Source organism: Litoreibacter halocynthiae, from assembly GCF_004365635.1.
GTDB classification, from domain to species: Bacteria; Pseudomonadota; Alphaproteobacteria; order Rhodobacterales; family Rhodobacteraceae; genus Litoreibacter; species Litoreibacter halocynthiae.
Genome location: NZ_SOBH01000004.1, coordinates 283,725 through 398,214, shown reverse-complemented (window position 1 = coordinate 398,214; position 114,490 = coordinate 283,725). Strand labels below are relative to the sequence as shown.

The 114,490-nt window shown below is 55.1% G+C and carries 109 protein-coding genes and 1 pseudogene (2 of these 110 only partly in view); 44 read left to right on the top strand and 66 right to left on the bottom strand.

The genetic code is table 11. From position 1 onward, the window contains the following. From BDE40_RS17145 to cysQ, 8 genes are all read right to left on the bottom strand, one after another. Positions 1-1,631, bottom strand: partial view of a DUF5927 domain-containing protein gene (locus tag BDE40_RS17145; protein WP_134016643.1) — the 5' portion only. The gene continues 64 nt to the left of window position 1, outside the view; 1,631 of the gene's 1,695 nt are visible here — the first part of the coding sequence; it begins with the start codon at positions 1,629-1,631; its stop codon lies beyond the left edge, outside the window. Next, complete coding sequence (locus BDE40_RS17140) at positions 1,628-2,638, bottom strand: glycosyltransferase family 2 protein (protein ID WP_134016641.1); 1,011 nt, start codon at positions 2,636-2,638, stop codon at positions 1,628-1,630. Before BDE40_RS17140 ends, BDE40_RS17145 begins: the two co-directional genes overlap by 4 nt. 25 nt (positions 2,639-2,663) lie before the next feature. Further along, a complete protein-coding gene (locus BDE40_RS17135; protein ID WP_162848121.1) occupies positions 2,664-3,818 on the bottom strand; it encodes a glycosyltransferase in 1,155 nt (384 codons plus the stop codon). Positions 3,819-3,876: 58 nt separating this feature from the next. Further along, entirely contained in the window at positions 3,877-4,860 is a 984-nt protein-coding gene (gene galE / locus BDE40_RS17130; protein WP_134016637.1) for a UDP-glucose 4-epimerase GalE, read from the bottom strand. 15 nt (positions 4,861-4,875) lie between these two features. Next, on the bottom strand, positions 4,876-5,769 hold the full coding sequence (galU, locus tag BDE40_RS17125; protein ID WP_134016635.1) for a UTP--glucose-1-phosphate uridylyltransferase GalU: 894 nt from the start codon (positions 5,767-5,769) through the stop codon (positions 4,876-4,878). 133 nt (positions 5,770-5,902) lie between these two features. Further along, positions 5,903-7,111 carry a glycosyltransferase family 2 protein gene (locus BDE40_RS17120; RefSeq protein ID WP_134016633.1) on the bottom strand — a complete coding sequence of 403 codons (1,209 nt, stop codon included), beginning with the start codon at positions 7,109-7,111 and terminating at the stop codon, positions 5,903-5,905. Then, on the bottom strand, positions 7,108-7,908 hold the full coding sequence (locus BDE40_RS17115; protein ID WP_134016631.1) for a 3-deoxy-manno-octulosonate cytidylyltransferase: 801 nt from the start codon (positions 7,906-7,908) through the stop codon (positions 7,108-7,110). Before BDE40_RS17115 ends, BDE40_RS17120 begins: the two co-directional genes overlap by 4 nt. Further along, positions 7,908-8,690: a 3'(2'),5'-bisphosphate nucleotidase CysQ gene (gene cysQ, locus BDE40_RS17110; protein WP_425462408.1), complete on the bottom strand. Its 783-nt coding sequence runs from the start codon at positions 8,688-8,690 to the stop codon at positions 7,908-7,910. The genes BDE40_RS17115 and cysQ overlap by 1 nt, the downstream gene beginning before the upstream one ends. Before the next feature lie 142 nt (positions 8,691-8,832). Between cysQ and BDE40_RS17105 the strand changes: the two genes are divergently transcribed. Next, on the top strand, positions 8,833-9,654 hold the full coding sequence (locus BDE40_RS17105) for an ABC transporter permease (protein ID WP_134016627.1): 822 nt from the start codon (positions 8,833-8,835) through the stop codon (positions 9,652-9,654). Here BDE40_RS17105 and BDE40_RS17100 read toward each other — a convergent pair. Next, positions 9,651-10,277 (bottom strand): alpha-ketoglutarate-dependent dioxygenase AlkB family protein, encoded by a 627-nt coding sequence (locus BDE40_RS17100; protein ID WP_134016726.1) that lies wholly within the window; start codon positions 10,275-10,277, stop codon positions 9,651-9,653. The genes BDE40_RS17105 and BDE40_RS17100 overlap by 4 nt on opposite strands. 205 nt (positions 10,278-10,482) lie before the next feature. Here BDE40_RS17100 and dnaK point away from each other — a divergent pair, with 205 nt between their 5' ends. Both dnaK and dnaJ read left to right on the top strand, forming a co-directional pair. Continuing rightward, positions 10,483-12,402 (top strand): molecular chaperone DnaK, encoded by a 1,920-nt coding sequence (gene dnaK / locus BDE40_RS17095; protein ID WP_073144651.1) that lies wholly within the window; start codon positions 10,483-10,485, stop codon positions 12,400-12,402. 87 nt (positions 12,403-12,489) lie between these two features. Further along, positions 12,490-13,629 carry a molecular chaperone DnaJ gene (dnaJ, locus tag BDE40_RS17090; RefSeq protein WP_134016625.1) on the top strand — a complete coding sequence of 380 codons (1,140 nt, stop codon included), beginning with the start codon at positions 12,490-12,492 and terminating at the stop codon, positions 13,627-13,629. 29 nt (positions 13,630-13,658) lie between these two features. Here dnaJ and BDE40_RS17085 read toward each other — a convergent pair whose 3' ends face one another. Continuing rightward, on the bottom strand, positions 13,659-15,917 hold the full coding sequence (locus tag BDE40_RS17085; RefSeq protein WP_134016623.1) for an NADP-dependent malic enzyme: 2,259 nt from the start codon (positions 15,915-15,917) through the stop codon (positions 13,659-13,661). A 162-nt stretch (positions 15,918-16,079) separates the two neighbouring features. Here BDE40_RS17085 and mutS point away from each other — a divergent pair, with 162 nt between their 5' ends. After that, positions 16,080-18,698 carry a DNA mismatch repair protein MutS gene (mutS, locus tag BDE40_RS17080; RefSeq protein ID WP_134016724.1) on the top strand — a complete coding sequence of 873 codons (2,619 nt, stop codon included), beginning with the start codon at positions 16,080-16,082 and terminating at the stop codon, positions 18,696-18,698. Here mutS and BDE40_RS17075 read toward each other — a convergent pair. Both BDE40_RS17075 and hrcA read right to left on the bottom strand, forming a co-directional pair. Continuing rightward, positions 18,684-19,235 (bottom strand): nucleotide exchange factor GrpE, encoded by a 552-nt coding sequence (locus BDE40_RS17075; RefSeq protein ID WP_134016622.1) that lies wholly within the window; start codon positions 19,233-19,235, stop codon positions 18,684-18,686. The genes mutS and BDE40_RS17075 overlap by 15 nt on opposite strands. A gap of 8 nt (positions 19,236-19,243) precedes the next feature. Then, positions 19,244-20,305: a heat-inducible transcriptional repressor HrcA gene (gene hrcA / locus BDE40_RS17070; protein WP_134016721.1), complete on the bottom strand. Its 1,062-nt coding sequence runs from the start codon at positions 20,303-20,305 to the stop codon at positions 19,244-19,246. Between the two features lie 105 nt (positions 20,306-20,410). Between hrcA and rph the strand changes: the two genes are divergently transcribed. From rph to hemW, 3 genes are read left to right on the top strand one after another with little or no spacing between them, the layout of a single operon-like run. Continuing rightward, a complete protein-coding gene (gene rph / locus BDE40_RS17065; protein ID WP_073144662.1) occupies positions 20,411-21,124 on the top strand; it encodes a ribonuclease PH in 714 nt (237 codons plus the stop codon). A 2-nt stretch (positions 21,125-21,126) separates the two neighbouring features. Then, the gene (rdgB, locus tag BDE40_RS17060; RefSeq protein WP_134016620.1) at positions 21,127-21,735 is read left to right on the top strand and encodes an RdgB/HAM1 family non-canonical purine NTP pyrophosphatase; all 609 of its coding nucleotides are present in this window, start codon (positions 21,127-21,129) and stop codon (positions 21,733-21,735) included. Further along, positions 21,725-22,885, top strand: coding sequence for a radical SAM family heme chaperone HemW (gene hemW / locus BDE40_RS17055; protein ID WP_134016618.1), 1,161 nt, complete (start codon positions 21,725-21,727; stop codon positions 22,883-22,885). Before rdgB ends, hemW begins: the two co-directional genes overlap by 11 nt. Before the next feature lie 4 nt (positions 22,886-22,889). Here hemW and BDE40_RS17050 read toward each other — a convergent pair whose 3' ends face one another. The 7 genes from BDE40_RS17050 to hemJ all read right to left on the bottom strand — a co-directional run bounded on the left by BDE40_RS17050 (position 22,890) and on the right by hemJ (position 30,240). Beyond that, the gene (locus BDE40_RS17050; protein WP_134016617.1) at positions 22,890-23,783 is read right to left on the bottom strand and encodes a ParB/RepB/Spo0J family partition protein; all 894 of its coding nucleotides are present in this window, start codon (positions 23,781-23,783) and stop codon (positions 22,890-22,892) included. Beyond that, positions 23,773-24,573 carry a ParA family protein gene (locus tag BDE40_RS17045; protein ID WP_134016615.1) on the bottom strand — a complete coding sequence of 267 codons (801 nt, stop codon included), beginning with the start codon at positions 24,571-24,573 and terminating at the stop codon, positions 23,773-23,775. Before BDE40_RS17045 ends, BDE40_RS17050 begins: the two co-directional genes overlap by 11 nt. Continuing rightward, a complete protein-coding gene (gene rsmG, locus BDE40_RS17040; RefSeq protein WP_134016613.1) occupies positions 24,574-25,203 on the bottom strand; it encodes a 16S rRNA (guanine(527)-N(7))-methyltransferase RsmG in 630 nt (209 codons plus the stop codon). After that, positions 25,203-27,068, bottom strand: coding sequence for a tRNA uridine-5-carboxymethylaminomethyl(34) synthesis enzyme MnmG (gene mnmG, locus BDE40_RS17035; protein WP_134016611.1), 1,866 nt, complete (start codon positions 27,066-27,068; stop codon positions 25,203-25,205). The genes rsmG and mnmG overlap by 1 nt, the downstream gene beginning before the upstream one ends. 11 nt (positions 27,069-27,079) lie before the next feature. Next, positions 27,080-28,360 (bottom strand): tRNA uridine-5-carboxymethylaminomethyl(34) synthesis GTPase MnmE, encoded by a 1,281-nt coding sequence (gene mnmE, locus BDE40_RS17030; RefSeq protein ID WP_134016609.1) that lies wholly within the window; start codon positions 28,358-28,360, stop codon positions 27,080-27,082. 31 nt (positions 28,361-28,391) lie between these two features. Next, positions 28,392-29,663, bottom strand: a complete 1,272-nt coding sequence (gene rho, locus BDE40_RS17025; RefSeq protein WP_134016607.1) for a transcription termination factor Rho — start codon at positions 29,661-29,663, stop codon at positions 28,392-28,394. Positions 29,664-29,787: 124 nt separating this feature from the next. Further along, positions 29,788-30,240, bottom strand: a complete 453-nt coding sequence (hemJ, locus tag BDE40_RS17020) for a protoporphyrinogen oxidase HemJ (RefSeq protein ID WP_134016605.1) — start codon at positions 30,238-30,240, stop codon at positions 29,788-29,790. Between the two features lie 394 nt (positions 30,241-30,634). Here hemJ and BDE40_RS17015 point away from each other — a divergent pair, with 394 nt between their 5' ends. From BDE40_RS17015 to dnaQ, 4 genes are read left to right on the top strand one after another with little or no spacing between them, the layout of a single operon-like run. Beyond that, complete coding sequence (locus tag BDE40_RS17015; RefSeq protein ID WP_134016603.1) at positions 30,635-31,234, top strand: Maf family protein; 600 nt, start codon at positions 30,635-30,637, stop codon at positions 31,232-31,234. Then, positions 31,231-32,064, top strand: a complete 834-nt coding sequence (locus BDE40_RS17010; RefSeq protein ID WP_134016600.1) for a shikimate dehydrogenase — start codon at positions 31,231-31,233, stop codon at positions 32,062-32,064. The genes BDE40_RS17015 and BDE40_RS17010 overlap by 4 nt, the downstream gene beginning before the upstream one ends. Next, positions 32,061-32,660 (top strand): dephospho-CoA kinase, encoded by a 600-nt coding sequence (coaE, locus tag BDE40_RS17005; protein WP_134016598.1) that lies wholly within the window; start codon positions 32,061-32,063, stop codon positions 32,658-32,660. The genes BDE40_RS17010 and coaE overlap by 4 nt, the downstream gene beginning before the upstream one ends. Then, positions 32,653-33,345 (top strand): DNA polymerase III subunit epsilon, encoded by a 693-nt coding sequence (dnaQ, locus tag BDE40_RS17000; RefSeq protein ID WP_134016596.1) that lies wholly within the window; start codon positions 32,653-32,655, stop codon positions 33,343-33,345. The genes coaE and dnaQ overlap by 8 nt, the downstream gene beginning before the upstream one ends. Here the strand turns inward: dnaQ and secB are convergent. After that, positions 33,342-33,842 (bottom strand): protein-export chaperone SecB, encoded by a 501-nt coding sequence (gene secB, locus BDE40_RS16995; RefSeq protein ID WP_073144694.1) that lies wholly within the window; start codon positions 33,840-33,842, stop codon positions 33,342-33,344. The genes dnaQ and secB overlap by 4 nt on opposite strands. Before the next feature lie 69 nt (positions 33,843-33,911). Next, positions 33,912-34,400 (bottom strand): FxsA family protein, encoded by a 489-nt coding sequence (locus BDE40_RS16990; protein WP_134016594.1) that lies wholly within the window; start codon positions 34,398-34,400, stop codon positions 33,912-33,914. 118 nt (positions 34,401-34,518) lie between these two features. Between BDE40_RS16990 and BDE40_RS16985 the strand changes: the two genes are divergently transcribed. From BDE40_RS16985 to BDE40_RS16975, 3 genes are read left to right on the top strand one after another with little or no spacing between them, the layout of a single operon-like run. Beyond that, positions 34,519-35,175, top strand: coding sequence for a Tim44/TimA family putative adaptor protein (locus tag BDE40_RS16985; protein WP_134016592.1), 657 nt, complete (start codon positions 34,519-34,521; stop codon positions 35,173-35,175). Between the two features lie 44 nt (positions 35,176-35,219). Then, positions 35,220-36,209 carry a murein transglycosylase A gene (gene mltA / locus BDE40_RS16980; protein ID WP_246030495.1) on the top strand — a complete coding sequence of 330 codons (990 nt, stop codon included), beginning with the start codon at positions 35,220-35,222 and terminating at the stop codon, positions 36,207-36,209. 4 nt (positions 36,210-36,213) lie between these two features. Continuing rightward, positions 36,214-36,807 (top strand): Smr/MutS family protein, encoded by a 594-nt coding sequence (locus BDE40_RS16975; RefSeq protein WP_134016588.1) that lies wholly within the window; start codon positions 36,214-36,216, stop codon positions 36,805-36,807. Here the strand turns inward: BDE40_RS16975 and BDE40_RS16970 are convergent. The 3 genes from BDE40_RS16970 to hslU all read right to left on the bottom strand — a co-directional run bounded on the left by BDE40_RS16970 (position 36,769) and on the right by hslU (position 40,428). Further along, complete coding sequence (locus BDE40_RS16970; RefSeq protein ID WP_134016586.1) at positions 36,769-38,013, bottom strand: MFS transporter; 1,245 nt, start codon at positions 38,011-38,013, stop codon at positions 36,769-36,771. The genes BDE40_RS16975 and BDE40_RS16970 overlap by 39 nt on opposite strands. Beyond that, positions 38,013-38,795 carry an alpha/beta hydrolase gene (locus tag BDE40_RS16965; RefSeq protein ID WP_162848120.1) on the bottom strand — a complete coding sequence of 261 codons (783 nt, stop codon included), beginning with the start codon at positions 38,793-38,795 and terminating at the stop codon, positions 38,013-38,015. Before BDE40_RS16965 ends, BDE40_RS16970 begins: the two co-directional genes overlap by 1 nt. A gap of 313 nt (positions 38,796-39,108) precedes the next feature. After that, positions 39,109-40,428, bottom strand: a complete 1,320-nt coding sequence (hslU, locus tag BDE40_RS16960) for an ATP-dependent protease ATPase subunit HslU (RefSeq protein ID WP_134016582.1) — start codon at positions 40,426-40,428, stop codon at positions 39,109-39,111. Positions 40,429-40,587: 159 nt separating this feature from the next. Between hslU and BDE40_RS16955 the strand changes: the two genes are divergently transcribed. Further along, entirely contained in the window at positions 40,588-40,971 is a 384-nt protein-coding gene (locus tag BDE40_RS16955) for a DM13 domain-containing protein (protein WP_134016580.1), read from the top strand. Here BDE40_RS16955 and BDE40_RS16950 read toward each other — a convergent pair whose 3' ends face one another. Beyond that, entirely contained in the window at positions 40,972-42,057 is a 1,086-nt protein-coding gene (locus tag BDE40_RS16950; RefSeq protein WP_134016578.1) for a hypothetical protein, read from the bottom strand. Further along, complete coding sequence (gene hslV / locus BDE40_RS16945; RefSeq protein WP_073144715.1) at positions 42,050-42,607, bottom strand: ATP-dependent protease subunit HslV; 558 nt, start codon at positions 42,605-42,607, stop codon at positions 42,050-42,052. Before hslV ends, BDE40_RS16950 begins: the two co-directional genes overlap by 8 nt. A gap of 178 nt (positions 42,608-42,785) precedes the next feature. Here hslV and BDE40_RS16940 point away from each other — a divergent pair, with 178 nt between their 5' ends. After that, on the top strand, positions 42,786-43,982 hold the full coding sequence (locus BDE40_RS16940; RefSeq protein WP_134016576.1) for a Hint domain-containing protein: 1,197 nt from the start codon (positions 42,786-42,788) through the stop codon (positions 43,980-43,982). Positions 43,983-44,052: 70 nt separating this feature from the next. Here the strand turns inward: BDE40_RS16940 and infB are convergent, their stop codons facing one another. From infB to rimP, 4 genes are read right to left on the bottom strand one after another with little or no spacing between them, the layout of a single operon-like run. Next, positions 44,053-46,548, bottom strand: a complete 2,496-nt coding sequence (infB, locus tag BDE40_RS16935; protein WP_134016574.1) for a translation initiation factor IF-2 — start codon at positions 46,546-46,548, stop codon at positions 44,053-44,055. Beyond that, positions 46,545-47,180: an RNA-binding protein gene (locus BDE40_RS16930; RefSeq protein ID WP_073144721.1), complete on the bottom strand. Its 636-nt coding sequence runs from the start codon at positions 47,178-47,180 to the stop codon at positions 46,545-46,547. Before BDE40_RS16930 ends, infB begins: the two co-directional genes overlap by 4 nt. Before the next feature lie 23 nt (positions 47,181-47,203). After that, positions 47,204-48,823: a transcription termination factor NusA gene (nusA, locus tag BDE40_RS16925; RefSeq protein ID WP_134016571.1), complete on the bottom strand. Its 1,620-nt coding sequence runs from the start codon at positions 48,821-48,823 to the stop codon at positions 47,204-47,206. After that, positions 48,823-49,398: a ribosome maturation factor RimP gene (gene rimP, locus BDE40_RS16920; RefSeq protein ID WP_134016569.1), complete on the bottom strand. Its 576-nt coding sequence runs from the start codon at positions 49,396-49,398 to the stop codon at positions 48,823-48,825. The genes nusA and rimP overlap by 1 nt, the downstream gene beginning before the upstream one ends. Positions 49,399-49,623: 225 nt before the next feature. On the opposite strand from rimP, the gene BDE40_RS18255 reads away from it, so the two are divergent. Further along, a complete protein-coding gene (locus tag BDE40_RS18255) occupies positions 49,624-49,767 on the top strand; it encodes a hypothetical protein (RefSeq protein ID WP_162848119.1) in 144 nt (47 codons plus the stop codon). Between the two features lie 59 nt (positions 49,768-49,826). Here the strand turns inward: BDE40_RS18255 and BDE40_RS16915 are convergent, their stop codons facing one another. The 5 genes from BDE40_RS16915 to pip form a co-directional block, all read right to left on the bottom strand. Further along, on the bottom strand, positions 49,827-51,371 hold the full coding sequence (locus BDE40_RS16915) for an ABC transporter substrate-binding protein (RefSeq protein ID WP_134016567.1): 1,545 nt from the start codon (positions 51,369-51,371) through the stop codon (positions 49,827-49,829). Positions 51,372-51,446: 75 nt separating this feature from the next. Continuing rightward, entirely contained in the window at positions 51,447-53,093 is a 1,647-nt protein-coding gene (locus BDE40_RS16910) for an ABC transporter ATP-binding protein (RefSeq protein WP_134016565.1), read from the bottom strand. Then, positions 53,090-54,289, bottom strand: a complete 1,200-nt coding sequence (locus BDE40_RS16905; RefSeq protein ID WP_134016563.1) for an ABC transporter permease — start codon at positions 54,287-54,289, stop codon at positions 53,090-53,092. The genes BDE40_RS16910 and BDE40_RS16905 overlap by 4 nt, the downstream gene beginning before the upstream one ends. After that, positions 54,286-55,284 carry an ABC transporter permease gene (locus BDE40_RS16900; RefSeq protein WP_134016561.1) on the bottom strand — a complete coding sequence of 333 codons (999 nt, stop codon included), beginning with the start codon at positions 55,282-55,284 and terminating at the stop codon, positions 54,286-54,288. The genes BDE40_RS16905 and BDE40_RS16900 overlap by 4 nt, the downstream gene beginning before the upstream one ends. A 109-nt stretch (positions 55,285-55,393) precedes the next feature. Continuing rightward, positions 55,394-56,371 carry a prolyl aminopeptidase gene (gene pip / locus BDE40_RS16895; RefSeq protein WP_134016559.1) on the bottom strand — a complete coding sequence of 326 codons (978 nt, stop codon included), beginning with the start codon at positions 56,369-56,371 and terminating at the stop codon, positions 55,394-55,396. Positions 56,372-56,442: 71 nt separating this feature from the next. Here pip and ubiG point away from each other — a divergent pair, with 71 nt between their 5' ends. Then, a complete protein-coding gene (gene ubiG / locus BDE40_RS16890; RefSeq protein WP_134016557.1) occupies positions 56,443-57,183 on the top strand; it encodes a bifunctional 2-polyprenyl-6-hydroxyphenol methylase/3-demethylubiquinol 3-O-methyltransferase UbiG in 741 nt (246 codons plus the stop codon). Here the strand turns inward: ubiG and BDE40_RS16885 are convergent. From BDE40_RS16885 to BDE40_RS16870, 4 genes are read right to left on the bottom strand one after another with little or no spacing between them, the layout of a single operon-like run. Beyond that, positions 57,180-57,620 (bottom strand): MarR family winged helix-turn-helix transcriptional regulator, encoded by a 441-nt coding sequence (locus BDE40_RS16885; RefSeq protein WP_134016555.1) that lies wholly within the window; start codon positions 57,618-57,620, stop codon positions 57,180-57,182. The two genes, ubiG and BDE40_RS16885, sit on opposite strands and share 4 nt — an antisense overlap. Before the next feature lie 3 nt (positions 57,621-57,623). Further along, a complete protein-coding gene (locus tag BDE40_RS16880; protein ID WP_134016553.1) occupies positions 57,624-58,451 on the bottom strand; it encodes a carbon-nitrogen hydrolase family protein in 828 nt (275 codons plus the stop codon). Further along, on the bottom strand, positions 58,448-58,702 hold the full coding sequence (gene grxC, locus BDE40_RS16875) for a glutaredoxin 3 (protein ID WP_134016551.1): 255 nt from the start codon (positions 58,700-58,702) through the stop codon (positions 58,448-58,450). Before grxC ends, BDE40_RS16880 begins: the two co-directional genes overlap by 4 nt. 38 nt (positions 58,703-58,740) lie before the next feature. Continuing rightward, positions 58,741-59,460, bottom strand: a complete 720-nt coding sequence (locus BDE40_RS16870; RefSeq protein ID WP_134016549.1) for a ComF family protein — start codon at positions 59,458-59,460, stop codon at positions 58,741-58,743. A 44-nt stretch (positions 59,461-59,504) separates the two neighbouring features. On the opposite strand from BDE40_RS16870, the gene BDE40_RS16865 reads away from it, so the two are divergent. After that, positions 59,505-60,356 carry a methyltransferase domain-containing protein gene (locus BDE40_RS16865; RefSeq protein ID WP_134016547.1) on the top strand — a complete coding sequence of 284 codons (852 nt, stop codon included), beginning with the start codon at positions 59,505-59,507 and terminating at the stop codon, positions 60,354-60,356. Positions 60,357-60,358: 2 nt separating this feature from the next. Beyond that, entirely contained in the window at positions 60,359-61,408 is a 1,050-nt protein-coding gene (gene hemH / locus BDE40_RS16860) for a ferrochelatase (RefSeq protein WP_134016545.1), read from the top strand. Positions 61,409-61,635: 227 nt separating this feature from the next. On the opposite strand, the gene BDE40_RS16855 is transcribed toward hemH, so the two are convergent. The 3 genes from BDE40_RS16855 to BDE40_RS16845 are packed head-to-tail and all read right to left on the bottom strand — an operon-like array spanning position 61,636 to position 64,128. After that, positions 61,636-62,034, bottom strand: coding sequence for a (deoxy)nucleoside triphosphate pyrophosphohydrolase (locus BDE40_RS16855; RefSeq protein ID WP_134016543.1), 399 nt, complete (start codon positions 62,032-62,034; stop codon positions 61,636-61,638). Further along, on the bottom strand, positions 62,031-63,266 hold the full coding sequence (gene argJ / locus BDE40_RS16850; RefSeq protein ID WP_134016541.1) for a bifunctional glutamate N-acetyltransferase/amino-acid acetyltransferase ArgJ: 1,236 nt from the start codon (positions 63,264-63,266) through the stop codon (positions 62,031-62,033). The genes BDE40_RS16855 and argJ overlap by 4 nt, the downstream gene beginning before the upstream one ends. Positions 63,267-63,288: 22 nt before the next feature. Then, positions 63,289-64,128, bottom strand: a complete 840-nt coding sequence (locus BDE40_RS16845; protein ID WP_134016539.1) for a peptidylprolyl isomerase — start codon at positions 64,126-64,128, stop codon at positions 63,289-63,291. Positions 64,129-64,308: 180 nt separating this feature from the next. On the opposite strand from BDE40_RS16845, the gene secA reads away from it, so the two are divergent. From secA to BDE40_RS16830, 3 genes are all read left to right on the top strand, one after another. Beyond that, positions 64,309-66,999 carry a preprotein translocase subunit SecA gene (gene secA / locus BDE40_RS16840; RefSeq protein ID WP_134016537.1) on the top strand — a complete coding sequence of 897 codons (2,691 nt, stop codon included), beginning with the start codon at positions 64,309-64,311 and terminating at the stop codon, positions 66,997-66,999. Between the two features lie 85 nt (positions 67,000-67,084). Then, positions 67,085-67,957, top strand: coding sequence for a hypothetical protein (locus BDE40_RS16835; RefSeq protein ID WP_134016535.1), 873 nt, complete (start codon positions 67,085-67,087; stop codon positions 67,955-67,957). A 79-nt stretch (positions 67,958-68,036) separates the two neighbouring features. Continuing rightward, a complete protein-coding gene (locus tag BDE40_RS16830; protein ID WP_246030494.1) occupies positions 68,037-69,512 on the top strand; it encodes a phosphate ABC transporter substrate-binding/OmpA family protein in 1,476 nt (491 codons plus the stop codon). A 3-nt stretch (positions 69,513-69,515) separates the two neighbouring features. Here BDE40_RS16830 and radC read toward each other — a convergent pair whose 3' ends face one another. The 3 genes from radC to sfsA are packed head-to-tail and all read right to left on the bottom strand — an operon-like array spanning position 69,516 to position 71,903. Next, complete coding sequence (radC, locus tag BDE40_RS16825) at positions 69,516-70,265, bottom strand: RadC family protein (RefSeq protein ID WP_134016531.1); 750 nt, start codon at positions 70,263-70,265, stop codon at positions 69,516-69,518. A gap of 43 nt (positions 70,266-70,308) precedes the next feature. After that, on the bottom strand, positions 70,309-71,121 hold the full coding sequence (map, locus tag BDE40_RS16820; protein ID WP_246030493.1) for a type I methionyl aminopeptidase: 813 nt from the start codon (positions 71,119-71,121) through the stop codon (positions 70,309-70,311). A gap of 47 nt (positions 71,122-71,168) precedes the next feature. After that, positions 71,169-71,903, bottom strand: a complete 735-nt coding sequence (sfsA, locus tag BDE40_RS16815) for a DNA/RNA nuclease SfsA (protein ID WP_134016529.1) — start codon at positions 71,901-71,903, stop codon at positions 71,169-71,171. 46 nt (positions 71,904-71,949) lie between these two features. Here sfsA and BDE40_RS16810 point away from each other — a divergent pair, with 46 nt between their 5' ends. Genes BDE40_RS16810 through BDE40_RS16795 form a run of 4 tightly spaced genes read left to right on the top strand, consistent with a single transcriptional unit; the run spans position 71,950 to position 74,905 of the window. Beyond that, the gene (locus BDE40_RS16810; RefSeq protein ID WP_134016527.1) at positions 71,950-72,681 is read left to right on the top strand and encodes a competence/damage-inducible protein A; all 732 of its coding nucleotides are present in this window, start codon (positions 71,950-71,952) and stop codon (positions 72,679-72,681) included. Then, complete coding sequence (locus tag BDE40_RS16805) at positions 72,668-73,372, top strand: GNAT family N-acetyltransferase (RefSeq protein WP_134016525.1); 705 nt, start codon at positions 72,668-72,670, stop codon at positions 73,370-73,372. Before BDE40_RS16810 ends, BDE40_RS16805 begins: the two co-directional genes overlap by 14 nt. Positions 73,373-73,385: 13 nt before the next feature. Continuing rightward, positions 73,386-73,955 carry a peroxidase-related enzyme gene (locus BDE40_RS16800; RefSeq protein ID WP_281275467.1) on the top strand — a complete coding sequence of 190 codons (570 nt, stop codon included), beginning with the start codon at positions 73,386-73,388 and terminating at the stop codon, positions 73,953-73,955. Then, positions 73,952-74,905, top strand: coding sequence for an OmpA family protein (locus BDE40_RS16795; protein WP_134016523.1), 954 nt, complete (start codon positions 73,952-73,954; stop codon positions 74,903-74,905). The genes BDE40_RS16800 and BDE40_RS16795 overlap by 4 nt, the downstream gene beginning before the upstream one ends. Before the next feature lie 31 nt (positions 74,906-74,936). On the opposite strand, the gene BDE40_RS16790 is transcribed toward BDE40_RS16795, so the two are convergent. The 7 genes from BDE40_RS16790 to ilvD all read right to left on the bottom strand — a co-directional run bounded on the left by BDE40_RS16790 (position 74,937) and on the right by ilvD (position 82,661). Next, the gene (locus tag BDE40_RS16790) at positions 74,937-75,848 is read right to left on the bottom strand and encodes a LysR family transcriptional regulator (protein ID WP_073144776.1); all 912 of its coding nucleotides are present in this window, start codon (positions 75,846-75,848) and stop codon (positions 74,937-74,939) included. Between the two features lie 144 nt (positions 75,849-75,992). Continuing rightward, positions 75,993-76,859, bottom strand: a complete 867-nt coding sequence (locus tag BDE40_RS16785) for a zinc transporter ZntB (RefSeq protein WP_134016521.1) — start codon at positions 76,857-76,859, stop codon at positions 75,993-75,995. Beyond that, positions 76,856-78,880 carry an FAD-dependent oxidoreductase gene (locus tag BDE40_RS16780; RefSeq protein ID WP_134016519.1) on the bottom strand — a complete coding sequence of 675 codons (2,025 nt, stop codon included), beginning with the start codon at positions 78,878-78,880 and terminating at the stop codon, positions 76,856-76,858. Before BDE40_RS16780 ends, BDE40_RS16785 begins: the two co-directional genes overlap by 4 nt. A 98-nt stretch (positions 78,881-78,978) precedes the next feature. Then, on the bottom strand, positions 78,979-79,359 hold the full coding sequence (locus BDE40_RS16775; RefSeq protein ID WP_134016517.1) for a hypothetical protein: 381 nt from the start codon (positions 79,357-79,359) through the stop codon (positions 78,979-78,981). Between the two features lie 12 nt (positions 79,360-79,371). Next, complete coding sequence (locus tag BDE40_RS16770; RefSeq protein ID WP_134016715.1) at positions 79,372-80,133, bottom strand: DUF6478 family protein; 762 nt, start codon at positions 80,131-80,133, stop codon at positions 79,372-79,374. A gap of 163 nt (positions 80,134-80,296) precedes the next feature. Beyond that, a complete protein-coding gene (locus BDE40_RS16765; RefSeq protein ID WP_134016515.1) occupies positions 80,297-80,923 on the bottom strand; it encodes a hypothetical protein in 627 nt (208 codons plus the stop codon). A gap of 4 nt (positions 80,924-80,927) precedes the next feature. Next, positions 80,928-82,661, bottom strand: coding sequence for a dihydroxy-acid dehydratase (gene ilvD / locus BDE40_RS16760; RefSeq protein WP_134016513.1), 1,734 nt, complete (start codon positions 82,659-82,661; stop codon positions 80,928-80,930). A gap of 121 nt (positions 82,662-82,782) precedes the next feature. Between ilvD and BDE40_RS16755 the strand changes: the two genes are divergently transcribed. From BDE40_RS16755 to BDE40_RS16745, 3 genes are read left to right on the top strand one after another with little or no spacing between them, the layout of a single operon-like run. Continuing rightward, positions 82,783-83,685, top strand: coding sequence for a CPBP family intramembrane glutamic endopeptidase (locus tag BDE40_RS16755; RefSeq protein WP_162848118.1), 903 nt, complete (start codon positions 82,783-82,785; stop codon positions 83,683-83,685). Positions 83,686-83,740: 55 nt separating this feature from the next. Beyond that, complete coding sequence (gene accD / locus BDE40_RS16750; protein ID WP_134016508.1) at positions 83,741-84,661, top strand: acetyl-CoA carboxylase, carboxyltransferase subunit beta; 921 nt, start codon at positions 83,741-83,743, stop codon at positions 84,659-84,661. After that, positions 84,658-85,929 (top strand): bifunctional folylpolyglutamate synthase/dihydrofolate synthase, encoded by a 1,272-nt coding sequence (locus tag BDE40_RS16745; RefSeq protein ID WP_134016506.1) that lies wholly within the window; start codon positions 84,658-84,660, stop codon positions 85,927-85,929. The genes accD and BDE40_RS16745 overlap by 4 nt, the downstream gene beginning before the upstream one ends. Here the strand turns inward: BDE40_RS16745 and zapE are convergent. After that, the gene (gene zapE / locus BDE40_RS16740) at positions 85,926-87,008 is read right to left on the bottom strand and encodes a cell division protein ZapE (protein WP_134016504.1); all 1,083 of its coding nucleotides are present in this window, start codon (positions 87,006-87,008) and stop codon (positions 85,926-85,928) included. The two genes, BDE40_RS16745 and zapE, sit on opposite strands and share 4 nt — an antisense overlap. Before the next feature lie 84 nt (positions 87,009-87,092). On the opposite strand from zapE, the gene BDE40_RS16735 reads away from it, so the two are divergent. Further along, positions 87,093-88,331 (top strand): MFS transporter, encoded by a 1,239-nt coding sequence (locus tag BDE40_RS16735; protein ID WP_134016502.1) that lies wholly within the window; start codon positions 87,093-87,095, stop codon positions 88,329-88,331. On the opposite strand, the pseudogene BDE40_RS16730 reads toward BDE40_RS16735, so the two are convergent. The 6 genes and pseudogenes from BDE40_RS16730 to mbfA all read right to left on the bottom strand — a co-directional run. Next, positions 88,319-88,555, bottom strand: a pseudogene (locus BDE40_RS16730) (phytanoyl-CoA dioxygenase family protein); the annotation flags it as partial. The gene BDE40_RS16735 and the pseudogene BDE40_RS16730 sit on opposite strands and share 13 nt — an antisense overlap. Positions 88,556-88,582: 27 nt before the next feature. Beyond that, positions 88,583-89,491 (bottom strand): ornithine cyclodeaminase family protein, encoded by a 909-nt coding sequence (locus BDE40_RS16725; RefSeq protein WP_134016498.1) that lies wholly within the window; start codon positions 89,489-89,491, stop codon positions 88,583-88,585. Then, positions 89,488-90,108 carry an HAD family hydrolase gene (locus BDE40_RS16720; protein ID WP_134016496.1) on the bottom strand — a complete coding sequence of 207 codons (621 nt, stop codon included), beginning with the start codon at positions 90,106-90,108 and terminating at the stop codon, positions 89,488-89,490. Before BDE40_RS16720 ends, BDE40_RS16725 begins: the two co-directional genes overlap by 4 nt. Continuing rightward, complete coding sequence (gene fghA / locus BDE40_RS16715) at positions 90,105-90,935, bottom strand: S-formylglutathione hydrolase (protein WP_134016494.1); 831 nt, start codon at positions 90,933-90,935, stop codon at positions 90,105-90,107. Before fghA ends, BDE40_RS16720 begins: the two co-directional genes overlap by 4 nt. A gap of 10 nt (positions 90,936-90,945) precedes the next feature. After that, a complete protein-coding gene (locus BDE40_RS16710; RefSeq protein WP_134016492.1) occupies positions 90,946-91,869 on the bottom strand; it encodes an AEC family transporter in 924 nt (307 codons plus the stop codon). A gap of 42 nt (positions 91,870-91,911) precedes the next feature. Next, positions 91,912-92,886, bottom strand: coding sequence for an iron exporter MbfA (mbfA, locus tag BDE40_RS16705; RefSeq protein ID WP_134016490.1), 975 nt, complete (start codon positions 92,884-92,886; stop codon positions 91,912-91,914). A 165-nt stretch (positions 92,887-93,051) separates the two neighbouring features. On the opposite strand from mbfA, the gene BDE40_RS16700 reads away from it, so the two are divergent. Together BDE40_RS16700 and BDE40_RS16695 are read left to right on the top strand one after the other, a co-directional pair. Further along, entirely contained in the window at positions 93,052-93,318 is a 267-nt protein-coding gene (locus BDE40_RS16700) for a hypothetical protein (RefSeq protein ID WP_134016488.1), read from the top strand. 122 nt (positions 93,319-93,440) lie between these two features. Then, entirely contained in the window at positions 93,441-94,058 is a 618-nt protein-coding gene (locus BDE40_RS16695) for a TetR/AcrR family transcriptional regulator (protein ID WP_073144817.1), read from the top strand. Here BDE40_RS16695 and BDE40_RS16690 read toward each other — a convergent pair. Both BDE40_RS16690 and BDE40_RS16685 read right to left on the bottom strand, forming a co-directional pair. Then, positions 94,055-94,771: an NYN domain-containing protein gene (locus tag BDE40_RS16690; RefSeq protein WP_134016486.1), complete on the bottom strand. Its 717-nt coding sequence runs from the start codon at positions 94,769-94,771 to the stop codon at positions 94,055-94,057. The genes BDE40_RS16695 and BDE40_RS16690 overlap by 4 nt on opposite strands. Beyond that, positions 94,771-95,883 (bottom strand): S-(hydroxymethyl)glutathione dehydrogenase/class III alcohol dehydrogenase, encoded by a 1,113-nt coding sequence (locus tag BDE40_RS16685; RefSeq protein ID WP_134016713.1) that lies wholly within the window; start codon positions 95,881-95,883, stop codon positions 94,771-94,773. The genes BDE40_RS16690 and BDE40_RS16685 overlap by 1 nt, the downstream gene beginning before the upstream one ends. 117 nt (positions 95,884-96,000) lie before the next feature. Between BDE40_RS16685 and BDE40_RS16680 the strand changes: the two genes are divergently transcribed. From BDE40_RS16680 to BDE40_RS16655, 6 genes are all read left to right on the top strand, one after another. Then, positions 96,001-96,258 (top strand): I78 family peptidase inhibitor, encoded by a 258-nt coding sequence (locus tag BDE40_RS16680; RefSeq protein ID WP_162848117.1) that lies wholly within the window; start codon positions 96,001-96,003, stop codon positions 96,256-96,258. Positions 96,259-96,314: 56 nt separating this feature from the next. After that, the gene (gene mtgA, locus BDE40_RS16675) at positions 96,315-97,082 is read left to right on the top strand and encodes a monofunctional biosynthetic peptidoglycan transglycosylase (protein WP_134016484.1); all 768 of its coding nucleotides are present in this window, start codon (positions 96,315-96,317) and stop codon (positions 97,080-97,082) included. 57 nt (positions 97,083-97,139) lie between these two features. Next, positions 97,140-97,805: an FtsZ-binding protein FzlA gene (gene fzlA / locus BDE40_RS16670; protein WP_073144826.1), complete on the top strand. Its 666-nt coding sequence runs from the start codon at positions 97,140-97,142 to the stop codon at positions 97,803-97,805. Continuing rightward, positions 97,802-98,830 (top strand): tRNA epoxyqueuosine(34) reductase QueG, encoded by a 1,029-nt coding sequence (queG, locus tag BDE40_RS16665; protein ID WP_134016482.1) that lies wholly within the window; start codon positions 97,802-97,804, stop codon positions 98,828-98,830. The genes fzlA and queG overlap by 4 nt, the downstream gene beginning before the upstream one ends. Then, complete coding sequence (locus tag BDE40_RS16660; protein WP_134016480.1) at positions 98,827-99,693, top strand: SDR family oxidoreductase; 867 nt, start codon at positions 98,827-98,829, stop codon at positions 99,691-99,693. Before queG ends, BDE40_RS16660 begins: the two co-directional genes overlap by 4 nt. Before the next feature lie 77 nt (positions 99,694-99,770). Further along, positions 99,771-100,268 carry a L,D-transpeptidase family protein gene (locus tag BDE40_RS16655; protein WP_134016478.1) on the top strand — a complete coding sequence of 166 codons (498 nt, stop codon included), beginning with the start codon at positions 99,771-99,773 and terminating at the stop codon, positions 100,266-100,268. A gap of 10 nt (positions 100,269-100,278) precedes the next feature. Here the strand turns inward: BDE40_RS16655 and dalA are convergent, their stop codons facing one another. After that, positions 100,279-100,788 (bottom strand): divisome-associated lipoprotein DalA, encoded by a 510-nt coding sequence (gene dalA, locus BDE40_RS16650; protein ID WP_134016476.1) that lies wholly within the window; start codon positions 100,786-100,788, stop codon positions 100,279-100,281. A 159-nt stretch (positions 100,789-100,947) separates the two neighbouring features. Here dalA and BDE40_RS16645 point away from each other — a divergent pair, with 159 nt between their 5' ends. Both BDE40_RS16645 and BDE40_RS16640 read left to right on the top strand, forming a co-directional pair. Then, positions 100,948-101,550: a L,D-transpeptidase gene (locus BDE40_RS16645; RefSeq protein ID WP_134016474.1), complete on the top strand. Its 603-nt coding sequence runs from the start codon at positions 100,948-100,950 to the stop codon at positions 101,548-101,550. Positions 101,551-101,706: 156 nt separating this feature from the next. Further along, positions 101,707-101,886 (top strand): hypothetical protein, encoded by a 180-nt coding sequence (locus BDE40_RS16640; RefSeq protein ID WP_073144841.1) that lies wholly within the window; start codon positions 101,707-101,709, stop codon positions 101,884-101,886. Positions 101,887-101,962: 76 nt separating this feature from the next. Here the strand turns inward: BDE40_RS16640 and rlmN are convergent, their stop codons facing one another. From rlmN to BDE40_RS16625, 3 genes are all read right to left on the bottom strand, one after another. Next, on the bottom strand, positions 101,963-103,156 hold the full coding sequence (gene rlmN / locus BDE40_RS16635; RefSeq protein ID WP_134016473.1) for a dual-specificity RNA methyltransferase RlmN: 1,194 nt from the start codon (positions 103,154-103,156) through the stop codon (positions 101,963-101,965). 42 nt (positions 103,157-103,198) lie between these two features. Then, positions 103,199-103,816, bottom strand: coding sequence for a Hint domain-containing protein (locus tag BDE40_RS16630; RefSeq protein WP_134016471.1), 618 nt, complete (start codon positions 103,814-103,816; stop codon positions 103,199-103,201). A gap of 95 nt (positions 103,817-103,911) precedes the next feature. Beyond that, positions 103,912-104,442, bottom strand: coding sequence for an invasion associated locus B family protein (locus tag BDE40_RS16625; protein ID WP_073144847.1), 531 nt, complete (start codon positions 104,440-104,442; stop codon positions 103,912-103,914). A gap of 167 nt (positions 104,443-104,609) precedes the next feature. On the opposite strand from BDE40_RS16625, the gene BDE40_RS16620 reads away from it, so the two are divergent. Continuing rightward, positions 104,610-105,608 (top strand): asparaginase, encoded by a 999-nt coding sequence (locus tag BDE40_RS16620; protein WP_134016469.1) that lies wholly within the window; start codon positions 104,610-104,612, stop codon positions 105,606-105,608. Here BDE40_RS16620 and BDE40_RS16615 read toward each other — a convergent pair. Further along, positions 105,599-107,734: an ATP-binding protein gene (locus tag BDE40_RS16615; RefSeq protein WP_134016710.1), complete on the bottom strand. Its 2,136-nt coding sequence runs from the start codon at positions 107,732-107,734 to the stop codon at positions 105,599-105,601. The two genes, BDE40_RS16620 and BDE40_RS16615, sit on opposite strands and share 10 nt — an antisense overlap. Before the next feature lie 133 nt (positions 107,735-107,867). Here BDE40_RS16615 and BDE40_RS16610 point away from each other — a divergent pair, with 133 nt between their 5' ends. Both BDE40_RS16610 and pbpC read left to right on the top strand, forming a co-directional pair. After that, positions 107,868-113,300 carry an alpha-2-macroglobulin family protein gene (locus BDE40_RS16610; protein WP_134016467.1) on the top strand — a complete coding sequence of 1,811 codons (5,433 nt, stop codon included), beginning with the start codon at positions 107,868-107,870 and terminating at the stop codon, positions 113,298-113,300. 95 nt (positions 113,301-113,395) lie between these two features. Continuing rightward, a protein-coding gene (gene pbpC / locus BDE40_RS16605; protein WP_134016708.1) for a penicillin-binding protein 1C crosses the window boundary here: on the top strand, positions 113,396-114,490 show its 5' portion. The gene runs 837 nt beyond the window's last position; only the first 1,095 of its 1,932 coding nucleotides appear in the window; it begins with the start codon at positions 113,396-113,398; its stop codon lies off the right edge, out of view.

Below are 114,490 nucleotides of genomic sequence, written 5' to 3'. Positions count from 1 at the left end.
TCACCCATCAGATGTGGGCTCATGCCCTGATTTTTCAGGTTCTGCAGGAACTGCCCAAACCCGCTAAGGTCAGCCATAACCGGAACCTCGGAAAGGCGCCGCTGTCCGATACCACCGATCTCATCAAGGATGGTTTGCAAATTTTCCATCGGGTTTTCGATGAATTCCGCAAGGCTCCAGATACGGACACGCGCTTTGGTCTTGCCCATGCGAAGCAGATCCAAGTGTGCGGTTTCCACACGTTGAAGATGTGCAGCTTCTTTCCGCAATTCCGAGAAGTTCTGGTTCGAATGGAAAAGTGGAATAGCCCATGCGCCTGAAATGACCGAAATCTGCGCATTCCCGTCTGTGGCCAAAAACTCCGAAATTTTCTGGTCGTCCGCTGGGCCGAATTGAAAGCACTGATGCTCCCCTCGCGTGTTCCACACCAAGTTCGTCAAGAAAGCCCGTGGGTTATACTCCCGTAGTGGCGCGCTATCTGACAATGCGCCGTTATAGACCGCATCACCGCCAGCAAAGTGGACGCGATCCTTAGCAAACAAATTTCCATGCACCCGGTTACCAGTCCGTCGAGCAATCCACGCCTCGAAGTCCTCGAACAAATCGGTGAAACCTTCGAATACGGTGTAGCGACCGCTGGTTTTGCCATTTTCCCAACCCTCGTTCGGGAACCGGCCTTGCATATAAAGACCCGCGCGTCCGCGTGTTCGCCGTTCCGTTGCGCGGCTGAAAAGACGGTCGATCTTCAAAGGGTTTGGCTCCGCCATCACTAAAGCACGAGATGCCGGTACCAGGAACTCGCGGTAGAGCCGCTCTGCTTGTGGCCAGATTTTCCTCGCTACAAAGCAATCTGAACGGCGAAGCAATTGCAGGTGGTCATCATAGAAAACATGCGGCTTTCCCTGAAAGTCAAACTTGGACAGGGTCAGCGATCTACTCTCAATCTGCGTCGAATACAGCCGTGCCAGACTCTGAAAGTAGCTCTCGTCGGGAATCCAGACACGCTTGAAATAGCGATCAAACTCTTCGCGCCGCGGATCTTGCAAAATTGCGGAAAGCGTCTGCCTCGTCAAACACCACCATTGCGAACCGAGATGTGGTGTCAGGCCATCCGGAATGCGACGGGTCATTTTCAAGCGTCTTTGCAGGTCAACATAGCGATCAAACAACCGCCTCTGCCGCTTCCACGAAAACGGGAATCTCAGCGTGAACCGTTCTTGATCCAGGCCACCGACCGTCCAATCAACCTCGTCAGTCGTAACCGACTCGATGAAATCTGTACGTGGGCGTTCATCCAGATAGGTTTGAATTTCTTCCACCGGCCTCAAGGGCATGCACGATCCGCTGGAAAGATATACGTGACGTACCTCGGCGAAGGTATCCAGCATCAGTTCGCAAGCAGATTGCGTGGCCGCGACAATCGACCAGTTTCCCCACTCGCATGCATGACGGTCGGAAAACCTGACATTCTCCAGATCAGCGAGCTTTCCCTTGAAGTACTCAAATGTCGGGCCATCCACGCGCTTATCAACATGGATGACAATGGGCTTCCCATGCTCTGACCAATGCCTTGCAACTTGTGCTGCGCGATCCAGTGCGTCGTGCACCAACATGACAAATCCAACGGTCATGCCCAGTTTCCTTTAGACATCAGACCTAGAATCTCCAGCTGTCGCCAGTTGATATACTTCTCTGACCACTTGCACCACAAATCAGGATCGTCGGACAGGCCGCTATGATACGCTTTGTATTCGTGACTGTTGGCAAAGTGCTCTTTGCGCTTCAATTCCTCAGCGGATTTACTTGTAAAGGTGTCGAGAAACTTCGCATGCAACAAGCACCCGGACGTCTTCTCGCCCCCCCATTCGTCGTAGACGAGGTTCAAGCCGCGCGGGAGCAACATGTGCGACGAGCTTACATAGGCGTAGCTGCGGTCCCATCGAACAAGCGGAACCTTGTTTAGAGCCGGAGCCCTTTCGGGTTTGTCAGCAAAGAAGGCACGAGCGCGCGGGCCACCTTGGATCCAGAGGTTTCCGTATCTTTCGTTCTTCTGGATCGTGTAGTTTCCGCTATCGAACCAATGCACGTGTTCAAACGGATCGCGGCCTGCTTCATATTTAACAGAGTCGATTGGCCCTTTTGGGTACATATCCAGCAGCATGGTCCCGAACGACTTGACCGAGGACGCATCCAGCCAGTCGGTCAGCGCCCTAATCGGACGGGTGTCACAGAAGGGGTAGACAAGAAACTCGTCCACATCGAGCACAAGTGACCAATGTCCGTGTCCGTATTTCCGCAACAGCCAGTTTATCCAATCGACCCCGAATCTGGAACGTTTGTAGCTATGGTTTGTGCCAAAAACCGATACGTCGGGCTGGGCAGATAGGTAGTCCGTGGTCCCATCATCCGAACCGTTATCAACGAATACGAAGTGATCAACGCCAAGCTCTCGATAATATTTCAGAAAGAACGGCAAACGAACGACTTCATTGCGCAACGTGCAAAACACGATGATATCAGACTTCGCAATCTGGCTTGTTCTGTTCTTCACGGACGTAAGCTGACGCCGCTTGCGAATTGCCCGCACACGCCACCGCTTCCGTTCCATGCGGAGTCTATATGATTTCAGGAGACCCATTATCTGTCACCCCTGACCACGCGTCTTAGAGTAGCTTCGTAACCGCCGCGTTAACGGCATCAAAATGATCCGACCAAGTCGGAATTTTCGGTTTCTTTGCCTTGTGTGCGTGAACGAGGTCTTTCTGCCTCTGCTTTGCCTGCTCAAGTATTGTTTTTTTCCAAAGGTATATGTCTTGCAGGTCTGCGTAAACGGGGTAGTCGCCCATCACCTCACGATGAATGGCAAGATCGCCACAGAGCACTGGAATACCCATTTGAGCAGCTTCAAGTGAGGGCAAACCAAATCCTTCTGCGATCGTAGGGAAAAGCAACCCGTGAGACCCCGCCAGCAATTGCCGCAATGCCGGATCGTCCATGTCATTGTGTTCATGTAGCCAGCACTTGCCGCGCCAAAGGTCCAACCGCTTGAACGTCTCTTCGTTTTTCCAACCGCGTTGCCCGACTATGTGCAGTGCCGGTACCTGATCTTCTGGAAGCTCGCTTTCAAACTGGTCCCAAACGTCTAGCAAAAGGCCGTGATTTTTGCGGGGCTCGATTGTACCGATTGTTACGAAATAGGGTCTATTATTGCCAGAAATGGGAATATTTTCGTCGCACGGCGCTATCCCAAGATGTGACGTCACATAGCAAGGATTCGCATCCCACTGGTCGAAATAGTACCTTGCGCGGCATTCCGTATCAGCCGAGTTCGCGATGATCAGATCGCTGTGCCGCGCCACCGCAAGCATCTTTTCCTCAAACCGCTGAACCGTCCCCTCGCGCTGGAACTGCGGCCAGTCTAGAGGGATGAAATCATGAACCAGCGTCACAACGTTTAGCCCAGCTTCACGAGCGCCTGACAGGCTGACCTTGTTCAGATTTGAATGGCCAGTGCTGAAGTAGACGCCGTCCGTCACAGGAAGATTTAGCAGGGTATTCGGGCCAGATCTTGTAACAGCGAGCCGCCGCAGATCAGATTCGGCCTGCCCGCGGGCTTTTGGTGTTTTCACACCTAAACGTGCTCGGATGTCGCGGGAGCCCCAAGGACGCTGCCCTAGAAGCCTTGCTCTAAAGTCTTGCAACCCCACGCGATCCAAAACGACATGGCCGCCAGATATCCGGGCAAGCCCGTATAGTGGCTCTGTACCAGACAAACACCAGTCCAGATAAGCAAGCTCGACACGGTCAACGCCAGTCAACGGACCACGACCCACACGAGACGTAAGTCGTGTGATGTCTAAAATCGCAGAGTAGGGTCTATTTTTCGTAATGTCCGGTTTGGTGCCAGCGCCATGCATCGGTGATCATCGCCTCCAGGGTTGAGCGTTCTGGCGACCAGCCGAGTTCCGACATCGCACGATCGCTACCAGACACCAGTTTTGTGCAGTCACCTGCACGACGCGGGCCTTCAATGATAGGAACCTCTTTGTTGGTTACTGCGCGGCTATGGTCAATAACCTCACGGACAGAGAAACCGCTGCCAGTTCCAAGATTGAAAACCCGCGGTTCGCGTCCCTCCAGCAACCATTTGATCCCCTTAACATGCGCCGCAGCTAGATCCATGACATGGACATAGTCGCGAATACAGGTTCCATCGGGTGTATCGTAGTCAGTGCCGTGTACTGTGAGCGCGTCACGCTTACCGTCGATGGCATCAAGCATCAAAGGGATTAAATGGGTCTCGGGTTGATGGAACTCGCCGACCTCACCCTCTGGATCCGCGCCGGCGACATTGAAATACCGGAAAATCACGGCTTTCATTCCATGACTATCCTGAAAGTTGCGCAAGATATCTTCGACCGCCCGCTTCGACGCGCCGTAAGCATTTATGGGATGTTGTTCCGTGTCCTCAGTCAGCGTTACGCCATCCTGATCGCCATACGTGGCGCAAGTCGAAGAGAATACGAAGTTGACGCATCCGGCAGCCGCAGCCGCTTCAATAAGGTTGAGCGAACCACCGACATTGTTGCGCCAGTAAAGCCCCGGATTTGTGGTCGACTCCCCAACCTGACTTAGTGCTGCGAAATGCATCACAGCGACAGGTGCATATTCCGCAAAGACTTCGTCCAGTTGGATACGATCTAGAAGATCACCCTTAACGAACGGCCCGAACTTTACAGCATCCTGCCATCCGGTACACAGATTGTCGAAAGTAACCGGCGTGAATCCCGCAGCCGCCAGAACCTTACAAGCGTGCGAGCCGATATAGCCCGCACCGCCTGTAACCAGCACATTTGCCATAAGGTGGTCCTTTAATTATTGGGCCGCTTTGCGGGAAGCCTTCATCTCGTCAAGATAGCTTGCAAGTTCATCGCGAAGTTCGTCGCGGGCTAGCCCGAATGCGACTGTCGCTTGCAGATAGCCAGCCTTGGAGCCGCAATCAAAGCGTTGGCCCCGAAAACGATAGCCATAAACGTCACGATCAGCCTCAATCTCTTGCGCAATAGCGTCAGTCAGCTGAATCTCACCACCGGCACCCTGTTTGATCTGGTTGAGGTTCTTTAGAACCTGCGGCGTCAGTATATAGCGGCCGATTACAGCAAGGTTCGAAGGTGCTGATTCAACGCTCGGTTTCTCGACCATACCTCGAACAGAGACCATCGAGCCCATATCTTCCTTCACATCCAAAACACCGTAGGCAGATGCTTTTTCAGGTGGAACTTCCATCGCAGCGACCATGCAGCCGCCGGTCTCTTTGTACGCTTCGACCATTTGCTGAAGACACGGTTTTTCAGCGGCGATTACATCATCAGGCAGGATAACTGCAAAGGGCTCATTCCCGATCAAACGGCGGGCACACCAAACCGCATGCCCAAGTCCTAGTGCCTTGTGCTGACGAATATAGGCAATCGCCCCACTATCCATGTTTGTGCTCTTGAGGGTAGCAAGAAGCTCTGTCTTGCCTTTCTTGCGCAGAGAGTTTTCCAACTCTGGGGCATGGTCGAAGTAATCCTCCAACGCTCCCTTGCCACGAGACGTAACAAAGATGAACTCTTTGATTCCGGCAGCACGGGCCTCGTCGATCGCATATTGGATCAACGGTCTATCGACCAAGGTCATGATTTCCTTGGGAATCGACTTTGTCGCAGGAAGGAACCGAGTTCCTAGACCAGCGACAGGGAAAACCGCCTTCGTGACTTTACGCTTCATTGGCCGTGCCTCATTCTTTTGAACCGTTGTACCCATTACTCGAACGTTTCGCTACAGATTCAAACTCCACGTCACCGAAACTATGTGCCTGTGCTGTCCAAGCACCGCCAATCACTTGCCTTGGCCATTTCGGTTAGCGCGTCCTTTGAAGCAACTTCCGCTCTCGGCGAAAACGCTTTTCCCGACCTAACCAAGACCAAATGCGATCGGTACGGGAAGACTTGCCGAATATTCCCCCTGACTGAACCCAAAATCCGTCGTCATGGAACCAGCGTTGATGAAAGACCGCCGTTGGGCTCAGGATTATCGCAGTGCAAGGAACGCCGCGTTCCGCACATGATTTACCATCGGCGTAAGCTCGTCGGCGAGAAAGCCAGCGACTGGCAATGAAGCAGTGATCAACAGCCTGTCGGTCACTAAGGAAAGGTTTGAATGGCGATGGGATCGGCCAGTCAGGCTTCGACGTCGGAGGGCGCTTATGACCATCCGCAATTCCTGCCTCAAGGTCATCTCTGAGATGGCGAACGTCACGAGGCTCGAGCAGGCCCTTTACCAGCGCAGCCTCTAACCGCGCCCACTGAGCTTCTCGAAAAGCTGTCAAATCGCTCGCAGGCCGCCCAAACTTTTTCAAAAAATAGGCTTGGCTTGCACCAATCTCGAATAGTGACTTCGGGCGCCGGTCACGTCCGCGCAACGACGAGGCGGCATAACCGTGTTGGACCTCCGCATTTGGCACAATGGCCGTAAGATGCCCCGCCTGACCGATACGCATGTTCAGATCGGATTCATCTAGGTAGAATTTGTAGTTCTCATCAAATCCGTGCAGTTCGATTAAGGTATCACGACGGAATGCACAGTTAGTGCCTTGCGTTTTGACGCCTTTGCCGGGCCTCGCTTTCAGTATTGCGGTTCCATCGATCGAAATCTGATGCGACACGCCATCCGCGCCGATTTCCTCTGCGCGCCACTGAAAACTAATTCCGTTGCGTCCTCTTACAAATCCTCCAGACGCCGCAACATTAGGGTCTGAAAACGGCTCGATAAGGCGTTCTAACCATGTGGGTTCCGCGATTGCGTCATCGTCAATGAACGCAATCAGTTCTCCAGAAGCCAATCCAATTCCAATATTCCGGGCTTTTGAAATATTGGCCTCGTTGCATATTACACTTTTAACCCAGTCGTGTGGAACGAGGTCAGTTAGCACCTCCGCTGTCTCGCTATCCGTTACCAAAACAACTTCGAAACTAGGTTGAGTCTGAAACTCCAGCGCCCGAACACAGCGGCGGAGATGATCTGGTCGGTGGCGACTGACGACAACCACACTGACCGATAGATCATTCATGGATGGCCCATCTCCGACAACATCGCTTCCAGCCGTGGAACGTCTTCGGGGTTGTTAAGCTCCCAGAACTGGCGCCCGCGCGCTTCGACTTCAACACACAAAACCTTGCGGCTGTTTTCGAGGAAGCGAAGCTGCTCCAGCCCTTCGAGTTTCTCCAGCGGGCCAACAGGCCACGTCGCATATGCGCGTAAGGCATCAGGACGATATGCATAAACACCGACATGGTGGAAAACGGGAGTTTCGGCGTTGTTAGAGTATGTATTGGACGTGAAGGGAATTACTTCTTTAGAAAAATAGAGGGCCGACATGTCCTGCGCGAACACGGCTGTCGTTCCGCCCACACGCCCGTTACGGCGATCCTCCAAAAACCCGTTCAGCGCCCATCCGTCGCAACGCAGCACAGGCGTCGCACAGGCGGCATCCGGCGCGGCTCGCAGGCCTTTGATCAGATCCTCCACGAACCAAGCGGGGGTTAGGGGCGCATCGCCTTGCAAGTTCACAACGATTTCCGGTTCTTCGCCCAGCGCAGGTAAGGCATCAGCACACCGCTCAGTTCCGTTAAAGCAATCGGAGGAGGTCATCACAACTTCAGCCCCGAATGATTCTGACGCGTCCCTGATCCGGTCATCGTCGGTGGCAACTACGACCCTATCAACTCCGGAAACCGACTTCGCCGCGTTCCAGGACCGTTCGATTAAGCTTCGAGATTCACCAGTTGCGCCGGTAAGCGTCACCAACGGCTTTCCCGGATATCGGGTCGACGCATAGCGGGCGGGGATGACAATCGTAGCGGACATCAGGCGGGCTTCAGATCGACGCCGGGCGCGTAGGCGATAAAGAAAGGGTTTTCGTAGATGGGCTTGCCATATGTTAGTGGTGTGTGATCGTCGAAACGAACCACAGCGCCGCCCGCGCCATTCAACACAGCATGCCCGGCCGCTGTGTCCCACTCCATTGTGCGACCAAGCCGAGGGTAAAGGTCAGCCTCACCCGCAGCCACAAGGCAGAATTTCAACGATGAACCGGCCCCTGTCATATCCGTAGTCTGGTACTTGGAGATGTAGTCGTCCGTCGCCTGATCCCGATGAGACTTGGAGGCGACCACGACAAGGGCATTGTTGTCAGGTTTTTTTACACGAATAGCGTTCGTTAGACCCTGCTTTTTACGATCAAAGGGGCCAACCTCTTCAACCGTGGCGCCATCAGCACCCGTATAGAACATGCGTCCCTTGGCAGGCGCATAGACCACACCACGCACAGGAATACCGTTTTCAACGTAGGCAATATTCACCGTAAAATCGCCACGCCGTTTGATGAACTCCTTGGTGCCATCCAGCGGGTCAACGATGATAAAATTTGCCGCGCTTTCCGTGTGGGTTGCAGCTTGTTCTTCAGTCACCAACAGAACATCGGGAAACGCCGCGCGCAGGCCGGCAGAGATTAACGCATCCGCTGCTTCATCCGCGGCGGTGACGGGGCTGTCGTCAGACTTTGCACGCACGTCAAAATCATCGGCGTCATAGATTTCCATGATCTTGTCGCCAGCTTCTAGCGCCAGTTCTCGAAAGACCGTTGCCATCTTGTTATAGTCCAAACCTGCTCTCCTGCCGGATAATTGATTTAACGTTTCCGTCTACTTATGCTTCCTTGATAACGGATCGGCAAGTTTTCTGGCGTTTAAGAACCAGAGCTCCGGCCGTAGGCAATGCAGGTTTGCACCAATGTTCAGAACCGAAGAACGCAATACGCATTTTCGGTCAGCCATCGGGCTGGCAGAACTAATTTACGTCAGCACCGTCCGGCATATCCGCAAATCACACCGCAACGCCATCATCGGGCTAGCGATGAACATGATGACAACCGTCATCATGGTTGCCGCGTTCTACCTCATGTTTTCGGTATTGGGCCTACGCGGCAGCGCCATTCGTGGCGATTTCATTTTGTACCTGCTATCGGGTATTTTCCTTTTCCTGACCCACACCAAAGCAGTCGGCGCGATCATGGGCTCAGAAGGCCCGACTTCTGCAATGATGAAGCACGCGCCAATGAATACGGCGATTGCAATTGCGTCGGCAGCGTTGTCCGCCCTCTACATTCAAACCCTATCCGGAGCTCTAATTCTGTTTATGGTCCATGTGACATGGCACCCCGTCATCATCGACGACGCCATCGGAACAATCGGGATGTACCTCCTTGCGTGGTTTTCCGGGGTCGCTGTTGGGATGGTCTTTTTGGCGATCAAGCCATGGTTCCCCGGTTTCGCATCCATTGCGTCGACCGTATACAGCCGCGCGAACATGGTCGCCTCGGGTAAAATGTTTGTCGCCAACAACATGCCTTCAGCCATTCTGGCCTTCTTTGACTGGAACCCGTTGTTTCACTGCATCGATCAGGCCCGAGGTTTTGCGTTTATCAACTATAACCCGCATTTCAGCTCGATCAGCTATCCGTTGATCGTATCGATAACCTTGATCATGGTTGGGCTGATGGGCGAGTTCAAAGCACGTCGCCATGCCTCGATCAGTTGGAGTGCTGGGCGCTAAGTTACCACCCGCAACGTCAAGTTGATGCGTCCGCCCTTTGGCAGCAATAGGGAGGTGCCAGCCTTGATCCTATCCACACCGTGATATGTCAGCCGAGCGTCTCCTCCCATGACCACCACATCACCGGATCGCAACCAAACGCTCTCGGTTTTGCCACCTCGCGTTTGGTTCCCAATTCTGAACAATGCATCGTCGCCCAATGAAATTGAAACCACCGGCCATGAGAAATCAGCCTCGTCACGGTCTTGGTGAAGACCCATCCGCGCGGTGGCATTATAGAAGTTGATCAAACAACAGTCAGGTTCGCGGTTTTCAGATCCGACTGCCCGCCAGATATTCAGGATGCTGTCTGGAATGGTCGGCCACGCAACACCTTGTGGGTGGAGCGCATCATATCGATAGCCATTTCGATCAGAGACCCATCCCAGTTTGCCTGCTGAAGTCATGCGGACGGACATCTCCTTGCCGCGACTTGTCGTGGGGGCAAATAGCGGTGCCGCCTTTACCACTTTGCGAATGTCATTCAGCAGCGCGCGCTGATGGGGCTCATCGAGAAATCTCTCAAAAATATTAAACCCTCGGACTACCAAATCTGGTGGTTTTCTCACAAAATTGTCGCTCATTTTCGTCCCTGACCCCCTTTCAGCCGTCTTTCTCACGAATTTGAGAGATTCCGACGACCCTGCGCCTTGCAGCACCTATGAGCCAGCCTTATATACGCTTCGAATTCCGATGGGGCTAAGCCCCCGGGTCAATTAGGGATCGGAGAGCAGGAGCCAGATTGGGCCTGCCTTCCTCAACATCGCCGCGAAGAAAGGACCTACGCTCATGGCAAAAGTCATCGGTATCGACCTTGGTACAACAAACTCCTGTGTGGCCATCATGGATGGCTCTCAACCCCGCGTTATCGAAAACGCCGAGGGTGCACGTACAACGCCCTCTATCGTCGCCTTTACGGACGACGAGCGTCTGGTTGGTCAGGCCGCCAAACGGCAAGCCGTAACCAACCCAGACAACACGATCTTTGGCGTGAAACGCCTGATCGGTCGTCGCTTTGACGACAAGCACCTTGCGAAAGACAAGAAAAACCTGCCCTTCGACGTGGTCGATGGTGGCAATGGCGATGCTTGGGTTTCCACCAGAGGTGAAAAATACAGCCCGTCGCAAATCTCGGCCTTCATCCTGCAAAAGATGAAAGAAACCGCTGAAAGCTATCTGGGCGAAGACGTGACCCAAGCGGTTATCACCGTTCCTGCCTACTTCAACGACGCCCAGCGCCAAGCAACCAAAGACGCTGGCAAGATCGCTGGCCTCGAAGTGCTGCGCATCATCAACGAGCCGACAGCGGCTGCGTTGGCTTATGGCCTCGACAAAAAAGAAACCCAAACCATCGCTGTCTATGACCTTGGTGGCGGTACGTTCGACGTTACCATTCTGGAAATCGACGACGGTCTGTTCGAAGTAAAATCCACCAACGGCGACACGTTCCTTGGTGGTGAAGACTTCGACATGCGCATCGTGTCTTACCTTGCCGACGAGTTCAAAAAAGAAAACGGCGTCGACCTGACCAAAGACAAAATGGCGCTGCAACGTCTTAAAGAAGCTGCCGAGAAAGCAAAGATCGAGCTTTCGTCCGCCCAGCAGACCGAAATCAACCAGCCGTTCATCTCCATGGACCCCAAAGGCGGCCAACCGCTGCACATGGTCATGAAGCTGACGCGCTCCAAGCTGGAAAGCCTTGTGGCTGACCTGATCAAGGCCTCGATCAAGCCATGCCAGGCTGCTCTGAAAGATGCAGGCTTTACGACTTCTGACATCGACGAAGTCGTGTTGGTCGGTGGTATGACCCGTATGCCTAAAGTCATCGAAGAGGTTTCCAAATTCTTCGGTCGTGAAGCCAACAAAGGTGTGAACCCTGATGAGGTTGTCGCCATGGGTGCCGCCATTCAGGCTGGCGTTTTGCAAGGTGACGTGAAGGATGTTGTTCTTCTGGACGTAACCCCGCTGTCCTTGGGCATTGAAACCCTTGGTGGTGTGTTCACCCGCCTGATCGATCGTAACACAACGATCCCGACCAAGAAGTCGCAGATCTTCTCGACTGCTGAAGACAACCAGAACGCTGTGACCCTGCGGGTGTTCCAAGGTGAGCGCGAAATGGCTGCGGACAACAAGATCCTTGGTCAATTCAACCTTGAAAACATCCCACCTGCGCCGCGCGGCCTGCCGCAGATCGAAGTAACCTTCGACATCGACGCCAACGGCATCGTTGAAGTTGGCGCCAAGGACAAAGGCACTGGCAAAGAGCAGAAGATCACGATCCAAGCGTCCGGCGGCCTGTCCGATGATGACATCGAAAAAATGGTCAAAGATGCGGAGGCTAACGCTGATGCAGATGCTGAACGTCGTGAGCTGGTGGAATCGACCAACCAGGCTGAAAGCCTGATCCACAGCACTAAGAAGTCGCTGGAAGAGCATGGCGATAAAGTTGACGGCTCTACCGTGGAAGTCATCGAGTTGGCCCTTAAAGCCCTCGAAGAAACCATGGAATCTGAAGACGCCGGCAAGATCAAAAGCGGCATTCAGAACCTGACCGACGCGGCCATGAAGCTGGGCGAAGCGATCTACAAGTCTCAGCAAGACGAAGCCGCGGCGGCGGAGCCTTCAGAAGAGCCCGACGAAATGCGCGGAGTCGACGAAGACATCGTGGACGCGGACTTCGAAGATCTGGACAACGACAAACGCGGCTAATGTCGCCAAGTCCTGAAATCAAAGGCCGGCCCGAAAAAACGGGCCGGTCTGCATGTTTCAGGGATCGAGTTTTGGGAAGGTTGATCCATGGCAAAACGTGACTATTACGAAGTTCTAGGTGTCGCCCGCGGGGCGTCTGCTGATGAGCTGAAAAAAGCTTACCGCACTAAGGCAAAAGAGCTGCACCCGGATCGCAACTCTGACAACCCCAACGCAGAGTCGCAGTTCAAAGAAGCGAACGAGGCCTATGAGGTCTTGAAAGACGCGGACAAAAAAGCAGCCTATGATCGGTATGGCCACGCCGCTTTTGAAAATGGCATGGGCGGCGGCGGCCAGCGACACGGTAATGGCGATTTTTCCTCCGCATTTTCCGACGTATTTGAAGACCTATTTGGCGACTTCATGGGCGGTGGTGCACAACGTGGCGGGCGCCAACGCGCCACGCGCGGCTCCGACCTGCGTTACAATCTGCGTATCTCGCTCGAAGATGCTTATGCGGGTATGCAAAAAACGATCACGGTTCCAACTTCTGTCTCATGCGAGGGCTGTGATGGCTCCGGGGCTGAAGGTGGGGCCGAGCCGCAAACCTGTCCGACTTGCTCAGGCATGGGTAAGGTTCGCGCGCAGCAAGGGTTCTTCACTGTAGAGCGCACCTGTCCGACATGTTCCGGCATCGGTCAAATCATCAAGAATCCTTGTCGCTCCTGCGGTGGCTCTGGTCGCGAGGAAAAAGAACGCTCTTTAAGTGTTAACATTCCCGCAGGTGTTGAAACCGGTACGCGCATCCGTCTTGCTGGAGAAGGCGAAGCAGGTCTTCGAGGTGGGCCGTCGGGTGATCTGTATATCTTCATCGAGGTAACGGAGCATGCACTGTTCCAGCGCGAAGGGATTGACCTGTTTTGCAGGGTCCCCGTTGCCATGGCGACAGCTGCCATTGGTGGCGACGTTGAGGTTCCAACGATAGACGGCGGGCGTTCACGCGTGAAAGTTCCTGCGGGCAGCCAATCCGGCCGTCAGATGCGTCTGCGCTCCAAGGGCATGCCAGCGCTGCGAGGTGCCGGAACCGGTGACATGTTTATCGAACTAGCGGTTGAAACCCCGGTCAACCTGACCAGCAAGCAAAAAGAATTGCTGAAAGAGTTCGAGAAGCTGAGCGAGGAAAACAACCCTCACCTCTCAAGCTTCTTCTCCAAGGTTAAGTCCTTCTGGGAAGACATGAAGAGCTAAAAGAAGCGCCCAAATTGGGCGCTTCTTACTTATCCGACGTTACAAGCCGCCATAACTGCCATGTTGAGAATGTCATTGGATGTCGATGTGGTGGAGCATATCTGCACGGGGTGATCCACACCGCTCAGGATCGGGCCGATAACGGTCGCACCACCCATCTCCTGCATCAGTTTTACAGAGATCGACGATGAATGACGCGCGGGTACGACCAACACATTGGCCGGGCCGCTTAACCGACAGAACGGGTAACTCGCCATGACGTCCAGATTCATCGCTACGTCTACGGTCATCTCACCATCATACTCGAAATCCACCCCGCGTTCGTCCAGCACCTTGGGCGCGATATGCATCTTCTCGGCACGTTCACTAACCGGATAGCCAAATGTCGAGAAGCTCACAAACGCCACGCGCGGTTCAAGCCCAAGCGACCGTGCGGTGGCAGCGCCGCGTTCGGCAATGTCAGCCAAAGTGTGTTCATCGGGCCATTCATGCACCAACGTATCCGCAATCAAGACTATGCGCCCGTTGCGAAGCAATGCGGTCACACCAACCGCGCCGTCTTCCGGAGAGACGTCCAAAACGTGATTCAACAGTTCCAAAACATGCGCCGATTTGCGAGTTGCGCCTGTGATCAAACCGTCCCCGTGCCCGTGCGCAAGCATCAAAGCCGAGAACACGTGACGGTCCCGCGACGCCAAGCGATGCACATCCTGCGCGTCATATCCTTTGCGTTGAAGGCGGCTGTAAAGGAACGAGCGATAGGTATCGAGATGCTCGGTGTTGCGCGCGTTTACGATACTCAACTCACGATAGGAATCCTCCATCCCCGCTGCTGTCAGCTTCGCTTTAACGTCGTCCTCGCGTCCCACGACCAAGGCCTGCCCGAGCCCGGAACGCTGATACGCAACCGCTGCGCGCAGCACGCGAATGTCGTCGCCCTCCGCAAAGATCATGCGAGCATTTTTGGTTTTGGCGCGGTTATGAAGCCCTTCCAGCATAGATGCCGTCGGATCCATCCGGGACCGCAAACTTACCGTATAGGCGTCAAAGTCTACAATCGGCTTGCGCGCAACCGCTGTGTCGATCCCGGCATGCGCAACAGCAGGCGGAATGGTGTAGATCAGTCTCGGGTCAAACGGCGTCGGGATGATATAATCGCGGCCAAAGGTTAACTTCTGACCATAAGCTACGGCGACTTCGTCCGGCACATCTTCCCGAGCAAGCTTCGCCAAGGCCTCCGCACATGCAATCTTCATCGCATCGTTTATCGTGCGTGCACGAATATCCAAAGCACCGCGGAACAGATATGGAAAACACAGGACATTATTCACTTGATTGGGATAGTCCGAGCGACCCGTTGCCACGATAGCATCAGGACGCACCTCATGAGCATCCTCTGGCGTAATTTCCGGATCAGGGTTTGCCATCGCAAAGATGACAGGGTTGTCGGCCATGGACTTCACCATGTCTTGTGTCACAGCGCCCTTAGCCGAAACACCAAGAAAAACATCTGCGCCCGTCATCGCCTCTTCTAGCGTACGGTCAGTTGTTTTCGCCGCGTGGGCGGACTTCCACTGATTCATCCCCTCGGTGCGACCTTGATATATGACACCCTTGGTATCGCACGCGATGCAATTGTCGTGCTTGGCACCCATCGCCTTGATCAATTCGATACAAGCAATGCCGGCAGCGCCAGCACCGTTCAGCACAATTTTGCACTCTTCGATTTTCTTACCTGTCAGGTGCAGTGCGTTTAGCAGTCCTGCCGCACAGATCACTGCAGTACCATGCTGATCATCATGGAAAACCGGAATATCCATAACTTCGCGAAGACGTTGTTCAATTATGAAGCATTCTGGCGCCTTGATATCTTCAAGGTTAATGCCGCCGAAGCTAGGGCCCATCAGACGGACGGCATTGATGAACTCTTCCGGGTCTTCAGTATCCAGTTCAAGGTCTATGGAGTTCACATCGGCGAACCGTTTGAACAAAACCGACTTACCTTCCATCACTGGCTTGGACGCAAGCGCGCCCAAATTACCCAATCCCAAGATTGCAGTGCCGTTGGATATCACGGCGACCATGTTGCCCTTGGTGGTATAATCATAGGCCGTTTCAGGGTTGGCGGCGATCGCCTCCACAGGGACTGCAACACCCGGAGAATAGGCCAAGCTTAGATCGCGCTGTGTCGCCATCGGAGTCGAAGCATTGATCTCCAGCTTCCCCGGAGTGGGTTCCAAATGGTAGGACAAAGCCTCTTCATCGGTGACGCGGTTTTTCTTGGACATTGACGTTCTTTCTGTTGGGCCATCGCCATTGATACCCAGCTTGACCCCGCGCGACAACATCCATCGGAATTCGGGGTTTCGCCCCCCCGCCCAGACCATTAGAATCGTCCCAACACACCGGGGGGTGAAAATTTGAACGTCGCCAATGCATCTGTAACGCCCATGATGGCGCAATATCTGGACATCAAGGCCCAGTATCCTGACGCGCTGCTTTTCTATCGTATGGGTGATTTTTACGAGCTGTTCTTCGACGATGCCGTTGCAGCTTCAGGAGCCTTGGACATTTCCCTTACGAAACGTGGCAAGCACTTGGGCAACGATATCCCAATGTGCGGTGTCCCTGTCCACGCCGCAGAGAATTACCTGCTGACGCTGATCCGAAAAGGGTTTCGCGTCGCCGTGGGTGAGCAGTTGGAAAGCCCCGCCGAAGCAAAGAAGCGCGGTTCGAAATCTGTTGTTAAACGCGATGTCGTTCGCCTTGTTACACCGGGCACCTTAACTGAAGACAGCTTGCTAGAGCCGCGCCGGCATAACTTCCTCGCAGCCTATTCCGAGATTCGCGGTGATGGCGCAATTGCTTGGGTCGATATCTCGACCGGAGAAATGCGGGTCGGTCCTTGTTCAAAGATGCGGCTGTCGCCGGAACTTGCAAGACTGGCCCCAAGTGAGGTTCTTGTGTCTGAGCCCGACTTTGACAGTTTGCAGTCAATTGTAGATGAAACCGGTTCGGCCCTGACTCCCCTTAGCAGGGGGAGCTTCGACAGCACATCTGCAGAAAAACGCCTTGTTAGTCTCTATTCCGTGAAATCCCTGGATGCTTTCGGCACTTTTTCACGCGCCGAAGTTGCAGCGCTCGGCGCTCTTGTCGATTACCTCGACATAACGCAAAAGGGCAAACTTCCGCTATTGCGCCCTCCCGTCCGAGAAAGCGCAAACAGGTCAATGCAGATCGACGCCGCGACCCGCCGCAACCTCGAATTATCTCAAACCCTAAACGGCACACGTAAAGGCTCGTTGCTCGACACAATTGACAGAACCTTGACTGCAGGTGGCGCCCGTCTGTTGGATCGCAAGTTGTCCAGCCCATCGACCGATGTAGGAGAACTGCAGTCGCGATTAAGTTCGGTAGTAGCGCTTTGCGAGTCTTCTCACTTGCGAAATCAAATAAGAGACGAGCTGAGACGAGTTCCTGATATTGATCGCGCGCTCTCCCGACTGGCAATGAACAGGGGTGGCCCAAGGGATCTGGTTGCCCTCAGAACAGGGTTAGAACAGTGTCTAATACTGCATAAATTGCTAAATTCAGACAGTCTTACCCCATCCCTTCAAGCCTACAACAAGGACCTGACAGGCCACAACGAAACACTATCCCTCCTCCAGGCTACCCTTGCTGACGAGCCGCCTCTATTGGCACGTGACGGAGGATTTGTTGCCGCTGGGTACAACGGCGAACTCGACGAGATGCGAAAGCTGCGAGACCAAGGGCGCAAGGTTATCGCCGAACATCAATCCGAGTACGCCAAGGATACGGGTGTCAGCACTCTGAAGATAAAACATAACAATGTGCTCGGCTATTTCATTGAAACGACGGCAGCGCACGCCGAGAAGATGCTTAAGCCGCCCCTTTCCGAACGCTTTATCCATCGACAGACAACCGCAAACGCGATCAGATTTACGACGCTGGAATTGTCGGAGTTGGAAACCAAGATTCTAAATGCGGGCGGACGCGCCATCGAAATCGAGCTTCAGATATTCGATTCCCTAAAGGCAGAGATACTTGAAGTCAGCGCAAGCCTCTTTGCAGCGGCGGCTGCGCTGGCACAAATCGATGTCTTCGCAGCGCTTTCCGACCTGGCGATATCAGAAAACTGGGTGCGCCCCAACGTCGATGAATCCAGAGCGTTCGAGGTGACAGGAGGCAGACATCCAGTTGTCGAGAAAGCACTCAAAGAACTGGGTGTTGCGCCATTCGTGGCCAATGATTGCGACCTATCTGCTATCCCGAGTTCGTCAAGCATTTGGCTCCTCACCGGACCAAACATGGCCGGTAAATCGACCTTCCTCCGCCAGAACGCTATTATCGCGCTTTTGGCCCAAATAGGGTCTTTTGTTCCTGCTGATACGGCCCATATCGGCATCGTTTCGCAACTGTTCAGTCGCGTAGGAGCGTCCGATGACCTTGCCCGCGGGCGATCAACCTTCATGGTCGAAATGGTCGAAACTGCTGCGATTCTAAATCAGGCAGATGAGCGCGCCTTGGTTATTCTTGACGAAATCGGGCGCGGCACCGCCACTTATGATGGTCTGTCCATTGCTTGGGCGACTTTAGAACACCTTCACGCCAAGAATACCTGCCGTGCACTTTTTGCCACCCACTATCACGAATTAACAGCGCTCGCCGGGAAGCTGCCGGGCGTTGAGAATGCAACTGTCACCGTGAAAGAGTGGGACGGTGACGTGATCTTCCTACATGAGGTGAAGCGTGGTGCCGCTGATCGATCCTATGGCGTTCAAGTCGCCAAGCTTGCGGGTCTTCCGGCATCGGTCATTGACCGCGCCCGTATTGTCCTTGAGCAGCTGGAAAAAGGCGAGCGTGAAGGCGGTGTGCGTCAGAAAACGCTGATCGACGACCTGCCGTTATTCGCCGCCACACCGACCCCACAGCCAACGACCAAGATCTCCTTGGTAGACGAGAGGCTGAACGAAGTCTCGCCCGACGAGTTAACGCCGCGCGAGGCTTTGCAATTACTCTACGAGTTGAAAGATTTAAGCCGGGGTTGACGAAACACCAACTTGAGCCGGCCGCAGCAAACGTTCGTGCAACATAAAACCTTCAGACATCACCTGAATGATATCCCCGGCTTTGGTGTCGGGAAGCGGCGCTTCGAACATTGCCTCATGTAGTTGCGGATCGAAGCGATCACCAACTTCTGGCAAAATAACTTCGATTTTGTGCTTTCCGAAGACGTGGATCAGCTCCCGTAGGGTCAATTCAACACCGTTGAAAATGGCCTTGGCAGCTTCGCGTTGCGAATCGTCGGCGGAATCAAGCGCGCGACGCAAGTTGTCATAGACCGGCAACATGTCTTTCGCGAGCTTCGAGCCGCCATAGCTTTCAGCTTCGCGCCGATCACGCTCACCACGCTTTCGCGTATTTTCAATGTCCGCCAATGCGCGCAGAAGGCGATCCTTCAGCATGTCGCGCTCTTCAATCAGCGCCTGCATCTCGTCGTTTTCTTCCATGATATCTACAGTCTCTTCGGCCATCGCCTCCAAGTGATCTGTTTGAAAATCATCGTCTTTGTTCACGTCCGACATTTTTACCTCTAGCCACCGTCCGAAATCAGTTTGCCGACCATCTGCGCTGTATAGTTCACGATAGGCACAATGCGCCCGTAGTTCAGTCGTGTCGGGCCTATTACGCCCACAGCACCAATAATCTTTCGATCAGAGTTCATATAGGGAGACACCACCAAAGAGGAACCCGAAAGTGAAAAGAGTTTGTTCTCTGAGCCAATAAAAATGCGAACTCCGTCACCTGCATCAGTCAGTTCAAGGAATTCAGCGATATCGCGCTTACGCTCGAGGTCGTCAAACAGCGCTCTTACCCGCTCCAGTGCCTCGGTATCATCAGCGTCTTCAATCAAATTCGCCCTGCCGCGAACAATTAGGCGTTCGGTCTGCTCACCTTCGTTCTCCCATACGGCCAGCCCGGTTTTCACCAGATCCTGCGCCAAATGATCCAACTCTCGGCGTCTAGACTTAATCTCTTTCTCAATTCGCCCACGCAGCTCTGAAATCGTAGAACCTACGGCGACAGCATTAAGAAAATTTGCAGCTTCGCGCATAGACGAGGGCGTTTGTCCAAGCGGAGGCGTAAACACACGGTTTTCAACATGTCCGTCCGCAAACACCAAAACAACCAAGGCTCGATCCGACGCCAAGCTCACAAACTCGATATGTTTGATCGGAGCCTCGTGTTTTGGCGTCAAAACCAGACTTGCGCCGTGTGTCAGACCCGAAAGTGCGGAGCCAACACGATCCAGAAGGACACCTACATCTCGGTCATTGCTCCCTAGGGTTGCGTCCAGCTTTTCGCGGTCGTGGATTGTAACCTCGTCCATTTCCAGTAACCCGTCCACGAACATGCGCAAACCCGCTTGGGTTGGTATTCGACCCGCAGATACGTGGGGGCTGTTTAACAACCCAAGGAGCTCAAGATCCTGCATGACATTGCGAATGGTTGCAGCGCTCACACTTTCACTAAGGCTGCGGCTCAAGGTTCGGGAGCCCACAGGTTCGCCGCTGGCTAGATATGACTCCACGATCCGCTGAAACACCTCTCGGCTGCGGTCGTTCATTTGTGACAAGAGATCTTCGCGGTTCATCTTGTTATTTCTCATATAACCCGACTGATATGTGGCAATGTTCAATGTGGCTTGCAACCTAAGGTATCACAAGGGTATCTGAACCCGTTCAACAGGAGAAATGCCATGCGCCCTTCCGGCCGCCAGCTTGACGAAATGCGTTCCATTACAATTGAAACCGATGTGACCCGACACGCCGAGGGGTCTTGCCTGATCAAGTGCGGTGACACCCATGTGCTATGTACCGCGTCCATTGACGAGCGGGTACCGCCATTTCTGCGTAATTCCGGTCTAGGTTGGGTTACCGCCGAATACGGAATGTTGCCCCGCGCAACCCATACACGCATGAATCGCGAAGCCAAACGTGGGCAATCCGGCCGCACGCAGGAAATTCAACGGCTTATCGGCCGCTCCCTCCGCGCTGGCGTCGATCGCGTCGCAATGGGCGAACGGCAGATCGTTGTTGATTGTGATGTTATTCAGGCTGATGGCGGTACGCGTTGCGCGTCCATTACAGGTGGTTGGGTTGCGTTGCGGCTTGCAGTTAACGCCCTGATGAAAGCCGGAGACATTTCAACCGACCCACTGACCGACCACGTTGCGGCAGTGAGTTGCGGTATTTATGCGGGTCAGCCGGTTCTTGATCTTGATTATCCCGAAGACAGTGATGCTGGCACTGATGCAAACTTCGTGATGACAGGCAGTCTAGGTTTGATCGAGGTCCAAGGCTCCGCCGAAGGTGCAACATTCTCGCGTACTGAGTTAAATCAACTGATGGACCTAGCGGAGAAAGGTGTCGCTGAACTGGCTGCCGCGCAAAAAGCCGCCGTGAAGGGCTAGTCATGCGAAAGTTCACTGGTGATACGCTGCTTGTTGCGACGCACAACAAAGGTAAGCTGGAAGAGATTTCAGCATTATTAGAGCCTTTTGGGATCAATGTGGCCTCTGCGGCAGAGCACAACTTGCCAGAACCAGACGAAACCGAGAACACTTTTGTTGGAAACGCCAGAATAAAGGCGCATGCCGCCGCTCAAGCGACAGGCTTGCCCTCTCTCTCGGATGACAGCGGTATCGAGGTTGACTGTTTAAATGGCGCACCCGGCGTCTACACCGCCGATTGGTCTGAAACGCCGGACGGTCGGGATTTCGCCGTTGCGATGACCCGTACCTATGACGAGATTATCAAATCAGGTCATAAAGCACCTTGGACTGCCCGATTTTGTGCCACCCTCGTTCTTGCCTGGCCCGACGGACATGACGAGGTCTTTGCCGGGACAATGGAGGGTCAAGTCGTCTGGCCCATGCGCGGTGATCAAGGTCACGGCTACGATCCGATATTTCAGCCGAATGGGTATGACATCACGTTTGGGCAAATGGATCGTTGGGAAAAGAACAAGATCAGCCACCGCGCCAATGCCTTCGCCAAGCTGGTAGAAGCTTTTGAAACCTGAAAACTGGCAGAGATCTGGATTTGGCGTTTATGTTCACTGGCCCTTTTGTCAGGCGAAGTGTCCGTATTGTGATTTCAACAGCCATGTTTCGGCAAATGTCGACCAATCCGTATGGGTTAGAGCCTATTTAACCGAAATAGATCGTCTTGCAGAACTAACACCAGATCCCGTCGTCAGCTCAATCTTTTTCGGCGGTGGCACCCCCAGCCTGATGCTGCCAGAGACGGTTTCCGCGATTATTGAACGGATTCAAAAGAACTGGCGACTCACCAATGATGTCGAGATCACGCTTGAGGCAAACCCCACTTCTGTTGAGGCCAACCGGTTCAAGGGATTCCGCCAAGCAGGCGTAAATCGCATTTCGATGGGCATTCAGGCACTCAACGATGCCGATCTAAAGTTACTTGGCCGGCTTCATACCGTGTCAGAGGCCGAGCACGCGTTTGACATTGCACGTACTACCTTTGATCGGGTCAGTTTTGACCTGATCTACGCACGTCAGAACCAGTCACTCACCGATTGGGAGGCAGAACTGACCCGCGCCTTAACTATGGCAGCCGATCACCTCTCCTTATACCAACTGACCATCGAAGACGGTACCGCCTTCGGCGAACGCTTTGCACGTGGCGGTCTCCTTGGCCTTCCTCATGAGGACCTTTCCGCAGATCTATATGAGCTTACCCAAACAATCACCGAAGCACATGGTTTTGCGGCCTATGAAGTGTCTAATCATGCGACACCGGGTCAGGAATCACGCCATAACCTGATTTACTGGCGTGGAGGGGACTATGTGGGGGTTGGTCCTGGCGCGCACGGTAGATTCGATGTCGGCGCGCAACGCAAAGCAACCGAAACCCACCTTGCACCGGCAAAATGGTTGGAATCTGTCTCTGCCACAGGCTCGGGTGAGACCAACAACTCATACCTCACGAAAGAAGAACAAGCGCTCGAATATCTTCTGATGTCCTTGAGATTAGCCGAGGGCTGTGACCTTGATTGGTTGCGCTCTCTTGATCAAGATGTGATTTCTGATCATAAAATCAAGGGCTTAGTGAATATGGGTCATTTAGAGATTAATCAATCGAAGTTAGCTGTCCCTGCGCGCTCTAAAATCCTATTAAACTCGATCTTGGCACAGCTGGTGACTTAAAACCTCAATTCCCCGCAAGCCGTCGGCAAAGCTCATCCAATTGCTCAAAGTCCTTGTAGGATATTGTAACGCGGCCACCTTCTGTGCCTGCCTTATGATCAATGCTCACGCCCATTTTCAAGGTCGCGGTCAGATCGCCTTCCAGCGCTTTGGTATCAGCGTCTTTTTCTGAGCTCGAAGGCTCCTTTTTACGCTTCGGCTTTGCCCCGCCAGACTTTGCCAACCGTTCTGTTTCGCGAACAGATAGCCCTTCCTTTACAACTTTCCTTGCCAGATCACTCGGGTTGTCAGTCGTAATGAGTGCGCGCGCATGTCCACTGGTCAAATCTCCCTGCCGTAGCATCCGCACCACATCTTCGGGCAAGCTCAATAAACGCATCAAGTTTGCAATATGACTGCGACTTTTACCCAACGCAGTCGCCAACTGTTCCTGCGTATGCCCAAATTTATCCTGCAGCTGACGATAGCCCATCGCCTCCTCTACCGGATTCAGATCAGATCGTTGAATGTTCTCGATAATTGCGATTTCAAGAACTTCCGTGTCGTTTAGCTGACGCAAAACCACCGGAACTTCATGCACCTGAGCCATCTGCGCAGCGCGCCACCGGCGCTCACCGGCTACAATTTCAAACTTATCGGCCGCTTTAGGGTGAACCCGGACGATTAAGGGCTGAATAATGCCCTTCTCCCGAATCGATTCCGCAAGCTCTTCAAGATCAGCCTTAACAAAATCTCTACGCGGCTGATCTGGGTTCGGCTCGATTCTTTCGATTGGGACAATCCGTTCACCCGCTCCAGTTGAGCTATCTGATATTGCAGGCACAGACACATCAATGTCCGCCATCAGCGCCGAGAGTCCACGGCCCAGTCCACGTTTTTCAGCCATTTTAAGCTCCATCCTGTTTAGAGTGCCGCGCCAGTATCTCAGTCGCCAGCGACTTGTACGCCACAGATCCGAGTGAGCTCGGATCATAGTTAATCACTGGGAGACCGTATGAAGGCGCTTCACTGAGGCGCACATTTCTTGGGATCATGGTTTTGAACACAAGGTCACGAAGGTTTTCCCTCACATCGAGCTCGACTTGGTGGCACAAGTTGTTGCGTCTGTCATACATTGTTAGCACAACACCTTCCAAGCGAAGCTTCGAATTCGCGGTTTCACGGATTTCTCGTACCGACAACATCAATTGCGAAAGACCTTCTAGCGCAAAGAATTCTGCCTGAAGAGGGACAAGAACAGAATCCGAGGCGACCATCGCATTCAGAGTTAGCAAGTTTAACGATGGCGGGCAGTCAATCAGGATATAATCCAGATCGAGAACGTCTATGTCAGGTCCCGTCAGTGCGTCCTTTATAAGGAATATCCGTCGTGCTGTCGAAACCAGTTCCAAATCCGCAGAGCTGAGATCGGAGTTGGCCGGTGAAATAACCAGACCTGGAACTGCTGTTTTCCTCAAAATATCTGCCAAGGGCATCTCATTGAGTAGCAAATCATAGGTAGTTTTGTCGCGGTCGTTGTGATCAATGCCCAACCCGGTTGACGCGTTGCCTTGGGGATCAAGATCGATCAACGCGACCTTCAATCCCTTCGCCGCCAATGCGGCTCCCAGATTGATTGTCGTCGTAGTCTTTCCCACACCGCCTTTTTGGTTGGCGACAGAGATGATTCTTGGTGGCTTCTTGGCCATTTAAGCTGCTCGCCTCAGATTTGTTATTATCAAAAGCGCTGACGCATCATTGGTCGTGCTTTTCTGTTTGTTCACTTTGAAGTCCCACATCGTTGAGGCTATGTCCAGTTCCTCTTGATGCCGCTCACCCTTTAAAAACATGGCCGTTCCATGGTTTTTCAGGTGCATCTCGGCAAGAGAAAGCAGGTCCCCCAACGGTGCCAATGCGCGGGCCGTAACAACATCTGCAGCCTGTGGTTGCAACGACTCTACGCGATCTGCATGAACATCAACTCTTAGCCCCATTTCGCGAGCGGCGGTGACAAGGAACGAGGCTTTGCGAACATCTGATTCTACAAGGGACACGTGAAGTTCCGGCATTTTCTCCAGTCCTAGTGCTGCAATCACGAGACCGGGAAAGCCACCACCAGAGCCAAAGTCACTGAGTTTTTCCGAGTTAACCGGTATTTCGTTGAAAATCTGTGCTGAGTCGGCGAAATGTCGAGACCAAATCTGAGATATCGTCGACCTGGCAATCAAATTGATTCTGGTTGTCCATTTCTTTAGCAAATCTTCATAAATGCAAAGTCGCTCAATTGTTTCACGTGAAACATCGTACTGCGAGGCGAACTGGTCTTGTTCACCCATCATCAACTTGCACGCGCCTTTTCTGCCTTAATCTTTCCAAGAATAAGCGTAAGCGCAGCGGGGGTGACTCCGTCCACCTTCGACGCTTGAGCCAGTGTTGCAGGCCGCGCGCGGGTAAGCTTGGTTTTCAGTTCATTAGAAAGGCCTTTCAACTCATCAAAGCTAAAATCCCTTGGAATAACGATGGCTTCATCTTTGCGAAGCGCCTCTGCGTCTCTGTTCTGCCGTTCCAGATAATTGGCGTACAAAGCATCTCGCGCCACCTGAACCCCGATCTCGGTTGGGTAAGAAGAAATCGTTGGAACCAAAGACTCAACCGCATCAAGCGTCACATCCGGGAACGAAAGCAGTTCAAATGTAGACCTCAAACGACCGTCCTTGTTAACCCGCAAACCTGCTTTCTCTGCTTCTTGAGGAGACACGCGGATCGCCTCCATCTCCGAACGAAGACTTACCAGCTTTTCTTTCTTTTCACCAAACACCGAGGCGCGCTCTGACCCGACGCATCCGATGGCAACACCAATTTCAGTCAAACGTTGATCTGCATTGTCTGCCCTCAGCGACATTCGATACTCCGCCCGCGATGTAAACATTCGATATGGCTCTTGAACACCGCGCGTGATCAAATCGTCGATCATGACCCCAATATATGCCTCAGAACGGCCCAGAATAAATTCATCCTGACCTAGGGCGCGACGAGCCGCGTTAACTCCGGCAACCAATCCCTGAGCGCCCGCTTCTTCATATCCAGTTGTTCCGTTGATCTGGCCCGCCAAATACAATCCCGGCATAACATCAAGCTCTAGCGTCCTATTCAACGCTCGCGGATCAACAAAATCATATTCGATCGCATAGCCCGGCTGCAAAATACGAGCAGCTTCAAGCCCTTGTATTGATTGAACATACTTCTCTTGCACTGCCTCGGGTAGAGATGTGGAGATTCCATTGGGATACAAACTGTTGCTATCGATCCCTTCAGGTTCCAAGAAAACCTGATGAGAGGTTTTATCTGCAAAGCGCACAACTTTATCTTCAATCGAGGGACAGTAACGGGGGCCAACTCCATCGATATGACCCCCATACATTGCAGACCGTTCAAGGTTGTCGCGAATGAGATCATGAGTCTTCTCATTCGTGTGCGTAATACCGCAAGAAATCTGCTTTGCCGAAACCTTCTTGGACATGAAGGAAAACAGCTCCGGCTCGTCATCTCCGGGCTGAAGCTCCAAGATCGACCAATTGATCGAATCGCTAGCAAGCCTTGGAGGTGTGCCGGTTTTTAGGCGGCCCATTTCTACACCAAATGTATCAATCCGCTCTGCCAATCGCACGACAGGCGCATCCCCGACGCGTCCCCCCGGTCGAGAATCATCACCTATATGAATAACGCCACGCAAGAAGGTGCCTGCTGTCAGAACCACCGAACGAGAGGTGACCTCAGACCCGTCAGATAGAACAACCCCTCCAACTGAACCATTCGCGACGATAAGATCTTCTACTTCCGCCTCGATAACCGACAGATTGGGTTGACTGGCCATAAGTTTTTGAATTGCCGACCGATATAGCGCTCTATCCGCTTGCGCCCTGGGCCCTTGTACTGCAGGCCCCTTGCGCCTGTTCAGAAGCCTGAACTGGATGCCCGCGAGGTCCGCAGCTCGCCCCATCAAACCGTCAAGCGCATCGATCTCACGAACCAAATGCCCTTTTCCTAAGCCGCCAATTGCCGGATTACACGACATTACGCCAATGGTTTCAGCTTTTTGAGTGATTAACGCAGTACGCGCACCGGTGCGCGCCGCAGCATGCGCAGCTTCGGTGCCAGCGTGACCGCCGCCAATTACAATCACATCGAATGATGAATGTTTCACGTGAAACACTCCTATTTGCCCAAACAAAAACTCGCGAATATCTCATCCAGCACGGATTCGACGTCGACGCGTCCTATCATACTTTCTAGCGCCCTGACAGCGGTCCTAAGCTCCTCGGCTGCAATCTCCGCCCGATCCATGCCGTAAAGCATCTCTCGGTCGCAGCCCTCCAACGCGCCAGACGCTCGATGCAGCGCAATTCTATGCCGTTCTCTTATCGCCAAACCCGCACCTGATGCGCGATGTTCCAAAACCGCATGCACCTTTTCCAGCAGGTCCGGAACCCCTTGGCCCGTTAAACCAGACAGACCGGAGCCTGTTTGATCGGCTTTTCCACGTACAACGATATCATCCCGCAAAACCTTCAATGGAAGTAAAGCATCAGTGTTTTCTACCAAGAAAACACGCAGATCAGCCATTTCTGCACGCCTCAACGCTCGGTCAATACCAATGGATTCAACCTCATCATCGGTGTCACGCAACCCAGCCGTGTCAAGAAACGTCACGGGCAATCCGCGTAAATCCATTCTAACTTCGATGATGTCCCGCGTTGTGCCCGCCACAGAAGACGTAATCGCCGCCTCTCGGCCTGCCAATGTATTCAACAGCGTGGACTTGCCAATATTCGGAGGGCCAACGATCGCGACTTCGAACCCGTCACGGATCCGCTCTGCAGCAGTAACACCTTCAGCCATTTGATCTAGTTCGCTGCGAACGCCTGAGGTAAGCGCACGAACCTCAGGCGATACATCCACGGGAACATCTTCATCGGCGAAATCAATGGTAGCTTCAAGAAGCGCTGCCGCGCGGATCAGATCACGACGCCACCCTTCCGCTTTGTCGCCCAACGCCCCGCTGAAAACCCGAACCGCCTGCCGACGTTGAGCTTCAGTCTCTGCATCAATCAGGTCGGCTAGCCCTTCGACCTGGGCTAAATCCAGACACCCGTTTTCCAAAGCGCGGTGCGTGAATTCCCCGGGCTCGGCAAGCCTCAAACCATCCATGTCGCCAAGCAGCTTCAACAAGGCAGATACGATTGCCGGACTGCCATGTACTTGAAGCTCGACGACCCGCTCACCGGTGAAGCTTGCACCCTCGGCGAACCCAAGGACAAGCGACTGGTCAATCATGCCTCCGTTGCCATCCCGAAGCTTGGCTAACAAAGGTGTCCGGATCGGAATATCGCGACCAGCCAAGGTTGCGGCAGCGTCGAAAGCCAACGGGCCGCTGAGACGAATTATAGAAACACCAGCTTTACCCCGCGCCGTGGCGAGGGCGAATATCGTGTCCATATTCATATACCTTACTGTTTTTAAACAGAAATTAGGTGTTCATTGAGTCGAAGAAATCTGCATTTGACTTGGTCTGCTTGAGCTTCCCAATCAGGAACTCGATCGCATCTGTTGTCCCCATAGGGTTCAGAATACGGCGCAGGACGAAAGTCTTCTGAAGATCGTTCTTATCGACCAACAGCTCTTCTTTCCGCGTACCAGATTTAAGAATATCCATCGCAGGGAAGACGCGTTTGTCAGCAACTTTGCGATCCAGAACAATCTCCGAGTTACCCGTCCCTTTGAATTCTTCAAAGATCACTTCGTCCATACGCGAGCCGGTGTCGATCAGAGCCGTAGCGATGATCGTCAGAGAGCCACCTTCTTCGATGTTACGTGCAGCCCCGAAAAAGCGCTTAGGCCGCTGTAGCGCGTTCGCATCGACACCACCGGTCAAAACCTTACCGGATGAAGGGACCACGGTGTTAAACGCACGACCCAAACGGGTGATGGAGTCCAAAAGGATCACAACATCGCGCTTATGTTCGACCAGTCGCTTGGCTTTTTCAATGACCATTTCCGCCACACCAACGTGTCGTGTTGCAGGCTCATCAAAAGTGGAGCTGACAACTTCGCCCTTAACCGAGCGCTGCATGTCCGTCACCTCTTCAGGACGCTCGTCAATCAGCAGAACGATCAGATAGCATTCCGGATGGTTTTCTTCGATCGACTTGGCAATATTCTGCAACAAGACCGTTTTACCAGTCCGTGGCGGCGCCACGATCAAAGACCGTTGGCCTTTACCGATGGGTGCAACCAGATCAATGATCCGTGCGGAGCGGTCTTTAACCGTTGGGTCTTGCCGCTCCATTGTCATCCGCTCGTCAGGATAAAGCGGCGTCAGGTTGTCGAAGGACACCTTGTGGCGTGCTTTCTCCGGATCCTCGAAGTTGATCAGCGTCACCGACGTGATCGCAAAGTAGCTTTCATTTTCACCCGGCGCGCTCATGACGCCTTCAACCGTGTCACCCGTGCGCAGCGAGTGCTTGCGGATCATATCGGGCGAGACATAAATATCATCGGGGCCCGGCAGATAGTTTGCCTCTGGAGAGCGCAGAAATCCGAAGCCGTCCTGCAGAACTTCCAGCACACCGTCGCCAGAGATTTCCCAGCCTTCTTCCGCCCGCTCCTTGAGGATCGAGAACATGATGTCCCCTTTCCGCATCGTGGAAGCGTTTTCAATTTCCAGCTCCTCAGCCATAGCCACCAGATCGGCAGGGCTATTTTTCTTGAGGTCAGCGAGATTCAGCGTGTCTTCAGACATAAGGGATCACCCAATTCAGGTGGCAGTTAAGCCAAGTCGTAAATGTATAAGTTCGGGAGTCATCACAGCCGGACGGCTGCTAGGGGTGCTGGGTAGCAACCATGACTGCGTGAGTCAATGCGCGTCAAACCGGACGTGCGATCACCATGATAACAATAATGATCATAAAAACAGTCGGCAGCTCGTTCATCATCCGGTAGGTCCGGCCTGATCGCGTATTCTGGCCATCCCTGAATTCTTTGTGACGTTGATCCAACCAGCCGTGAAACCAAGTCATTCCCAGCACGCCACCAGCTTTGATCCAAGGCCAACCCTCAGACCAATCCACGATGCCCGGTGTGAAAACCAAGGCCAGCCCGAAAATCCAAGTGCTGGTCATCGCTGGATTCATGATAAGCTTGAGCAGCTTCCGCTCCATCATTTGAAACAACTTGTCAGTCTCGGATCCAACTTCAACTTTCTCTGTGTGATGAACGAACAATCGTGGCAGATAGAACAGCCCTGCCATCCAGGCGATCACAGACATCACGTGCAGACTTTTGGTCCATGGGTAAATCTCTGCCAGAAAATCTGTCATGTGCGCCTCGCTCTCGGCTTTCCTTCTTAAATAAATAAAAAAGAAAGAAAAGATGATGTTGTTAGTAGGTACAGTGGATAGTGTGGATCAAATACTTGTCCACGGATTGTCGATTGACAGAGAAGAGTTCTTAACAGAAAACTCTGAACCAATAAAAACTTATAAATCACAATAAGTTAGGATAATTCTATCTGGTGGAGAATCTGTGGGTAAATAGTGAATGGAATTGCATTGAGGTCCCTTGCACACACCCGTGTATAGCATACTCCACAAAGGATAAGAGTAGGTCCAAAAAACGAACTGTGTGGGTGGAATGACCGATCTGCGCAAACGCGGTGGATAAGACCTCCTTAACGCAATAAGTATCCCTGAGGTTTCCCTCAGAGTTATCCACATGAACCGACTAATTATCCTCGCATCCGGCTCCGAAACGCGACAGACAATGCTGCGTCAGGCAGGGCTGTCTTTCACATCCAAAGTTGCGCGGATTGATGAAGATAGTATTAAAGTCTCGCTTCTTGCCGAGGACGCAACGGCCCGCGATGTCGCTGATACTTTGGCCGAGTTCAAGGCGCGCCGCGTTGCCGATCAGCACCCGGAAGCAATCGTCATTGGCAGCGATCAGGTTCTCGAGTTTGAACGCAAAGTCTTTTCGAAGCCAAAGTCTCCGGACGACGCAATCGCTCAACTCAAGCAAATGTCGGGCAAACAACACAAGTTGCTATCAGCAGCCGTCATCTATCAAGATGCCAAGCCTGTCTGGCGAACTGTGGGTCAGGTCCGTTTAACCATGCGCACGCTCAACCCCGCCTATATCGAGGGCTACGTTGAACGAAATTGGGAGGAAATCCGCCACTGCGTTGGCGGGTATCAACTGGAAGCCGAGGGCGCGCGGCTTTTCGCCCGTGTGGATGGCGACTATTTCACAGTGCTCGGTCTGCCGCTATTAGAAGTACTAGGCTATCTTACCATGTCGGGAGCAATTGACGGATGACCAAAGAGACAATCCTCCTCGCGGGAGTAATTGGCCAACCGATAACGCAAAGCAAGTCACCGGCGCTGCACGGGCACTGGCTGAAACGATATGGTATCAACGGTCACTACATTCCGATGGATGTTTCCAGCGTGAATTTGTCCCATGTATTGAACAACCTGCCGAAAATGGGGTTCCGTGGCGTGAATATCACGCTGCCTCACAAGGAAAGCGTTCTGGATATTGCGGATGTCATCTCTGACAGAGCCGCGCTGATTGGTGCGGCGAATACGCTTACATTCCAAAGCGATGGAAAGCTTCATGCGGACAATACCGACGGCATCGGGTTCATCTCGAATTTGAAACAGGAAGCACCGGGATGGGATCCCAAAGCGGGTCCTGCCTTGGTTCTTGGCGCGGGTGGCGCTTCGCGGGCCATCGTTGCCGCGCTTTTGCATGAAAAAGTACCGGAAATTATCCTGACCAACCGTACCCGAGCCAGGGCAGACGCGTTGAAGGCGCATTTTGGCGGAAAAATCAAAGTCGTGGATTGGACACAAGCCGCAAGCCACCTTGAAGACGCGACCACTCTTATCAACACGACCGCTTTGGGTATGGTTGGTAAAGAGGAGTTGAAATTCAATTTGGATGCGCTAACGCCAAAAACGCTGGTGACCGACATCGTGTACAACCCGCTGATCACCCCATTCCTAGCACGCGCCCAAGAACGTGGATGCTTCACTGTGGACGGACTTGGAATGCTGCTTCACCAAGCCGTACCTGGGTTCGAGAGATGGTTTGGCCGGGCGCCTGAAGTGGATGAAGACCTGCGTCGCGCTGTTTTGGGATGACCAACAAGCGTTTCATTTTGGGCCTGACCGGCTCCATCGGAATGGGAAAGTCGACGACGGCCCAAATGTTCCGCGATCTTGGTGTGCCCGTCTGGGACGCAGATCAGGCAGTGGCTGAACTTTACTCGAAAGGCGGCGGTGCAGTTGAAGCGTTGAACGCGCTAAACTCGAACTTCGTTGTAGATGGTGCGGCTGACCGTCAGGCAATGAAGCACGCCATCGCCACAGACCCGTCTGTTCTGACAAAAATCGAAAATGTAATTCACCCACTAGTGCGTGCTCATCGAGAGAAGTTTCTTTCAAGTCATGCCAACGACAAGCTTGTTGTCCTAGACATTCCGCTTCTGTTTGAAACCGGTGCACAGGATCAGGTTGATGCGATTCTGGTCGTTTCAGCACCAACTCATGTGCAGCGGGAACGGGTACTTGAGCGGGGAACCATGTCGCCGGAGATGTTTGAGGCGATCCTCGCCAAGCAGCTCCCGGACGCGCAAAAACGCGCCCGTGCAGACTACATTATAGAAACCCTGACCCTTGAAGGCACGAAGGCTGACGTGACATCTTTGGTCGAGGATTTGAGGACCAGACATGCGTGAAATTGTACTAGATACCGAGACCACCGGCTTTGAACCGGGAGAAGGTGATCGCATCGTCGAGATCGGCGCGGTTGAGCTTTTCAATCACATGCCAACTGGCAAGGTGTATCACCAGTATATCAACCCTGAGCGCGCCATGCCCCAAGGGGCGTTTGAAGTTCACGGGCTTGGCGATGAATTCCTTCGCGACAAACCAGTGTTTAAAAAGGTCGGTCAGGCGTTTCTGGATTTTGTCGGCGACGCTACGCTGGTTATTCATAACGCAGCTTTCGACATGAAGTTTCTGAATGCGGAGCTTGGGTGGGGCGGGTTCGCGCTACTGCCCAACAATCAGGCGCTGGATACCTTGGCGATTGCACGAAAGAAGTTCCCGGGGTCGCCTGCGTCGCTGGATGCACTGTGCCGCCGCTTTGGTATCGACAACTCTGCGCGCGAAAAGCACGGGGCGCTTCTTGATAGCGAGATTCTGGCGGAGGTGTATCTGGAGTTGATTGGTGGCCGCCAGCCCGATTTGGTGCTGTCTGCTTCAAGCGGATCAACCAGCCAAGGTTCGGCTTCAGAGGCATGGCGTCCTATGCCAAGGCCGGAGCCGCTAGCGCCTCGGATTACCGAGGAAGAGCGCGCCGCCCACCAAGTCTTCGTAGACAAACTGGGCGACGCTGCTTTGTGGAAGTCGCAGACTTAAGCGTCTGCGGTTTTTGCTGCGGCTTCGGCCTGCGCACGGCGTGCCAGCTCGTTGCGATACAGCGCAAGGAAGTCGATCGTTTCCAAGTTCAATGGCGGGAAGCCGCCGTCACGAGTCACGTCGGATACGATACGACGCAGGAACGGGAACAACATGCGCGGGCACTCGATCATCAGATATGGGTGCAACTGGTCTTCCGGCACGTTTTCAACGTGGAAGATGCCTGTATACTCCAGTTCCATCAGGAAGATCGGCTTGCCTTCGCCAGTTGTTTTGGCGGTGACTTCCAGCTTGGTGGACACTTCAAACTGGTTCTCGTCGCCACGTTTTTTCGCGTCGAGATTTACCTGAACCTGAATGTCCGGCGTCTGATCACCCTCGCCCAGACCCTTTTGGGCGGCGATATTCTCAAAGGACATATCCTTAATGAACTGAGCCAGAACTTGCATGCGGGGTGGTGTTGGGGCGGCAGGTGCCGCGCCGTTTTCTTCGGCCATCTGAGGCGTCTCCTTAAAGCGAGAAATAAAGCTGCGATGTGCTTAACAGGTCGTCACGTTCGCCTCAACTCAATGCCGTGTCCAGCCTGAAGGTGGTTGATGCGTCGGGCGGGGGGTATCGTCGTCCAATTCGGAAAAATCGCCATCAATCACATCACTGTCGGGCCGCGGCCTTTGCTCGCGGCGATAATCTGTTTGAACGAAACTTTGCACTTTCACTTTGCTCCTGATCCAGTTGAACAATGCCAAACGAAGAGGAGGAATCAGCAATGCAAAGCCGACAGCATCGGTGAAGAACCCGGGCGTCAGCAGCAGCAACCCAGACGCTAGAATCATGGCGCCATGAGCTAGAGACTCAGTTGGATCCTGAAATTCCTGCAAGTTGGACCGAATTTGCGACATGGCCATAAGTCCCTGCGCACGCACAAGAAACGTCCCCAGAATCGCCGTCAGAATTACGATTGCCAATGTCGGCCACAGGCCAAGCCACCCACCGACCTGGATAAACAATGCGATCTCCACAATCGGGATCGTCACAAAGAGCAAAAATAGCCACATGGCAAAAGCCTATTCCTAGTAGAGCGTTTGGTGGACTTGTGTCCCCCTAGCACCTACATAAGAGGCTGAGTTCCAATTTGCCAACTTTCCGGCACACAGAGGCGTTGAAGAGCACACTATGATCGAACTTCTTGTCTTGGCGGGCATCGCCGTCTTTCTCATTCTCAAGTTGAAATCGGTGCTCGGCACACGTGAAGGTTTTGAAAAACCTCCGCTGCCGGTACCCCCCGCGAATGGCCCTGCACAAAAAGCCCGTCAGAAGTTCGAGGTTATCGACGGTGGCGTGGATCGTGATATTACTGATCACGTTGACGAAGACAGCGACGCCGCGAAGGCACTTGCGGAAATGAAACGCGTTGATCCGTCCTTTGGCGTAAGTGACTTTCTTGGCGGCGCACGTGGTGCTTACGAGATGATCCTGATGGCTTTCGAGTTGGGCGAGATCGACGATATTGCCCCGTTCCTATCGGGCGATGTTCTTGAGGCATTTGAAGAAGTGATCGAGCAACGTCAAAAAGAAGGTCTTTTGGTTCAAGCAAACTTTGTTGGTGTCCGCGAATTGACGCTGCTTGACGCAGAATACGACAAAGACACCAAAGAAGGTGAGTTGAAGGTCAGATTTGTGGGTGAGCTTACCTCTGTTGTCCGCGACTCTGCCGGCGACATTGTCGAAGGTGACCCGAATGCGATTAAGCGGGTCAAGGATGTCTGGACCTTTGCGCGCATCATGGGCAGTGACGATCCCAACTGGCAATTGGTCGCAACCGGGGAATGAGGCATGTCCGGTGGGCAGCGGCAATATTTGCGTTGGGGGCGACCATGACTCTCAACTCAGCTGACGCCGCGCCCACCTATGAAATCCTCAAATTCGAGGATTTGGACGGCTGGGAGGACGATGACCATTCCGCAGCCCTTGCTGTGTTTCAAGAAACCTGTGCCGACATAAAAGATACGGAGTGGGCGACCCTGTGCGCCTTAGCGACAAGCCAGCCATCAGCGCGCACATTCTTTGAGTTGTTCTTCCGCCCCGTTTTGATCAACGGAGAAGACCAAGCCCTGTTTACTGGATATTTTGAACCAGAGTTACACGGTTCCCGAAGGCGCGGTGGACCATATCAATACCCGCTCCACAGCAAGCCTCCAGAAGTTCAAAACGGAAGCACATGGTTCTCGCGCCGTGAGATTGAAGAGCAAAACCTGCTGGAAGGTCGGGGGCTGGAACTGGTCTGGATCGACGATCCGGTTGAAAAGTTTTTCTTGCAAGTTCAGGGGTCGGGTCGCGTTAAGCTGGCCGAGGGCGGCGCGATGCGTGTGGGTTATGGTGGCAAGAATGGTCACGAATACAGGTCAATCGGTCAGGAATTGATCCGCCGAGGCACCTATGAGCCGCACCAAGTCTCGGCGCAGGTCATTCGGCGTTGGGTTCAGCGAAACCCGATTGAGGGGGCGGAGCTTTTGCGCCACAACCCGTCCTACGTGTTTTTCCGCGAAGTATCCGAGGTTCCTGCTGACAAGGGCCCGCTTGGTGCGATGAACCGCTCGATCACTCCGATGCGCTCCATCGCGGTTGATCCGAAGTTCAATACTCTGGGCGGACCTGTTTGGATAGAGAAAGGCGGGGCAAAGCCGCTGCAACGCTTGATGATTGCGCAGGATACCGGTTCTGCGATCAAAGGCGCGCAACGTGCGGATATTTACTATGGCACCGGTGATCAGGCAGGCCGCGCTGCGGGCCGCATCCGTGATCGCGGCAGGTTGGTTGCGTTGATGCCGATCCAGACTGCCTACACACTGGCCCCCGGCGGTTAACCGGATGCGACGCGGTAAACGAAAGCTAAACCCAGAGGAGCAAGAGCTTTGGGCGCGTGTCACCGAGACGGCAATTCCGATGCAGGTGCGGTCGAAGTCTAAAATCTCGAACCGACCATTGAAAACCAAAGTTGCCGATCCCGTGTCGCCACGCCCAATCAAGTCATTCAAGCTTGGAGAGCGTGCAACCAGTAAGACGTCCAAACATAACCTGGCGCCAAGTCTGGACCAGCATTTGGCGAAAACTCCAGTGGCGATGGACAAGAAAGCGTTCACGCGATTAAAGCAAGGAAAGCTAAGCCCCGAGGCGCGACTGGACTTGCATGGCATGACCCTTGATCAGGCGCACCCACGTCTTAACCGGTTTATTCTCGATGCTCATGCGCAGGGGAAACGGTTGGTTCTGGTAATCACGGGCAAAGGAAAAAGCCGCGATGACGGGGGGCCAATCCCCACACGGCTGGGCGTTTTGCGTCATCAGGTTCCGAATTGGTTCCAACAATACCCGCTGAAACCCCATATTTTACAGGTGACACAAGCAAGCCTGAAGCATGGCGGTTCAGGTGCCTATTACGTCTACCTCAGGCGCTCGCGGTAAAAGAGATCGCGCCTTTTTCAAGCCGGTCATTGCGAATACAGTTGCCGCGATCATGTATAGGGCGACCCTAACCATCTGCCGCGTGTAATCAATCCCGAAGTCGATAATCAGGCCGGTTAATCCCGGCCCGATGGCAGATCCGAACACCATGATAGCGGTGGCCATTGCCTTAATGCTTCCCAAATACCGTGTCCCGAAAAACTCGGCCCAGAACGCTGCGGGAAGGGTCGCCTGCATGCCGGACGTCATGGCGAAAAACGCAATGCCAAGGGCGCCTCCGGCCAGCGAAGTGCTTTGCGAGAATACCAGAAACCCGACGGCCAAGGGCAGCGTGTAAACTGACATCATCCGGCCGGTTCCAAATCTGTCGATCGCAAAGCCTGACGCGATCATCGCGCAGATCGACATGCCTGTGTAAACGGGAAAGAGTTGGACAAGCTCGAGATGGGTCCACCCTTTTACGTCTGCCAAATGGACTTGAAGGAAGAAGAACGCAGTCCCGAAGGCGGGCGGGCCAATCAATACAGGCACGACCATCCAGAACAGCGGTGATCGCAAAACTTCAAGCCGCGTCCAGTGATGCCCTCCCATCCCAGCTACATGATCATCAGACGATGACGATTGGGGTGTGCGTTCTTGCTTTAGCAGCAAGAAAACTAAAGGTGCGAGTACGACAAGCGCGCCACAGGCGATAAGCCATGAGCTGCGCCAACCGATCAATCCCATTAGGGCTACGAACATAATTGGCAGTAACGCCTCCCCGATCGAGAACCCAAAGCTTGCAACGGCGAGCGCCCGGCCCCTTGCAGCCACAAACCATCGCGCCATTGCCGTGCTTGCCACGTGGCTGGACATTCCTTGCCCCATCAAGCGCAGCATAAAGATGAGCGCGACAAGCATTGGGATTGATGAAACAAGGGCCATCGAAGCGCAGGCAAGTGCCAGAACAATAAGAACTGCTGGTCCTAGAACACGCACCCTTAGCAAATCCGTCAGGACGCCAGCCCAGATCATCACAGCGGCAGAGCACAGCGTGCCCAACATATAGATGCCGCCCCACGCCGCATGTGTCAGCCCGAACTCGGCGCGTATTTCGCCTGCGAAAATCGAAAGGAAGAAAGTTTGCCCAAACGATGATGCGAATGTGAGGAGCAGTCCCGCGCTAAGCCAATGGGCGTTGCTGCGAATAAATCGAAGGGTGTCCACTACCGGCTCGCCACCGGTGATAGGATTAACGCGGTGGCATTCTGAACAGTCAAAACGGACCCCGGCAACAGGCCGATGCGCGCGCCGTCGCGGGAAAGCGCATTTTCCAGGTCTGGTATCTGACCAAGCAGCTTTAGCAATGCTGGTGATTTGGCCGCGGGAAAGTGGTTAGTTCCACCTTCGCTATACGCAGTCACGTCAACATAAGTGATGTCATATTCAGCAATTTCGCTCACATCTTCGAGCCGCCCAAGTCTGTTCTTCTGACCGGTGAGCTGTTCAATCAATCGTAGCGCGCGGTCTTTCTTGGACGAGAAGATGATGAACGGGTCAGGCAGTTCCCCGATGGCATCGGCTTGCGACTTGAAGACATCTAGATCAAGGTCTGGCGACATGAGAACAACGCCACCAATCCTGTTGAGCGCGCGCTTGTTACCCGAAACACTAAGTTCCCGCAAAGTTTCCATTGTGACCATCGAGCCAAGGGAATGCGCAACGAGGATGACTTCGCGGGCGTTTGATCTAGTGGCAACCTCAATCAAGCGATGCAATCCGTCACGGGCGAACAGCGCGCTATCACGGTCATACGCATAATTCAGTGGGTTCCCAGCAGAAGGCCATGAATATGTTATTGCGACCCCGGGCAGGCCAAGATCGTGGCTCATCTGCGCGATACGATACAGGCCGTCGCTAAACCGGTTGTTGAACCCATGGATATAGATGATCACAGCGCGGTTTTTCGCGTCCTTGGTCGCGAGCTCCTTGTTTAATGCTGCCCGCATTCCGGTGCTGTTTTCAAAGGCTTCGGTGCTTGCCAACAGGAAGTGCTTCTGTGGGTCAGGTTTCGCATTTGGCCACTCAATCTGCCCCGCTTTGTGAACTGGCGGTATGGAGACATCCACGAGACCATAGATTGATTTGCGCGAGCGAAGCGTTCCGAACGGAAGACGATCTGTTTGGCGCGTTGTGGCAAAAAAGATCGGACGTTCCACCGCGGGTGCTAAACCGGCAGGAATACGGGCAAGCCCTCCTCTATGTGTGCATGCTGTCAGTATAATCGCAGCGAAAAGGAGGAGGGCTTTGGCTTTCATATTGTCACAGCACGTATTTGCTCAGGTCCGCTGATCTGCTCAGCTCGCCCAGATGTGTTTCGACAAAATCGGCATCGACCACGACGTCCTCGCCAGCGCGATCAGGTGCGGTGAAGCTTAGATCTTCGAAGACCCGTTCCATAACGGTGTAAAGCCTACGCGCACCGATATTTTCAACGGATTGGTTCACTTCGGCGGCGATCCGCGCCAAGGCTGCGATTCCGTTGTCTGTGAAGGATACTTTTACTTCCTCGGTTCCCATCAATGCAGTGTATTGAAGCGTCAGCGCATTATCGGTTTCGGTCAGGATACGTACAAAATCTTCTTCCGTCAGGGCGCGGAGTTCGACCCGAATAGGAAGACGTCCTTGCAATTCGGGCAGCAAATCCGAAGGTTTGGCGATGTGAAACGCACCCGAAGCGATGAACAGGACGTGGTCGGTTTTCACCGGACCATGTTTGGTCGACACCGTTGTACCTTCAATAAGTGGCAGCAAATCGCGCTGAACGCCTTCGCGACTGACGTCCGCACCACGCGCATCGGCGCGCGCACAGACCTTGTCGATCTCGTCAAGGAAAACAATCCCGTTTTGCTCTACCGCTTCGATGGCGTTTTCTGTCACGGCCTCCTGATCAAGCAGCTTGTCAGCCTCATCGGCAACCAGCACTTCATAGGATTCCGACACCTTCAGTTTGCGCTTGGTGGTTTTGCCACCCATGGCTTTGCCGAACAGGTCTCCGAGGTTCATCATGCCCGGACCACCACCCATGCCGGGCTGGCCGGGGACTTCAAACATCTGGAACGGGTTGCCGCCGCTATTGTCGGCGATGTCCAGCTCGATCTCTTTATCATCAAGCAACCCGTCGCGTAGCTTCTTGCGAAACATTTCACGCGTGCCTTCGCGGGCATCAGTTCCGGCAAGGGCATCAATAACCCGTTCTTCCGCAGCTTCATGTGCGGCCGCTTTGACATCTTCACGCATCTGTTCGCGGGTCATTATGATCGCAGCGTCAACCAAGTCGCGCACAATCTGTTCCACATCGCGGCCAACATAACCGACCTCGGTGAATTTAGTCGCTTCGACCTTCAAGAACGGTGCGCGGGCAAGTTTGGCCAAACGGCGCGAAATTTCGGTTTTACCTACACCGGTGGGGCCGATCATCAGGATATTCTTCGGGTATACTTCGTCACGAAGATCGTCTGCCAGTTGCTTGCGCCGCCAACGGTTACGCAAAGCCACTGCAACGGCTCTTTTGGCGTCTTTTTGCCCGATGATGAATCGATCCAGTTCGGATACAATTTCGCGGGGAGTTAGGTCGGTCACGGCGACATCCTTCTAGTTTGAGATTGTTTTAGACCTATGGTTCATCACCCGCAACTTGAAGGGTGGCTTCACAGATGTTGACGTTTGCGTGTGAGGGCTTCCGATTTACAGAATTACGTCGAATACTCGAACCCAAGAGTTCAATCAAAGGAGCATCCCATGATCTCTCGTCGAGCTATTTTACGCGGCGCGGTCACCGTTTCGACTGTTGCAGCCCTTCCGGCATTTGCGGGCGGCCACGGCCGCATCGGCAAGTTTAAAGGCGCAAGCAACCACAAGACCACTGGTCGTGCCGAGCTTGTGAAGTCGGGTTCCGGAGGTTCCGTGGAACTGATGGGCGACTTCACTTTTGACGGCGCCCCTGACCCTAAAGTCGCTTTGGGCAAGAATGGGTTCGATCCAAAAACTTTGATGGGGCCCCTAAAGTCGAACAAGGGCGCTTCCACATACAAGATTCCTGCGGGAATCAACCCCGATGACTACAACGAGGTCTGGATTTGGTGCGAAAAGTTCAACGTACCGTTAGGTGTTGCCAAGCTGTAATCACTCGGACACCGCCAGACCGTCCTCATAGGGTGGCAGTCGGTGTTTGCCCGGGAAGTCGGGCAGTAGACCAAGCAGCCAAGCACGGGTTTGCGTCCAGAACGCACCCAACGAGGTTACGAAAAGGCCGAGGAGCAGCATGGTCAAAACGGGTGCCCAGTCGGCACCCGTTTCATTGATTGCTGAGGCCAACAGCAGCCCCATATACACCAATCCAGCGGTCAGAAAGCTGCGTCGGTCAATGATGATTGCCAGCAGCGTGAACAGGGCCAGAACAACAATAGCGAGGCTCGTGCCGACGGTGCCTCCAGCTTGATAGTTCGACATCACCAGAGTGTTGACCAAGGCGGGTGCTGCGAGGATATGCAGCCAAAATGCAGATGCCGATTTGCGGCTGACCCTATGGGGGTCCTGTAGGTCAAACCATAACGCGCCAACAAAGGCGAAAACGCCAAACACGAGCGTTCCTAGGGCAAGATATGGCTGGCGGCGCAGATCGAAGTAATCCGTTAGGCCAGCATTGGTCGAGGCACTGCCCGGAAACATCAAGTCAACGGCGCCGATAATCGTGATGATGCCAAACACACCAAGTGCGAACATGGCGAAAGGCAATCGGAACACGCGAAAATAGCCCAGCATGCCTGCCATGCCGATCACGCCAATGATCACCGTTTTCAACGGTGTCATGTCCCCGTATTTGCCAATGATTGCCGCCACGACCGTTAGTGCGAGGGTCGAGGCAAACGCGATGCAAAGCGCAATTGATGGCAACGACATGCGGCGCTTCTTGGTGAAGTAGAAGGCCAGCGCGACAGAAATCACCATTGCGAATGCGGGTATCAAAGCCACCTCGCCGAAGATTGCTGTTAGGCCAATCAACCCGGACATCAGCAAGCCAAGGCCAACCGTCACGAAAATCTCGGCAAAGCCCTTGAACAGCTCGAACGGCTCATCATCGCCAATCATATTAGCACGGTAGCCTTGCCGCTGGTCTGACAAGATCATCAGTTTGCTGGCTTGGGCCTCGTCCAGAACACCGGACGCGACCGCGGCGCGAAGATCGTCGCGCGAAACACCATCACTCATCGATTGTCTCGACGGTTAGATTGCCGTTTGTGTAAACGCAGATATCTGCCGCAATCTTCATTGCGTCGCGCGCAATGGTTTCGGCGTCTTTGTCGGTGTCCATCATCGCGCGACCTGCCGCGAGCGCGAAATTCCCGCCAGAGCCGATGGCTGTGACATCGTGTTCCGGCTCCAGCACGTCCCCTGCGCCAGTTATGACGAACAGGTCTTTGCCGTCCGTGACGATCAGCATAGCCTCTAGATTCTTCAGGTATTTGTCGGTGCGCCAGTCTTTTGCCAATTCGACAGCGGCGCGGGCCAGTTGGCCGGGAACGGCCTCCAGTTTGCTTTCGAGCCGTTCAAGCAAAGTGAATGCATCTGCGGTAGATCCCGCAAACCCGGCAACGACATCCATCCCGCCCGGAGACAGGCGGCGGACCTTGCGCGCGGTGCCCTTCATCACGGTTTGGCCAACGGAGACCTGCCCGTCACCTGCGATAACAACCTTGCCACCCTTGCGGACGCCAATGATGGTGGTGCCGTGCCAGCCGGGAAATTTGTCGTCAGACATGCCGCTCTCCTTAGTTCCTTGAGGACATATAGTCATGGATGGGAGTGAGCGCAAAGAGGTGTCAGAACTCCTCTAGAATTGACTTCGTGCATTCGGTTGGCATTGTTTCCCCGCAATTTTGCCTAAAAGCTCAGATAAGTTAGAATCGTCTAGATCATGAAATATAAAGAGCAGAGCAGTGCCCGACTTATTGCTGGGCGGTATTGCGATTAACGAGGTCCTCGTTGACCCCAATGGCGCAAACAACTTTGACACGGATGGAAACGGCGCCGCTCGTGGCGGCGACGAATTTCTTGAGCTCATAAACACCTCCGGCAGCGCTATTGATATTTCAGGTCTCGAGCTTTGGGACGCTGGACGCGACAACTGGTTTACCTTTCCCCCCGGCACCGTTTTGGAAGCGGGGGCGGTAGCAGTCGTTGTGCGCAACGTCCAAAACGGGGGCAGCCTTCCCAGTGTGACTGGCGATAACCTGGCGTTTGACGCCAATTATAGCAGCAACGTCTTCAACAACGGCGGCGACAATCTGGTTGTTTATGATCCTACGAATGACGAATTCATTCAGGCGACATTCAACGGTGACGCGCTGGATGATCCAACAACAGGCTCTAATTATGCTGGATTTTCGAGCACAGCCACTCGTGTTGGCTCGGGCGAAAACTTTGGAAATGATCAGGACGGTTTCTCGATTCAGCGCGGTGGGGCCAGTTTTACCAACAATTCTACCCCAACACCCGGTTCGCAAAATGTGTGCTTTGCTTCAGGAACACTTCTGGAAACGCCACAAGGATTTGCCAATATCGAGGAGTTGCGCGTGGGCGACTTTGTGAATACCCGCGACGGTGGTTTTCAGCCGATCCGTTGGATATTCGCACGGCGCGTCAGCGTCTGGGATCTACTGGCTGATGACAATCTTGCACCTATCTCGATCAACGCGAAGGCTGTAGGGCTCGCTGCCGAGCAACGCCCGCTTCGCGTGTCGTGTCAGCACCGGCTTCTTGTCACCGGCAAGATTGCGCAGCGCATGTTTGGCTACGACGAGCTTCTCGTCCCTGCGAAAGACTTGTTGGGATGTACCGGTGTTTCGATTGATACGTCGAAGACAGCCTTCTTCTATTTCCACCTGCTTCTGGACGGCCACCACGTTTTGAACGCCAATGGCGTGGCCGCAGAGAGCCTGTATCTTGGGCCTGAATCGCTTAAAGCGATTTCAAGTACTGCGCGTGAAGAGTTGGCCATCCTGTTTCCGGAGGGGCATGGCAAAGCCATGATGGTGCAATCATGTCCTGTGAGGCCATTACAGTCCGGTGCGCGGGTGCGGCATATGATCGACCGTTACGTAAAGAACGAAAAAGCGCCCCTTCGCGCATTTTAGAGTAGTTCAAAAGCAAAAAAGGCCCCGAACATTTCTGCGCGGAGCCTTTTCAAATTTATGAACTTCGAGCTTAATCCAGCGAACGCTCAACTTCTTCACGCGTGAAGATTTCGATAACGTCCTGCGGGCGAATGTCGTCGTAAGCTTCGAACGCCATACCGCATTCCTGGCCGGACTGAACTTCAGGCACTTCGTCTTTGAAGCGCTTGAGGGTCTTCAGCGTGCCTTCGTGGATCACGACGTTGTCGCGTAGCAGTCGAACGCCGGCGGAGCGGCGGGCCACCCCTTCGGTGACGATACACCCTGCAACTTTGCCAACACCGGTGACTTTGAAGACTTCTTTGATTTCGGCGTAGCCGATGAAGGTTTCTTTGACCTCGGCGGACAAAAGCCCGGATGCGGCTTGTTTCACGTCATCCACAAGGTCGTAGATGACCGAGTAGTAGCGAATTTCCACACCCTTCTGGTTGGCGGTGTTCCGCGCGGATGCATTGGCCCGCACGTTAAAGCCAAAAACGGGCGCACCGGAGGCTTCCGCCAGACCGATATCGCTTTCTGTGATCGCACCAACGCCGGAGTGAAGAACGCGAACGCGAACTTCGTCGTTGCCGATTTTCTCCATCGCCTGAACGATTGCCTCGGCAGAACCCTGCACGTCAGCTTTTACCAGAATTGGCATTTCGGTCAGGTTCTCGTCGTCCTTGGCTTTAGCCATCAGCTGCTCAAGGGTTGTTGCGGCACCAGCGGCGGCGCGTTTATCCTTGGCGGCTTTCTCGCGGTATTCTGCGATTTCACGGGCTTGTGCTTCGGTATCAACGACGTTCAGAACATCACCGGCTTCGGGTGTGCCGTTCAGGCCTAGAACCTCTACAGGAACCGAAGGACCGGCTTCCTTGATGCGATCGCCTTGGTCGTTGATCAGCGCCCGGACTTTACCGTACTGCTCGCCTACAACGAAAATGTCGCCTTGGCGCAAGGTGCCGTTTTGTACCAGCACGGTGGCGACAGGGCCGCGACCCACGTCAAGCTGCGCCTCGATCACAGCGCCAGAAGCGGCACGATCAGGGTTGGCTTTCAATTCTAGGATCTCCGACTGAAGCGCGATGGCTTCAAGCAGGGTATCAAGGCCTTGGCCGGTGGTTGCAGAGACCTCGACGTCTTGGACGTCGCCGGACATTTTCTCAACGATCACTTCGTGCTGAAGCAGGTCGGTGCGAACTTTGTCAGGGTTGGCGTCGTGCTTGTCGACTTTGTTGATCGCTACGATCATCGGAACGCCAGCCGCTTTCGCGTGGTGGATCGCTTCGATGGTTTGCGGCATGACCGCGTCATCAGCAGCGACAACCAGCACAACAATGTCCGTTACCTGAGCACCACGAGCACGCATTGACGTAAACGCCGCGTGACCCGGTGTATCAAGGAACGTAAGCTTCGTGCCGTCTTGGTCGACTTGGTAAGCACCGATGTGCTGCGTGATGCCGCCAGCTTCGCCAGCGGTGACGCGAGCGTTGCGGATAGCGTCAAGCAGGGACGTTTTACCGTGGTCAACGTGGCCCATAATCGTGATCACGGGCGCGCGTGGTTTAAGGTCTTTGTCGTCGTCAGCCACTTCCGTGATGACGTCTTCCACGTCCGAGTCAGAAACGCGGACCACGTTGTGGCCGAATTCCTCAATAATCAATTCAGCCGTATCGGCGTCGATTGACTGGGTCTGAGTCGCCATGATGCCGTTGTTCATCAGGGCCTTCACAACGTCAGCGACGCGTTCTGCCATGCGATTGGCCAGTTCCGAAACCACGATGGCTTCTGGAAGCTTTACGTCACGAACAACCTTTTCGCGCTCAACAGATCCGCCCATCGCCTTTTGACGCGCGCGTTCTTGCTTACGCTTCATCGCGGCCATGGATTTGTGACGGCCTTCGCCACCACGAAGGGCTTGGTTCAGCGTCAGCTTGCCGGAACGGCGCGCGTCATCGACACGGGCTTTGCCACCTTTGCTTTCGCGATCGTCACGGTCACGGCGTACCGCAGGTGTTGGCGCTGCTTTGCCACCACCGCGTGGGCCGGACGGAGACACAGCGGGCTCGCCCGGTGCGGCGGCCGCAGGGGCAGGTGCTTCTGCCCGCGTTTTAGCTTCCTCGGCCTCGCGAAGTTTGCGTGCCTCTTCATCAGCCTTGGCTTTGAGCGCGTCTTCGCGTTCTTTTTCTTCACGTTCTTTTTCTTCAGCCTCGGCGCGACGGCGTTCGCGGCGCTCTTGCTGTTCAGCCTCTTCGGCGGCGCGGCGTTCGATGTCGGCTGCTTCTTGCTCTTTTGCAGCCTGAAGCGCCTTCATGCGACGATCCATTTCTGCATCGGAGATACCGGCAGGACGTTTGGAAGGATCACCAACAGAGGGCGATCCAGTAATTGAAGGCTTTGCGCCACCGGGTTTTGGCACCACTACGCGCTTGCGCTTGGTTTCCACCACCACGTTCTTGGTGCGCCCGTGGCTGAAGCTTTGCTTCACGTTACCGGGACGTGCGCCACCTTTAAGGCCAAGGGGTTTTTTACCGTCACTATCGCTCATGCGTCGTCTTTTCCTTTCGGGCGGGATTTCTTTCCGCCGCTATGTCCGCGGACACCTTTCAGCCTGATGCCCTCAGCTTTTATCTGTCTGCTGAGTCCACCTGCCGTTAAGGCGCCATGTATCACACTTTCCCGACCGAAAGCCAAACCCAATTCCTGAGAGGTCAAACAGCCAATAAATACGTCTTTTCCGGGCGGCGAATGGAGCTTTGATTTGCCCCGTTCGGACCCGTCACTTGCCTGCACCAACAGCGTCGCGCGCTCGTTCTCCAGCAGGCTTTTTACCTTTTCGTAACCGGTGACTGCCTGCCCCGCCTTGCGCGCAAGCGAGATCAGATCAACCAGCCTTCGTGCCAGCAGTTTGTCGGTCTGTTCGAACAGACCGTCCGGCACAGTTACCTGCTCCTTAGCGGAGCGCGAGAACGCCTTCGTTTTGATCGCCTTTTCCAAGGCGTCTTTGTCGGCGCTTACCCAGATGCCACGACCAGGCAACTTGTTACGCACGTCGGGTACGGCCTGACCTTCCGGTCCGACCACAAAACGGATCATCAACGCAGGATCGCGCAACTCTCCCGTAGCGATGCAACGTCGCTCCGGGCCGTTTTGTTCTTTTTCCTGACCGCCGCGGCTCATGCCGGGATCCCTGAGGCCTGAAATCAGGCCTCAGCCTCCGCAGTTTCTTCGGCGCCGTCTTCGGCTTCTTCCTCAGACACCAGATCGGCAGGATCTACCCAGCCAAGTTGGATACGGGCCGTCATGACCATGTTCTGAGCTTCTTCCAACGACACGTCGAAGGGCTCCAGAACACCGTCATCTTTTGAACGCTCGCCGTTAACAGTCGTCCAGCCACCGGCCAGTTCCCAGTCAGCGCAGGTTGCGAAATCTTCCAGCGTTTTTACATCGTCTTTCGCAAGTGCTTCCACCATTTGGGGTGTCAGACCCTCGAATTCAATGAGGCTGTCCTGCGCACCAAGTTCGCGAGCCGTTTCCAAGGCCTTCTTCGCAGCAGCTTCCAGATAATCACGAGCACGAGCCTGCAACTCGGACGCTGTGTCACCATCGACGCCGTCGATAACCAGCAGTTCGTCAACTTCGACGTAAGCCACTTCTTCCAGCGAGGTGAAGCCTTCGGAGACCAGCAGTTGTGCGAAGAATTCGTCCAGATCCAGTGTTTCCATGAACAGCTTGGTACGGACTTCGAACTCAGCCTGACGACGTGCGGATTCTTCTTCCTCGGTCATGATGTCGATGTCGAGGCCGGTCAACTGCGACGCAAGACGCACGTTCTGGCCGCGACGGCCAATCGCCAGCGACAGCTGCTCTTCGGGAACCACAACTTCGATACGCTCGGCCTCTTCGTCCAGAACCACTTTGGAGACTTCAGCGGGCTGAAGCGCGTTCACCAAGAAGGTCGGCTGGTCTTCATTCCACGGGATAATGTCGATCTTTTCGCCCTGAAGCTCGTTCACGACGGCCTGAACGCGGGAGCCGCGCATACCGACGCAGGCACCGACTGGGTCGATGGAGCTATCGTGCGAAATCACGGCGATTTTGGCGCGCGAGCCGGGGTCACGGGCAACGGCCTTGATCTCGATGATGCCATCATAGATTTCCGGCACTTCCATTTTGAACAGTTCGGCCATGAATTGCGGGTCGGTCCGCGACAGGAAGATTTGCGGGCCACGCACTTCGCGGCGCACATCCTTGATATAGACGCGAATGCGGTCGTTCGGGCGGTAGCTTTCGCGGCCGATTTTCTCGTTGCGGCGCAGAATGGCTTCGCCACGGCCGATATCGACGATGACGTTGCCGTATTCTTCGCGTTTGACCTGACCGTTGATGATCGTGCCGGCGCGATCCTTGAACTCTTCGTACTGACGGTCGCGTTCTGCTTCGCGCACCTTCTGCAAGATAACCTGCTTGGCGGATTGCGCGGCGATGCGGCCCATTTCAACCGGCGGTACTTCGTCTACGATTGTGTCGCCGATTTTCGGGTCGTCCAGATAATCTTTGGCGTCCTCGACATTCAACTCGGCGCGGTCGTTCTCGATCTCGTCATCTGCCACAACCGTACGCACACGGGTGAAAGTTGCTTTACCGGTCTTACGGTCGATGGAAACGCGGATGTCCAACTCTGCGCCATAGCGAGACTTGGCGGCGCGGGCGAGGGATTCTTCCATCGCTTCGACAACCAGTTCCGGGTCGATCATCTTCTCGCGGGCCACGGCTTCTGCGGTTTGCAGCAGCTCAAGTTGGTTGGCTGAAGTAATTGCCATTAGTCGTCTCCTTCGCCATCGACGATCTGTTGAACTTCGTCGAATTGGGTTTCGTCAATTTCGCCCGCGTCTTTGCGGTTTTTAAGAACATCGCGGATCAGCTCGTCGGTCAGAACCAGCTTCGCATCAGTGAGCCATTCGAATTTCAGGCCGATGGTGCCTTCTTCGATGGTGATTAGAACTTCGTCACCCTCAACGCCAGCCAACTGCCCTTTAAAGCGGCGACGGCCGTCGATGAGTTCTTCGGTTTCAATCTTTGCCTCGTACCCGTCCCACATCTCGAAATCTTTCAAGCGGGTCAGTGGGCGGTCGATGCCGGGGCTCGACACTTCTAGGCTATATTCGCCAGAGATTGGATCTTCGACATCGAAAATCGCAGACAATGCAGTAGAGATTTTGGCACAATCATCGACTTCTATGCCGCCTTCGGGCTTCTCAGCCATAACTTGCACAATATCGGCTTTACCAGTGAGCAGGCGCATCCGCACGAGTTCATAACCCAGACCCTCGATAACGGGTTGGGCGATCTCGGCCAGACGGCGGTCGATGGCAGCTTTTGCGATCAGATCAGTCATAGTTTCCTTAGAGGCACAAAAAAACGGGCGCGCGGCCCGTTGATGTTTCCCGGTGGAGCGCTGGGGGTGGAGACCAGCACGCCGCTGTTGAGGGGGATATAGGGGAAGGCAGGTGAGTCTGCAAGTTTTGTTTAAGAGTATTCCGGCAAGGGCCGCAAACCCGTCCAAAATCTGCCCTATTCCGAAATTAACCATTGCGGCAGTCAATTCGGAAGGAGAACGAAAATGGACTTTAGCAGCCTTGGCGTAGTCGCCACTGTTGGCGGCGGCGCGTTTCTGTGCGGCGTGGCCGTCATGTATGTGGTGATGAACCGCACTTGGAAAAAGCGGGATGCGGAGCGTACTGAACGCGCGGCGACCGCAGCCTAACCAATAAAAAACGCCCCGCCAAATCGGCGGGGCGTTTTTATATCGTCAGATCGGGGTGGTTAAGAGAACCACCAGCGCTCCGCCATACGGGAGCCGTCCATCTGGAAGTTGTTCCCGATGTTTTCCCCATGGGCCAATGCAGAGGACGCAGCGTCCACGTAGTTGGCGTACATCGGAATGACGGTGGAGCCACGGGTCGACAGGATTTCCTGCATTTCATGGTAAATGACGCGGCGCTTCGCGGAATCCAACTCTTTGCGACCTGCATATAGCAGCTCTTGGAAGCGAGGATCATCCCAGTTGCTTTCGTTCCAAGGAACGCCAGCCTCATAGGCAGTTGCAAACATCCAGTCTTCGGTCGCGCGGCCGGAATAGTAGCTGGCACACCACGGCTTCTTAAGCCAGACGTTGGACCAATACCCGTCATCAGGTTCTTGGACGACGTTGATATTGATGCCGATCTTCTTCGCAGACGATTGATACAACTGCCCCGCATCCACCGCGCCGTTAAAGGCAGCGTTTGCGATATGAAGGTCGACATTCAGTTCACCGATACCGGATTTATCCAAGTGGAACTTGGCTTTGTCGGGGTCGTACTCGATCTGAGGAAGATCGGCGGCATAGTATTGGTTTGCAGGGCCGATCGGGTGATCGTTTGCCACGGCGCCGTGACCTTGGAGGATTTTGTCCACCAATTCATTACGATCAACGGCGTATTTCAGCGCCAGACGGACATCCAGATTGTCGAAAGGAGCAACGTCAGACAGCATTGGCAGCGTGTAGTGCTGGTTGCCGGTCACTTCGAAAATCGTGACGCGCGGGTTTGCACGCATCAACGGCTCGGTCTTGAAATCGACGCGGTTCACGGCGTCGACCTGACCCGTCATCAGCGCGTTCATCCGTGCGGAGGTGTCGTTGATTGCGATATACTCGATCTCGTCGAACCAACCTGCGGAGCCGTCCTTGTAGTGGCTCGCAACCCGCTTCCCGACAAAGCGCACGCCCGGATCGAAGGAAACGACCTCATACATGCCCGTCCCGATGCCTTTGGCGATCGCTTCGTCAATCTGGCCCGCAGGGAACATGACGATGTGATAATCCGACAGCAAGAACGGGAAGTCGGCGTTGCCAGCAGCAAGCGTCAATTCAACCTCGTGGTCGTTGATCTTTTTCATTTCGCTGATCGCCGACACAATCGGTTTCGCCGCAGATTTGGCACCTTCTTCGGTGTGCATCGCCAGCGAGGCCAGCACGTCATCCGCACCGAATGCCTTACCGTTGTGGAAGGTAACGCCCTGACGCAGTTTGAAGGTCCATTTGACCGCGTCCGCGCTGGCTTCCCAGCTTTCGGCAAGCTCGCCGCGCAGTTGGCCGTCGGGGCCAACTTCAGTCAAGCAATCGAAAACGCAGCCGTGGCCACAGTTAATCATGAATGCATCGGAATGGGTCCGTGCGTCCCAGCTGTCCGAGGTATTCGCCCCGTTCAGCCCCATACGAAGGCGACCGCCCTTTTTGGCCTGCGCGCGGAGCGGCAGACCCGTGGCGGACAGAACGCCAGCAGCAACGCCCGTTTTGAGCAGGCTGCGTCTTGAAATTTGTGACATGAGTGTCTCCCAGTTGGTTTTAGTCAGATGCGGTTCGTCCGCATTTATATCGGCCCCACTACAGGGCGATTCGTTTTACATCTTATCAACAGCTGCGTCGCCGATGTTATCAACTCCGCGTTCCTGCAGAAGATTTGTCAGCCAGTCCGGGTCCATTTCAGGCACCGAGCTTAGCAGCAAGTCGGTGTAGGCGTGATGCGGCGGCTTGAACATTTCCTTCTTGGGGCCTTGCTCAACAACCTCGCCGTCTTTCATTACCACGACTTCATCGGCGATGGAGCGAACGGTGGCCAAATCGTGGGTGATGAACATGTAGCTTAGGCCCAATTCGTCTTGCAGCTTTGCCAACAGGCGCAAAATTCCCTCGGCCACCAACTGATCCAGAGCAGACGTCACTTCGTCACAGATGATAAATTGCGGCTCGGCAGCCAGCGCGCGCGCGATGCCGATACGTTGCTTTTGTCCACCCGAAAGCTCTGACGGCAGGCGATTGAAATATTCCGTTGGTTCCAGCTCAATCTCGGCCAGCAACTCCTCGACACGCTTGCGCTTTTCACGGCCCTTCAGGCCCATGTAGAACTCGACCGGTCGCCCGATCGTCTCACCAATGCTTTTGCGCGGATTGAGGGCAGTATCAGCCATTTGATAGATCATTTGCGCTTGGCGCAGCTGGCTTTTGTCGCGCTGCTTGTAGCTTAGGGGGAGTTGTTGGCCGTCAAATTCGATATGGCCAATGCGCGGAGGAAGTAGCCCTGTGATACAGCGCGCCGCGGTTGATTTGCCGGAGCCGGATTCCCCGACAACAGCCACAGTCCGGCCGGCGTGAATATCAAAACTTACGTCATGCAATACATCGACGGTGCCATAGGCTGCGGTGACGTTGCGGACGCTGACGACAGGTGTGGCATTCACGTTGATCGCGGGTTTTGCGGGCCGCTCAAAGCTGCGGACCGCCCAAAGCGACTTGGTGTAATCCTCTGTCGGCGCAGTCAGCATGGTGCGGGTATCAGCCTCTTCGACTTCGTCACCTTTGAGCAGAACTTTGATTTTATCCGCCATCTGCGCGACCACAGCTAAATCATGCGTGATGTAAATCGCGGCTGTGTCGAACTGCTCAACGATGTCGCGGATTGAGGCGAGAACCTCGATTTGGGTCGTCACGTCTAGGGCCGTTGTCGGTTCGTCAAAAATGATCAGGTCGGGGCGACAGGCCATCGCCATTGCTGTCATCGCCCGTTGCAGCTGACCGCCAGACACCTGATGCGGATAGCGGAAACCGATTTCTTCGGGGTTTGGCAGGCGCAGGCGGCGGTAAAGCTCGATACCGTCCAACTCGCTCTCGCCGCGGCTGGAGACGCCATGCTGAACCGGGCCTTCAGTGTGCTGGTCGATGAGTTTATGCGCCGGGTTGAAGCTGGCGGCAGCAGATTGCGCAACATAGGCAATCCGCTTGCCAAGCAGCGCACGTTTTACCGCAGCGGATGCCTTTACCAGATCAACGCCGTCGAACTCGACCGAGCCTTCACTGATCCGCACGCCGTCGCGTGTGTAGCCCATTGCAGCAAGCCCGACCGTGGACTTACCGGCACCGGACTCGCCTATCATGCCCAGCACTTCGCCCTTTTTCAGATCAACGTCGATACCGTTGATAATCGGGTTCCATGTCTCGTCAGAGCGACCTTCGATCTTCAGGCCACGAATTTTTAGCAGCAGATCGCTCATTCTTTCAGCCCCGATGATTTATGCAGCATCCAGTCGACCACAAAGTTCACAGCGACGGTTAGCAGGGCGATAGCGCCAGCCGCCAACAAGGGCGTGACGGCGGCATTCGGCGCGAACGACGCATAGTTGATGAACGGTGACAGGTCGCGCACCATGGTGCCCCAGTCGGCCTTAGGTGGCTGAATGCCGACACCCAAGAAGCTGAGGGACGCAATTGTGAGGAACACAAAGCAAAAGCGTAAACCAAACTCAGCGAGTAGCGGTGCCAAGGCGTTTGGCAGGATCTCGCGGAAAATCAGATAGCCCATTCCTTCACCGCGGAGTTTCGCGGCTTCGATATAATCCATAACGACGATGCTTTGCCCGACCGCGCGTGACAGTCGAAAGACACGCGTGCTGTCGATCACGGCAATGATGAAGATCATGTATATGGTGACCAGCCAGGCCTCGCTGCCCGCCCAAGCGGTGGCAATGGTCATCAGCAGCAGCGAGAAAATCAGGGACGGGATTGCCATAAGCGCATCGACCATCCGAGAGAGCAACTGGTCCAGCCAGCCGCCTAACACCGCAGCAAGAAAGCCCAAGGTGCCGCCCAGAAAAAACGCCAGACAGGTGGTGACGAAAGCGATGCCGACCGTGTTCTGCGCGCCGTAAATAAGTCGGCTAAGAATATCCCGACCAATCTGATCTGTGCCAAGCGGATACTCAGGATTGCCACCAATTGCCGGATCACCTCCCGCGACGACATTCGCTGCACCTAGAATTTCTTCTTGGCCGTATGGGGCGATGAGGCCAGCGAAGATCGACACGATTGCATAGATAATGATGATCATCACGCCAAAAGCGGCAGTGAGCGGCATGGAGCGGAACAGCTTTTTGCTATTCTCGGACCCGACATTGCGAAACACTGTGCGAAAGACCCAAGCCGCCGCCGCGAAGCCAAGCAATCCGATGACAGCCCAGCGAAAGAAGATCACGCCTGCTGATGGGACTCCGTCAACGGCTTTGGGCTGGAAGAAGTACCAAATGCTGAGCAATAGCGCCGCTGCTGCGAACACATAGCCGAATGCGACACTTAGCGGCATGTCGCGGAAGTAGGGCTTGTTGTCCGTCGCTTTTTGCGCGGCAAACCGGAAAACCCAAGCGATAGCAAGAATGACGAGAAGCCCGCCAAGGATCCAAACAAGTGCGTTCATTTGGGGTGCCTCAGGCGTGGGTTTGAAATGATGGACAAGACGTCAGCCGTTAGGTTGAGCAGGATGTAAACAGCCGCGAAGATCAGGCAGCAGGCCTGCACTACAGGGATATCGCGGATTTTGACGCTGTCGACGAACAGCTGGCCGATGCCCGGATAGACGAAGACAACCTCCACTACGACAACGCCGGTGACAAGGTAGGCAAGGTTCAATGCAACAACCGTGATGATCGGCGCCAAAGCATTTGGCAAAGCATGCTTCACGATTACCCGCATCGGCGAAAGGCCTTTTAGCCGCGCCATTTCAATATAGGGCGAAGCCAGCAGGTTGATGATCGCGGCGCGTGTCATGCGCATCATTTGCGCTGTCACTGCAAGTGTGAGCGTCAACGCAGGCAACATGGTTTTATTCAACCGGTCACTGAACTCCATCCCCGGAAAGATGTTGGACAGGGATGGGAACACCGGATTCAGAACTGCAAGAAACAGGATCAGGATATAGGCTAGAAAAAACTCCGGGCTGGAGATCGCTGACAGCGTCGATACGTTCATCGCTTTGTCAAATGCGGTATTGCGATAAAGCGCTGTCAAAATTCCGAGCGTCACAGCAAGGGGAACCGAAATCGCGGCGCTCACACCGGCAAGAAACATGGTATTTTTCAGGCGGGGAATGATCTGGTCGAAAACCGTGACGACGTCGCCACCAGTGCTCGAACCCGTGAACGACTGGAACAACGCTTGGGACATGGGAATGCCAAGATCACCCTGCACGGCGCCAAGAAGCCATTTGAAATACCGGGTCGGAGGGCTCTCGTTCAGGCCCAATTGGTTACGGATGGCTTCAACGGCTTCAGGCGTTGCACCTTGTCCAAGAATAGACTGTGCGAAATCACCCGGCAGGGCATTTACGGCAACAAAAATGATAATGGAAACAGCGAAGAGCGTTGCAATGCCTAGCAACAATCTTTGGAGGATAATCCCTAAAAGTCCAGCCACAGGCTTTCTACATCCCAACAGTTTCCCAGAGTACCGAGAGTAGCGGTTGCTCTTGATCTGTAAACCCGTAACACCGAATTAGGCTATTTTTGTATTCCTAAGGTCTCATTTACGCGTAAACGGCGCGTAAATCATCCATGGCGCGCACGAGTTCGGCAGTGATGGCTGGCTCGGATAGTGCGTGTCCCGACGCCTTAATCATCCGCAAGTCGGCCTTTGTCCATCCATCAGCCAGTCGATATGCGGAAATAGGCGGGCAGATCATGTCGTATCTGCCTTGAACGATCACGGCAGGAATATGCTCGATTGCCTCCCGATTTGAGAGGATCTGACCATCGCTTTCCAGAAAGCCCTGATTGGTGAAATAGTGGTTCTCCAAGCGGGCGAAGGCGCGGGCATACTCTGCCGGAGCATCGCCAACGGGATGTGAAACGGTCAGGGCCGCGAGTGCATTTTCCCATCCTGCCCAAGCGCGCGCGTAGCGGGATTCAAGTTGTATATCTCCCGAGAACAGACGCCGTTGATAGGCTGCGATCATGTCGCCCCGCTCTTCTTTGGGAATAAGGTCGGCGAATTTGGACCATTGTTCCGGGAAGAATTGTCCCGCGCCACCTCCATAGAACCAGTCCAGCTCTGCCTGCGTCATCAAGAACACGCCGCGCAGCACCAGATGCGCCGCACGGTCCGGATGGCTTTGGGCATAGAGCAGCGACAGCGTAGCACCCCAACTGCCACCAAAGACAATCCATTTATCAATGCCGAACCGCGCGCGGATCAGTTCGATATCGCGGATCAAATGCCATGTGGTGTTGTTCTCGACACTGGCATGCGGGCGCGAACGGCCGCAGCCTCTTTGGTCAAACAAAACTATACGATATGTGGCCGGATCAAAGTAACGCCGCATCGCGGGGGAACATCCGCCGCCCGGGCCGCCGTGCAAGACAACAACCGGAATACCATCCGGATTTCCGCATTGCTCGACATAAATTCGGTGGCCATCGCCCACGTCCAGCATCTGCTGGTCGAATGGGTCAATCGGTGGATAGAGATGTGCCACCGCGCGGTTTTGTCCTGACGATCTGTCCATAGAGCCCTATATAGTTTGTTGAGCGCTGGGTACCATGCCCGAAAATGACCAAGTCAAAGATGAGTCTGCACATGAATACGTCTACCGTCGACCCCTCGGAAATCGCAAAGTTCGAGGCCATGGCTGCCGAATGGTGGGACCTGAACGGCAAATTCAAGCCCCTACATATGCTCAACCCGTGCCGTCTGGACTACATCACCAGCCAGATTTCCGCCGAGTTTGATCGCGATCTGGATGCGCCCGCTCCATTTAAGGGCCTGCGCATTCTGGATATCGGATGCGGTGGCGGGCTGCTTTCTGAACCCATGGCGCGACTTGGTGCGGAGGTCGTTGGCGCGGACGCTGCAGGTGGGAACATTCCGGTCGCCCAAGTTCATGCGGAGCAATCCGGACTGGAAATCGACTACCGTCACACAACCGCCGAAGCGATGGCTGACGCTGGTGAGCAGTTTGACGTCGTTCTGAATATGGAAGTTGTCGAGCACGTTTCTGATCCGCTGGCCTACCTCACCGCGTGCAAAACGTTGTTGAAGCCGGGCGGCCTGATGGTGTGCTCGACAATTAACCGCAATCCGAAAAGTTTCATGATGGCCATCGTTGGCGCGGAACACATTATGCGCTGGTTGCCCAAAGGCACCCATGAGTGGAACAAGTTTATCACGCCGGATGAGTTGTTTGAGCTGATCTCAAATGCGGGGTTAAGCCCCGTAGATCGCAAAGGGTTCGTGTTCAACCCGATCACTTGGGGCTGGTCGCTGTCTGATCGTGACTTGTCTGTCAATTATGTAACAGCCAGCGTTAAGCCCGCTTAGTCATCGGCGAGGCTGCGGCGCAAGTCGCGCAAAACCGGAACGGCGTCCCGAACCCTGTCAGCACCCACACGTTCGATGATCTTTGAGATGATCGGGGCAATAGACTCCAATGCGGTATCGCGCGCGCGGCGTCCTGCCGGGCTGATCACCACCTGCTTGCGCCGTGCGTCGTCCCAGTCTGGTGAAACGTGGATATGGCCGGCCCATTCCAGCTTTGCGAGTGTGTTGGTCAACGCCCCACGGGTGAGCGCAAAGCTTTTGGCCAATTGAGCGGGGGTTCTAGGCTCGGTCAGTTGATAAAGGTGGTTCAGCATTGTGAAGTGGGACAGTTCCATCCCCTTGGGCAGCGCTTTGCTCAACTTGCTGCGGGCAAGTTGGTCGGCCATAAACAGCTCGCTAAAAAGCGATACTGCGATTGGATCTTGGGTCTCTGCCATAAGTCAAATCGTAAAGGGACGGTCATGAGTTAGGGAAGGGACACGCTGTCGCGCCCTCGCAACGTCGTCCATATCGATCTCTGCGCAAACCATACCGGGATCGGTCCCTGCGTCCAGAATTACTTCCCCCCACGGGCTGATAACAATTGAATGCCCATGCGTGGACCGTGATTTACCTTTAGATGCCTTGTGTTTGCCGGTTTGGGCCGGAGCGATCACGAAACAACCCGTCTCGATAGCACGGGCGCGCAGCAGGCTTTCCCAATGCGCAGCGCCCGTTATGGGGGAGAACGCGGCGGGAACCGTGATGATTTGCGCACCTGCCTGAGCCAGATCGCGGTAAAGCTTCGGGAACCGCATGTCATAGCAGATCGACATGCCAATTTTGGCAAACCCCGCGTCAGCAACCACCGCGCGATTGCCAGGCCGATATCCTTCGCTTTCGCGGTAGCTTTCGCTTTTGGATATCTCGACGTCAAACATATGGATTTTGTCGTACCACGCCTCGATCCCACCCTTGGGGTTGATCAGGAAGCAGCGATTGGCAAATCGACCGTCTGGGTCGTCCGTTTTCAGCCCAAGCGAGCCAATCAGCAGCCAGATATTATGCTTGGCTGCCGCAGCCCTCAGCGCTGCCAAAGTTGGGTCGTTGTCCTGATGGGACAGAACCTGCATTTGATGGCTTCGGCTTGTCGACACGCAGTTGGTCACTTCCGGTGTCAATATGAACTCCGCCCCGTCGGTCACGGCGTCTTCAATCAGCGACAGGGTCGCGGGCAGATTAGCGACAGGGTCGTCGCTCACATTAAGCTGGAGAAGGGCAATTTTCATGTAAGTAGCGCGTCGAGTTTACCGGCACGATCCAACGCGTTGAGATCGTCATACCCACCGATGTGTTTATCATCGATGAAAATTTGAGGCACAGTCCGCCCCCCGTTAGCGCGTTGGATCATCGTGGCTTTTTTGCTGCTATCGCGACCCACGTCTGTTTCGGCATAAGAAACGCCTTTCTGGGCCAGCAGTCGTTTCGCGGCGTGGCAGTAGCCACACAAGGAGGTGGTGTAGATTTCGATATTCGCCATGTGGCTAAGTCCTTCGTCACATTGAGTTGGCGTATTATCTAATCGTCTTTTGACACCCGCGCTAGGACCAGCACGTCAACTTGCCGTGCGCCTGCTGAAATGCACGCCTCGGTGCAGGCGGCCAGTGTCGCACCCGATGTCATGACATCGTCGACCAGCAATACCGAACGGTCTTTAAGCAGTTGGCCTCTTTTGTGATGTGGGACAATTGCCCCGTCGAGCGAGGCAAAACGCGTATCGCGCGATTTTCCATCCATCGTTTCTGTGGCGCGGGGCCTGTGCAACGCGTCTGGCAAATAGGCCGCATTCAGCGATTGCGCCAATATTTTTGCGATCAGGGCCGACTGATTGTAGCGGCGCTTGAGTTGCCGCAACCAGTGAAGCGGAACAGGAACGATAACTGTGCCCATCTCAACGGGCGGGGCGACGCGCGCCATCCACCGCGCCGCAGGTCGCGCAAGATCCGTGCGATCGCCATGCTTCAGGCGTAAAACAATGTCACGCCCCTTCCCGCGATAAATCATCGCCGCCGCGCCGCGGTTCCATGGCCGTGCGATAGTCATGCAATCATCGCATTGCATGTCTGTGCCGCGATCTTTGCCAGGGAGCGGTAAGCCGCAACTGCGACACGTGAGCCCATGAATGAAATGCGTTTCGCGCCAACATTCGCCGCAAAGCGACAGATCGTCCTCTACCGCTGCACCACATGTGAGGCATTGTGGTGGGTAGATCAGCCTCAGGGCGGATTGCAATTTCATACCATTCCTCTAAGTAGCGGCGTCTTAGCCACAGGAGTTTTTCATTGTCCCAACCTCGCCTCCTCACTGACCGCGCGGCGCTGCTTCGGCAACGTGCACGGGCGGAACAGCAGGGCTCTGCAATGTTCCTGCACGACGAGGCGCTGTTTGAGATTCAAGAAAGGCTGATTGACGTTAACAGGTCGTTTACGTCCCCCGCGATTGTTACCGGGCATCCGGATTTCTGGGCGAAAGCTTTCCCTAATGCGCGCATTGTGCCGGACGAAGACACCTTGGCCCTAGAGCCTGAGGCGCATGATCTGGTTATTCACGCAATGTGCCTTCACTGGGCAAACGACCCTGTCGGTCAACTGGTTCAGTGCCGTCGCGCTTTGAAATCTGACGGCTTGTTTCTTTCAGCATTCCTTGGTGGCCAAACGCTTTCTGAATTGCGGGCCGCATTATCAGAGGCTGAGGTTGCCCTTACCGGCGGTCTGTCACCCCGTGTGGCACCGATGGGTGAAATCCGTGACTTGGGTGGTTTGCTGCAACGCGCCGGGCTTGCGTTACCGGTCGCAGATAGCTCTAACCGCACAGTTAGCTATAGCTCTCCAATGGCCCTGCTTCATGACTTGCGGGCGATGGGTGAGGGCAACGTCTTGTTTGACCGTCAAAAAACCCCACCGCCGCGTGATCTGTTTGCGCGCATGGCACGTATCTATTCCGACAATTACACTTCTGAACCAGATCGAGTAGCGGCCACGTTCGAGATGATCTTCCTGACCGGGTGGGCGCCATCCGAAACGCAGCAAAAGCCGCTGCAACCCGGGTCGGCCACTACGCGATTGGCGGATTTTCTAAGCACGACCGAGTTGGGATCAGACGCAAAACCCGTTAATGGGGACAAGGACCAATAGAAATGAATATGATGAACCCGACACCCTTGCCCTACGCAGACACAGATCACCCCAAGGTAAAATTCGGCAAGATTGGCGTCCTTGTTGCCAACCTTGGTACACCTGACGACTACACATACTGGCCGATGCGCCGCTATTTGAACGAGTTTCTATCCGACAAGCGTGTTGTGGATATCGCATCGTGGAAGTGGCAGCCATTGCTACAGCTGATCATCCTGACGCGCCGCCCTTTCGCGTCCGGCGAGGCTTACAAAAGCATCTGGAACCACGACAAGGGCGAAAGCCCGTTGTTGACGATCACCAAAGAACAGACCGCAGCGATCAAGGCGTCAATGCAGGACAAGTACGGTGACGCTGTCGAAGTGGATTTCTGCATGCGCTATGGCAATCCTTCGACCAAATCAAAGGTCAGGGAATTGATCTCCAAGGGCTGCGACAAGATCGTGTTTTTCCCGCTTTATCCCCACTATGCGGGAGCGACCTCCGCCACTGCTAATGACGAATTCTTCAGAGCTTTGATGCAGGAGAAATGGCAACCGTCTGCCCGCACTGTTCCAGCATATTTCGAGAACGAGGCGTATATCGACGCGCTCGCTCACTCGGTAGAACGCGCGTATGAGGGGATTGAGCGGCCGGATATCTTGGTTTGTTCCTATCACGGAATGCCGATCCGCTATTTGATGGAGGGCGATCCCTATCACTGCCAATGCCAGAAAACGACGCGTCTGTTGAAGGAACGTTTAGGCTGGGGGGACACCGAAATCACCACAACCTTCCAGTCTGTTTTTGGCCGCGAGGAATGGTTAAAACCTTATACCGTTGAAGAGGTGGCCCGATTGGCAGAGTCAGGCAAAAAGAAGATAGCCGTGATCGCCCCTGCGTTTTCTGCCGACTGCATCGAGACGCTGGAAGAGATCAACGAAGAGATTAAGGAAAGCTTTGAAGAGGCCGGTGGCGAGCAGTTCACCTATATTCCATGCCTCAACGACGAACCAAAGCACATCGCAGCGCTGACCCAGATCATTGAAGATAACCTAAAGGGTTGGGTCTAGCTCATTCTGGGGGTTACAGGGCGGCCTTCAAAAATATTTTCGTCGACCTTGATGCGGATAAGCCCGTTCTCAAGCGCCTTGACGAAAATACCCTGAATTGAAACGCAGCTGCCAATTGTCACTGTACGTAGCATTTTAACTTCCCCCAAAGTTATTCAGGCAGAGTTTAGCCAGCTTTTTCGTTTATGCCACCAAATATTTTTTACAATTTGACGCAGGTGTTAAGTCTATAGCCAGTCACGCAAAATGGGTAACAATGGGATATCTGCCGGTGGCATAGGGTAGTTTTTCAGCGCGTTGGGGCGCGCCCACTCCAGGATTTGGCCTTCTTGGGGCGTCGGGATGCCTTCCCATTTCCTGCAGGCAAACAACGGCATGAGCAAATGAAAATCGTCATAGCTATGGCTGGCGAAAGTGAGTGGGGCGAGACAACTTTGCCACGTGTTGATGCCCAACTCCTCTTGCAGCTCGCGGATTAGCGCGTGTTCCGGTGTTTCACCGGGCTCGACCTTACCACCGGGGAATTCCCACAGACCTGCCATGGATTTTCCTTCGGGGCGCTGGGCGAGCAACACTCTGCCATCCGCGTCAATGAGCGCAACGGCAGAAACCAATACGGTTTTCACGATCGGTAGTCCGCGTTGATCTCGATATAGCCATGGGTCAAGTCACAGGTCCAAACGGTGCTGTGTCCCGCACCAAGCCCCAAACCGACGCGGATAAGCAGGTCTTCACCTTTCATATGTGCCGCGGCATCCGCTTCCACATAGGTCGGCGATACCCAACCGTTTTCTGCAACCAGCACGTCACCGAACCAGATCGAAAGCCGGTCGCGGTCAGCCTGTGCGCCGGATTTACCGACTGCCATAACGATACGACCCCAGTTCGGGTCCTCCCCCGCGATGGCGGTTTTCACCAAGGGCGAATTTGCGATAGACATCGCGACCTTGCGGGCATCGACAATGTCGGCTGCGCCTTGAACCTGAATTTCGACAAACTTGGTTGCCCCTTCACCGTCACGCACGACCTGATGCGCAAGGTCTTTCATCACGACGCCAAGCGTGCTTTCGAAAGTCTCGTTATCCTCAACATCCGCACCGGATGTGCCGGTCGCTGCAACCAACAGGCTGTCAGAGGTGGACGTGTCGCTGTCCACGGTGATCGAATTGAAGGTATGCTCGTTCTGGCGCGATACCATGTCTTGCAATCCTGCTTGGCTGATCTTGGCGTCGGTAAAGATATAGACAAGCATCGTCGCCATATCGGGCGCAATCATGCCGGAACCCTTGGCAATACCAGCGACCGTTACCTCGATGCCGCCAATTTCGCAGGTGGCCGTAGATCCTTTCGGGAAGGTATCTGTGGTCATAATAGCGCGGGCCGCGTCTTCAATACGGTTGGCATCAAGTGATTGCGACAAGGCGCCCAAAGCGTCGGTTATTTTGCCGTAGGGAAGCGGCTCGCCAATCACGCCCGTGGACGAGGTGTAGATGTGCGAGGAAGGCAGGTTCAGGGTTTTTGCTGTTGCGCTTGTAATGGCGTTAACCGCCTCAACCCCAACGCGGCCAGTGAATGCGTTCGAGTTGCCGGAGTTCACAAGAAACGCAAAGCCTTTGCCATCATCTTCGACGCGGCCCAATTTCGACTGACAGTCGAGAACAGGGGCCGAGCGTGTTGAAGACCGCGTAAACGCACCTGCAACCGCGCTTCCAGCATCAATTTCGGCAAGCATGACATCTGTGCGGCCAGCATATTTGACACCGGCAGCGATGGTAGAAAAGCGTACGCCGTCGATCACGGGTAGCTTGGGGAATCCCCCCTTGGGTGCGAGGGGGGATACTTTGGTGATCTTGGCCATGGTGGTGGACCTTTTGTGCCAGTTACTTTGACAACAGGCCTACATCGCGGATGGCAGCTGGATCAACCTCAACCTCAGTGCGCGATACAGTTGCAGTGTCGGTAAGGCGGGTAATTTCATCGTCGATTGCCTTGGCGCGAAGCTCGCGCTCGATCTCGTCACGGACATCGTCCAAAGCAGGCGCTTCCTTCACGCGGCTTTCATTGCGCTTGATCACATGCCAGCCGAACTGGGTTTGGACGGGTTCAGATACGGTGTCGTCTTCCATCGCGACGACCGCTTGCTCAAAGGCAGGCACCATCGCCCCCTTGCCGAACCAACCCAAGGAGCCACCACCTGGACCACTCGGGCCCGTGGATTTTTCTTTCGCCAGTTCGGCAAAATCAGCACCATCTGCGAGCATCGTTATCAGCTCTTTGGCTTCATCTTCGGTCTCCACCAGAATGTGGGACGCGTTGAATTCCATATCCGGCTCACCTTCGGCGAAGCGTTCTTTGTAAACTTCTTCAACCGCAGCCTCATCAACATCGGCAGTACCGATCTTCGCAAGCAACTCACCCGCAAGGAATGCGCGGATTTCGTTTTCTTTGCTCAATTCGATTGCACCGGAGAGGTCTTTCTCCATTTCTTGGCTAAGGGCCGTTTGCTGAATCAATTGCTCAAGAATTCCGTCAAACAGAACTGCGTCTTCGAGTTGCTTGTATTGCTCTGGCAGGCGCTCTTGCAGCGCGATCATGTGACCGAGCGTGATGTCCGTGCCGTTTACAGTCGCCATTACGGTCGTTGCATCTTGTGCAGCCGCAGGCATTGCGACGGTCACAGCAAGGCCGGTTGCACGAAGAAGTGTTGAAAATTTGCCCATATTACCTGTCTCCTCAGGGGCCGCACGGGGGCGCGGCGTTGACACTATCAGACACGGCCCTTACATCGCCAAGAGGTTTGAGGCGCGTCTTGTCTTGGCAGTCGAGATATGGTGCGACGGCCCTAGGGGCAAGGTGAACCTACACACGAATTTGTCAGCCATCACAAAAGGCGCGGAAATATGCTCGGTTTGGGAACCATTACGAAAAAGGTGTTCGGAACGCCGAATGACCGCAAAGTAAAGGCCGTCCGCCCGCTGGTCGCTAAGATCAATGCGCTGGAGCCCGAATTCGAGGCCCTGAGCGACGACGAAATCAAGCAACGTACCGAGCAGCTTTCCATGCGGGCGCAGTCCGGTGAGAATCTGGATGACCTGCTTCCGGAAGCCTTTGCCAACGTCCGTGAAGCAGCACGCCGCGCGCTAGGCCTGCGGGCATTTGACACCCAGATCATGGGCGGCATTTTCCTGCACCAAGGCAACATCGCGGAAATGAAAACCGGTGAAGGCAAAACGCTCGTAGCGACCTTCCCCGCATATTTGAATGCATTGTCGGGCAAGGGCGTTCATATCGTAACGGTCAATGACTATCTGGCCAAACGCGATGCGGAATGGATGGGCAAAGTCTATGCAGCTCTGGGCCTGACCACAGGCGTGGTTTACCCGCAGCAGCCGGATTCCGAGAAAGGCGCTGCCTACGCTGCCGACATCACCTACGCCACAAACAATGAGCTGGGCTTTGATTACTTGCGCGACAACATGCGCTCGAACCTGGCCGAGATGTCTCAACGCGGCCATAACTTCGCGATCGTCGATGAAGTTGACTCGATCCTGATCGACGAAGCGCGCACGCCCTTGATCATTTCCGGCCCATCCGATGACCGATCCGATCTGTATCTGACCATCGACAAACTCATCCCCGAATTGACAGAAGAGCACTACAAACTCGACGAGAAAACCCGCGTTGTTACGATCACCGATGCTGGCAACGATTTCATCGAAGTTCGTCTGCGCGAGATGGAACTGCTGCCGGAAGAGCAATCCCTTTACGATCCCGAAAGCACCTCCCTCGTGCACCATGTCACCGAGGCTTTGAAGGCGCATAAGGCGTTTCATCGGGACAAGGATTATATGGTTCGAAACAACGAGGTTATGCTTGTTGACGAATTCACCGGCCGCATGATGGCTGGCCGTCGCCTGTCCGGTGGTCTGCATCAGGCCATCGAAGCCAAGGAAGGCTGCCCGATTCAGCCTGAAAATATCACGCTGGCTTCTGTGACTTTCCAGAACTACTTCCGTCTTTATAACAAGCTGGCCGGCATGACCGGCACCGCTGCGACAGAAGCAGAAGAGTTTGCCGAAATTTACGGTTTGGGCGTGGTGGAAATGCCCACAAACAAGCCCATCGCCCGTATTGACGAGCATGACGCGATCTACCGCACGGCGAAGGAAAAATACGAAGCCATCGTCGAAGAGATCAAAAAGGCCCACGAAACTGGTCAACCCGTTCTGGTGGGTACAACGTCTATCGAGAAATCGGAATTCCTGTCCCAGCTTCTGGAACAAGCAGGCGTTCCACATAACGTCCTGAACGCACGTCAGCACGAGAAGGAAGCCGAGATTGTCGGGAACGCTGGTACCTTGGGTGCGGTGACAATTGCAACAAACATGGCGGGACGCGGGACTGATATTAAACTTGGCGGTAACGTCGAAATGAAGATCATGGCAGCTTTGGAAGCCGACCCTGATGGGGATCCAGAAGCGATCCGTGCCCGTATCGAGGAAGAACAATCCAAGGCCGAAGACGAAGTTAAGGCCGCTGGCGGTTTGTATGTTTTGGCCACCGAGCGTCACGAGAGCCGCCGTATCGATAACCAGCTGCGTGGTCGGTCCGGTCGTCAGGGTGACCCGGGTCGCTCTAGTTTCTTCCTGTCATTGGAAGATGACCTGATGCGCATTTTCGGCTCTGAGCGCTTGGACAAAATGCTGTCCACATTGGGCATGAAAGAAGGCGAAGCGATTGCGCACCCATGGGTGAACAAATCGCTGGAAAAGGCGCAGGCAAAGGTCGAAGGGCGTAACTTCGACATTCGAAAACAATTGCTGAAATTCGATGACGTCATGAATGACCAGCGCAAGGTCATCTTTGGCCAGCGCATGGAAATCATGGAAGCCGAGGACATCGGCGAGATCGCCCAAGACATGCGCCATCAGGTGATCGACGATCTGGTTGACCAGTTTATCCCCGCCAAAAGCTATGCCGACCAGTGGGACATGCAGGGGCTTTACGTCGCTGTGATGGAAACCCTTGGAATGGACCTCCCGGTCATCGCTTGGGCCGAGGAAGAGGGTGTCGACGACGGTGATATTCGTGAACGCCTTTATGACGCTTCTAACAAGTTCATGGCCAAGAAAGCTGCTGACTTTGGTCCAGAGCAGATGCGGAACATCGAAAAGCAGCTGTTGCTGCAAACCATTGACGGTAAATGGCGCGATCATCTGTTGAAACTGGAGCATCTGCGCTCGGTCGTGGGCTTCCGCGGCTATGCGCAACGTGATCCGTTGAACGAATACAAAACCGAAAGCTTCCAGCTTTTCGAAAGCATGCTGGATAGCCTGCGTGTCGATGTCACTGAAAAGCTGTCAAAAGTGCGCCCGCTAAGCGAGGAAGAGCAAGAACAGCTGATGAAGCAGTTCTTGGCACAGCAAAATGGCGGCCAACCCGTAGCTGAACTGGAAACTGAACACGAAGGTGTTGCTGCTCCGGGCTTCGACGAGAACGATCAAACGACATGGGGCAATCCCGGGCGCAACTCTCCCTGCCCTTGTGGGTCGGGTAAGAAGTTCAAGCACTGTCATGGTGAGCTCGGTTAAGGGTAAAACCTCACTATTTCGCCAAGGCTGATTTTCTGCTACGCTAAAATTCTATTGCAACGAGAATACTCGGCAAGGCAGGTAAATGAGCAGAATTTTGACAGGCGCAGCGCTGGCTGCGTGGTTTGGTATTGTATCCCCGACACATGCAGACGGAATAGCCGCGGCGATTACGCCGCCACGGCCGAACGTTTTGCTTCCGTCACCAGAGCTTCCGCACGACGTTGATGAAACGCTTGTAACATTCACCTCTGCGATAGCTCCATTTGCGGAGTATCAGGATCCCGTCACGGAAATTGTCGCAAGGCAGGCTAACATTTCCAACTTCGGCACGGCATGTGGGTCGTCTCTGACCATAACGCCCAACCCAGATGCTATGTTAAACGTCCGGGTTTCTGCACCTTGTTTGCCTTATGATGTCGTGCGGATTGAGCATGAGAACCTTGCCTTCACGCAACCAATGCCCCTCACGGGTGAGCTATCGTTTTTGCTTCCCGCGCTTGATGAGTATGCCGAACTAAAAGCGGTTTTGTCGGACGGCACTGTTCTGAATGCAGCCGCCCATGTGCCAGATGCGCAGAACTTTGCCCGCGTCGCTTTGCAATGGAGCGGAGCCGATCCGGGCGAGCTCGTCGCGAAGGCTCCGAAGGTTTTGGATGGTCAGGTTTTTCATCTGGGGCAGTCGCTTGATACAAGTGGCGCCGTTTTACAGGTCTTTTCAAGCCGGATAAGCGACAGCGCAACCTCTGGTGTGGTTCGCTTGTCGATGCAAGCAGCGGTAACTGCAAACAACTGTGAAGCTGGCCATGCTGCGCGCGTACATCGAACGGTGCCGGGCGAGCCGACTTCAACCTACGACCTGACCTTAAAAGGGCCAGGATGCGGGGCGGTTGGTGAAAGACTGGAGTTGAAAAATATCCTTCGAGACCTGAAACTCGCAGGAAACCAAGGCGGATAATCAAGTGCACTTTTTATGGCGCAGCTTATGGGCGGCAATCTGGCTTTGCGCGTCCGCGATGACGGCGTCCGCAAATGACGTGAAACTGACGTCACGCGATGGTGCGATCCAGATTGAAGGGACTTTGCTCACTTACGATGGCGAGTTCTATCGGGTTGAAACGATCTACGGGCCACTGACGTTGGATGGTCAGGGCGTGACATGCGACGGCCCTGGTTGTCCCGACTTAAACGCATTTGTTGCGAACATTCGCCTGTCGGGCGCTGACCGGATGGCTGATGTGCTTATTCCTGCAATGATTCAAGCTTTCGCGATGCGGAAAGGACTTTCGGTAACGCGTGAGGTGACGAATGACCGTCAGTCCACTTTCGAGCTTAAGGACAGCGAGCGGGTGCAGGCGCGGTTCGAGTTGTCATCAGGAACCACCGCAGAGGGGTATGCTGACCTAATTGCGGAGGAGGCAGACATTGCCTTGGTCTTGCGTGAGCCGCGCAGCGCCGAAATCGCGATGGCACGCAGCGCGGCCTCAGGAGATTTGCTGAAAGGACGGCGCGCCCGGGTCGTGGCTTTGGATGGAGTTGTGGCTATCACCGCACCGAGTCAGCAGCTGCGCAGCATATCCTTGGAACAAATGGCAGCCGCATTGTCAGGCAGCGTGAAGCGTTGGTCGGACATTGGCGGCGCGGATATTCCGATCATCCGTCACCTTCCGAAGCCGGAATCGGGGCTCTTGGAGACATTTGAAGACCGCGTATTGCGCCCGAATGCGGCGTCTCTTGCGGAAGGTGCGACCCACCATGAATTTTTGGAAGATCTGGCAGATGCTGTGGCGGGCGATACCTTTGCGATAGGCCTGACAACGCTTAGCGAGATTGGAAATGCAATTCCCCTTCAGGTAGCCGGAAGTTGCGGCTTCGAGACCAACGCGACGCTCTCTGCTTTGCGGTCGGAGGATTACCCGCTCACATTGCCCTTGATGCTTTATACACCAGCGCGCCGGTTGCCACTTATCGCGCGTGAATTTCTCGACTTTACCCAAGATCCAGCCGCTGATCTGGTTATTCGCAGGGCAGGCTTCGTTGATCAGGCAATCACCAAAACAAGGTTTGATGATCAAGGTGACCGGCTTGCCCACGCAATTTCGCAAGCCGGACCGGAAGTCACATTGGATGACCTGCAAGCTATGGTCGAGGCGTTGCGCGATCGTGACCGTCTTTCGACCACATTCCGGTTCACAGGTGGCACCCGCCTTGATGTGCAGTCACAAGAAAACATCATTCGCCTAGCCCGCGCGATTGAAACTGGTGCGTTCAACGACCAAGATTTGTTGCTCGCCGGATTTAGTGACGGCGACGGGCCAGCGGAACCCAATCTGACCTTGTCACTGAAACGAGCGAAGACAGTTTTGCGGTTGCTGAAAGAGGCAGCGCCGGACGCGGACTTCAAGCGCCTTAAACTCCGTACAGACGCATTTGGCGAGGCGCTACCGATGGCGTGCGATGACACGGATTGGGGGCGGGCAATCAACCGTCGCGTCGAAGTTTGGGTGAAATAGAGCCTAAAGAAGCTCGTTGGAGCGGAAGGAATAAGTGCCGCTGCTTCCGATGATTAGGTGGTCGTGCAAGACCAAACCCAAGGTTTCAGCACCTTGGCGAATTTGGCGGGTCATTGCGATGTCGTCACGGGAGGGCGTTGAATCTCCGGACGGGTGATTATGCACCAAGATCAAAGCGGAAGCATTGAGTTCCAACGCCCGTTTGATCACCTCTCGCGGATAAACAGGTACATGATCGACCGTTCCTGTCTGTAGTGCTTCATCCGCGATCAGGCGGTTGCGGCGATCCAAAAACAGCACACGGAACTGCTCGCGCTCCATATTAGCCATCTTTGCGCGGCAGTATTGCAGCAGCGCATCCCAAGACGACAGTACGTCGCGGTGCATAACCTTGGTTCGCGCCATGGTTTGCGCCGCAGCTTCTACAACTTTCAGCTCCTGAATAACGCTTGTCCCAACACCCTGCACAGCAGAAAGCCGATTGGGGGACGCGGCGATAACACCGTTAAAGTCACCGAATGTCGCCAATAGGCGTCGCGCCAAACTACGCACCTCCCGGCGGGGGATCGCGCGAAATAGCACCAGTTCCAGCAGTTCCGATTCAGGCGTTGCATCGCCCCCGGCTTTCAAAAACCTATCCCGTACACGCTTGCGATGGCCGTGTTGCTCCGCCTCCCGAGAGTGGGAAATAGAGATCCGATGCGGCTGCAATCCCGGTAGGGCGTCCATCATATGTGCTTGGTGCAGTGTCATGGCACCAGTTCGGATGATTCGACTTAATTGCGGGTTAAGCGCCTCAATAGGTCGGGTGGAACTTCCCGCCTGGTGACAGGGTGAAAATCTGACACCCGTCTGCAGTCACTCCAATCGAATGCTCAAACTGCGCCGACAGTGACTTATCGCGGGTCACCGCAGTCCAGTCGTCAGCGAGCACCTTTGTTTCGGGTCGCCCGAGGTTCACCATGGGTTCAATTGTGAAGAACATGCCCTCCTCCAGCACTGCACCAGTGCCGGGTCGACCATAGTGAAGTACGTTTGGTGGCGCATGGAACACGCGGCCCAGCCCGTGACCACAGAAATCACGGACGACGGACATGCGATGTCCTTCAACGTATTTTTGAATGGCATTCCCGATATCGCCGAATGTGTTCCCCGGCTTGACGGCATTGATGCCTTCAAACAGCGCGTCATGGGTCACCTGAATCAACCGCTCCGCCTTGCGGTTGGGTTTGCCCGCGACATACATGCGACTGGTGTCGCCGAACCACCCGTCCACGATCACCGTAACGTCGATGTTCAGAATATCGCCTTCTTTTAGCAGCTTCGGGCCGGGTATGCCGTGGCAGACGACATGATTCACGCTGATGCAACTCGCGTGTTGGTAGCCCTTGTAGCCGATGGTGGCAGAGGTAGAGCCCGCGTCGTTCACCATTTTGGTGATCGCTGTATCCAAAACCTTTGTTGTGGTGCCGGGCACCACAAGTTCAGCCACGTCATCGAGTATCTGAGCGGCCAACGCGCCAGCCTTGGCCATGCCTGCGAAATCTACGTTGTCATAGATGCGGATGCCTTGCTTGGTGATGCGGCCTTTATGTGTCGTGTCGTCCAAAGGTAACTCCGGTGTTGCTTGCGACACATATAATATGCCGTTTGAGGTTAGACCACCCTTGGGCAGCTTTGTGGTGCGGGGTCGATCGGTAGCGCTTTTCCAATCGACATCCCAGTATTGGAGATAGTGCTGGCGTAGCACAGCATTTCGACGCCGCCGTTACGGGCAATGTCGAAAGCTTTGGCGTATTTAGGGTCTAGATCAGCGGCCATTCGCAGCTGATCGCAATCTGTACGGCTAACCAGATAAAGCATCACTGCTCGGGCGCCGGTGCGCGCAATTTCGGTCAACTCCCGCAGATGCTTTGCACCCCGTTCAGTGACGCAATCGGGAAATTCTGCCCAATTTCCGTCGCGTCGCAGGGTGACGCTTTTCACTTCGACATATGCGTCCGGCAACCCGTCTTGCGCCAACAGAAAGTCCACGCGACTTCCAGTTCCGTACGCCACCTCGGGTCTTATAGTTTCGTAGGACGAGAGTTCGGAGATCTGTTTTTTCAGGAGCGCTTCTTTGATCACCTTATTGGGCAAACCTGTATCTATGCAGGCGAAGTGGCCCCCAGCCAGTTCGGCAGTGCGCCACCCGTATTTCAGCTTTCTCTTTGGGTCGTCGTTTCCCTCCAGCCAAATGCGTGTTCCGTCGCCTTTAAGTCCCAGCATCGCGCCGGGGTTCGGGCAGTGAGCGGTAATCTCTTCTCCCGTGCTTTCCAGCACCGCGTCCGCTAGGAAGCGTTTGTAGCGACGGATTAGTCGGGCGGGCACAAGTGGGGTTTGAAAGCGCATGGGCGGGGCCTATACCGAAAGGAAGCCGTCAATCAAGGATAACGCCATGCCAAACCCCACCGCTGCCATGCTTGTCATCGGCGACGAGATTCTTTCGGGCCGCACAAAAGATACCAACACCAACTATCTAGCCTGTGCCTTGACCGAGGCAGCGATCGACCTGAAGGAGGCGCGCGTTGTCTCGGACGAACATGACCGCATCGCCGAGGCTGTCCAAGTGCTTAGCAAACGCTACGACCATGTCTTCACCTCGGGCGGTATTGGTCCAACACATGATGACATCACGGCCGATGCAATCGGGGCAGCGTTCGGGGTTAATGTCGACATCCGTGATGACGCGCGTGATCTGTTGGCCGCGCATTACAAGCGTCAGGGAATGGAGTTCAACGATGCGCGCAAACGTATGGCCCGCATCCCCGATGGCGCGACGCTTATCGAAAACCCGGTCTCGATTGCGCCAGGGTTTAGCATTGGAAATGTGCATGTGATGGCGGGTGTCCCGACAGTGTTTCATGCCATGGTTGCGACCGTTTTGGCGACACTCACAGGCGGACAACCCCTTCTTTCGGAAACCTTGAGAGTATATATGGGAGAGGGAGACGTCGCAGGCCCCCTTGGGATTTTGGCTGAGGCCAATAAAGACGTCTCTTTGGGTTCGTACCCGTTTCAAAAGGACGGGGTCTATGGCAGCAACTTGGTGGTCCGCGGTACGGATCCCTCGCGGCTAAAAGCGGTTATCGGGCAATTGGCAAAGGTGCTTGGCGTTGAACACGAATGATCTCTTTGATGTTGTGGAGGCAACATGGCCAGCAGCGAAGGAAACGCAAGTCGGTCCATGGTTGATCCGCGATGGACAAGGTGGCGGCAAACGGGTGTCTGCTGCGCGACCGGTTGGCCCTGTGACGCAGAACGACGTTGCGTTGGCAGTGGCCGAGATGAAGAAGTTGGGGCAACCTGCCCTGTTCTCGCTTCGCCCTGAAGATGGTCAACTAGACTCTATTCTGGCGCAAATGGGTTATGAAGTGCTTGACCCTTCGATTCTGTTTATTGGGTCGCTGTTCGAGGAAACCGTCCCTCCGGTCACGGCATTTGACATCTGGCCACCCCTTCAAATCATGAAGGATGTCTGGTCCGAAGGTGGTATCGGTCCAGGTCGAATCGCGGTTATGGAGCGGGTGACAGGCCCTAAAACATCCATCCTCGGGCGGATATCCGACCGTGCGGCGGGCTGCGCATTCGTGGCGATCCACGGGACAACAGCAATGGTTCACGCGGTGGAGGTCTTGCCCGATTATCGTCGCCACGGGCTTGCGCGAAACATGATGTACGCCGCTGCGCGATGGGCAAAAGAGCAGGGCGCAGAGCATTTCTCCTTGGTAACCACCGGATCGAATGTCGCAGCACAATCGCTTTATAGCTCTCTGGGCTTGTCGGTGGTTGGGCGGTATCATTACCGGATGAAACCCTGAAAGGCCCTGCCCCGTGACCAATCCAAATGTAACTGCTCTTGATCTGCCGATGGCCGACCCGCTGCCAGAGGCGACACAGAAATACTTTGATATATGCACGGAAAAACTGGGCATGATCCCGAACGTGCTGCAGTCCTATGCGTTCGATCCTGACAAGCTGAACGCCTTCACCGGAATGTATAATGACTTGATGCTTGGCGACAGCAACCTGTCCAAGCTGGAGCGTGAAATGATCGCGGTGGCGGTCTCGTCGGTGAACAAATGTTTCTACTGCCTCGTGGCGCATGGTGCTGCGGTGCGCCAGTTGTCCGGCGATCCGGCTTTGGGTGAGGCATTGGTAATGAACTACCGTGTGGCGCCGCTTGATGCCCGACAACGGGCCATGCTGGACTTTGCAGTGCAGATGACAGAAGCCAGCTACCGGATTGAAGAATGCGATCGCGACGCATTGCGTAAGGTGGGTTTTAATGATCGCGATATCTGGGACATCGCCGCAGTTGCCAGCTTCTTCAACATGACGAACCGAATGGCCTCCGCCGTGGATATGCGCCCGAACGCGGAATATCACGCGGCTGATAGATGATCCGGACACTGCCTTTTTGCTTGGCGGGCTGTCTGCTCGCCACTTCGGCTTGGGCCGATTTGGAGCTAACTTTTCCCGGCCCTGCGACAGAAACTTTTTCCGAGGTAGAGCCATTTGCCAGCTACAAGCTGCCTGTCGGACCCTATGCAGACGGATTCGTGCAAACTCTGGTGGCTGAGGGTCAGCAGATCACCCGCGCTTGGCGGGTTGCCATTGATGTCGGGACGTCGTTGTTGGTCATGGACAACTTGCGTCAACAGATAGAATCGTCCGGCTTCGAATTGTTGTACGAATGTACGACCGAGATATGCGGCGGTTTCGATTTTCGTTTCACGGCTGACGTGCTTCCAGAGCCTGTAATGCATGTCGATTTAGGTGATTTTCGGTACCTCGCTGCGCAGCGGCTTGGTGGTGCGGTTCCGGAGTATATTAGTTTGTTTGTCAGCCGTGGTTCAGACACAGCTTTCGTGCAGATGATCCTTGTAGGCAGTCCGGACGCTACCTCTGTGACAGCGCAACCGGGTGGCGCAGATGAGCAGTTGCCGCCGGTTGTGTCGAATGTTGTGGCAGGGTCTGTGATCGAAGCTTTACTGCGGGACGGCCATGCAGTTCTGGATGACTTACAGTTCGAGACCGGGTCTTCAGCCTTGGGTGAAGGCGCATATCAGTCGCTGTCGGATTTGTCCGAATACTTGAAAGCCAATCCGGAATTCCGGATCGCTCTTGTTGGACACACAGATGCGGAAGGGTCACTTCAGGGGAACGTCAGCCTGTCGCGAAAGCGCGCGCAATCTGTGGCAGCTCGGCTGGTCAAGAAATTCGGCACCCCGAGCGCTCAGATTGAAGCGGATGGTGTCGGATATCTTGCCCCACGGGCAAATAACCTGACTGAAACTGGCCGGACACAAAACAGAAGGGTCGAGGTGATTATCACCTCGACCCAAGAGTGATGCTGCCAAACATCGGGGAAAATCGTACCGTCTAATTGGTCCAGACGTCTGGGCCTTTTTCTTTGAACGCTTCCACAAGGAAGTCGATAAAGGTCCGCACTTTTGGCTGCGTATAGCGGCCCGGCGGATAGACGGCGTAGATGCCTTGGGTTTCTTTTGGAAGCTCCGGCATGGCCTCCTCGACCAAACCTTGACGCAAAGCGTCTGCGTAAAGGAAGCTTGGAAGGTAGGCGATGCCCAAACCCGATACACAAGCGTTAAGCAGTGATTGCCCGTCATTGACCGTCAACCAGCCCTGTGTGCGCACCTGACGCTTTTCACCAGACGGCGCAGTAAGCTTCCACACGTTGCCAGCCGATTGGTTGGAATAATGCAGCAGCTTGTGATTGTTGAGGTCGTCGATTTTCTCGGGGCGGCCAAACTGCTCAAAGTAGCCCGGTGCTGCGATAAGCCGTTTCGTGGTCTCGGTCAGTTTGCGAGCACGCAGCGAGCTGTCTTCCATCTCGCCAATACGGATCGCAAGATCGAACCCCTCGGAGATCAATTCCACAAAGCGGTTGTTCAGAACCATATTCACGGTGATGTCGGGATAATCCACAAGGAAGTCACCTAAGATCGGTGACATGTGGTTCACACCAAAATCTGTAGCGACGGAGATACGTAGCAAGCCGGAAGGCGCGCTTTGCATTGACGAGACCAAGGCGTCTGCTTCGCCAGCGTCATTCAGAACGCGGCGGGCGCGGTCATAATAAGCAAGGCCGATTTCGGTCGGGCTGACGCGCCGCGTTGTGCGGTTCAGCAGCCGCGCACCAAGCCGTGTTTCAAGGGACGACACGTGCTTTGAGACGGCGGATTTTGAAATCCCCATCTTGCGGGCCGCGTCGGTAAAGCCCCCTTGATCCACCACAGTGGCGAATGCTTCCATTTCGGTCAGTCGGTCCATTCGGTTACCTCAATAACTCATGACGTTTGAGGCGTTATCCTGTTCAATTGGGGCAGGAATGAGAATTCCATTGGACGATTCAGGGGTATCTGTTGGGATCGTTGATGGCATGGAAACAAGTAAACATATGTTTCCTTGTGAGCTCTAAAGCCAATCGAGCCACTTAAATACTGCGACCAATGCTACAGCCACGACGACCATAGCCATACAAAGCAGGGCGAACGACATCGGCCATTCGGTGCCAGGTAGACCTGCGACGTTCATTCCGAACAGGCCGGTCAGGAATCCCAAGGGCAGGAAAACCCCCGCAATCAATGACAAAACATAGCCGTTTCGACCTTGGCTAAGTGATGCCTGAATATCCAGATGGTCCTGCAAACCAAGAAGCCGGTCCCGAACTGCGTCCAACGCCTCTAGAGCCAAAGCCATGCGGTTTGCAGGCTCCCGCAGTTGCAGTTTGTCAGCCTCGGTCAAGACCGGGCTGTCCAACGCTGCCAATTTTACCAAGGCGTCTTTCTGCGGACCAATGTAGCGACGGAGCTTGATCGTCGTGTGGCGCAGGGGGCCCAACCCCTTCAAGTCTTCACGCCCGCCCTCAAGGACAGCATCCTCCATGTCATCTGTCGCTGATGTCAGACGAAGTGCGGTGTTCTCGATGCGATTTGTTAATCCGGTCACAAGCAATGTCAGAAACTCTCCGACAGTCTCCGGGCCGGACCCTGCGGCAATCTGCTTCCGAATATCTTCCAACGCGAAAATGCGACGCATACGGACAGTGACGATCATATCTGAAGTGATCCATAAACGCAGGGACACCATGTCCTCAACGTCTTGCCCTTCGTTCAAGTTCACACCGCGCAGGTTGAGGATCACACCATCGCCAAGACGATCACATCTTGGCCGCGTTTCGGATTGCGTTAGGGCAGAGGCCGCGATGTCAGGCACATTGGCAGAGAGCCAGTCCGGCAGCTTGGGGTCGCCAAGCTCGAAGTGATGCCATTGGAAGTTCAAAGGGTCGCCGCAAGGCGTATGCCTTGGTTGATCGCGCGCTTGGCATCAAGCTCCGCGGCGACATCTGCACCACCGATAATGTGAAGCGCTGTGTCCTTGGCTTCCAGTTGATCCGCAAGCTTTCGCATCGGTACCTGTCCCGCGCAAAGAACGATTGTGTCGACCTCGATCACACGCGGATTTTCCCGCGCCTCACCGTCGGAAACATGGAGCCCTTGCGCATCAATCCGCTCGTAATTGACACCGCCGACCATGTTCACGCCCTTCATCTGTAGCGCAGCGCGATGAATCCAGCCGGTCGTTTTTCCCAATCGCTTGCCAAGCTTTTCGGATTTGCGTTGCAGCAGCGTTACCTGACGTACGGCAGGCTCGGGCTGTGGTCCTTCGGCGGCCAGGCCACCGCGTTTCGCTTCCGGGTCCGTGACACCCCATTCTTCCATCCACGCGTCCAGATCCACGGTCGGGCTGTCATCGGTCGTCAAATACTCTGCCACATCAAAGCCGATACCACCTGCACCAATGATCGCCACACGTTTTCCGACCTTGGCGCCACCGCGTAGCACATCAATGTAGGACAGCACGTTGGGGCCATCTTGCCCGTCAATCTGTGGATCACGCGGTGCGACGCCGGTCGCGATGATCACTTCGTCAAACTCTGTCAGCATCTCGGCTGTGGCTTCAGTATCAAGGCGCAAGTCAATGCTGCTTTTGGCAACCATGGTTTTGTACCAGTCAACAAGCCCGAAGAACTCTTCCTTGCCGGGAATCTGTTTGGCCATGTTCAACTGGCCGCCAATTTCATTTTGTTTATCGAACAGGGTCACCTTGTGACCACGCTCCGCCGCAGTAAGCGCTGTCGACAGTCCGGCCGGGCCAGCACCCACAATGGCGATGGCTTTGGCTGAAGGGGCAGGCTTGATCACCAGCTCCGTCTCGAAACAGGCTTGAGGGTTCACGAGGCACGAACTTATTTTGCCGTTGAAGGTATGGTCCAAGCAGGCTTGGTTGCAGGCGATACATGGCGCAATCTCGGCTGCTCTGCCAGCCTCGGCCTTTGCCACGAAATGCGGGTCCGCTAGGAACGGGCGCGCCATGGACACCATATCAGCGCATCCATCGGCCAAAACCGCTTCGGCAACGTCAGGCATGTTGATCCGGTTCGAGGTGATGACAGGGATAGTCACCTCACCCATCAGCTTTTTGGTTACCCAAGTGAACGCGCGGCGCGGCACCGATGTGGCGATTGTTGGAATACGGGCCTCGTGCCAGCCAATGCCGGTGTTGATGATTGTCGCACCCGCTTTCTCGACTTCTTTCGCCAGTTGCATCACCTCTTCCCAAGTGGAGCCGTTGGGGATCAGGTCGATCATGCTGAGGCGGTAAATCACGATGAAGTCGCTGCCTACTGCTTCGCGTACCCGCTTTATGACCTCGATAGGCAGCCGCATCCGGTTTTCATAAGAGCCGCCCCAGCGGTCTTCGCGTTTGTTGGTATGGGTGACCAGAAACTGGTTCAGAAAATAGCCTTCCGAGCCCATGACTTCGACGCCGTCATAGCCAGCGTCTTTCGCACGGCTGGCGGCAGTCGCAATGTCAGCAATCTGTTTTTCGATCCCGGCTTCATCCAGTTCTTTGGGCGGAAACGGGGAGATCGGGGATTTAATGGCCGACGCGCTGACACATTCGGGGCCATATGCATACCGGCCTGCGTGTAAAATTTGCATGGCAATCTTGCCACCGACTTCATGAACTCGGTCGGTAACCACCTTGTGGTTCGCGATATCTTCATCGGAGAACAGACCCGCAGCACCCGGAAACACACCGCCTTCGCGGTTTGGAGCCATGCCGCCGGTAACCATCAAGGCAACACCGCCGCGCGCACGCTCGGCATAAAACTCTGCAACACGGTTCCAGTCTTTGGTTTCTTCAAGACCGGTATGCATCGAGCCCATAAGAACGCGGTTCTTTAGCGTGGTGAAGCCAAGGTCCAGCGGTGCCAGAAGGTTGGGATATGCAGTCATGAGAGTCCTCCAGAGTTCGCCCCAGCATTACTCAGGCTTACGCGCACGTCACGCAAAACGCGGCGTCATGCGCGCAACTTCTCGGATAAGTCTGGTCTTCAAGTTGTCTCGACGCAATGCCGGCGAAACGCTTTCTTCAGCATGTCGAGTTCCGACCGCAGCAAGTCCATCTCGGCGCGGATGTCGTCGGACAGAACTTCACCCGTCACAATCGTAAAGCTGTCCAAGGTATCGCCTGTCGGTTTTTCGTTGATCAGAAAGGTTTGCACCCCATCCGTCAGAACCTCGCGTGGGATATTGAAGCGCACATGCCATGTGTTCCCGAGACTTGCGTCTTCGGTGACCGACAAGCCATCCAGTTCGCGCTCCAGATGAACCGCGACCAAGTCGGGATTGTAGTTTTCCTCGGTTTCGGCGCTTAGTACCGCTTCATAGATTCCGGCTTGAATACGTGTTTTGGTCAGGATGACTTTGCTCATGTGGCGTGTTCCTTAGAAATCGGCGCGCGGGCGACGGCTGAATGTTACGTCGCGCAGATTGATTTCATTCATTTCCGGACCCTCAAATATCAAATCCATCCAGATACGCTCCAAACGGCGCTCGCTGATTTTTGTATGAGCCAGATCGAATTCCACCATCATTTCAGAGCCATCCAGTGGCAACTCGCGTACAACTTGCTCCACGTTGGGACCGTATTTGATATTCAGGCGTGCAAAAATTTCTAACGGTTTTTCGGTCTCTACTTCTGTATCCATTCTCAGGATGTGGTTCTTCCGAAGGCCATCAATGGCATTTTCTGGTAGATCGATGACCAAACTCAGGAAGCTTCCATCAAATTTGAATACGTCCATGCGAAGTCCAAATGGTGCAAGATCGCCTTCGCGGGTGTTTCGCACTTGGCGCAAAGTCAGCTCGGAAATTTGGCAATCATGATAGATCGTGGCTGAATTACCAATCCTTGTCCGGTTTTCAACGGCGGAGATACCCACGGGCGATACCGGGCCACGCCAAAGCTCCGGCCGGTGCGACCAATCCGATTGCGCGGGCTTGCGGATCGCGTTCGAGCCGATTCGGGGCAAGGTCAGCCGGGCGTCTGCAACATGGGTGACCTGATCAACCCGCCGACGCATTTGGCGGGCTTGTGCGCGAAGGTGCCTCAATAGCGATAAATCTATGGTCTCGGCGTCTTGCACCGCGGCCTCCCAACGGCGCAAGGTTCGGCGGTGAAGCCGCCGTCGCACGAATTCTCGCATCCGATCCATCATAGGTGTTGAGACAGTCCTGTTAGCTTTGAATTAGACGGCTACCATTGTTTCTATATTGCAAACAATGGTTTCAACCAAGTATTCGGCGAAGGAGTCCTGTCTCGGCAACATTTCCCACGGGGGCTCGAACAGCGTTCTTGGTTGCCACAGCTTAGTTTTCCATCAGGACATTGCCAAAGTCATACAGCGTCTGGAGGCCGTCGGCGCTGCTGATAGGCGTGTTTTTTAGACCAAGAACCGAGAGTGCAACCACCGAGTTCTTTACATCAAAGTAACCACGCCAGTAGGTATTCGTCGTGCCTGTCAACAAGGGCGCGCCGGTATCTCGAGCGTGCACAAAAAACGCTCCGTTACGTGTGAAGCTATCGAGAATCTCGACGGTACCCGCGTCACCAGTAGCACTAAGCACTGCTTTTCCGGACTCAGAGTTGAAAAATTCCTCCAAGGCCGTTTCTGACTCACCAATTGTAGGACCGTTCTTTCCAGCAGGGAGCACAGACGCAGTTGCAATGGCGTTCACGAAGGGTTGCGGCAGTTCTTCGTTACCTGAAATGGCGGCGCAGTTACCGAACACGACAAACGCTTGGGCTGGACGGTGTTTCGAAGATTCCCGATCAACGCAGAAACCAGTTGGTCCGCGCAAAACAATCCGGTCGGCGGTGACGGTGATCTCTGTTTGGGCAGCTTTCGATCTGCTATTGGAAAGACCGGCCAGCGGGTTTTCCCCGCAAGCCGATACTGCAAATGCAACCGTTGTAAGAGCAACCGTCAAACGCACTGGATCAGAGATCCATGTAGATATGCTGTTCTTTCTTGGCACCCGGATGGGTACACGCGCCAAACTTCGCAGAGCCAACCAGTTGCGAATACTTCCACAGAGCACCGGAGGCGTAAATCGTGTCGCGCGGGCCTTTCCAGTTGGCTTTGCGCTCTGCGAGTTCGTCATCGGTAAGATCCACACTGATTTCACCAGAGATGGCGTTCAACGTAATCACGTCACCGTTCTTAAGTAGCGCAATCGGACCACCATGCGCAGCTTCTGGGCCGACATGGCCCACGCAGAACCCGCGGGTCGCCCCAGAGAAACGACCGTCAGTGATCAACGCCACCTTCTTTCCCATGCCTTGGCCGGAAAGTGCCGCAGTGGTCGCCAGCATTTCGCGCATGCCGGGGCCGCCCGCCGGTCCTTCGTTGCGGATAACCAGTACTTCGCCTTCTTCGTATTCGCGCTTTTGAACCGCGTCGAACGCATCTTCTTCGCACTCGAACACACGCGCTGGGCCGGTGAACATCTGGTGCTGCGACGACATGCCCGCGACCTTCACGATTGCGCCTTCAGGGGCAAGGTTACCCTTGAGGCCAACAACACCGCCTGTTTTCGACAGAGGCTCGCCGATGGAGTAAATTACCTTGCCGTCAGCTTCCAATTCCACGCGGTCGATTTCTTCACCGATCGAGTAGCCGGTCGCGGTCATGCAGTCTTCGTTGATCAGACCCGCTTTGCGCAGCTCTTTCATGATGACAGGAACGCCGCCCGCTTCATAAAGGTCTTTGGCAACATACTGCCCGCCGGGCTTCAAATCGACGAAGTATGGCGTGTCGCGGAAAATTTCGCAGACGTCATCCAGATCGAAGTCGATACCAGCCTCGTGCGCCATTGCTGGCAGGTGCAGGCCAGCATTGGTCGAACCACCGGTACAGGCCACAACCCGCGCTGCGTTCTGCAGGGACTCCAGCGTCACGATATCCCGCGCGCGAATGTTCTTCTCCAGCAGGTTCATGACGGCTTGACCGGATGCGATGGAATAGTGGTCGCGGCTTTCATATGGCGCAGGTGCACCAGCGGAGTTTGGCAGCGCCAAACCAATCGCCTCGGACACGCAGGCCATGGTGTTGGCCGTGAACTGACCACCACAAGCGCCCGCAGAGGGGCAAGCAACGCGCTCTAGCGTGCGCAGGGCTTCGTCGGACATGTTGCCTGCTTGGTGTTCGCCCACCGCTTCGAATACGTCTTGGACAGTGACGTCCTTGCCGTTCAATCGGCCCGGAAGGATGGAGCCGCCATAGATAAACACCGAAGGCGTGTTGAGGCGGATCATCGCCATCATCATACCCGGAAGGGATTTGTCACAGCCCGCCAAGCCCACAATCGCGTCGTAGCAGTGGCCGCGCATGGTCAGCTCAACCGTATCGGCAATGGCTTCGCGAGATGCCAGCGACGAGCGCATGCCCTCGTGGCCCATCGCGATGCCGTCTGTGACGGTGATCGTGGTGAATTCACGTGGAGTACCGTTGCCTTGCTTGACGCCCAGCTTCACCGCTTGCGCCTGACGGTTCAGGGAGATGTTGCAGGGGGCGGCCTCGTTCCAGCAGGTTGCGACACCCACGAATGGCTGGTGAATTTCCTCGTCGCCAAGGCCCATCGCGTAGAAATATGACCGGTGCGGTGCCCGCGATGGGCCCTCGGTCACATGGCGGCTGGGCATATTGGTTTTATCGGTAGGTTTCTTCAGCATGGATGGCTCCCTCAAAAGCGTTGCGAAACGGAATAAAGCCCAAGCCCAACAGGCACAAGCGCGATTGCACCTCAGGTTTTGCGGCGATAGCGTGGCGAAAACACTGTTGAGGCGCTTGCATATGCTCAGAACTCCGGCTTTCGAGGCCTTCATTGCGCCCGCCCGCGCCTATCCAGCATTTTGGCGAATTGTCATAGGCGTGCTCACAGGCCTCGGCGTTTACATGTTGGGTGCAGCGGTTGTCCTATGGTTCGGGATCGACCTGCTCTCCGGTGTGTTCCCCGAACTGGAAGGTCTGGATGCCTTCTCGCTTCTTTACGGTAACGGAACATCGCCCGGCCAAATGGCCTTAATCCTTGCGACCTTTATCCCCATGGGATTGGGAGCCTTCGCGATGGCTGCGTGGCACTGGCGTGGTCCTGCCTCCCTTTTTGGACCTTCTACAAGCTTCTCGCGCAACTTCTTCATTGCGATAGCGGTGCTGGCCGCCGCGAATGTTACCTTCTTCGTGGCAGAGCGCCTCATCGCGCCTGAAACCTATACTCCCAATGTGCCCTTTGCGGCTTGGATCAAGCATTTGACTTGGGCAGTACCGTTGCTGTTCATCCAAACCACGTCCGAGGAGCTGGTCTTTCGGGGCTACCTCCAACAGCAGCTCGCAGCGCGGTTTAACAGCCCGATAGTTTGGATGATATTGCCAGCATTGTTGTTCGGTGCGGGGCACTACGATGATACGATAGACCTGACGCTTGCCCTTTTGATCGTGTTTGCCACGACAATGTTCGGAATTATCGCGGCGGATCTAACACGCCTGACAGGCAATCTGGCCGCTGCGATGGGCTTTCACTTCGCCAATAACTTTGTTGCGCTACTATTGGTCGGTGTTCCGGGTGAGCTGTCGGGGCTTGCACTTTACCATGCGCCGTTCACGATGGATGATACGTCCATCCTTACGAACTACATCATCCTTGACATAATAGTGATGTTTGTGATCTGGGCCCTTCTCCGCCGCGCGTTGCGTTGATTGCAATTTCCAAGCCTCGGGATTATCTGGATATAAGCAACGGGAGCAGAGCCTCATGAACTGGATTTCCAACTACGTCCGGCCAACTATCAACTCGCTATTCTCGCGCCGCGAGGTGCCAGAGAACCTTTGGACCAAATGCGACGAGTGCGGCACGATGCTGTTCCACCGAGAGCTGTCTGACAACCAGAACGTGTGCTCAAACTGCGACCATCACATGCCAATCACAGCGCGCGAGCGTTTCAAGGCGTTGTTTGACGGCGGCATATTCTCCGAGGTGACCGTACCTGCGCCTGTCGCGGATCCGCTGCACTTCAAAGATCAAAAGAAATACCCGGACCGCATGAAGGCTGCGGTAAAGAAGACCGGCGAGAAGGAAGCGATGTTGGTTGCCGAAGGCGAAATCCTTCGCACGCCAATCGTGGCTGCTGCGCAGGATTTCAGCTTCATGGGCGGCTCTATGAGCATGTATGTCGGCAATGCGATCATCGCGGCTGCTGAACGCGCCGTTGAAAAGCGTCTTCCGTTGGTGCTTTTTTCCGCCGCTGGCGGTGCGCGAATGCAAGAAGGAATTCTTGGTCTGATGCAGATGCCGCGTACGACCATTGCGGTCGAGATGCTAAAAGAAGCGGGCCTGCCCTACATCGTTGTGTTGACCCACCCGACCACAGGCGGCGTAACGGCGTCCTATGCGATGTTGGGCGACGTACAGATTGCTGAACCGAATGCGCTTATTGGCTTCGCAGGCGCGCGTGTGATTGAGCAAACCATCCGTGAGAAGCTGCCAGAGGGCTTCCAGCGTGCAGAATATTTGCTCGACCATGGCATGCTGGACCGGGTGACACACCGCAAGAATATCAAGGACGAGTTGGTAACGATCATCCGCATGCTCACGGGCCTACCCCCTGCGGTGAAAGGCGATTTACCGGCACCAGAGGCCGAGGCGGACGCGAAACCTGCGGAACCTGCCAAGTGACACAATCCAGCGACGCCATCCTCAACAGGATGATGGCGCTTCACCCAAAGATCATAGACCTGACCCTTGATCGCGTCTGGCGCTTGCTGGAAACGCTTGACCATCCCGAAACCAAGTTGCCACCGGTAATTCACATCGCTGGGACCAATGGAAAAGGGTCAACACAAGCGATGATCCGCGCTGGGATGGAAGGCGCTGGCAAGTTGGTTCACGCGTACACCTCGCCACATCTGGCACGGTTTCACGAGCGTATCCGCCTTGCTGGGGAGTTGATTTCCGAAGAGTATCTAAGCGAAGTTCTCGATGAGTGCTACACGTCCAATGGGCCGGAATCGATCACCTATTTCGAGATCACGACTGTTGCGGCATTACTCGCCTTCAGCCGTGTTAGAGCCGATTTTACACTTTTGGAGGTGGGACTGGGCGGGCGGCTGGACGCCACGAATGTGATCGCTAAGCCAGAGGTTTCGGTGATCACGCCGATCTCTATCGACCACGAGAGTTATCTGGGTAACACGCTTGCCAAGATCGCTTTTGAGAAGGCTGGTATCATCAAGCGTGGTGTGCCTTGCGTTGTCGGACCTCAGCCTGATGAAGCGATGGAAGTGATCGAAGCACAAGCAGCCAAGCTTGGTGCTCCCCTTCTGGCGTATGGGCAGCACTGGCACGTCTGGGAAGAGCGCGGTCGGCTGATTTTACAGGACGAACGCGGCCTGATGGATCTGCCATTGCCCGCCCTGTTGGGTGCGCACCAACTCCAGAATGCGGGTGCTGCGCTTGCCGTTCTCCGGCATCTTGGCTTTGATGAGGCCGCCTGCGAAGCTGCAATGGTTCAAGCGGTTTGGCCCGCCCGTATGCAGCGCTTGAAGACCGGTCCATTGGTGAAGGCCGCAGGTGCCGCGGAACTTTGGCTTGATGGCGGTCACAACCCCGCAGCGGGGGAGGCACTGTCTGCGCTTTTGAAAACACTGCCCTCGAAGCCGACCCATTTGGTGTGTGGGATGCTTAATACCAAAGACGTCATTGGCTATATGAGACCGCTCGCCGAGGTCGCCCAAACTCTTCACGCTGTTCCAATTCCGGGTGAGCAGGCAACCCTGTCAGCAGAACAAACTGCTACTGCCGCGCGAAAGGCAGGGTTGCAAGCGCATGAATCTGAAACGGTCTTGGCTGCGATTGGTGATATTACAGCAATCGATCCAAATGCCCGCATTCTGATTTGCGGTTCGCTCTACCTTGCTGGTGGTGTGTTGCGCGAAAACGGCTAAGTTAGAGCCTGTTCAGTACCCCATTCCGCAGCCTGCATTTCGCGCAGCCGCGACGCGGTGCGTTCGAATTCGAACACGCCTTCGCCCTCAAGATACAGCCGTTCTGGTTGCGCAGCTGCTGAGCAAATCAGACGAACCCTGCCCTCATACAATGCGTCAATCAGGGTCACGAAGCGTTTCGCTTCGTTAAAGTTGTCACGCGAGAGGCAGGGAATGTTCTCAAGCACCAGAACGCGCACGTTCTCAGCTACAGCAAGATAATCTGCCGCGCCCAAGGGTTGCCCGCAGAGATCAAAGAAGCTAGCCCGCGCGATCCCGTTTCGAAACGCCGGAAGGGTCACATCGCGCCCTTTGACCCGAAGAATCAATGGCTCGGCTGCGCCACCCGTAAGGCTTTGCCAAATATCAGAAATCTTTGCCTTCGCCTGGGCGTTCGCAGGTGAGAAATAGACCTGCTCGCCTTCCAGCCGATCCTGACGGTAATCGGTCTCGGATGCCAGCTCGTGTACCGTCATACGGCTCTTTAGAAGGTCGATGAACGGGACAAAAAGATTGCGGTTCAACCCGTTCTTATACAGATCATCCGGCACTCTGTTTGAAGTCGTTACGATTACGACGCCACTGGCAAAGAGGTTTTCGAACAGCCGCCCGACAATCATCGCATCGGTGATGTCGCTGATCTGCATTTCGTCAAAGCACAGAAGGCGGACATCACGGGCAATGTCATCGGCAACCGGTTTGATCGCGTCGTCCACACCGGTTTTCCGCGCTTCGTGCATCTCACTGTGCACCTCTTGCATGAAGGCATGAAAGTGAACGCGGCGCTTGCGCGGCTCTGGCACGGTCTCAAAGAACAGGTCCATCAGCATCGACTTGCCGCGACCAACGCCACCCCACAGATACAGCCCCTTCACAGGCACATCATCTGTGCCAAACAGTCCGAACAGCTTCTTTTTACCTGTTGAACTTGCCATCTCTTCGGCCACGACATCAAAAAACGGCAGTGCCTCGATCTGCGCGGGGTCGGGGTCGATTTCCCCCGCTTGGACCTTGGCGTTGTAACTGTCTGTCAAAAGCATGTGGCACGTCTCATCAATATTGCTTACCTCGTGTCGCAATATTCGTGAATTGACGCAAACCTGAAATTCACCGACGGTCTCGCGATGGAACAAACACGTACCCCTCTTTTCACTCCGGTTCTCATTGTCGGTTGCATCATAATGATGCTCGGCTTCTCGATCCGTGCAAGCTTTGGAGTGTTCCAGATCCCCATCGCTGAGGAATTTGGCTGGCCGCGCGCTGATTTCAGTCTTGCTATCGCAATCCAGAACTTGGCTTGGGGTATCGGTCAGCCCATTTTTGGCGCGATTGCGGAAAAAATGGGGGACCGGAAAGCGATTATTCTGGGTGCTCTATTCTACGCTGCAGGGCTAGTTTTATCGTCTTTTGCTATCACGCCGGGCGAGCACCAGTTCTACGAGATACTTGTAGGTTTCGGTATCGCCGGGACGGGCTTCGGGGTGATCCTTGCTATGGTTGGCCGCGCCACGTCGGATGAAAACCGGTCGATGGCTCTGGGTATCGCGACTGCTGCGGGCTCCGCCGGTCAGGTTTTTGGCGCACCCGCAGCGGAACTCTTGTTGGGCTACTTCCCTTGGCAAACGGTCTTCGTGATCTTCGCCGCAGTCATGCTTCTGTCGCTTTTCGCGCTTCCGCTTATGCGCGCACCCATGGCGACACGGTCGGAGCTGGAAGACAGTTTAGGGACTGTCCTCAAGCGTGCCTTCAGGGATCCATCCTATACGATGATCTTTCTGGGATTCTTCTCCTGCGGCTATCAACTCGGATTTATCACCGCTCACTTTCCGGCATTCATCACAGAGGTATGCGGTCCAATCTCGGGCGGCGGCTTGTTGGCGGGTATGGGGATCACCACCACATCTGCATTGGGCGCGCTGTCCATTGCTCTGATCGGGCTGTCCAATATCGGTGGAACGATCCTTGCGGGGTATCTGGGAAAGCGGCATTCCAAGAAATACCTGCTTGCGGGCATTTACGCAGGGCGAACGGTCGTTGCCGCGTGGTTCATCCTGACCCCAATGACGCCGACAACGGTGATCATCTTCAGCCTTGCGATGGGGAGCCTGTGGCTCGCGACAGTACCGCTCACCTCTGGTCTTGTGGCGCATATCTTTGGGCTACGCTACATGGGCACGCTTTATGGAATAGTCTTCTTTTCCCACCAGTTAGGGTCTTTTTTGGGCGTCTGGCTTGGTGGCAAGCTCTACGATGTGACCGGCGACTATACGCTGGTTTGGTGGATAGGGATCGGCGTTGGTGCGTTCAGTGCGATCGTGCATTTACCCGTGCGGGAAAAGCCGTGGGCGGCTCAGCCGGTGTAGACCACGGGAAACCAGTCCTTGCGTAACTTGTCACCGGCTTTCATCCCGTGACCGGGGAAGTGCGGAAAGGTGCGACCGCGCCGTTCAACAAACCGCGCGTCTTCCCCGACAAACCGCAATGACAACGCGCGGCGGCGGCTTGCCGTTTCATTGCCGTGCGCACTGTGGGCGGTTTGGAAGTCGAACAAGACCGCATCGCCCGGGTCCTTCGACCATTTCAGAGCTTCGTCATCGGCAGGGCTGGTCGGAAATCATGCGGCTTTCCATTGATCAAGGATATAGCGGCAGGTCATCAAATCCAGATGCGCGCCACCCCCATTTTTGCAGATTGTAATGTCATCGGGCGATCGTGTGAATGCGCTTGGCGTATAGAAATCGCCCAGAACATCACCACGCTGTATTGCTCCACTCTCTAGCGGGATTTTCAACTCACCGATATGGTCCAATGTAGTCTCGAAGCTATCAACAAACAGCTTCGCGCGTTGCATCGCCTTGTCGTCAACTTCCCGCATATCTGGGCGGTAAGCGCCAATCAGGTCCAGATGCTGGCCAGCTTGCAGCCATTCACCTTTAAGAATTGGGGTTGTTGTCATTGTGGCAGTGCAGATGATCTGGGCCTGCTGGACGGCATCAGCCAAATCCAAGATGGCGGTCGCTCCATTGGCCTCGGCGAAGGTCGTCGCGTATTCCGTATTTCTACCCCAAACAGTAAAACGCGCATGTGGAAAAGCGCTGCGATAGGCGTCGATCATATTGCCTGCAACAGTGCCAGTTCCGATCACAAGGATCGTGTCCGGATCAGGGTTTGCTAATAGTTTCGCGGCATACAGACTGTCACCCGCAGTCTTCCATTTGGTGACCAGATGGAAGTCAACCAGCGCTTCCAGTTCTCCGGTCTTGTCGGAAAACATCGAGACCGACCCATTGACCGCGGGTCGCCTCGCAGCTTTGTTTCCGGGAAAAATTGTGGCGGACTTCACAGCCACACCCAAGCCATCGATCCAAGCGGAACGCGACAGCAACGTATCGGGGTCGCGATACAAGAAGGTATCGCCAATCGCGGCTTTAGGCAGCGTATGACCCGCGGCGAGCGCGTTTGTCAGGCCAGCCCAGCTAATAGCAGCCTCGCCTTCTTCGAATCCGATGATGTCGATGCTCAAGCTGCGGCCTCCTCGGCACTTAAAAGCCCGTGTGATACCAAGCAGTCTGCCCAGCCTTGCGGGTTTTCGAACAGGTGGGCCTTCCAGCCCCGCGATAGCGCCATGTCGATGTTATCGGCGCGGTCGTCGGCAAACAGCAAGGTTTCAGGTGCAAGGCCACAATCATCTTCCAGCATCTGGTAGATTTTCGGGTCAGGCTTGATCACCTGCATGTGGCCGGAAATGTAGCGACGATCAAACTCGCCAAGGTAGCTATACACCGTTTCGGCATAGTCAAAGCTGCCGATGCCAAAATTGCTGAGCGCAAAAACTGGAACGCTTTTGCTGCGCAAGGCCCGAAGCAGCTTCACGGAATGGTCTATGGTGGGCGATGCCATTTCAATCCAGTGATCATGCCACATGCGAATTTCTTCGCGCCATTTCGGGTATGCTTCTGCTGCCTCGTAGATCGTCTCTTTGAACGGTCCACCCAGATCAACCTTGTCGTTCATTCCGTGCAGGTCGACTTCGGCGAACATTGCCTTGCGACGGTTTTCCCCGATTGCGCTGTCATAAAAACGCTCCGGTTGCCATTCGATCAGCACATTGCCGATGTCGAAGATAACTGCCTTGATCATGCGTATAGGGCCTCCGCGTGGAAGGTGATGTGGTCTTCCATGAAGGTGGAGACGAAGAAATATGAGTGATCATAGCCAGGCTGCATCCTGAAGATAATTTCCTGACGTTTTGCAGCCGCGGCTTGGGCGAGCGTCTCGGGTTTCAGCAGGTCGAGGAATTGGTCCTTCGTGCCTGTGTCGATCAAAACAGGCCCGTCAAAGCCGTGTTTCGCCATTAGCAGGCTGGCATCATGTTCGGCCCACTCGTCCTCTTCAAAGCCAAGATAGGCCGTAAACTGTCTGCGCCCCCAATCTGAATCGGTGGGATTGCAGATCGGAGAGAAGGCCGAAACACTGGCAAAGCGGCCGGTTTCGCGCATCGCGATGGTTAGAGCACCATGACCGCCCATCGAGTGGCCGGTGATCGCTTGCCGCGTCACATCCAGCGGGAACTTGTCGAATACCAGATCGGTCAAATCCTTGGTGATGTAGTCATACATCTGAAAATGCGGCGCCCACGGGTTTTGTGTGGCGTTGACGTAGAACCCTGCGCCTTGGCCCAGATCGAATGCCTCATCATTAGCGATATCATCACCACGGGGCGACGTATCCGGGAAGATCAACGCGATACCTTGTTCCGCAGCCCATCCTTGGGCGGATGCTTTCACCATGGCATTTTCGTGGGTGCAGGTCAGGCCGGACAGATACCACAGGACGGGAACGGGACCATCCTTCGCCTCTGCGGGTAGAAACAGCCCGAAGGTCATATCGCAATCGCAACTTTCGGAGCGGTGGGAGTAGACGCCTTGGACTCCGCCAAAGCATGCGTTTTCGGAAATGGTGTCCATGATGTCTCCTTTAGCTGACCCAGCCGATTACAAGCGACACGGTCAGAATGCTGGCGGCGGTTGAAATAAGAATACTGGCGGAAACCCGCGTCGGGGCAACCCCATAATGCTGGGCGATCATGTAAACATTGCCAGCGACTGGCAATGCGGCGGCGGCAATCATCACTGAAGCCGAATAGGGGTCCACCGCAAACAGCCACAACGCCGAGATAGCAACCGCAGCGGGATGAAGCACCAGCTTCGAGAAGGACAGCCAAGTTGCCACCTCCATGCGTTCGGCCGATTTGGTCGCGAGCGAAGCACCAATTGCAAACAATGCTCCCGGAGTTGCGGCGCCGCCAAGGATGGACAGGAATTCGTTTAGTGGAACCGGAATAGGCATCGCGGAAGCGGACCAAGCAAACCCAAGCACGATAGACACGATCATCGGGTTTTTGATCAGTCCCGTTCCTACGGTTTTAAGTATCCCGAGTGACATGCGCCCGTCGCGCGATCCGGTGATCAGGATAACAACGAGGCTGCCGAAGAAGATCAGGTCCACCGCCAAGATCAACATTACGGGCCCGATGGCGTTTTCTCCCATGAGAAGAACCAGCATCGGTACGCCAAGGAACCCAACATTACCGATAACGCCGCATTGCGCTTCGATGGCTGCTTCCTCAACCGATCGCCAGCGTAGCAGTGCGACGGAGGTGACGATCAGATAGACCAGCGCCGTGGCCCAGAAATAGGCGACGATGTAGGTCCAGTCCAAAATTTCGGCCAGTGACAGGTTGGCGGAGAACCGGAACAGCATTGCCGACAAGGCGAAGTAGAAAACGAATTTCGTCAAATAGCCGGTTGCTTCGGGTGTGAAGAACTTCACCCGTCCAGCCCAATAGCCCACACCGATAATGGCGAAAAAGGGCAGCGTTTTCAGAAATATCTCCAGCATCGCCTTCCCCGATATCACGGTCTCGGGAAAGGCAACAGTGGCTTAGCCGCTGCCGATCAAAACACCAGCTGCCAGAACCAGTGCGCCACCAAGCACGACCTGCAAGGCCGCGCGGAAGAACGGCGTTTCCATGAAGCGGTTCTGAATCCACGCAATGGCCCAAAGCTCAATGAACACGACGATGACGGCGATGGTGGTGGCAGTCCAGAAATCCGTGATCAGGTAAGGCAGCGCGTGCCCCAAACCACCGATGGTGGTCATTATCCCCGAGGCGAACCCACGCTTCCAAGGAGAGCCACGCCCTGACAATTGCCCGTCATCTGACGCCGCTTCGGTGAAGCCCATGGAGATACCCGCGCCGACCGAGGCAGCGAGACCCACAAGGAACGTGTCCCACGTATTGCCCGTTGCAAAGGCCGCGGCGAATATCGGGGCAAGGGTCGAGACAGAGCCGTCCATGAGGCCCGCCAATCCCGGCTGGACCCAAGTCAAAACAAACTGGCGGTGCGCGTCCTTGTCCTCGGTGTCGCGCACTTCGCCATCAACTTTCGCTGTCAAATCAGCAGCGGTTTGCTCGTGGCCAGCCTCCGCCGCAGCCAAATCACCTAACAGCTTACGGGTATCGGCATCGGTGGTTCGTTTGGCAGCAAGTTCGTAGAACCGCTGCGCGTCTCGTTCCATTTGTCCGGCCTGCTCGCGAATTTTTTCTAAACCGAGGTTCTCAACTAGCCAAATGGGCGAACGTGCATAGAAGCCCGCAACATGCTCTCGGCGCAGAAGAGGGATGACATCACCGAACCGCTTCTTGTGCAGGTCAATCAGCATCTGTCGGTGGGTGTCTTCTTCCGCAGCCATGGATTCAAAAATCTCGGCGGTTGCGGCAAAGCTGTCACGAAGGCGTTCGGCATATCCCCGATAGATGCGCGCGTCATCTTCTTCAGACGAGATAGCCAAGGCGAGGACCTCTTGCTCGGATAGATCAGTAAAGCGACGTCGGAAGCTGACGGAGGGAAGCATCGGGAACTCCTAAATTAGAATGGTTCTAAAATAGGGAATTCGTGCGCGAGTTCAACCCTTGGAAAAAAGTGAACTGATCGGTTCAAAAGATACTTGTAAAAGTAAACGACTCGGTTTAGATATCTGAATGTGAACTGAACGGTTCACTTTTGAAGGATAAGAATCATGAACACTCTCAAGTCTGCCCTGATCGCTGCCTCTCTTGCTTTTGCTGGCCCTGCGCTGGCTGACGGAGGTGCGTCATTCGTATATTTCCCCAACCTTACCTACCCCACACAGGATGTGACCGTGACCCGGGCTCAATCCAGCACGCTGGAGCAAGCCCCCAAGGGCTGCAGCTCGCTTGAACTTGGTGCGGGCGTTCAGAAAGAAGTGTGCGGCACTCTCACGCAATCTGAGCTGGTAAAACGCAAGCTTGCGCAGGACGAGTAGCTCCCCCCTACTTGGAAGTGTGAGTTTGGGCGGGCATCATAGCCCGCCCTTAATCATTGGCGGACATTGCCCAAACTAAACTGTATGGTCTATAATAGCTCATTAAGGCGGGAGACACTCACTTGGACGGAAACACACCTGAAATCAAACGCGGCCGCAAATACGATCAAGTGATCGCAGGCGCGCGCGACGTGTTTCTGGCGCAGGGTTTCGAAGGTGCAAGTGTTGACCTGATCGCGCGTGAGGCTGGCGTCTCGAAAGCCACGCTCTACAGCTATTTTCCCGACAAGCGCATTCTGTTCATCGAGGTTGCCAAGCAGGAATGCGCCTCGCAGGCTGATCGCGCTTTACAGGTAGATTCAACCGATGTTCCGGTCCGCGAAATGCTGACGATCATGTCGCATAAAATGATGGAGTTTCTGACCTCCAACTTCGCACAACGCATCTTCCGGATTTGCGTGGCCGAGTCGGATCGCTTTCCGGAACTAGGTCGCGAATTCTATGCGTCCGGCCCGAAACTGTTGGAAGACCGCCTGAGCGAATATTTCAAGCATGCCTGCGAACGTGGCGAGTTAAAGATCGACGATCTGGGTCTTGCAGCGATGCAGTTCCAAGAACTCGTGAAGTCGGAAATCTTCGTGAAGATGATCTTCAACATTATCGAAAAGCCGACCGATGCCGAAGTGGACCGTATCATCGACGGAGCAGTTGACATGTTCTTGGCGCGATACGGTGTCTAGTTAACCCGCCGCACCATTAGTTTGTTGCCGTCTTTGCGCGTCTCGAAATGCTTCAGCTTGCGCATCAGGTCACTCAGCTTTTTCTCACCATATGTGCGCGTGTCGAAATCCGGGTTGTCGGCCATGACAAGCTTTCCCAACGTACCCAAGTCATACCACTCGTCATCAGTGTTCATCTTGTCCATGGCTCTCAGGATCAGGGGCGTGGCTTTGGTCGGGTTTTCTTTGCTGGTGGATGGTTTGGGATCACTTCCACGCGCAGGTTCGGGTTCCTCAATCAGGTTTTCAATAAAGATGAACCGGTTGCACACGTTTCGAAGGGCTTCCGGCGCCTTTCGTTCGCCAATTCCGATAACTTCCAGACCCTCTTCCCTGATGCGCGACGCGAGACGGGTGAAGTCACTGTCCGACGACACCAGCACAAACCCGTCAAAGCGCCCCGTGTGCAATATATCCATAGCGTCAATGACCAAACCGATATCGGAGGCGTTCTTGCCCTTGGTATTTGCGGTTTCCTGATGGGCTACCAAGCCAAGCGCCCGGATTTTATCCGTCCATTTCTTTAGTTGCCCACTCGACCAATCACCATAAACGCGTCGCAAAGCCGGTTCGCCAAAGGTCGTGACCTCTTTCAAAACCGCCTCTGCATTGTCCGCAGGGATATTGTCGGCGTCGATTAACACCGCGTAAAGCTGCCGGGAACGCTCAGCCACTAGTAGATCACGACTGACCGGATCGACTCGCCTGAATGCATCAAATCGAAACCTTTGTTGATGTCGTCGAGCCCCATTGTATGCGTGATCATTGGATCAATCTCGATTTTGCCGTCCATGTACCAGTCAACAATTTTCGGAACATCTGTACGGCCACGCGCGCCACCAAAAGCAGTACCACGCCAGCTACGACCAGTGACTAACTGGAATGGACGTGTGCTGATTTCCGCGCCTGCGGGCGCAACACCGATGATGATCGATTCACCCCAGCCTTTGTGCGCCGCTTCCAAAGCGGTCCGCATCACGCCAACATTGCCGGTCGCATCAAACGTATAATCTGCGCCACCCTTCGTGAGGGCGACCAGATAGGCAACCAGATCGCCGTCAACCTCGGTAGGGTTCACGAAGTCTGTCATGCCGAAACGCGTCGCCATCTCGACCTTGGAAGGGTTGAGGTCTACGCCGACGATCTGATCTGCCCCGGCAAGGCGAAGCCCTTGAATGACGTTCAGGCCAATGCCGCCAAGCCCGAACACGATGGCGCGCGATCCGATCTCAACTTTGGCGGTATTGATTACAGCGCCAATTCCGGTTGTGACACCGCAGCCGATGTAGCAAATCTTCTCAAATGGGGCGTCTTCGCGAACTTTGGCCAAAGCGATCTCTGGTACAACCGAGTGGTTCGCAAAGGTCGAGCAGCCCATGTAGTGCAGAATCGGATCACCATCGAGGGTCGAGAATCTGGATGTCCCGTCGGGCATAAGCCCCTGCCCTTGCGTTGACCGGATAGATTGGCACAGGTTCGTTTTCGGGTTCAGGCAGTATTCGCACTCACGGCATTCCGGTGTGTAGAGCGGGATGACATGATCTCCCTTTTTCAGGGTCGTAACGCCCGGCCCTACATCCACAACTACACCCGCACCCTCATGACCAAGAATGGCAGGAAACAGACCTTCCGGATCTGCACCGGACCGAGTGAACTCGTCGGTATGGCAAATACCTGTCGCTTTCATCTCAACAAGCACCTCACCTTCGCGGGGGCCGTCTAGATTAACATCCATGATTTCAAGCGGTTTCCCGGCTTCGATGGCGACGGCTGCTCTGGTGCGCATGTTGTGATCCTCTTTCAGTGCGTTGAGGCCAACCTTGCGCATAGTCGCGCTGAAATCAATCGCCATGGGTTTGCTCTCGTATGTCAGACGCAGTAAACCGCTGGAATGCGATTCCTTTTGCCACTCTTGCTCCTGCTTGCTGCCTGTGATGATCAATTCGCAGATCCCGCAGATTTTGACGGGCAACCGCGTTGTGGCGCGGAGGCCTATTACAGCTTGCTTGGTAAAAAGGCGTCGGCATTGGACAACGTGGATTTGCCCAAATCTTCGCGGGTTCTGCGCCCCGATGACGTTATCACCATGGATTTTAGCCCCGATCGCTTAACCATTGATATCGATAGGTCCGGTCTGATTTCCAGCGTAACTTGCCGCTAGACATCCCTCTCACGTCAGACCTTTGACCGCACCCGCAATAGGGGTAGAACATCGATATGGCAAAGGCAGTAAAGAAACCCCAGAAACGGGCTAAACCAGCTTCGAAATCCAGGCAGGAAAAACCCAAACGCTCCATTTTCTGGTGGATTGGCGTGGTACCTTATCTGGCGGTACGTTGGGGATGGCGCTTAGTGATTGCGATAGCGTTGTTCATTCTGACTGTCGTGGTGCTTTACGCATTCGTGAATCCCCCTACCACGGCCTACATCTTCTCTGAAAACTGGCGGTTGGAAGATACAAGGCGCGACTGGCGTGATTTTGAAACGATCTCGCCTCATATGGCGCATGCAATTGTGGCTGCTGAAGATGCGAACTTTTGTAATCACTGGGGTTTCGACATGGCCGCGATCCGCGATGCGCTAGAAGATGGTGGCGGGCGCGGCGCATCGACCATTTCGCAGCAGACCGTAAAGAATGTGTTTCTCTGGCACGGACGGAACTGGACGCGAAAGGCGCTTGAGGCCGCGATCACGCCAGTGGTTGAGACGATTTGGACCAAGCGCCGCATCTTGGAAGTCTACATGAATGTCGCAGAGTTCGATGAAGGTGTGTTCGGCGTTGGTGCCGCAGCCCCTTGGTACTTTGGCGTCGACGCCAAGGATTTGACCATACGCCAAGCCTCTTTGCTTGCTGCGATATTGCCGAACCCGAAGGGTCGCTCGGCAAAAAGGCCGTCCTCATACATCCAAAAACGTGCGCGATCTATTGCTGCCGGGGCGGCTACGATCCGCGCTGACGGGCGTAATCAGTGTTTCGAAGGTTGAAAAACCTTCCTAACATTGCCATGACAAACAGACTGATTTCTCTCATTGGATAATGTGATGAACCGCCTCTACCACGCCCCGCTCTCTCCGTTTTGCCGCAAGGTGCGCCTCGTTTTGGCTGAAAAGAAGGTTGAGGTTGAGCTGGTTGAGGAGCGTTACTGGGAGCAAAGCGCCGACTTCATGCAGCGCAACCCCGCAGGTAAGGTGCCGATCCTGAAGATCGACAGCCAAACCTTGAGCGAAAGTCAGGCTATCTGCGAGTATCTGGAGGAAGTCATTCCAGAGCCGGCCCTGCTTCCCAAGAAGCCGGAAGATCGCGCGGAGGTGCGCAGATTGGTGTTCTGGTTTGACGACAAGTTTCACCAAGAAGTCACATCGAAGCTTCTTTACGAGCGGGTCAACAAGAAAATCATGGGTCAAGGATACCCTGAAAGCCGAAACGTGAAGCTGGGCGCGCAAAAAATCAAATACCACATCGATTATATGGGCTGGCTGCTGGATCAACGCCGTTGGTTGGGGGGCGATCAGCTCAGCTTGGCCGATTTCACAGCTGCCGCCCATTTCTCATGCCTCGATTACATTCGTGACGTGGACTGGAACAGGAATGCCAACGTCAAGGATTGGTATGCGAAGATAAAATCTCGCCCTGCCTTCCGGTCCATCCTTGCAGATCAGGTGCCGGGCTTCATCCAGCCGCCGCATTATGCGGATCTGGATTTTTGAGTCTAAAGGACCGGTTGAAGCAGCAAGCCCTCGCGGAAGGATTTGCGAAAATGGGTATCTGCACACCAGATGCCATTCCTCAAGCGCCGGACCGTTTAAACACCTATGTTGACGAAGGACGCCACGGCCAAATGGGGTGGATGGCCGAGCGCATGACATGGCGGGGTAATCCATCCGCGCTTTGGCCCGAAGCCCGATCCGTCATTATGCTCGCTGAGGTTTACTCGCCCGATCACGACCCGCTCGAAACACTGAAACTACGCGACCGCGCGGCGGTGTCGGTTTATGCGCAGAACCGCGACTATCACGACATCGTAAAAAAACGCCTGAAGCGGGTTGGTCGCTGGTTGATTGATCAGGCCGAAGGGGTCGAGATCAAAGTATTCGTAGATACCGCACCCGTTATGGAAAAACCGTTGGCACAGGCGGCTGGGCTGGGGTGGCAGGGGAAGCACACGAATGTCCTATCCCGCGATCTGGGCAACTGGTTCTTTCTTGGTGCGATCTTCACCACCGTAGAATTAGAGCCTGATCAGGCCCAAACAGACAATTGTGGCACTTGCCGTGCCTGCTTGGACATTTGCCCCACCGACGCATTCCCCGCTGCGTTCCAGTTGGATGCGCGACGTTGCATTTCCTACCTGACGATCGAGCACAAAGGGCCGGTCGACGAAGAATTGCGCAGCAGGCTTGGAAACCGCATCTACGGCTGTGATGATTGCCTTGCGGTTTGCCCTTGGAACAAGTTTGCCAAAGACGCGACGGAGTTGCGCTATGCTGCACGAGACGATCTGCGTGCTCCAGCGCTCTCGGAATTGGTGGCCCTAGATGATGCAGCCTTCCGTGCGAAGTTTTCCGGCTCGCCAATCAAACGAATTGGGCGGGACCGTTTCATCCGCAATGTGCTGTATGCCATCGGGAACTCCGAAGACGCGAAACTGGTTAATTCAGCACTCGCTCATATTCATGATTCAGACCCTACCATCGCCGACGCCGCGCGTTGGGCAGTTAACAGGTTAAGCTGATGCCGCATCTCTTAAGCTTTGGACACGGGTATTCGGCTCAGGCGTTGACGAGGATTCTGCTTGATCAAGGCTGGACCGTTACTGGTACCTCTCGAACTCGGGAAAAGGTGGAAAGCCTGAAGCAAGACGGCGTGCAGGCCGTTGTTTGGCCGTCCACGGACATGGACTCACATTTGGCAACAGCGACTCACTTGCTTGTATCGGTTGGGCCGGGCGAGAGCGGTGATCCGGTTTTGAACGAGCTTCGTTCGCAAATCTCAAAGGTCGCCGACAAACTCGATTGGGTTGGTTACCTGTCGACCACTGGCGTCTACGGTGATCACAATGGAGGCTGGGTGGATGAGTCGACACCCCTCACTCCTTCAACCCGACGTGGAAAACGACGGGTCGAGGCTGAAGCTGCATGGCAAGATCTGGCATCCGAAACGGGCCTGCCGCTTCATATTTTCCGTTTGGCGGGCATTTACGGGCCGGGCCGCGGGCCGTTTTCAAAGGTTCGGAACGGGACGGCGCGACGCATAATCAAAGATGGTCAGGTCTTCAGCCGCATCCATGTCGACGATATTGCGCAAGTTCTGGAAGCGTCGATCCAGCGTCCCAATGCCGGCACGGTTTACAACCTTTGCGATGATGATGCAGCACCACCACAAGACGTGATCGGGTATGCAGCCAAGCTGTTGGGGATGCCATTGCCAGAGGCGATCGACTTCGGATCCGCAGACTTGTCCCCAATGGCGCGAAGCTTCTATGCCGAATCGAAGCGCGTGCGTAACGATCGCATCAAGGACGAGCTGGGGGTGACATTGCTCTATCCAGACTACCGCAGCGGGCTTCAGGCGCTACTTACCGCTGAAAACACATAGGCGTGACGGTGAATTTAGTGGATTCCTGCGGGATCTATTTTTGGTTATAGTCTCCAAAAAATGGGATGGTAGCTCATATGCGTTTTGTGTTTTTGCGCGGTCTTTTATTGGCCTCTTTGTTGGTGTTGTCGGCATGCTCGTCAAAATTTATCACATATAACGGCCCTGAGGTAACGAAGCTCGAAATCCATAAGGGTCAGAGACTGCTGAAGGTTTTCCACGGAAATCGCGTCCTTAAAACCTTTGAAGTTGATCTGGGGTTCGGTGCTCTGGGCCATAAGCAGTACGAAGGCGACGGGCGCACACCCGAAGGGCGCTACACCATTGATCGACGCAATCCGAACAGCTCGTTTTACCTGTCATTGGGGATATCTTACCCGAATGAAGTGGATCGTGCCTATGCCCGTACGATTGGCAAGTCGCCCGGAGGCGATATCTTCATCCACGGTCAGCCCAACCTAAAAGGCAAACGCGGACCGGATTGGACTGCGGGCTGTATCGCTATCAGAAATGGCGAAATGCGACTGCTCTACGCGATGGTGAAGAACGGTACGGTTATCGACATATTTCCGTAAGCGGGCAGCCTTAGCTGCCCGTTACCATCGTCCACCAGATTTTTCCGCTGGGTTCCTGGAACCACGAGAAGCCCATCTTGCGGGCGCGTGGTGACAAGATAACATCGCGGGTTGCAGGTGTTTCCATCCAAGCTGCTACAGTCTCGGACTCGTTTTCGTAGGTTTCAGAGATGTTTTCCCCGACCATTTCACCCTCATACCCTGTGCGGGCAACACGATCGAGCGGTGAAGAGCCGTCTGAGCCAAAGTGCCAAGGGCGGTTCTGAACAGACATGTCGCGCGAATGCGTCGCAGCCGCCGCGGTCAGTTTGCTATCAAGTTCCAAAGAGCCTTTGCCCGCAGCAACGCGCAACGCGTTGACGGAATCGAGCACACGGAACTGAATTGCAGCGGTGTCTTTGGTCTTGATTCGGTAAACGCGTGGGAGCGGCTTTCCGTCTGGGCCGACTGTCGGTGCAGTGGGCGTACACGCCGAGAGCGCAAAGAACGCGGAGATCAGGATGAGGATCAGTCTTGCCATACCATTTATTCCTTAGAATTTTGCCAATGCTTAAACTGAACCGTGAGACTGATCAAACACGGTGGTGAAAAATGGCCGATCACATCATTGTTTGATTTGTGATTGAGGCATTCTCGCCATATTAAAGGGGTGAAGACTTACTCGAGGAGGGTATGTTCCATGAGCAAACAGAATTTGATTGGCCTGAACCGCCGCCACTTCCTACTTAGCGCCGGTGCTGCCGCGACCAGCCTTGCGGCCCCCGCGTTCGCGCAAAATGGCGCGGATACGACGGAGAATGAGCGGGATCTGACTGAAGTCGTACGCCGCAATATGTCGAGCTTCCGCTCGCTGACCTGGCAGCCTTATTTCAGCAACCTTCGCAAAGGTGCGATTCTTGTCGATATTGATAGTCGCGCACTTCACATGTGGACTGAAGATGGGAACTATAGCTTATATCCTTCGTCGGTTCCGCTTTCAGAAGACCTGACCCGACGCGGTCGCACCAGCATTGTGCGTAAGGTTGACGGCCCAACTTGGAGTCCAACCCCCGCGATGAAAAAGCGTAACCCCGAATGGCCCGACTTTGTGCCAGCGGGCCCGGATAATCCGTTGGGAACGCACGCGCTGTACCTTGGTTGGACCTATTACCGCATTCACGGGACGCACGACACGCGCAAAATCGGGCGTCGTTCGTCGAACGGATGCATCGGATTGTTCAACGAGCACATCGCCGAGGTATTCTCCAAAGCGAAAGTGGGCACGCAAGTGTTGCTAATTTGACGACATTCTGAATAGTTGAATCTGACCTGACGGGTCGAGCCATTGTATTAACCTCACAACCTTGGTTATAGAATGTCACGAGATACTGTCTTGGGTGCCTGTGGATGGACCGGATAGTCTGGTTCCAGCGGGCGTGTCTTGGAAGGATAAATTGAGATGAAAAAAATCGTACTTGCAGCAGTTTTCACTGCAGCCGCTTCTTCTGCTTTCGCTGGTGGTCTTTCCGACCCAATCATCGAAGAGCCTGTAATCGTTGAAGAAACTTCTTCTTCGGCTGGCGGCATTCTGATTCCACTGCTGTTCCTGGTTCTGGCTGCTGCCGCTGCTTCTTCCTAAGCGCACGCTAAACCAACTGTTTGAAGGGGCGTCCGAGTAATCGGGCGCCTTTTCTACGTTCAGGGTGTAAGTTCTCTTATTCTTTGGACAGTCCTGCGTCTGCCTCGATCTGCTTGCGAGATTTGCGCGCGCGCTCTGTCGCGGATTTCAACTGGCCACATGCCGCCATGATGTCTTCGCCACGCGGTTTGCGAACGGGTGAGGCATACCCCGCCTGATAGACGATCTCGGAAAACGCCCTGATACGGTTGTTTGACGACCGCTCATAAGGGGCGCCGGGCCATTCGTTAAACGGAATCAGATTGATTTTGGCGGGAATGCCCTTGATCAGCTCGACCAACCGATACGCGTCCTCATCGGAATCATTCACGTCCTTAAGCATCACGTATTCAAAGGTGATCCGCTCGCTATTCGACGCCTTGGGATATGCCCTGAGCGAAGCGAGAAGTTCTTCAATATTCCAACGCTTGTTGATCGGGACCAGTTTGTCGCGAATCTCGTCCGTCGTGCCGTGAAAGGACACCGCTAGAAGGCAGCCGATTTCTTGGGCTGTACGGGCGATTTCTGGCACGACGCCTGAGGTCGACAGTGTAATTCGACGGCGAGAAAGGCTGATTCCCTCCGGATCCATCGCGATTTTCATCGCGTCGCGCACGTTCTCGAAGTTGTAGAGCGGCTCGCCCATGCCCATCAGGACGATGTTGGACAACTTGCGCCGCGCCTCGTCATTCGGGTTATGCCCCGGTTCTGGCCACTCACCCAGATCATCACGAGCCAGCATGACTTGCCCGATGATTTCACCTGCCGTCAGATTGCGCACCAGCTTTTGCGTACCGGTGTGGCAGAAAGAGCAGGTCAACGTGCAGCCAACTTGACTGGAAATGCACAAGGTGCCGCGATCTTCCTCGGGGATGTAGACGACCTCCACCTCATGCCCGCCAGCGATCCGCACCAGATATTTGCGCGTGCCGTCGGTGCTGACCTGACGGGTCACGACTTCGGGAAGGGCAATTTCGAACTTCTCGGCCAGCAGAGCCCGATAGTCTTTGGCAAGGTTCGTCATGCTGTCAAAGTCACGTACACCCTTCTGATATAGCCATTGCCACACCTGGCCGGTCCGCATTTTCGCCTGCTTTTCGGGTGTTCCCGCAGCAATCAATGCGTCGCGCAAATCATCTCGGGTAAGGCCAACCAAGTTGACACGGTCGCTGTCGGGCAGCTTGCGCGGTATGGTTACTAAATCTTGCGTGATCGGAGCGTTCGCGGACATCAGAGCCTCACAGAGAGCAGGAAGACCGCCGAATACACCAAATTAGTGCAAAGGGAAACCAGCTGCATGCTGTGGATGGGTGACTTGCGGGCGTACAAGGCTGCAAGCAAGCCGTGCTTCTTCCGCGGATAGGGCGGGGCGGTTGGACGAGCGATCGCTTGGGCCCAAGTCTACCGCCAGATTTCCGCAATAGAGCAGATGGCTCTGAAGGAACCCCAAGGAGACATAGGTTACGCCTCGCAGTCCCTCGACTTGGCGAACCCCGTCTATATGCAACAAATCTTTGGCGGAAATCAGAACTTCCCGCGCAGAAAACAGCATGTCGAACATTTGGTGACGCAGTGCAATTCGCTGTGTGGGTGCAAGAAACAAGTCCGCGCTTGGGCGGTCGCCACCGAATATACCTGAAGGTATGCGGATCGGAGATTTTTCTGGCTTCGCAATTAAGTCCACGTCCCTGAAGGCAATGCATTTGATGGTTTGCATACCAAGGTCTTTGGTCAATATGCGGTCGCCGGATTTTAGGTCCTCGACAAAGCGTTCGCCGGCGCTGGTCATGACGGGCGTTCCCACGCTCAACCCCGCAGGGGAAAGGCGGACAGCGACCGGCTTCTTTTCAACAGGAAGACGGATAGAGGTAATACTGGTGTGGATTGTCATTTGATGCTGCCTGTTGGCCGGTTGTCCCGGTCTTAGAGTTAGCGAGTTAAGGAACCTTGGCAGCCGATCCCTTAACCCTGAAAAATTTGACTAAATTACCCGCCGCAACGCTTCGCGGCATCCTCCAGCGCGGCGGTAAAGCCGAGCAGTGAGAACGAATCCTTCGTTGTCGTGCCGCGTTTGGACACACCGGTGATGACAGCGTCCGCACCGCGTTTCATGGCAGAAATGATCTTGTTGTCATCCGCAGGGGTCGGCGCCCAAGCGGTTTCACCACTGGTGAACAACTCATACTCACTGTCGCCGATTTTCAGGCTGACAGTTGCACCGTCCGGATAGGGATAGCCACCGGTGAAGGAGACTTCGCCCAGCTTACCGGCCCCGGGCCAATAGCTCACGAACATAAGCGTGTCGCCGCGGGTCACAGCCACAACGCGGCCGCCCTTGGTGTTCACAACTTCCTTCGGGCTGGATACGATCCAACACTGCGTCGGGTTGTCCTCAACAAACACGCTCCAGTCCGTTTTGGACGCGACGCGATTTGTAGATTGCTCCTGAGCGGAAAGGGGGCCAGTGGCCAGAATAAGGGCCGCGCTTACGGCCATGCTTTGCAGCACTTTTTTCATGTATCTCACAGCTCCAGCTGTTTCTGCCTCTTGTGCGCTGAACGACCCTTAACGGATTCAACTTGTGCCAGCACAGCATATTATTATCTCGATTGCCAAACGATAGCCCAGAATGCATGTGTTGGGGAAGCCCAATTGGCGAATTTCCGCTTTAGAAGGAGGCGTCTATGACACAACCGATCCCCATGGTCGAAATCTGGCGGGGCGACCTGCTTGAATCACAACATCTGGGCCATGCGGTTGTGTGCGACACCAGTGGAAATGTTGTTGAGGCATGGGGTGATGACGAAAAGGTGATCTATCCGCGTTCGTCGTGCAAGATGTTGCAGGCCTTACCTTTGATCGAGAGCGGTGCCGCTGACGCATTCGGATTGACGCCAGAGCAATTGGCACTGTCTTGCGCGTCACACAAAGGGGCCGCGATTCACACCGACCGAGTGCAGGTTTGGTTGGATACTCTTGGCCTACAGGTTTCGGATTTCCGCTGCGGCCCGCAAAAACCGTCTGACAAAGATGCGCACGATGCGCTGATCCGTGCCGGCAAGCAGCCATGCCAGATTCATAACAATTGTTCGGGCAAACACAGCGGGTTTCTGACGCTCAACAAACACCTTGGAGAAGGCCCGGACTACGTGGAGGTTGATCACCCTGTTCAACGCGCGGCCCGCGCAGCCTTCGAGGAAATGACTGGGGAAACGGCAGAGTTTTACGGGATCGACGGATGCTCCGCGCCGAATTTTTCGACAACGGTGACTGGCCTGGCACGCGCGATGGCCCGAATGGCAAAGCCCTCCGGGTCTGATGCACGCGCAAAGGCGTCGACCCGCTTGGTGGACGCGATGCGGGCCCACCCCGATCTGGTCGCTGGTGAAGGCCGTGCTTGCACCGAACTGATGCGTGCGATGGACGGAAAGGTTGCGATCAAGACGGGCGCAGAGGCGGTTTTCGTCGCGATCCTGCCAGAACAAGGCCTAGGCATGGCGTTGAAAATAGCCGATGGCGGGACGAGAGCCGCCGAGGCTGCAATCGCAGGGCTTTTGGTGAAGTACGGCGCTCTCGATGCAAATCACCCAATGGCCAAGAAGCGGCTGCATGGCCCAATTTCGAACTGGAACGGATTGATTACTGGCCACATGCGTCTAAGCCCGGGCTTCCTTCAGCTTTGAAACGGAGTGGTTTCCGTGGGCGAAAGCTCTTCTATGAGGGCGTGAATTTTATCCTTCTTTAGAGGTTTGGTCAGGTAGTGGCTAATTCCTGCCTCCCTAATCCGCTCCTCGTCACCCGCCATCGCGTGTGCTGTCATGGCGATGATCGGAACGGGGTCTGAGCCGCGAATGCCCTCCAACTGACGAATGGTGCGACTTGCTTCCATTCCGTCCATTTCGGGCATCGAGATGTCCATAAACACCAGATCAAAATGCCCCTGCTCAAAAGCTTCGACGGCCTCGACGCCGTTGGACGCCATGGTCAAATCAGCGGCCACAGTCTTGAGCATTTTGCGAAACACCAGCTGGTTGGTTTTGTTGTCTTCCGCGGCCAGAATGCGCAACTGACGGGCCTCTTTTTTGGCCACAGGCGCATGTGCAGCTCTCGCAAGACTGTCAAAAAGATCCTGACGATGGAATGGTTTGCGAAGCGTAGGGATGTTGGTCGGAACTGCGGCCGGATCAGCGGGTGAGATCATTGCAACAATCGGGACGCCGGGAAAAACGCGACCTACGGTTTCGATTGTGGAGGGGCCGTCGCAATACTCGTGGTGATGACCTACGAAAATGATGTCGGGAGCCATATCGGTCTTTGCTGCAGCGGCGTTCGGCAATGCGATCATCGGCAGGCCCAACAGTTCCATCTGCCGCATGAGAATGTCGAGGTCCATGGCGTTGGGCTCGATGACGATGGCGGACTTGATCGTATTCGGGATCATGTTCGGCACCGCTTCGGCATCAGAAACCAGCGGCAGGTTTATCTGAAACCCAAAGCAGGCGCCTTCGTCCTTGACGCTGGTGATCCAGACTTCGCCTCCCATCTGCTCGACCAGCTTTCTGGTGATGGCGAGGCCCAATCCGGTGCCTTCGAATTTGCGGTTCGCCTCGTCTTCAATCTGGTTGAACTCGCCGAAGATGTGATCAACCATAGACGCCTCAACCCCAAGCCCGCTGTCTTCAATGGTGAAATGCAATTGGCAGCTTCGGGTTGCATCGTCGACGATTCCGACGACGCGGACCATGACGTAGCCTTCATCGGTAAACTTCACGGCGTTACCCACAAGATTGGTCAGAATCTGGCGGATACGGCCATGGTCACCGATAAACTCGGCGGGCAGAAACTGATCATAGTCGATCTGAAAATCCAGCCCTTTTTGCTGGACGGTAGGGCCAACAATTAAACCGACATCCTGCACCAGTCGTTCCAGATCAAATGGTTGCGGCTTGAGCTGGATTTTCTCTGCTTCAATCTTTGAGAAATCCAAAACATCGTTGATGATATCTAGCAATGCCTCACCCGAGTTGCGGATCGTCTGAGCGTAAAGCGTGCTTTCTTCATCGAGTCCGTTCTCAAGCAGCAGGTCTGCCATTCCGACAACACCATTCATCGGGGTGCGCAATTCGTGGCTCATCTTTGCGAGGAATGCGGATTTCGCCCGGTCGGCAGCTTGCGCCTTATCCCGTGCGTCCCGCAGTTCGTCTTCGCGCAGGATATTTTCGGTGATGTTGAGTACCATCGACACCACCCCACCGTCTGAGGTGCGGCGGTCCATCATTTTGACGTAAACGCCGTTCCAGAAACGAAGGGTGATCGGTTCAATTTCTGCGCCGGTCCAGCGACCTTGCATCATGTCGAGCCAGTCTTCCGGTTTTTGGCCACACAAATCAACGATGCCTTCGTCGATACAAAGATCGAGAATTTCAACATACCCTGATCCCGGACCGATATCGCCCGCACCTTCAAAAGCGGCGAGATAAGGCGGATTGGCCGCGATCAGGTTCAGCTTTGCGTCAAACAGAGCGAAACCGTCGCGGATGGTGTCAATCGCGTCCCAAAGCAGGCGCTCCACAGCAACCACTTTGTGGTTGGCCGCGACAAGGTCCTTGGCCACGCGTGTGTTTTGCCCTTCTAGCTCTTGCACAACGCGTCTTTGATCTACGATTTGACCAGACAGATCCAAAGCGTGGGCAGACAGCTTGCGATTTGCCGCCGTCAGCTCGGCCTGTTTTTGCTCCAACAACCGTTCAGCAGCCAGCCGGGCACGCCGCTCCCGCATAAGGTCGTCATTTGCTAGGGAGTGTTCCATCATCCTCGAATCGTCTGCCTGTATATCGGCACAGATTTGCTGAACTTGGTGAACACCCACTTAATGCGATTGGGTTGCCCGACTCGCAGTGGTCGTGCAACCCTGAGGGAGTATTCAGAAAAACGAGGTTATCATGGCGTTCCGCATTTTCTTCGCAGGTTTTATTGCAGTCGTGACCGCAACAACGGCGCTTGCCGACGGCCTGATTCCGGAGCGCCGCATGACCCTGTCGCGCAATGTGGATTTTTACGGCAGCGACCTCACAAATATTTTCGACACCAGCTTCGACGCTTGCACGCGCGCTTGCCTGACCGATGCGTCTTGCAAGGCGTTAACCTTCAACACCAAATCCAGCGCTTGTTTCCCCAAATCGGACATCACGCAGAGCGAGCCTTTTGAAGGCGCATTGTCGGTCAGGGTCAGTGACGCGACGCCAGCCGAGCTGCGGTTAGCGGAAGCCCAGCGCGCTCAGGCGCCATTCTTGACCGAAGGCGATTTAAACGCAGCGCTCACGCAAGCGTCCACCATGACAAGTCGCTATGCCGCGAATGCGTTCACAGCCCAGCAGTTTGTTGAAGCGGCGGCGAAATCCCGTGGTGAAGGTAAACCGGACGTCGCGATGCGTTTCATTGGTGCCGGGCTTACGGTCGAAGACCGCTCTGATCTATGGGAGCAGTTTTCCCGCGATGCAGCGTCGGCTGCCAAGAAAGATTCAAGCAAACGGCGCGAGTTCAACCGGCTTTATTTGACCGCGTCCATCAACGCCTATTTGCGCGCGCCCAACCCTGCGATGTCGGTCAATGCGCTGACGACGATGGCGAAGGCGTTTGAACAGAACGGCAGGGGGCGTGACGCGATTGCGCCGCTGCGGCTTGCGCAATCCTTGCAGCCGAGAGACGACACCGAGAAAGCCTTGGATCGGGTAGTCGGCCTATTCGGCTTCAACGTCGCTGACACAGATGTTGAGAGCAATTCCGAGGAGCCGCGGATTTGCGTGGCGTTCTCAGAGTCATTGTCCAAAACCACCGACTACACGCCATTCGTGCAGTCACAGATCGAAGGGCTCAGCATTGAGGCGCAAGATCGCCAGCTTTGCCTCGGTGGCCTGAATCACGGTGAGCGCTATCGTTTCACCTTGCGCCAAGGTCTGCCTGCAGAGTCCGGCGAGGCTCTGCAAAAGCCGATTGAGATCACCCAATACGTGCGCGACCGCGCCCCGTCCGTCCGCTTCCCCGGGCGTGCCTATATCTTGCCAAGCAGCGGCGATGCCGCGCTGCCGGTGGTCGCTGTTAATACCGACAAGCTGGACCTGACGCTTTATAAAGTCTCGGACCGAAACATTTTGCGCACAATGCAAAGTGACTTCTTCGCCCGACCGCTTAGCTACTACGGCGAGCGGGAGTTCCGCTCCTCCATGGGTGTTGAGGTGTGGAAAGGCAAAGGCGACGTCCAGACCGAATTGAACCGCGATGTTACAACCCGACTGCCGGTGTCCGATATTGTGGGGCAAATGCAACCGGGAGTGTACGCGCTGCAGGCATCTGTCGCGGGTAAATCAACCAACGAAGCCTCCCCCGCAACGCAGTGGTTTGTGATCAGTGATCTTGGCCTGACCAGTCTCGAGGGTGTCGACGGCATGCATGTGTTTGTGCGCGGTCTTTCTGACGTGGCGGCGAAAGAGGGGGTTTCTGTTTCACTGATCTCCCGCGCCAACGAGGTGTTGGATACGGTAACGACCAATGCGGAAGGCTATGCCCGCTTTGATGCCGGCCTTATTCGTGGTCTCGGTGCGGCTGCACCCGGTTTGCTGACGGTCCAAAAAGACGACGACTTTGCGTTTCTGTCCCTGCGCGACCCCGAATTTGATTTGTCGGACCGTGGTGTTGAGGGCAACGCGCCCGCCAAGCCTGTCGATCTGTTCGTGACCACCGAGCGCGGGGCTTACCGCGCAGGCGAAACTATCAACGCTTTGGCCCTCGCGCGGGACGGTACGGCCAAGGCGATTGAAGATTTGTCGCTTACAGCAGTCCTTAGCCGCCCTGACGGCGTCGAATATTCACGAACCACCGAGCAGGATGCAGGCGCGGGTGGCCGTATGTTTGCGATGCCGCTTGGCACGGAAGTTCCTCGCGGCACATGGACCTTTGCCATATTTGCGGACCCCGAAGCGCCTGCGCTGTCTACGCAAAACCTGTTGGTGGAGGATTTTCTGCCGGAACGCATCGACGCGACGCTCACGCTCCCTGAAGGACCAATGATTGCGGGTCAAAATGCCCCTGAACTTGGGATTGAGGCGCGATACCTTTTCGGCGCCCCCGGCGCAGATCTCGCGGTCGAGGGCGACATGGTCCTTCGTGCCTCCGGCTTTCTGGATGGCTATAAGGGGTACCGCTTCGGGCGTCACGACACCCCATTCCGCCCCATTCGTAGCGGTTTTGTCTCTAACGTCCGCACCGATACGGCTGGCTTGGCAACAGCATTGCTTGAGGTGCCTGAGTTGACCGAGGTGATGCAACCGCTGGAAGCAGAAGTTGTCGTTCGTGTCCGCGAAGGCTCTAACCGCCCGATCGAGCGCCGTATCACGCGCGCCCTTTTGCTCGATAAACCGCTGATCGGCGTCAAGCCGGGCTTTGACGGTGTTTTACCTGAAAATGCCGAGGCCAATTTCAATGTCGTTGCGCTGGCCCCCGACCTGACACCACAAGATATGCAAGTCCGCTGGACGATCAATCGCGTGCGGACCGAGTACCAGTGGTACTCAAACTACGGCAACTGGTACTGGGATCCGATCACCACGCGCAGCCGTGTGGCATCCGGCGAAGCAACCGTGACGGCGGGCGCGCCTTTGCAGATCGGTGCACCAGTTGAGTGGGGCGAATACGAAATCAAGGTCGAGCGCGTTGACGGACCTTATGTTGCGACCTCAATGAGCTTCACTGCCGGTTGGTACGCAAGTGCTGACGCTGCCCAAACACCCGATCTCCTCGAAGCCTCTCTTGATCAGGAGCTCTACAAGTCCGGCGATACCGCTACCCTGCGCATCGTGTCGCGCTATGCGGGCACGGCCTTGGTCACCGTGATGTCAAACCGCTTGATTGATATGAAGGCGGTTGAGGTGTTCGAGGGCGAGAACCTGATCACACTTCCAGTCACCGACGATTGGGGAAGCGGGGCATATGTGTCTGCCTCCGTTCTGCGCCCGATGGATGCAGTGGCAGGGCAGAACCCTGCGCGCGCTTTGGGCTTGTCTCATGCGTCCGTAGACCCTGAAAATGCGAAACTTCGGGCGAAATTCGAAACGGCAGGGGAGGCCGCCCCGCGTGGCCCGCTCACAGCGCGGCTCAAAGTGGATAATGCGGATGGCGACGTTTACGCGATGATCGCCGCGGTGGATCAGGGCATCCTCAACTTGACGGGATTCACACCGCCGGATGCCTCTGATCATTACTTCGGTCAACGCAAGCTGGGCGTCGCCATTCGCGATGTCTATGGCCGCCTCATTGACGGCACCACAGGGGCCTTGGGCACCATCCGCTCTGGTGGCGACGCAAGCGCGCAGCTTCGCGCAAAATCGCCACCACCAACCGAAGAGCTTGTGGCCTATGTCAGCGGCCCCTTGAAGGTCGGTGCAGATGGTATCGTAGAGACCGTGTTCGACCTTCCCGCGTTCAACGGCTCTGTTCGCTTGATGGCGGTCGTCTGGTCGAAAGACGGAGTCGGCGAAGCCGATACCGAGGTGCTGGTGCGCGACCCTGTCGTGGTGGCCGCCACGTTGCCGCGCTTCTTGGCACCCGGTGACAGCAGTCAGCTTTTACTGGAGATTGTGCATGCGGACGGTCCGACCGGTGACATGCCGCTTTCCGTTCGTGCGACAGGTGCGCGCCTCACGGGCGAGGTCCCGAATTCCGTGAAGCTTGGCGAGAAGGAAACAGTGCGCCTATCCATGCCGTTCACCGCGGAAGGGAGCGACGCTGTTTCGGTGGATGTCGCGCTCACGCTGCCTGATGGCCGAACGCTGAACCAAACGCACCGAATCGAGTTGCGCCGGAACGACCCGCCCATCCAACGGCGCAGCCAGTTCTCATTGGCGGCGGGCGGAACATTTACTCTGGATGAAAACGCTTTTGCGGGGTTCGCGGCTGGCTCCAGCTCTGTGACGCTTGCGGCAGGTCCGTTAGCCCGGTTTGACGTGGCAGGACTGCTTAACGCGCTCGACAGGTACCCTTATGGTTGCACCGAGCAGGTGACTTCGAAGGCTTTGCCGTTGCTCTATCTTGATCAGGTCGCCCGCGCGATGGGTCTGGAAGACCGCGATGGCATCGCGGAGCGGATCAGCCAGTCCATATCGCTGGTTCTGACCAATCAGGCATCCAACGGGGCTTTCGGGCTTTGGCGGCCCGACCGTGGCGATTTGTGGCTCGATTCATACGTGACCGACTTCTTGAGCAGAGCGCGGGCGCAGGGCCATGACGTGCCGCAAGTGGCGTTCAGACAAGCACTCGATAACCTGCGCAACGAAGTGAACAGCGCGCCTGACTTCGAGTATGGCGGTGAAGGCCTTGCCTATGCCCTGCTGGTTCTGGCCCGGGAGGGTGCCGCATCTATCGGAGACCTGCGGTACTATGCGGACACCAAGGCCTCCGATTTCGCCACTGCATTGGCAGCAGCACAATTGGGTGCGGCTCTTGCATCCTACGGTGACCCGTCGCGCGCCGACGCAATGTTTAGACGTGCAGCCAGCCTCTTGGACAAGCCAACGGGCAATGCACAAGTTTGGCGTGACGATTACGGCACCGACCTGCGGGATGCTGCTGCCGTTCTGACACTGGCCGTCGAAGCCGGATCAAACGTTTTGAACGTGGCCGAGATCGGCGCACGGATTGCACCTTCCATCGGAGATGTGGTCGGACGTTCGACGCAGGAATCCGTTTGGACACTGCTGGCAGCCAACGCCTTGATTGACCGCCAAGGGGCAGGGTTGTCGTTGAATGGCAATATCGTGGACGGGCCATTGGTTAAGGTTCTGGACGAGGATGCGCAACAACCTGTCGAGATTACCAATACCTCGTCCGACGCGACAATCGTGACTCTCACGGCCATCGGCGTTTCAGATGACCCTGTGCAAGCTGGTGGAAACGGATACCGGATCGCGCGCGATTACTATGATCTGGACGGAAATCCCGTTGATGCCGGTCGCGTGGCGTCGGGAACACGCTTGGTTTCAGTCTTAACGGTGACTCCGCTTGCGACAGGAGAGGCGAGGCTGATGGTAAACGACCCGCTGCCTGCCGGTTTCGAGATCGACAACCCAAACCTGTTGCGCAGCGGTGACGTCAAATCTCTGCCATGGCTCAACACCGACGCAAACGTCCGCAACTCGGAGTTTCGCGACGATAGATTCCTTGCCGCAGTTGATCACTACGGCAGGAAGGAATTCCAACTGGCCTATATTCTGCGCGCGGTGGCGCCTGGGGATTATCACCACCCTGCCGCAAGCGTCGAAGATATGTATCGCCCGTTCTACCGCGCCCGCACCGACGAGGGACGTGTGCAGGTCGTCCGGTAGTGAGGCTTGCCCGAACATTTGGGGTGTTGGCTGTCGCCCTTTGGGCGGCGGCCCTCGGGCGCGACCAGTTTGACGGGTGGGTCGGTCGCACCGAAATGCCGGTGCTGGCCATCGAAACCGGCGTAGAGGTCCTTGATCGGCGCGGGTCACTGTTGCGGGCTTTTCAAACCTCAGACGACCGCTGGCGGCTTTCCATATCCGTCGCCGAAGTCGATCCGGAGTTTTTGCGTCTCCTGATCCGCTATGAAGACAAACGCTTCTACAGCCATGCTGGCGTTGATCCTGTTGCGATGATGCGTGCAACTGCTCAAGCGGCATGGAACGGGCGCGTCATTTCTGGCGGGTCGACCCTGACAATGCAGGTCGCACGTTTGCTGGAGGAAAGCGGCACAGGCTCATGGCCCGGAAAGCTGCGCCAAATCCGGCTTGCCTTGGCGTTGGAGCAGCGACTGAGTAAGGAGCAAATCCTGTCGCTCTATCTAGTGCGCGCACCCTATGGCGGCAATCTGGAAGGGCTGCGCGCGGCCAGTCTGGCCTATTACCGCAAAGAACCGCGCCGCCTGACCCCAACGCAGATGGCTATGCTGATCGCGCTGCCGCAATCGCCTGAAAGCCGCAGACCCGACCGTTTCCCGAAACACGCGCTACTGGCGCGAAACCGTGTTCTGGAGCGTCTGGTTGGCGACGGCGCTTTGAAGCCGGAGGACAACACAGCGCAAACACTTCGGGCAAAGCGTCACGACTTTGCGGCACTGGCACCGCATCTGACGGACCGCGCTCGCAGTACGGAAGGCGGGCAGGTCATTCGCACCACTTTGGACGCAGGCATTCAGCAAAAGCTGGAACGGCTGGCTGCCACGGCCGTGGGAGCAGGTGGCCAGTATCTGTCGACTGCGATTATGGTGGCGGACCACCAGACGGGCGAGATTATCGCGTCCGTCGGCTCTGCCAGCTACGCCAATGATCGGCGGGGTGGGTTTATTGATATGACGCAGGCGCGTCGCTCCCCCGGGTCGACCTTGAAGCCGTTGATTTACGGCATGGGGTTCGATCAGGGTCTAATCCATCCCGAATCGCTGATTTCCGACCGGCCCATGCAATTCGGGGCTTATGCGCCGCAGAATTTCGATGGCCTGTTTCGCGGTGACATTCGTGTGCGGGAAGCTTTGCAGGCCTCCTTGAACCTCCCC

What these genes read in the sequence shown, in the direction of transcription:
- BDE40_RS17140 (WP_134016641.1), bottom strand. Translation starts at nt 2,638, where the DNA reads ATGGGTCTCCTGAAATCATATAGACTCCGCATGGAACGGAAGCGGTGG.
- galE (WP_134016637.1), bottom strand. Translation starts at nt 4,860, where the DNA reads ATGGCAAATGTGCTGGTTACAGGCGGTGCGGGCTATATCGGCTCGCAC.
- galU (WP_134016635.1), bottom strand. Translation starts at nt 5,769, where the DNA reads ATGAAGCGTAAAGTCACGAAGGCGGTTTTCCCTGTCGCTGGTCTAGGA.
- BDE40_RS17120 (WP_134016633.1), bottom strand. Translation starts at nt 7,111, where the DNA reads ATGAATGATCTATCGGTCAGTGTGGTTGTCGTCAGTCGCCACCGACCA.
- BDE40_RS17115 (WP_134016631.1), bottom strand. Translation starts at nt 7,908, where the DNA reads ATGTCCGCTACGATTGTCATCCCCGCCCGCTATGCGTCGACCCGATAT.
- cysQ (WP_425462408.1), bottom strand. Translation starts at nt 8,690, where the DNA reads ATGGCAACGGTCTTTCGAGAACTGGCGCTAGAAGCTGGCGACAAGATC.
- BDE40_RS17105 (WP_134016627.1), top strand. Translation starts at nt 8,833, where the DNA reads ATGTTCAGAACCGAAGAACGCAATACGCATTTTCGGTCAGCCATCGGG.
- BDE40_RS17100 (WP_134016726.1), bottom strand. Translation starts at nt 10,277, where the DNA reads ATGAGCGACAATTTTGTGAGAAAACCACCAGATTTGGTAGTCCGAGGG.
- dnaK (WP_073144651.1), top strand. Translation starts at nt 10,483, where the DNA reads ATGGCAAAAGTCATCGGTATCGACCTTGGTACAACAAACTCCTGTGTG.
- dnaJ (WP_134016625.1), top strand. Translation starts at nt 12,490, where the DNA reads ATGGCAAAACGTGACTATTACGAAGTTCTAGGTGTCGCCCGCGGGGCG.
- BDE40_RS17085 (WP_134016623.1), bottom strand. Translation starts at nt 15,917, where the DNA reads ATGTCCAAGAAAAACCGCGTCACCGATGAAGAGGCTTTGTCCTACCAT.
- mutS (WP_134016724.1), top strand. Translation starts at nt 16,080, where the DNA reads ATGATGGCGCAATATCTGGACATCAAGGCCCAGTATCCTGACGCGCTG.
- BDE40_RS17075 (WP_134016622.1), bottom strand. Translation starts at nt 19,235, where the DNA reads ATGTCGGACGTGAACAAAGACGATGATTTTCAAACAGATCACTTGGAG.
- hrcA (WP_134016721.1), bottom strand. Translation starts at nt 20,305, where the DNA reads ATGAACCGCGAAGATCTCTTGTCACAAATGAACGACCGCAGCCGAGAG.
- rph (WP_073144662.1), top strand. Translation starts at nt 20,411, where the DNA reads ATGCGCCCTTCCGGCCGCCAGCTTGACGAAATGCGTTCCATTACAATT.
- rdgB (WP_134016620.1), top strand. Translation starts at nt 21,127, where the DNA reads ATGCGAAAGTTCACTGGTGATACGCTGCTTGTTGCGACGCACAACAAA.
- BDE40_RS17050 (WP_134016617.1), bottom strand. Translation starts at nt 23,783, where the DNA reads ATGGAGCTTAAAATGGCTGAAAAACGTGGACTGGGCCGTGGACTCTCG.
- BDE40_RS17045 (WP_134016615.1), bottom strand. Translation starts at nt 24,573, where the DNA reads ATGGCCAAGAAGCCACCAAGAATCATCTCTGTCGCCAACCAAAAAGGC.
- rsmG (WP_134016613.1), bottom strand. Translation starts at nt 25,203, where the DNA reads ATGATGGGTGAACAAGACCAGTTCGCCTCGCAGTACGATGTTTCACGT.
- mnmE (WP_134016609.1), bottom strand. Translation starts at nt 28,360, where the DNA reads ATGGACACGATATTCGCCCTCGCCACGGCGCGGGGTAAAGCTGGTGTT.
- rho (WP_134016607.1), bottom strand. Translation starts at nt 29,663, where the DNA reads ATGTCTGAAGACACGCTGAATCTCGCTGACCTCAAGAAAAATAGCCCT.
- hemJ (WP_134016605.1), bottom strand. Translation starts at nt 30,240, where the DNA reads ATGACAGATTTTCTGGCAGAGATTTACCCATGGACCAAAAGTCTGCAC.
- BDE40_RS17015 (WP_134016603.1), top strand. Translation starts at nt 30,635, where the DNA reads ATGAACCGACTAATTATCCTCGCATCCGGCTCCGAAACGCGACAGACA.
- BDE40_RS17010 (WP_134016600.1), top strand. Translation starts at nt 31,231, where the DNA reads ATGACCAAAGAGACAATCCTCCTCGCGGGAGTAATTGGCCAACCGATA.
- coaE (WP_134016598.1), top strand. Translation starts at nt 32,061, where the DNA reads ATGACCAACAAGCGTTTCATTTTGGGCCTGACCGGCTCCATCGGAATG.
- dnaQ (WP_134016596.1), top strand. Translation starts at nt 32,653, where the DNA reads ATGCGTGAAATTGTACTAGATACCGAGACCACCGGCTTTGAACCGGGA.
- secB (WP_073144694.1), bottom strand. Translation starts at nt 33,842, where the DNA reads ATGGCCGAAGAAAACGGCGCGGCACCTGCCGCCCCAACACCACCCCGC.
- BDE40_RS16990 (WP_134016594.1), bottom strand. Translation starts at nt 34,400, where the DNA reads ATGTGGCTATTTTTGCTCTTTGTGACGATCCCGATTGTGGAGATCGCA.
- BDE40_RS16985 (WP_134016592.1), top strand. Translation starts at nt 34,519, where the DNA reads ATGATCGAACTTCTTGTCTTGGCGGGCATCGCCGTCTTTCTCATTCTC.
- mltA (WP_246030495.1), top strand. Translation starts at nt 35,220, where the DNA reads ATGACTCTCAACTCAGCTGACGCCGCGCCCACCTATGAAATCCTCAAA.
- BDE40_RS16975 (WP_134016588.1), top strand. Translation starts at nt 36,214, where the DNA reads ATGCGACGCGGTAAACGAAAGCTAAACCCAGAGGAGCAAGAGCTTTGG.
- BDE40_RS16965 (WP_162848120.1), bottom strand. Translation starts at nt 38,795, where the DNA reads ATGCGGGCAGCATTAAACAAGGAGCTCGCGACCAAGGACGCGAAAAAC.
- BDE40_RS16955 (WP_134016580.1), top strand. Translation starts at nt 40,588, where the DNA reads ATGATCTCTCGTCGAGCTATTTTACGCGGCGCGGTCACCGTTTCGACT.
- BDE40_RS16950 (WP_134016578.1), bottom strand. Translation starts at nt 42,057, where the DNA reads ATGAGTGATGGTGTTTCGCGCGACGATCTTCGCGCCGCGGTCGCGTCC.
- hslV (WP_073144715.1), bottom strand. Translation starts at nt 42,607, where the DNA reads ATGTCTGACGACAAATTTCCCGGCTGGCACGGCACCACCATCATTGGC.
- infB (WP_134016574.1), bottom strand. Translation starts at nt 46,548, where the DNA reads ATGAGCGATAGTGACGGTAAAAAACCCCTTGGCCTTAAAGGTGGCGCA.
- BDE40_RS16930 (WP_073144721.1), bottom strand. Translation starts at nt 47,180, where the DNA reads ATGAGCCGCGGCGGTCAGGAAAAAGAACAAAACGGCCCGGAGCGACGT.
- nusA (WP_134016571.1), bottom strand. Translation starts at nt 48,823, where the DNA reads ATGGCAATTACTTCAGCCAACCAACTTGAGCTGCTGCAAACCGCAGAA.
- rimP (WP_134016569.1), bottom strand. Translation starts at nt 49,398, where the DNA reads ATGACTGATCTGATCGCAAAAGCTGCCATCGACCGCCGTCTGGCCGAG.
- BDE40_RS18255 (WP_162848119.1), top strand. Translation starts at nt 49,624, where the DNA reads ATGGACTTTAGCAGCCTTGGCGTAGTCGCCACTGTTGGCGGCGGCGCG.
- BDE40_RS16915 (WP_134016567.1), bottom strand. Translation starts at nt 51,371, where the DNA reads ATGTCACAAATTTCAAGACGCAGCCTGCTCAAAACGGGCGTTGCTGCT.
- BDE40_RS16910 (WP_134016565.1), bottom strand. Translation starts at nt 53,093, where the DNA reads ATGAGCGATCTGCTGCTAAAAATTCGTGGCCTGAAGATCGAAGGTCGC.
- BDE40_RS16905 (WP_134016563.1), bottom strand. Translation starts at nt 54,289, where the DNA reads ATGAACGCACTTGTTTGGATCCTTGGCGGGCTTCTCGTCATTCTTGCT.
- pip (WP_134016559.1), bottom strand. Translation starts at nt 56,371, where the DNA reads ATGGACAGATCGTCAGGACAAAACCGCGCGGTGGCACATCTCTATCCA.
- ubiG (WP_134016557.1), top strand. Translation starts at nt 56,443, where the DNA reads ATGAATACGTCTACCGTCGACCCCTCGGAAATCGCAAAGTTCGAGGCC.
- BDE40_RS16885 (WP_134016555.1), bottom strand. Translation starts at nt 57,620, where the DNA reads ATGGCAGAGACCCAAGATCCAATCGCAGTATCGCTTTTTAGCGAGCTG.
- BDE40_RS16880 (WP_134016553.1), bottom strand. Translation starts at nt 58,451, where the DNA reads ATGAAAATTGCCCTTCTCCAGCTTAATGTGAGCGACGACCCTGTCGCT.
- grxC (WP_134016551.1), bottom strand. Translation starts at nt 58,702, where the DNA reads ATGGCGAATATCGAAATCTACACCACCTCCTTGTGTGGCTACTGCCAC.
- BDE40_RS16870 (WP_134016549.1), bottom strand. Translation starts at nt 59,460, where the DNA reads ATGAAATTGCAATCCGCCCTGAGGCTGATCTACCCACCACAATGCCTC.
- hemH (WP_134016545.1), top strand. Translation starts at nt 60,359, where the DNA reads ATGAATATGATGAACCCGACACCCTTGCCCTACGCAGACACAGATCAC.
- argJ (WP_134016541.1), bottom strand. Translation starts at nt 63,266, where the DNA reads ATGGCCAAGATCACCAAAGTATCCCCCCTCGCACCCAAGGGGGGATTC.
- BDE40_RS16845 (WP_134016539.1), bottom strand. Translation starts at nt 64,128, where the DNA reads ATGGGCAAATTTTCAACACTTCTTCGTGCAACCGGCCTTGCTGTGACC.
- secA (WP_134016537.1), top strand. Translation starts at nt 64,309, where the DNA reads ATGCTCGGTTTGGGAACCATTACGAAAAAGGTGTTCGGAACGCCGAAT.
- BDE40_RS16835 (WP_134016535.1), top strand. Translation starts at nt 67,085, where the DNA reads ATGAGCAGAATTTTGACAGGCGCAGCGCTGGCTGCGTGGTTTGGTATT.
- radC (WP_134016531.1), bottom strand. Translation starts at nt 70,265, where the DNA reads ATGACACTGCACCAAGCACATATGATGGACGCCCTACCGGGATTGCAG.
- sfsA (WP_134016529.1), bottom strand. Translation starts at nt 71,903, where the DNA reads ATGCGCTTTCAAACCCCACTTGTGCCCGCCCGACTAATCCGTCGCTAC.
- BDE40_RS16810 (WP_134016527.1), top strand. Translation starts at nt 71,950, where the DNA reads ATGCCAAACCCCACCGCTGCCATGCTTGTCATCGGCGACGAGATTCTT.
- BDE40_RS16795 (WP_134016523.1), top strand. Translation starts at nt 73,952, where the DNA reads ATGATCCGGACACTGCCTTTTTGCTTGGCGGGCTGTCTGCTCGCCACT.
- BDE40_RS16790 (WP_073144776.1), bottom strand. Translation starts at nt 75,848, where the DNA reads ATGGACCGACTGACCGAAATGGAAGCATTCGCCACTGTGGTGGATCAA.
- BDE40_RS16780 (WP_134016519.1), bottom strand. Translation starts at nt 78,880, where the DNA reads ATGACTGCATATCCCAACCTTCTGGCACCGCTGGACCTTGGCTTCACC.
- BDE40_RS16775 (WP_134016517.1), bottom strand. Translation starts at nt 79,359, where the DNA reads ATGAGCAAAGTCATCCTGACCAAAACACGTATTCAAGCCGGAATCTAT.
- BDE40_RS16770 (WP_134016715.1), bottom strand. Translation starts at nt 80,133, where the DNA reads ATGCGAGAATTCGTGCGACGGCGGCTTCACCGCCGAACCTTGCGCCGT.
- ilvD (WP_134016513.1), bottom strand. Translation starts at nt 82,661, where the DNA reads ATGCTGAAGAAACCTACCGATAAAACCAATATGCCCAGCCGCCATGTG.
- BDE40_RS16755 (WP_162848118.1), top strand. Translation starts at nt 82,783, where the DNA reads ATGCTCAGAACTCCGGCTTTCGAGGCCTTCATTGCGCCCGCCCGCGCC.
- accD (WP_134016508.1), top strand. Translation starts at nt 83,741, where the DNA reads ATGAACTGGATTTCCAACTACGTCCGGCCAACTATCAACTCGCTATTC.
- zapE (WP_134016504.1), bottom strand. Translation starts at nt 87,008, where the DNA reads ATGCTTTTGACAGACAGTTACAACGCCAAGGTCCAAGCGGGGGAAATC.
- BDE40_RS16735 (WP_134016502.1), top strand. Translation starts at nt 87,093, where the DNA reads ATGGAACAAACACGTACCCCTCTTTTCACTCCGGTTCTCATTGTCGGT.
- BDE40_RS16720 (WP_134016496.1), bottom strand. Translation starts at nt 90,108, where the DNA reads ATGATCAAGGCAGTTATCTTCGACATCGGCAATGTGCTGATCGAATGG.
- fghA (WP_134016494.1), bottom strand. Translation starts at nt 90,935, where the DNA reads ATGGACACCATTTCCGAAAACGCATGCTTTGGCGGAGTCCAAGGCGTC.
- BDE40_RS16710 (WP_134016492.1), bottom strand. Translation starts at nt 91,869, where the DNA reads ATGCTGGAGATATTTCTGAAAACGCTGCCCTTTTTCGCCATTATCGGT.
- mbfA (WP_134016490.1), bottom strand. Translation starts at nt 92,886, where the DNA reads ATGCTTCCCTCCGTCAGCTTCCGACGTCGCTTTACTGATCTATCCGAG.
- BDE40_RS16700 (WP_134016488.1), top strand. Translation starts at nt 93,052, where the DNA reads ATGAACACTCTCAAGTCTGCCCTGATCGCTGCCTCTCTTGCTTTTGCT.
- BDE40_RS16685 (WP_134016713.1), bottom strand. Translation starts at nt 95,883, where the DNA reads ATGCGCACCAGAGCAGCCGTCGCCATCGAAGCCGGGAAACCGCTTGAA.
- mtgA (WP_134016484.1), top strand. Translation starts at nt 96,315, where the DNA reads ATGGCAAAGGCAGTAAAGAAACCCCAGAAACGGGCTAAACCAGCTTCG.
- fzlA (WP_073144826.1), top strand. Translation starts at nt 97,140, where the DNA reads ATGAACCGCCTCTACCACGCCCCGCTCTCTCCGTTTTGCCGCAAGGTG.
- BDE40_RS16655 (WP_134016478.1), top strand. Translation starts at nt 99,771, where the DNA reads ATGCGTTTTGTGTTTTTGCGCGGTCTTTTATTGGCCTCTTTGTTGGTG.
- dalA (WP_134016476.1), bottom strand. Translation starts at nt 100,788, where the DNA reads ATGGCAAGACTGATCCTCATCCTGATCTCCGCGTTCTTTGCGCTCTCG.
- BDE40_RS16645 (WP_134016474.1), top strand. Translation starts at nt 100,948, where the DNA reads ATGAGCAAACAGAATTTGATTGGCCTGAACCGCCGCCACTTCCTACTT.
- BDE40_RS16640 (WP_073144841.1), top strand. Translation starts at nt 101,707, where the DNA reads ATGAAAAAAATCGTACTTGCAGCAGTTTTCACTGCAGCCGCTTCTTCT.
- rlmN (WP_134016473.1), bottom strand. Translation starts at nt 103,156, where the DNA reads ATGTCCGCGAACGCTCCGATCACGCAAGATTTAGTAACCATACCGCGC.
- BDE40_RS16630 (WP_134016471.1), bottom strand. Translation starts at nt 103,816, where the DNA reads ATGACAATCCACACCAGTATTACCTCTATCCGTCTTCCTGTTGAAAAG.
- BDE40_RS16625 (WP_073144847.1), bottom strand. Translation starts at nt 104,442, where the DNA reads ATGAAAAAAGTGCTGCAAAGCATGGCCGTAAGCGCGGCCCTTATTCTG.
- BDE40_RS16620 (WP_134016469.1), top strand. Translation starts at nt 104,610, where the DNA reads ATGACACAACCGATCCCCATGGTCGAAATCTGGCGGGGCGACCTGCTT.
- BDE40_RS16615 (WP_134016710.1), bottom strand. Translation starts at nt 107,734, where the DNA reads ATGGAACACTCCCTAGCAAATGACGACCTTATGCGGGAGCGGCGTGCC.
- BDE40_RS16610 (WP_134016467.1), top strand. Translation starts at nt 107,868, where the DNA reads ATGGCGTTCCGCATTTTCTTCGCAGGTTTTATTGCAGTCGTGACCGCA.